We start from the raw sequence: 115,343 nt of genomic DNA on the forward strand, positions 1-115,343 counted from the left end.
TACCTTTATTCAAGTTTCCTTTACCCAAGTCATTAATATGAGCATGGATGGAAGTGGCGGTCCTTTAAATTCAACCATTTCAGTTGTAGTTTACATCTACCAGCTAGCCTTTAAGCAATTCGATATGGGATTAGCTTCTGCGGCAACCGTTATCTTATTCCTGTTCATACTTGCTTTAACAATTTTCCAAATGAAAGTTTTAACCAAGAAATTTGATTACTAGAATAGGAGGTGTAGAAGGATGAGGTTCCGAAGATTATTGCCGTATGTACTTTTAATAATTGGTTCTGTTATTATGTTGTTTCCATTCATTTGGATGGTTTCTACTTCCTTAAAAGCACCATTCGATATATTTAATTTGAGCATTATCCCAGAAAATCCAACCTTAGCGAATTATATTAAAATTCTTGAGGAAAGCATGTTCATCAAATGGTTTATGAATAGTATTATTGTGGCTCTAATTACGACGATAAGTGTTTTATTTTTTGATACACTCGTTGGATATATAATTGCGAAATTTTCCTTTGTAGGTCGTACGGTTATTTTCATCTTAATATTAAGTACATTAATGGTTCCAACAGAAATGCTAATTATCCCGTGGTATATGATGAGTTCAGAATTTGGATGGACGGACTCCTATTGGGGTGTTCTTTTTCCAGGTCTTATGACAGGTTTTGGAGTGTTTTTAATGCGACAGTTTATGGAACAAATCCCTGATGATTTACTCAACGCTGCACGAGTTGATGGAATGAACGAGTATGCCATCTTCTTTAAAATTGCTGTTCCGCAGGTTTGGCCAGCGATTTCAGCATTAGGCATTTTTACATTCCTTAGTAACTGGAATGCATTTTTATGGCCATTAATTGTCATCGAATCACCTAGTTTACGAACACTGCCGGTTGGACTATCATTCTTTTCTTCCGGCGAAGCTGAATCACAGTGGCATCTCATTATGACTGGAGCAACTATATCCGTTATCCCTTTGATTCTGGTATTTATCCTCCTGCAGCGTCATATCATCAAAGGTATTACCTTAACTGGTATGAAATAAATTACGTTAAAATATCCCAATAGGATTGCTCGAATCCCATTGGGATATTTTTATTCTACTCCATAGCTAATTAGGTTTGTGAATATCCGGTAAGCACCAGGGACTTGATTATCAATTTGACGATAGAATACTAAATTCGTATATAGATAGGTACCCTCGCCATATTCGGCAAGCAAGATCCCACTCGTAAATGGATCTTCATCTGGATCAGCCATACTAACAAATGTCTCATAGCGATTATCCCAATTCATTGGAAAATAGAGCCCTCTTTCTTGTACCCAATTATCCCAGTCATGATTCGTAACTTCATTTGGGTAGTTAAATAACTTGTGCTCGGGCTGGGTTAACGTTACCTCTGCATGCTCATCCGTTACACGCCATTGAATGGACGGATTACCAATTTCTAATGAATATGGAGCGGTTGCATCTATATTCCAGTTGTCATCTGGTTTATGATACTGCACCACATAATGTCCTCCGCCCTCTACATACTCTAGCAATCTTTCATTATTTTCAGCTAGATCAGGTCGGGAAAGATATGCTCTTATTCCAGTAACAATTGCATCATACTGTGTCAAATCACCTGAAGCAAGGTCTGCTTCTGTAAGTTTCATCACGTCCATCCCTGTATCTATTAAATAGTCGGCAACTTCATCAAAACCACTTTCGATATAACCAACTTTTAAGTTATCAGGTAGCAGCAACTCAAATGCAACGGTGTTCACTGTTGCTGGATACTGGAAATACGAATCTTTAATATGGTCATAACTAATTTCCTGAACGGTCGTATTAAAGATTGCTCCATTTGCTTCAGCGACAACATCGAAAGAATAATCGCCTTCTGAAATATCTGATGGAGGGCTAACAGTAAACGTTACCTCTTCCATTTCATGCTGCTCCGTAAATGAAACTTCCTTCTCTACTGGATTACTTGCCCAACCCTCTGGCAGATTTAACGAAACAGTTGCATCTTTCTTGCCGTTATAATAGTTCTTTACTTGAACTTTAACTGGAATTTCTTCTTGTATATCAGCTGTATTAATTGTTAAGTTTTCCGAACTTGGAGCTACACTTAACTCAGGCAAGACGGCAACAGTATGATTAAACTCTATTAATTTACCAGATGTTTGCCCTTTTTCTTTAAATTCAACCTTCCCCATTAGGGTTGACTCGTCATATGGTGTATTGTATGGTTCATCTTCTGGCACCCTTACATCAAAAGTTACTTTCTTGGATTCATTCGGTTTTAAATGTTTCACTTTTTGTGTTTTATCTCTACCCCAGGATTCCGGCGTCACCAGTGTAGCATCAATATGTTTTATTTTCTGATTGCCCTCATTTGTAATCGTCATGGTTACTTGCCCTTTCGAACCGGGTGTTAATACTTCCGTGTCGATCTCCATTTCCACATGAAGGCTGGAAGCTACAAAACTCACCTCCTGTAATTGCTCTTCTTTTAATTCAAGCTTATGAAGTAAATCATTTTTAAAATTGCTTGGCATTTTCGCTTTTCCTACTAATTTTTGAATTCTCTTTACATCCTTATGCGCAGATTGTGATACCGATAAAATCGCTTCTCTATCTGGATAGAGCTCGACAATTTCATCCAACTTTTGCTGTAACTTATTTAATTTCGCTTTCACATTTTTCGCTGGAACAATTTCTGCCCATTCATTAAAGTTGTATGGGATACCCGCAAACAACGCATTCGGATAATCTGTATGAACAGCTTCCTTTATTAATTCTAAGTGTGTTTGTCTGGGTTCGGCTGGAATATCCCTTCCCATCCCTTGACTTTTATGCATATATCTTGACTCTTCACCCAGCTGGGGATATGTCATTTCATATACAGGATCATAATCACCAATTTCTATAGAAGTTGTTGCAGTTTCTTCCGATTCAGCAGGTAAATACAACTTTTTTACTTGCCACGTCGATAGTCCCTCTTCTAACTGTTCCGGGAAAACAGTTGGGTCAGCCGCATCTTCAAATGCTTGTTCAGATAAGATCGTTATCGCCCTATGGTGACCATGTTGACTTTCAACATCCCGAAAAGAGGGCATTACAATGTCAGGCTGATAAGTTCGAATGAATCGAATAAAGCGTTCGTAGGTTAATTCCTCTCCCCATTTCTCCAGCGTTTCATCTGGGGATTTGGAAAATCCAAAATCATAGATAGGGTCTGATGTAGTCTCACTTAAATGATATGCCTTTACCCCTGTAATTTTTGCTGCTTCAATCATCTCATTACTACGGATAATTCCTAAACCATTATCCAGCTCTGTCCCGATCTCATTCTGTCCTCCTTCACCCCGATTCGCAATTAAGCTTGAAGTTTTCACACCCAACCCTCGAGATAAGTAAGCAAGAAAATCACTGCGTTCATCATCTGGATGTGCTCCTGTGTTTAAAAATGTCACTGTAGTATTTAGTGGTTTTACTGCATTCCATAGTTCAACATCATGATGAACATCTTCCTTCGCATTACCTTTTAAAGGAATTAAAGATACGATAAGCAGTAGAATCAACAAGTAATAAAGCACCTTTTTCATTTAATGTAACCCCTTTCATTATTAGGTTGATACTTAAAACCAACTACCTCCTTTTCACATTAGGGTTAGTTAGTAATCTAAACTTACTAACTTTTCTGAATTAACTTCTCATAAAAACAATATCAATTTAATACTTCATTGTAAATATTAGATTTGTCCTATTTTTCTAATAACAAGAGGCGTAAAGTGGTATAAAAGGATGCAATTGAACATAAAAAATCTTGATATAGAAAAAACTAAATAACCTTTCTATATCAAGATTCAATCATTGCTCTATCCTATTTATTGGTTATTTCAACTACAATCCTCTACCCAATTAGGCACTTGTAAACCACATAGTATCTCAAGTTCCTGTTCTCTTTTCTCTATATAAGAACTAAATTCTTTGAGATCTTCATCAATGATCGCTGGATGTGTCATTACTTCAACGGAAGTCGTGTCTAGCTGCTGTAATTTATTAAAGATTTCATAATCAACACCCTCACCGTAAAAATCCAGCCACAGTGTTTCCGTAAGTAGGATTTCAGGGTTTCCTTTTAATGATTCTACATAGCGAACAGGCACGTTGTATCGCTGAGCTAATTTAACAACCACTTCTTTCAATAGGCCCCATCCATGTATATGGTGATGGCTGTCAATGTGATGAAGGGGCAGACCTGTAGCTAAAAATGCATCGATCTGTGCACACCATTCTCGCTCTACTGCATCTACATCAACGTCTTCCACTTCCAAAAATGTATTTTTAAATTTAAAAAATCCTTGATTATCGAGAAGTGACGGGACATTCCCACTAATCGGTTTACCCCAGGTTAGCACAAGATGAATACCTATATTTAGCATTGGATACTTTTTTGCTTGTGAAACCGCATAATCTACTGCTTTTCCGTTCATCATTAAAGTTGCCGAGCTGACAACTCCATCCTTATACGCCTTAATAATTCCATCCGTCACACCTTTTGTTAATCCAAAATCGTCTGCATTAAACAACACTTTCATCGATAGTCCCCCTTAAATACTTCTGATTATTCTCCCGTTGGGTAATTCCGCTCAATCATGAAATTAGTTTTATCACCACGGAAGAATGAACGTGAAAATTCTACTTTTTTGCCCTTATCGTCTTCGGCAATTGTTTCGATATAAAAACATGGTGTTCCTACTTCACAGCCTAAATGCGAACAAGAACGTTCATCTGCAAGTGTTATCTCAATTTGTTCAGTTGTTTTGGCGATGTGAACATGGAATTCTTCTTTTAATGACGCATACAAAGATGTTTCTGCATGTTCTTTCATTATCCCCGGGGCAATATCCCACGGAATATAAGCTATTTCATATTGTGTTGGTTCCCCATTTGCCTTGCGAACCCGTTCAATTCGCTGAATTGGATCATTTATAGATACATCAAGGGATTGCTGCATAATTTCATTTGCCGGAATAACATGAATATCTATTAAAGTTATCTCTGCTTTTTTACCCTGAACAGCAATCTGATCACTATATCGCTTCACAGTCTGGGACAGTGTCTGCTTCACTTTTTGTTCAGCAACAAAAGTGCCCTTCCCCTGCTGCCGTACTAAATAGCCTTCAAGAGTAAGCTGATTTAGAGCTGTTCTCACAGTGGTTCTACTAACATTAAAGTCCTTACAAAGTTCCAATTCCGGAGGTATTTTTTCTCCCTTTTTATATTCATTTGACTTAATACGATTCAATAATTCTTCTTTTATATAGGCATGCAGTGATTGGTTTTTTTCCATGTCTGTACTCCTTCAAACATTGTATATATAAAGTGTACAAGATATAAGATATAATGACAATACTTATAAATGTAATTACAATTATAAAAATATGTATGGACATCATAATAATTGTATGATACATTTTTATTACAGTTAAGCATATAACTTATCACAAAGAAGTTAATGCGCCATAAAAGCGACTAATTTTAAAGCGTTTCCAAATACATCATAAGGAGTTCAAACAAAATGACACTAAAATTAGTAATTATCGGTGGAGGATCTAGTTATACACCAGAAATTATTGAAGGTATTATTCGTCGTCACGATTCATTTCCTGTAACAGAAATCGTTCTTGTTGATATTAAAACAGGGCAAAAAAAATTAGAAATTATTGGGGATCTATCATTACGAATGATCGAGAAATCGGCAAAATCTATTAAACTATCATGGACATTAGATCGAAAAGAAGCACTAAAAAATGCTGATTTTGTTTCAACTCAAATTCGTGTTGGTGGTTTAGAAGCTCGTTCTAAAGATGAGAGAATCCCTTTGAGTCATGGATTTATCGGACAAGAAACGAACGGTGCTGGCGGAATTTTTAAAGCTTTTCGTACCATTCCGGTATTAATGGAACTTGCTGAAGATATTCATACAATTTGCCCAGATGCATGGATGATCAATTTCACCAACCCGGCTGGAATTGTAACCGAGGCACTGTTGAAGCATTCAGCACATCAGAAGGTGATTGGTGTATGCAACATTCCGTTTAACATGCGTCATTCAACCGCAGAAATTTTAGGGGTATCACCAGACGATGTAAAAATTCAATTTATTGGTATGAACCATTTCGTGTTTGGTCAAAAAGTATTCGTCAATGGGATGGATCGCACAGAAGATGTTCTGGAGAAACTAGTTGGGGATCATTTTGATTATTCACCAGCTAACATTGTAAATCTTGGGTGGTCCAAGACCTTTATCGAATCAACTAGACTGCTGCCTAACCCGTATCATCAGTATTACTTCCAAACCAAAGACGTTCTTGAGAAAGATCTGCAAGCCTATAAAGAAAACGGCACTCGTGCAGAGGTAGTACAACAATTAGAAGAATCGTTGTTTGAACTATATCGTAACCCGGAATTGCGTGACAAACCGAAAGAGCTGGAAAAACGAGGAGGTGCATTTTATAGTGATGTAGCATGTAGTTTGATGGATTCTATCTATAACAATAAGGAAGATATTCAAACAGTCAACACATTTAATAATGGTGCAATCCCAGATCTTCCAAATGATGCAGTAATTGAAGCCAATTGTATCATTACAAATCATGGTCCTAGACCAATTTCTGTTGGAGCATTACCAGCAACAATAAAAGGATTAGTCTATCAAATGAAGGCATTTGAAGAACTTGTCATTCGGGCTAGTATCTCAGGGGATTACAATGATGCTTATACAGCTTTATTAATGAATCCACTAATTGGCAATGAAAAGCGTAGTAAAGTTTTACTTGATGAGCTATTAGAAGCACATAAAGCTTATTTACCACAATTCAATTCAAGGGGGAATTAGAATGAACAATAAGTTTATGCAAAAATTTATTGAAATTGCCGGACGCATCGGCGCACAGCGTCACCTTGTGGCGATTCGTGATGGTTTTGTTGCCATCATGCCATTAATTATCGTTGGCTCACTTGCAATATTGATTAATAACTTTCCGCCGCTTGGCGAGCTTAACTTTGTAGAGTGGATGAATGGAATATTTGGTGAAGGCAATTGGCAAGCAGTTGGGGGAAGTATTTGGAATGGCACATTTGCTGTACTAGGTCTATTAATTGCGTTTTCTATCGCTTATAATTTAGCTAAGTCCTATGAAGTTGATGGACTATCTGCAGGTTTAATTTCAGCTGCAGCCTACATTATGCTTGTGCCAGAAACACCTGATTGGGGCTTGAGCTTTGCTTGGTTAGGTGCCCAGGGATTATTTGTAGCTATCATTATCGCACTCGTGCTTACGGAGATATTCCGATTTCTCGTTAAATCCAAATTCACAATAAAAATGCCAGAAGGTGTTCCTGATGGTGTCGCAAGATCATTCACAGCACTTATTCCAGCTACAATTATATTAATCATCGTAGGATTCTTCCAAGCTATGATGAATGTTTTTGCAGAAATAAGTATATTTGAATTAATCTTTAATGTCATTCAAGAACCGCTTCAAGGGCTTGGTAACACATTACCGGCAGCAATAGTTGTTTCATTCCTTAATCATTTACTATGGTTCTTTGGATTACACGGCACAAATATTATCGGCTCTGTTATTGAGCCTGTATATTTACCACTAATCCAAACAAACTTAGAACTGTTCCAGGGTGGAATGTCCGCATTTGAAGTACCTTATATTGTTACGAAGCCCTTCTTAGATTCGTTCGTATTTATGGGAGGATCTGGAGCAACTATTGCATTACTGATCGCTATCTTTATCGTCATTCGGCATGAAAAAAATCATCCGTATCGAGAAGTTGCAAAGCTTTCTGCACCAGCAGGATTATTCAATATCAATGAACCAGTTATTTTTGGATTACCGATTGTGTTAAACCCTGTCATGTTAATTCCGTTTATTTTAGTACCTGTTACATTAACCGTAACTTCTTATATCGCACTCGCGACAGGTATTGTACCAAAAACAGTAGCTATTCTACCGTGGACCACACCACCAATATTGAGTGGTTATCTTGTAACAGGTGGAAGCTGGCGTGGCATTGCACTACAATTATTTAATTTGACACTTGCTGTATTAATGTATATTCCATTTATAATGGCAGGCGTTAGAGCATTAAAACAACGAATGGAGGGCTAATCATGTCCACAACAACAGAAGAAATGCAAATGCTTTCATTTAATATCATTTTACACGCGGGAAATGCTCGATCACATGCGATGGAAGCAATTGCACTTGCAAAAGAATATAAATTTGTAGAAGCAAATAAAAAAATCGAACAAGCAGAAGAAGAATTCAACGAAGCTCATCATATCCAAACCGACTTACTACAAAAAGAGGCAAATGGTGAGAAAAATAATATAACGGTCATTCTCATTCATGCACAAGATCACCTGATGACAGCAATGACGGTGAAAGATCTTGCCTTGGAGATGATTGATATGTATAAAAAAATGGAAGCAATTGAGGAGGCTAACCAATGAAAATTATCCTTGTTTGTTCAGCAGGTATGTCAACATCCATGCTCGTAAAGAAAATGAAAGCATCTGCTGATGAAAGAAATCTAGAGGTAAATATAGAAGCAGTAGCAGAATCTCAGCTTAAAAATAACTTAGAAAATCTCGATGTCGTATTAATTGGACCACAAGTACGCTATCTCGAGAAAAAAATTAGAGAACAAGTAGAGCCTAGAGGAATTAAAGTAGATATCATCGACCAATTAGCATATGGTATGATTCAGGGAGATAAGGTGTTGGATCAGGCAATCCATTTAAATAATAAGTAATTAAAAGCAGCTTGTTTATGAACTACTTTTACCTTCAACCTTATTCAAGCATTCTGTAAGATAATCAACTATCGAGGAAATTAAAATTGCGATGGATGTAGACAACAAGAATTGGAAACCAGTGCACTCAAAACAATTGGAAGATTTTAAAGGAAAAGCCATAGAAGTAACTATGACTTCTCCCTTAGTTGTTACACACACTGACTTTTGATACCAAAACAGCCTTGAACTAATGGAATCTAGATTCAAGGCTGTTTTAATTTAGTCATAAATTTATAGTGTTTTTCATTCTTCCCTTTACAAACCGATTTTCCGGTACCTTTAGACCAAGATGATCGCGTAACGTATCACCTTCGTAATCCAGTCGAAATAAATCTCTTTCCTGCAATAGTGGAACTACCAATTCAACAAAATCTTCCAAATCCCTTGGTAACAGAGGAAATTGAATCATAAAACCATCTGTCGCCTTTTCCTTAAACCACTTTTCCATCTCGTTTGCTACTTGAGTTGGTGTACCAATAAATCCGTCTCTTCTAGCTGCGCCGAAAAATCTTGTATAGAGATCTCCAACCTTTAGGTTCTCTTTGTCAATAATCTTTTTCATTTCATTGAATTGACTTTGGATACTATTTACTTTTGGAAATTCCACTTCTTTCGCTAGCGTATCTAGGGAGTATTTTGAGAAGTCCACATTTCCCATATATCCGGAAACAAATTTCAAACTTTCATATGGATCAATCAGTTTTTGTAACTCATTATATCTTTCATGTGCGATTTCTTCCGTTTCACCTACAATTGGCGAAATTCCATGGAGTATATGAAGTTCCTCTTCACTCCTGCCATAATCCGTTAATTGTGATTTTAATGTTTGATAAAATTCTTTCGATTCTTCGATACTATCCCAATGGGTGAAAACAACTTCCGCAGTACGGGCTGCAAGTCGTTGCCCTGGAATAGACGCCCCTGCTTGAATAACTACTGGCTGACCTTGATTCGACCTCGCAATGTTTAATGGGCCTTTTACAGAGAAAAATTTCCCTTTATAATGAAGCTCATGTACTTTATCAGAATCAAAGAACTTCCCTGTTTCTTTGTTATATAAAAAAGCGTCGTCCTCCCAAGAATCCCATAATCCTTGCACAACATCAACGAACTCCTCAGCTCGTTCATATCGGTGATCATGTTCCCAATGCTTTTCTCGGCTAAAGTTTAATGCCGTTTGTCCAGTCGCATCGGCAGTCGTCACAACATTCCATGCAGCACGACCTTCACTTATATGATCTACAGAAGCGAACTGACGCGCAAGTGTATATGGTTCGCTGTATGTTGTAGAGGCTGTGGCCGCAATACCTATTTTCTCCGTTGCCGCAGCCAAGGCTGTTATGAGTACAATCGGGTCAAATCGGTTGACGATTTGTGGATGTGATTCATGGTTGATCGCTAAACTATCCGCAACAAACGCAAGATCAAATTTTCCCTTTTCAGCAATTTGTGCTAGTTTTTGCAAGGCTTTCACATCAATACTCGCATTTGGATTTGATGCTGGATGCCGCCATGAGGAAACATGCATACCCGTTCCAATTAAATATGCCGCTAATTTTAGTTGTCTTTTTATCACTTTTTTCTCTCCCTAACCATTTTCTAATACTTCTTGGGTAAAATCAGTACCCGTTCTTAATTGCTCGAATAGGCTTCTTTATACGTACTTAATTCCTCTAAAGTAATACTTGTTGGAAGATAGTTTCCTTTATACGTTTCCTCAATAAACTCAGCTGTCTGTTCTGATTGATAGATTTCAACTATCTTTTGAAACGTTTCATTCTCTTTATCTTGTTCCCTAGCTGCAATAACATTTATATACGGTTTTGCAGTTTGACTTTCATGAATAAGCGCATCTTTTAATGTTAGGCCTGCCTCTAATGAGACTCCGTTATTTATGACCGAACCAGCTGTATCTTCCATTACGCGAGGTGCATTTGCACCGTCCACTGGGACAATTTCAATGTTTTTTGGATTTTCCTTAATTTTATCTTTTCCACCATTTCCATCAAAGTCATCCACAACCGTTAACAGTCCCGCTTCTTGTAATAGTAGCAATGCCCTTCCCCAGTTAGGTGCATCATTTGGAACAGCAATTTGTGCTTCATCCGGGATATCACTCACAGCATCATACTTACTAGAATACAACCCAAGTGGAGCAATAATTGTTGTTCCAATTGGAACAATATCCGAATTCGTATTGTCATTAAATGAATCTAGATATGCTACATGTTGAAATGCATTTATATCAATATCCTCTTCAATCAGGGCTTGGTTTGGATCATATGCAGATGAGAAATTGACAATTTCAATTTCCAGCCCTTCTTTATCTGCTTGTTCCTTTAAATATTCCCAAGTTCTAAGTTCAGAATTTCGAATACCAACCTTTACTTTTGATTGTTCACCTTCTGCGCTTGTATCATTTGAACATGCAACTAATAACACACCTAAAACTAGAAATATAGGAAACATCCATTTTTTCATTATTTACACCCCTCACTGATTTATTCGATTCCTTACACTCTTCTTGCCTTTCGTTCTAGTTTATTTCCTAACCCTTGAATTCCTTGAACGAGAATCACTAAGATAATAACAGTTACTAGAATCGTAATCGTACTAAAACGCTGATAACCATATGTTATTGCAACATCGCCTAAACCTCCGCCACCAATCGCACCTGCCATTGCTGTCGCTCCTATTAATCCAATAGTTGCTGTCGTTATACTTAAAATTAATGAAGAAAAGGCTTCCGGCATTAAAAAACGATAGATTATTTGAAGTGGTGTCGCTCCCATCGATTTTGCTGCCTCAATAATTCCTTCGTCCACTTCTAATAACGAATTTTCTACTAGCCTTGAAAAATAGGGCCCAATATGAAGCACAAGTGGAACAATTGCCGCCGTCGTTCCGATAGATGTCCCTACAATTAGTCTAGTTAAAGGAATAATTGCTACGAGAAGAATAATAAATGGAATCGACCTAAAGATATTAACAATTGGATTCACGATTGAAAAAATAAAACGATTTTCCAGGATATGTCCTTTTCTAGTTACAACTAATAAAATCCCTAAGAAAATTCCGATAATCCCTCCAAAAAAGAGTGAAACACTAACCATGTAAAGCGTTTCCCACAAAGCATTCACGATCAACTCTGTACTTACTTCCATCTTCCAAAACCTCCTTTACTTCAATATTTTGACTTTGACTAATGATAAATGCTATTCCCCGTTTAATTTCATAGTCATCACCAATTAACTCAACAATTAAATTACCGAAAGGAATACCTTGCAACTCCGTAATATTTCCAAACAGAACGTTAATTTCCACATTATATATTTTCGCTGTTTTCGAAACGATTGGTTGCCCGGAGTCCGTTCCAAAAAATTCAATTTTGAAGATACGACTGTCATCATTATTATCTTTTAATAGTCGATACACACTTTCCGGTACTTCATCTTGAACAACTGATCTGACAAAGTTTCGTGTCGTATCAGTTTTTGGTTGAGCAAAAATATCAAACACATTTCCCGTTTCAATTACATGGCCATCTTCCATTACCGCAACCCGATTACAAATTTGTTTTATGACTTCCATTTCATGGGTGATTATTAATATCGTAATCTTGTATTCCTCGTTTATCCGTTTTAATAAATTTAAGATGGATGTTGTCGTTTCCGGATCTAGTGCCGATGTAGCTTCATCGCATAATAATATGGAAGGATTCGTTACTAGTGCTCGAGCAATTCCAACACGTTGCTTTTGGCCACCAGATAACTGATCGGGATAATTGTTCGCCTTCTCCTCTAATCCAACAAAACGAAGGATTTCATATACTTGCTCTTTTACTGCTTTCTTATTATATCCACTTAGAAATAATGGCATAGCCACATTATCGAAAACCGTTTTGGAGTTTAGAAGATTAAAATGTTGGAATATCATACCAATATCTTTCTTAGCTTGTCGTATTTCATTTTCAGACAGTTTTGCCAGATTTCTTCCTTCGACAATAACCTCGCCCGATGTGGGATATTCTAACAAATTAACGGTGCGAATCAGCGTACTTTTCCCAGCTCCACTGAAGCCGATAACTCCAAATATATCACCTTTTTCAACAGTCAATTGAACATCACTTAATGCCTCAACTTTCTTTCCTCCACTATCAAATACTTTTGAAACCTGGTTAAATTCTATCAATATACACCCTCCTATTCACGTAGTACATTTCATCAAAATGCAGGAACGACTGCACCTTCGTATTCTTCCAGTATAAACTCCCTAACCTTTTCCGTTGTTAATGCTTCAGCAAGCTTTTGGATCAATTCCGTATCCTTGTTGTCAGTACGAGACACTAAAACATTGACATATGGTGAATCAACGCCTTCAATAATTAATGAATCTTCTAGCGGTTTAAGATTAGCTTCTAACGCATAGTTTGTATTAATTGCAGAAGCATCTACATCATCAAGTGAATGAACTAAGAGTGGTGGGTCAACCGGAACGAATTCTAAGTTTTTATTATTCTCAGTAATGTCTTCCAGTAAATAATCACCTGATTTTTCATCATCCAGTTCAATAATTCCATTTTCTTCAAAGAGTATGAGTGTTCTTGAGAAATTGGAAGGATTATTCGGAATTGCTATTTGTGCTCCATCAGATAAGTCGTCGATTGAATTGATCTTTTTCGAATACACCCCAAATGGTTCAATGTGAATCCCTTCCACCACTACTAAATCTAATCCACTGTCCTTGTTGACTTGGTCTAAATACGGCGTATGCTGAAAGAAGTTTGCATCTAAATCCCCATCTGCTGTCTGTTGATTTGTTTGAATACCGTCTGTTGTATTCACTATTTCTAGTTTCACACCATCCGCTTCCAAATCTGGTGCAATAAACTCCAAAATTTCCGCATGTGGTACAGAAGCAGCACCAACTTTCAATGTCACTTGCTCATTTTCGGAAGCTGTCCCTGTTTCATTTCCGCAACCTGCTGTCACAAACAATCCCACCGTTATAATCGTTAAAAGAAAAACCCTTCTAATTTTCATTTTCTGCACTCCTATTTTTCAAATTGTATTTTTCAACCTGTTTCACTGCAGGAACCTTGTTTAAGCTTGCTTTCTCATCTTGATTAACTCCATTATTAAATTTAGCGTTCATTCAACTCTGATCGAGACATGCTAATGTACTCCTCTAAATATCTAACCTGTAACATTTCGATAGAATATTTCTTCTGGAAAAATCCTTTGACTCATCCCGTTCGAATCCCAGCTTTTCATAAATTTGTATAGCACTTGCCATGAAGTCGGTCGTATGCAAATATACGTTGGACTCTCCAAGAGCTTGAGCATCATTGATGACGGCTTTTAATAGCGCTTGGGCAACACCACGACCTCTTGCACTAGGGTGAACTCCGAGTAATCTAATGATAGGTGCTTGAATTTGAAGTTCTGGTTTTTCATATGCTTTTTCCGCAGAACGAAATAGCTGCAAGCTGCCTAGGATATCCTGATTAATTTTAGCTACAAGAATTTTATCTACATTTGGATTATCAATAGATGAGACAATCCGTTCTGAATAGTCCTTCCACCCTTGTGGGGTGAAATAAGCCTCGTACTGTTGATAGCTATCGATCAAAACGCGACGAACTATTTCAATATCCTCTCTAACCAATTCATTGACAATGATTGGATTGCTCATTAATTTACGCATTGCTACCCCCTATACATACCTTTTCAAGTGGACGCATTAATTGGAAAGAACGAAAACGCTCTGTTTTTTTTCGAATTGGCGTATGCAAAATAAATTCATCTACCTGGTATGCATGATGAAGCCTTGTTAATTCTTCGCTTACATATTCTTGCGTTCCAGCAATTATATCCGCTGCTTTTTCTTCTATTTCAAATGGTCCTCCTGCTTGTTTTTTAAATGCCTGTACTTGCTCTTTCGATTGGACGGTTAATGTCCGCCCATCATGAAGGTGAAGTGTGAATAATTTATGATCTTCTACTAACTTTTCTGCTTCTTCTTGGGTTGGTGCTGCAAGTGCGGCCAAAGCTACAATAAATTCCCCTTCATTAAAATTCCGTTTAAAAGTTTGAGCAGCTTCTTTAAGCTTCTTTTCATCGCTATTTAAAAATTTTGCAAAAACAAAATTAATCCTTAAATCCGCGGCGATCTTAGCACTATTTGCACTTCCGCCGAGCAAATAAATTTCAGGTTTCTTATCTGGCCTTGGTAAAGCTTGGATGCCTGACAGTGGGTGATCATGCTCAACGGAATCGTCTACTAATCTTTTCAAAAAATTTAAACGCTCATTAAAATCTTTTCCATCATTTCTTTTTCCATTTTGTAATGCTCTCGTTGATAATGGAAATCCACCAGGTGCTTTCCCAATACCCAGATCTACCCTTCCAGGGGCAAGCGTCGCTAAGACATGAAAATTCTCTGCAACCTTATACGGACTATAATGTTGTAACATAACTCCCCCCGATCCTATTTTTATTGAATTTGTTCGTGCTAACAAGTGTGACATTAATACTTCGGGTGATGAACCAGCTACCTGTTCCATATGGTGATGCTCAGACACCCAGAAGCGAGCGTAACCCCATTCTTCCGCTTTTATCGCCAATTGAATGGTGTGTTGAAGTGCATCAGCAGCTGTCTTTCCTTTGAAAACTGGACTTTGATCAAGAATTCCTAGTTTATATGTCATTCATTTTCCTCCAATTTTTTTACACCTATTTAATTGCAAAAGGCAGCTTTCCATTCCGGTCGGAATAGAAGGCTGCCTTTAGTTGTCTAATCGGCATTCCTTATTTAGTTCGTTGTTTTTTTTCTTGTGCTTGGTAACGTTTTTTCTCGGTCGTTTCAATTTGTGTAACTTCATCATCATGAACGGTTATGATTAAAGATCCAAATTTAAGTTTTTTTAATTCAGATATGATGTCTGTAATTTTCTTGTCATCCACACTTGCCACAGGATCTCCCCCTTTAACGGAATGATTATACAATAGAAAAATTAAAAAACCTCTTCTACGCAAATAAGAAGAGGTTTTGTCATGTATAAACATGGCTCTTCTTATCTGCCAAGCACATAGGCTTGCTGGAATTGGCACAGTACTGAATAGTCTGTTGCCGAGGTTTCAAAGGGCCAGTCCCTCCACCTCTCTGGATAAGAAAATAAATGATTTAGTTTTTAAGAAGAATAGTTGCAATGTGTTGTACGTATTAAACTCAAAGGACTCACCTACATCCTTCGATAAAGTCAATCCAATTCTAATATTTTAAATATTAGCACTCATGGAATCGCCTGTCAAGAGCAAATAACAAATTCACCATAAATTCCGATGTGAATGCTTGTATATTAATTTAATAGACCATTGAGACAGGATTCCATTGAACAGACCCATTAAAAAAGCCAACTTATTCGGTAACATTCTCCGCACCTTATCTCCATGGTAGGAGAAAATCTAGCTGCTGGCCAAGCAAGCTGTATTTTTGCCATGAAGGATTGATAAACTCACTCGTCCACCGTGAAAACAAATTGCATAAAGATTTTCAATCACTCGCAGGCGGGGTTTCATTTAATACCGCATCACTACCATGTAACAAAGTCAACTCTCTATATCTCACCCTCACCTTGTATAGCGAAAGCGGAGATTTCTAACATTACTTTCCGATCATATATGATTCATCCATCCGTTCTTTACTACCTTTCGAGAAGATCGTTGCTTAAATTTGCATTATTTCCATACATGAAGTAAAACTTAAGAAAGCTATTACAAATTCATTCTAGATGAGGAAACGGAGGGTAATGTATGGATAAAATTGAAGTTGGTGAAGTTTTTACAATTAGTGATGAAACAGATGTTGATCAGGAAGTAGAAGTACTTGCCAAGGTTACATTGGAAAATATAGATTACGTCGCAGTCAGCTTTTTAGAAGATTTGCAAGAGGATAGTGATGAGGACATTGATATCTTCTTTCTCAAAATCGATGATGATGGTGAATTATCTGCAATTGAAAGTGATGAAGAGTTCGATAAAGTATCCGAGGCATTTGATCAAATCCTAGAAGAAGATTAACAAAAGGAGCGATAATCTCTTAGATAGAGGGATTATCGCTTTTTTTCAAGGCTTAGAACTCTATATCCTATTAAACAGGCGTTTCCATATTACTGACGGAACCTATAAATCACATCATTTTATAACCTACAGATTAGAATAATTATAGTACGAATAATTCTAAACTGATAGAGGGATTTGGAAGTACGCGTTTTTCTATATAGAATCAAAAAACCTTAAATTTTAGTTTTGATTACAGTCCAAAAATGATATAATTTCATCATTGCTTCGTTTAATTAATGTTACAAATTAACAGCAATGGAAGGCGGATTGGAATGAAACTAACAAAAGAGGAATTAAATATTTTATCGATACTTGAAGAAAACCATAATGTATCAACAGAATCCATTGCATTGCAGCTTGGAATAAGTGAAGAACAAGCACAAATGACCATCCGAAAACTAGAAGATGAAAAAATTATTGTTAGCTACCCAACACTTATTGATTGGAATAAAATAGAGGGAAAAGAAACAATTGTAGCAATGATTGATGTTAAAGTAACACCAGAACGTGGTGTTGGCTTTAATGAGGTAGCTGAACAGATTTACCGCTACCCAGAGGTTCAATCACTGTACCTTATGTCAGGTACCTATGATTTATCTGTAACCGTTGAAGGTAAAACAATGAATGAAATTGCAGCTTTTGTATCCAATAAATTAGCTACAATTGAAAATGTCGTATCCACTACAAGCCACTTTATGCTAAAGAAATACAAGCATGATGGCGTAATTATTGAAGGAAATGATGATAAAGATCGGAGAATGGTGATTACCCCATGAGTATAGACTTTCAAAACTACTTATCAACTACAGCAAAAGGATTAGAACCATCTGGAATACGAAAATTCTTTGACTTAGCAGCAAGTATGGAGGATGTCATTTCACTTGGTGTTGGAGAACCAGACTTTGTTACACCGTGGAATATTCGCGAGGCAACAATTGAAGCACTAAAAGACGGTCACACATCGTATACAGCAAATGCCGGGTTATTAGAATTGCGTCAAGAAATATCTAATTATTTGAAAAGAAATTTTAAACTTAGCTATCAACCAGAGGACCAGGTCATCGTCACCGTAGGCGCAAGTCAGTCCTTGGATTTAGCATTCCGAGCGATTTTGAATCCAGGAGATGAGGTACTTATTATCGAGCCTGCCTTTGTTTCTTATACAGCGCTTGTAACATTGGCTGGTGGGATTCCAGTCCGCATTGCAACATATGCAGACAACGACTTTAAAGTAACGCCAGAGCAGCTGGAGGCAGCCATAACAGATCGAACAAAAGCAATTTTATTATGCTCCCCTAGTAACCCAACAGGCTCCTGTTTAAATAGAGCAGAGCTAACAGAAATTGCCCAGGTTGTGGAAAAACATGACCTGCTTGTCGTTACCGATGAGATTTATGCAGAGTTGTCATATGATGAGGAATTCACTAGCTTTGCTGCAATTCCTGGCATGTATGATCGTACGATCGTCGTTAATGGATTTTCAAAGGGATTTGCAATGACTGGCTGGCGTTTAGGTTTTCTCGCTGCACCCCGTGAATTTATACAAGTAATGGTGAAAATTTACCAATTCACCACAATGTGTGCACCAACGATGCTTCAGCTTGGAGCACTCGAGGCCTTACGTAATAGTGCGGATCAAGTTGAAAAAATGAGGCAAAATTACTGGAGACGAAGAAATTTCATGGTCCAATCGCTACGCACGATAGGATTGGATTGTCATACACCAGGCGGGGCATTCTATGTTTTCCCTTCTATTCAGAAAACAGGACTCACATCCGAAGAATTTGCCGCTCGTCTTCTGCAAGAAGAAAAGGTTGCCGTTGTACCAGGGAATGCCTTCGGAGCATCTGGAGAAGGCTATATTCGATGTTCCTATGCAGCTTCAATTGAACAGCTCGAGACTGCAATGAAACGAATTGGACGATTTATTCAATCATTAGAATTAAAAGAAGAAAAGGTTTTAGAGAAAGTACGATAAGAATAAAGCAATGTACCTACTTGGTCATCGTAGTAGCACATTGCTTTATTTGTTTCATTTAATTTACAATAAGATCTACATAGAACTCCATATACAATAAAAAACGCCTTACAGATTGTCATTTCTGCAAGACATTTTATTTTTTCGAGGCTATAGTCTCTAGTTCAATACTTTCTTCCGTTTACTTCGTTTCGATTCATCAATCGCTAATGTTCCAGTTTCCACTCCTAGTTCATCCAACCATCTGCGATATGCAATGGTCAACGCGTCTGATTTAAGGTGCATTTCTATTTGCAAGTCTAAAGGAAGCAGTTCTGGTTTTTGACTCTCCACAATATCTAAATCTTGATAGAAAATCGTATCCTGGAATTCAATAAACGAATCATCAGACTGTTCAAGATCATAATTTCTCGTTAATAGCATAAACACCTTCGTTTGTTCGTTATCTTCTTGGTTTACAGTTGCGAGTATCGTCAATGCTTCGTCTGAACCCTCCGTTGTTTTTGTAAAGCGTGCTGTCGTTGGATTAAGAATTTCATAAACGTAATCTGCGTAGCCGCCTTTTGAACGTCCATCTGGATTCGGTTGATACACAGGTATCTTACTTGTAATAAAACGATTATCGATAAAATTCACATCGTAATCAACAATCTCAGCATGGTCTTCATCTCCAAGCATACCTTCATGCACAAACATAAGATGCGACACATCCAGGAAATTTTCAATAATTCTTGGTGCATTTGCTTTTACATCATATGGACCGCAAATAGCAGTACGATATCCCGCTTTATCATATTCCGGATAAGCAATCATTGGATCTGGGTCATCACCCAAATTAACCCAAATCAAACCGAAAGATTCCTGCGCATGGTAAACCGTTGCTCTCGCTTTCTTCGGAATAGGTCTTTCACATGGCAATGCCGGTATTTTCACACATTCGCCAGTATCATTGTATTCCCAAGCATGGTAGGCGCAAACAAGGTTTCCATTCTTTACCTTTCCAAGCGAAAGTGCCGCTCCGCGGTGGATACATAAATCTTTAAATGCATGTACGCCCTTCTCATTACGAAAAATCACGATCCGCTCACCCAAAACAAATACCTGCTGTGGATCTTCTTTTAATTCATCCGCTTTATAAACCGGGTGCCACTGGTTCCATAATCTATCTTGTTGCATAACGATAAACTCCCCTTTTATTTAGAAAACTTAGCATTCGTCAGGAATTCTTAAAAGCGTTATTTTGCTTTATTAGAAGTCCTTGTACTTTGGAGTGCAAGTTGCTCTTTTTTGAAAAATCTTCTATATCTAATTAACGTTTAGTTTTGGTGCTAATCCAGTATCTTCTTTCTTCTCCGGAAGTACTAAATTAAGTATTAATGCTGCAATTGCTCCAATAGCAATTCCAGATGAAACAAAATAAGTTACGATACTTGGAAGGCCATATAAAATATCTGCCGGCATAAGCACCGCAAATAGTGCGAGCATAATTGGAATACCGATCACAAGCATATTCCGTTCTGTAAATGGCGCTTGCTTTACCACTTTAAAACCATTCATCATGATTACAACACAAATAATTGCAAACACACTGCTGATGACTACTGGCGGGATACTAGCAATTACGGTCATAAGCTTTGGCAACATTCCAAACATGAGAAGAAAGACACCACCTGCAATTATCGGTTTCCTACTTTTCACACCAGTGATAGCAATAATTCCTGCATTCGTGGAATAGCCTGTAACTGGTGTGCCACCGAAGAAAGATCCAGCAAAGCAGCCTAGCCCTTCACCAAAAGCTCCGCCGTTTAATCGTTTATCATCCAGCTTTTCTTCCGTAACATTACCTACTGTGAACCACGTTCCAGTTGTTTCAATCATAATAATGAAGTAGATAGCAAGCATAATCAAAATCGCATCCAATTCAAAGGTTGGGGTCCCAAGAGCAAATATACTTGGCATAGCAAACCATGCAGCGTCACGTACCGAAGAAAAATCCACCATTCCAAAGAAAGATGCAACAATTGTACCTATACCCAAAGCTAAAATAACAGATGCAACTTTAATATGTTTCCATTTCGTTTTGGCTTTTTCACCAATGTACATAGAGCTAATCAGTACTGCTACTGTAACAAACGCGATAAAAATGTTTGTATTAAAACTACCTTCCGCGCTATAGATCGAATTGATTGCTGTTGGCATTAAGGAAAAACCAACAACGACGATGACTGTACCTGCAACAATCGGTGGTATGAATTTCCGTACGACCTTACTGAAAATTTTCAATGGATAACCTAATAGTGCGATTAACAAAGCACCTGGTATTAAACTACCAATCATCGCTCCCATTCCAGACGTTGTTCCAATTGCTGCAAGTGCACTGAGTGGCACAAATGATGGTCCTTGCATAACAGGCAGCTTCATCGCGAATCCAGCCTGAATAATTGTTGCAATTCCACAAGCAATAAATGTCATCTGAATTAACAATGCACTATCAGCAACCGAAAAGGATAATAGCCCGGCTAAAATAATCGGCGGAATAAATAAATCCATTGCTAATACATGCTGTAACCCTACAAAAATAGACTTTCCTAATGAAATATCCTCTTTTTTTCTACCTTGCTCATTCTCATTCTTTACTGTCTTTGTCTCTAATTCTCTCACAGCATTCTCCAAGCTCTTATCTCCCTTCGTCTAGTACGTTACTAGATTTTTTTTAAAATTTACTGTAGTGCTTCTCATATAATGGAAACATAGAATAAAAAAAGCTCGAAATACATGCCCCTCTTTGGAGAAAGCAATGTACTTCGAGCTTTAGATATCGAAATACCGTGAAAAGACAAGACTTCAAACAAACCATATTTCATGGTCGCTTGGTACGAGTAACACACTGAACCAAACCTAAAATAGGTAAGTTCCAATGGATGTCTATTCACGATTGCTTCTCATAGTCAGTTTATTTACGGTAAACCGGTAGATACTTGTAGGCCATATCCCTACGATTATATGAAAATAACAATACATATTTTTTAGAATGTTTATAGTATAGCACCCAATTAGACAAAAACAAGACCTAAAAAATAAAAAACAACCTTCCAATAATTTAGACAAATACACTAATTGTTGAATAATGAAGATTATTACTGGCTAAAAAGATATCTTGGATTTCCATAGACGAAGTTATTTTTATGTCTTATAATGACAATCATAATACTAAAATACGAACATTAAGGTGATAATATGAAACATTATATGCAAATATTTCACGGAACTGCTTTTACAAGTAAATCAGCGAAAGAAGTGGAACAGCTAGTAGACTATCTTTTCTGTATTAATGAGGATGGGATAATTGAAAAAGTTGTTGCACCATCAGATTCAGAATATGAAAAACTACTCGATGCCTATAGTGAAGCAGAGAACTTTCATCGTTTAGCAGATGGACAGTATTTACTACCTGGTTTTGTTGATTTACATGTCCATGCACCTCAATGGGCGCAATCTGGAACAGCATTAGACCTCCCACTTTACGATTGGTTAAATACGTATACCTTTCCGGTTGAGTCGAAGTTTTCCGACTTGGATTATGCGAAAAAAGTCTATGAAGATTTAGTCAGCACATTTCTTGCAAATGGTACGACGACTGCCCTTTATTTTGCAACCGTCCATAAGGAAGCTAGTTTGTTACTCGCCAAAATTTGTTCTGAGAAAGGCCAACGTGGTCTAGTTGGAAAAGTTGTCATGGACGATCCCGAACAAAATCCAGACTACTATCGAGATCAAGATACGCAAACCGCGCTTGCCGATACGAAAGAATTTATTTTAGCTGTAAAGGACTTAGCTAAGTCAACAAAACAAGGGGTTTATCCTGTTGTAACGCCCCGGTTTATTCCGAGCTGTACCGATGAAGCATTAAAAGGCTTAGGCGAATTAGCAGCAAAATATGATACACATATTCAATCACATTGTAGCGAAGGTGACTGGGAGCATAATTATGTACAAGATCGCTTCCAAAAGAACGATGCGTTTGCCTTACATGATTTTGGTCTTTTACGTGATAAATCGGTGATGGCACATTGCAATTTCTTAGATGATAACGATGCCGAATTATTTGCTAAAACGGGTACAGCGATTGGTCACTGTCCAATATCCAATGCATACTTTGCCAATAGTGTCATTCCAATCGCACGCTTTCACAAAAAAGGAGTGGATATTGGACTAGGTACCGATATTTCTGCTGGGTCGACACCGAGCATTTTTGATAATGCAAGACAAGCTGTTGTATCATCAAGGATGCTAGAGGATGGTGTGAATACTGCACTTCCAGCTGCAGAACGGGGCGTACCAAATTCACGGATTACGATTAATGAAGCATTTTATTTTGCCACTGCTGGTGGGGGCGAAAGTTTGAGTTTACCAATTGGCAGACTCGAGGAAAACTATGCATGGGATGTACAAATTATCGACACGAAACTATCCACTGCAAAATTACCAATTTTTAATGCAAATGAAGATTTATATGATATTTTCCAGAAAATTATGTACCTCACTCGACCGGAGAATATTCGTGAAGTTTGGGTGCAAGGTGAACGCGTTCATTCACGAGCAAACTAATCATAAAAAAGAGCCTATTTAAACCATTCGGGTTGGGTACCGCCCCCCGAAAGTTAGTTTTCTACTCTAACTTTCGGGGGGCGGTACCGTTGCATAGACTCTTTTTTTCTAACCATCATCCCCATATGGACAAGACGGATGAAAATGTTCGAAATACAAATGATAGTGAAGCGAACAGCCGCTGTTGAATGACGCTTGACAGTTTGGACACGTGTTGTCACTGTTTATATATTGGTTAATTGTCAGCTCTGTCTTGCAGCTTCCACAGAGGATAGCTTTTTCATTGAACTTTTCACGTGGCCAAACCTCTCCCTTCCCACAACCATACGCTTCGTGACATAAATGACAAGGAAAATAACGATTACAGCAATAAAAACGAATAGCGATGATGTCTTTGCCGGTATGATAATGCTGACAGCGTGTTGCTTGATCAATTGCTCCTTGAATATCAAACTCAGAAATCTTCATTTGCCGCCCCCCTTTTTTTGCTATTTTATCACATTTAGAAAGCGGAATGGGTTGGCAGACTATAAAGTGAAATGCAAATAGCCCCCTTCTGTTACGCCGCATTTGCGTTACGCCAGAAAGCGGGCCACGAATCGGGTTTCAAGCAAACCCAATGAAATATTAGGAATAGCCAGTGGCTATGAATGTTAAATCAAAATCACTCGTATCATGACACACGAAGTCAGATACTTTGAAGGCATGGTGTTTCTATACTTAAATAATCCGCCTAGCTTTATTGTTTACGAAGTGAATTAATAAAATGAGCAACTCCATTTTCATGATTGGAAAGCGTAACTTCCCCAGCTGCTTCTTTAATTGCATCAGGAGCATTTCCCATAGCAGCACTTCTGCCTGCTGTTGTTAACATTGATAAATCATTAAAACTATCTCCAACAGCTGCAGTATCCGCTATATGAATACCTAATTTATTCGCAAGGATTGCTAAGGCATTTCCCTTAGATGCATTTTTGTGCTCCAACTCAAAATTATGATTTGCTGACGATACAATCGTTAAGTCATTGTGATCTTTAAATTGTTCCCAGCCCTTATTTAGTTTTGCCTCATCAAATGAAAATGCAAGGATGTTATAAATATCAATGCCCATTTCACTCACTTCTTTATGAGAATCAATATAAGAAAATCCCGTTTGACTGAACTGCTTATTGATTGCCTGTTTTAGTTCTTCCACACTTATATTTGGGTTGCCGCTCAGCACACGATCCATTTCAATCGTTAATCGTTCCCGACCATTTTGTGGTGTTAGGATAGCTTCATTGCTAAAGATTTCATAATAAAATCCCTCTTGTTCAAGCCAATTTAAGCTCTCCAGTGCATCTTCATGCTTCATCGGTAGATGGTGAAATAATTCTCCGTTTGGACGATGAATTGTTGCTCCGTTTGCTCCGATAATCCATGTCTTCATATTAGTATTTTTAAAGATCGTTTGCACATCAAAATGAGCACGCCCAGTAGCAATAACAACCTCAATTCCTTGCGCTTGTGCGGCTAGAAGTGCTTGTTTGTTGTTCTCACTTATTTCACTTTTTTCATTAAGCAGGGTTCCATCTAAATCAATTGCAATTAATTTTGTCATCTTATTTATCACCTTTCGTTTCACCGTCTGCTATTAGTAATTCTACATTGTTTTTTCGCAAGACTTCCATAAAGGCCTTTGGTGGTGTTTTATCTGTAATTAATAAATCTACATCATCTAAGCTTGCAAATTTGAAAAAGTGATTCGTTCCGAGCTTGGTATGATCCGCTAGGACAATCACCTGTTTCGCTTGCTTAACCATCTTTCTTTTTACAACACCGTCTTCTTCATGCGCAATGGTTAATCCAGTTTCTGATATTCCAATAACACCAACAAAAAGTTTATCCACATAGTAATCCGAGAGCTTCTCCACTACAGAAGAGCCGTATAAAAAGCGATGCTCTTTATGCAGTGTGCCACCCAGAAGTTGAATATTGATATGGGATCTATTAGACAATACTTCTGCCAGGTTAATTGAATTCGTAATGATTGTACAATCCATATTTTGAATGTGCTCTGCACAGGCCTGAACTGTCGTTGATGTATCTAAAATAATATTGTCATTCGGATAAATTAAAGAAGCTGCCTTCTTCCCGATTATCTTTTTTTCCTGTGATACAGTCTCCAGACGCTTTGAGTAGTTTTTAATTTCTTCCTGAATAGATGGTAAGATTGCTCCGCCACGTGTACGGATAATAGAATTTTCCTCTTCTAACTTAACAAGATCCCGTCGCGCTGTATCTCTTGAAACATGAAACATCGTACATATTTCTTCAACCGATATTCGTTTATTTTTTTGAAGGAAGTCTAAAATAGATAACAATCTCTCTTCTTGGTACAATGCTTCTTCACCAACTTCAGTACGTATTTATAAGTAATTATACATATTTTAAACATATTTACAAGTATTTATAAGTAATTATAAGTAATACATTTAAATTCCCTTAAGAAATTGAAATTCATTTCTAAAAAGGTAGCATTTTTTGGCAAAAAGGGAATGATATATTCACCACTGTTAAAATAAAATACTTTTTGGTAATAGTTTTATTAGGTTCATATCCAAAATTATAAACGAAAGGAGCTGCTACCATTGTCAAATCAAGTTTACGCTATATTTCGCGGAGGGTGGGTGTTGCTGCGTTCTATCGCGGTTATCTCATCAAGTGTTGCGACTATTATTTCTAGCTTACTTCCTTTATTTTTATATTCATCAATCTCTTCGGATCGGCTCTGGCTGCTATTTGTTTTCCTTACGATCGCTGCATTCGCCATTCACGGCGTCCTAACACATGCTTTTAACGATTATACCGATCATTGTTCTGGTACGGATAGCTTTAGTCCAGCTATTTTGTCTGGGGGGAGTCGCGTAATCCAGAATGGAATGTTTTCTTTGCACGCAGTTCGCAAACTAGCTTTCGCCTTTACCTTTATTCTTTTAATCCTTGCTTTAGTGCTCGCTATTTTTGCACAATACAAGCTCGTCATTTTATTATTGATTGGAATCTGGAGTGCCGTTTCTTACTCGGTCTCTCCTTTACATCTAAGCTATCGGCCTTTTTTAGGTGAATGGGCAAGTCTTTTTCCAGCTATCTTTTCACTTGGTTTGGCTGGACCTTGGTTGATGTTAAATACAATTCCATTATGGGCAATCCAAAATTCCTTGATTAATGCCCTTTTTTGTATGGCATGGGTAATGGTTCATCACATTCCAGATTTACAAGCTGACAGACGAGCTTTACCAAAAAAACAAACAAGTGTCGTTTGGTTTGTTGAGCGATTCGGACTTTATTATGCACGTTTCCCAGCGCTGCTCTATTTTTTCGCTGCAGCATTATGCATGCTTTGGTTAGGATTCGACCGAATTTGGGCTGCAGGCTTTCTATTGATTATGCTCACTATAGCGATAATACTTGTTCTGAAAATGGATGTAACAAATCATGAACAGGTAAGTAATTATGAAAAGATCTTACTTTTTCTTGCGATGCTAACAGCTGTTGGATTAGGTATTTTGGTTTAAAATGTACTTAATTCCTTTCTTTCCCATTGATTGTCCTCATCTAGCGTTTCGACGCTTTGCTAGATTTAACAGTGTAAATGTAAAAAGTGACCAACATATAAAAATATGGTGCTGCACCCCAAAAGTTAGAGTAAGAAATCTAAGTTTTGGGGTGTTTTTGCATGGCAAAATATAGTAAGCAATTTAAATTAATGATTGTTAAGGAATATATGGAAGGTCCTCTTGGTTACACTTTATTAGCTAGGAAATATGATATTCCAAGTAAGGCTCCTATTGAAAGATGGGTAAAGTCATATAAAGCATTGGGTGAAGAGGGATTACGTAAAAAGCGTTGTAAAAAGGTTTATTCTGTTCAATTTAAGTTAAATGTACTAAACTTTATGAAACAAACGGGCGCTTCTTACCAAGATACCGCAATAGAATTTCAGATGAATAATTCTACTCTTATTGCGAACTGGAACAAGATTTTCCTTACTGAAGGGATAGAAGGCCTCAAAGAAAAACCGAAAGGACGGCCCCCTATGTCTGGGAAAAGAAAAGCAAAGTCAGTAAAACAAGAGAAAGCAATGAATCGCGAGGAACAATTAGAGCGTGAGATTGAACTTCTTCGGTTGGAAAATACCTATTTAAAAAAGTTAAAAGCTTTTCAGGAAAATCCAGAGGCCTACCTCGAAAAGCACAAGCAGCGTTGGCACTCGAACTCAAGAAAGAAGGATTCAGATTAAAAGATGTACTCCGAGTTGTAGGTATACCAGAGGCAACTTATCATTATCAAGTTAAACAATTGAAGAAAGAAGATACGAATAAAGAGTGGAAAGAACTCATTCATGAATTGTTTAAGAAGCATGAAGGTAAATATGGATACCGTCGGATCCATTTAGAATTAAGAGGCAAGGGCTATAAAATCAATCATAAAAAAGTACAACGGATTATGAGAGAATTGGGCTTGAAATGTATTAAGTTTACACGAAAGTCTCGATACAAGTCTTATAAAGGAACGGTTGGGAAGGTAGCGGAAAATCGTTTAAACCGACGGTTTAATACGCCTATTCGTCTACAAAAGTTAGTCACCGACATCACGGAATTCAAGTGTACTGGAAATGAGAAACTTTATTTAAGTCCAATACTAGATTTATATAATGGTGAGGTAATCTCTTATGGTATCTCAAATAAACCAACATTAGATTTTGCGGTCAAGCCACTTAACCAAGCAATAGAAATAATCAAGAGTAAGGCCAAATATCGTACAACCATTCATTCTGATCAAGGCTGGCATTACCAACATATAAAGTGGGTCAAAACGTTGAATAAAAGCAGAATCTTTCAAAGCATGTCTAGAAAAGCCACATGTGCAGATAACGCTGCGATGGAGAATTTCTTTGGGATTATGAAACAAGAAATGTATCACGGTGAAGCATTAATGTCTTATCATGAACTGAAACGAAAGATAGAGAAATATATTTATTACTACAATAACGAACGAATTAAAACGAAATTGGCTGGTTTAAGTCCAGTGCAATACCGAACTCAAACCAGCCAAACAGCTGCATAATGAAAACTCTAACTTTTAGGGGTCACTACCTATCGGTCACTTTTTACTTTTCAAAGCCTGTTAATGTTCCAATAAATTGATTTCCCCTCACTGAACTTCATCAAATGAACCTAACCATTCTGGTTATTTTTCTTTATTCTTCTGTAAACAAAAAATCCAATCACCACGATAACTCCGAGTAAGATAAGCACAGGCATATTACCTATAATGAACACAAAAATCCCTGAGAATACTGCGAGAAGAAAATTAATGCTATTCAAAAATTGCTGTTTGGTTTTTTCCCAGGTGTTTAGTTCCCCTTCACTCATCCCCGAAATCGTTACATTTTTTTCCTCCATATAGATCGTAACCGTTGCCAAGTCAGTTCTGTTTTGTAAATAATTCATTCGTCCTTTTATCTCCTCTATTTCACCTTGAACTTCAGCTAAATCAGCTGAAATGGTTAATAGATCTTCTGTTTTCTCTGCTTGCTCCATAAAGGAAAGCAATCTTTCTTCAACAACTCCTCTTGATTTTAAACGAGATTCTAGATCAATAAATTCTTCTGTTACATCCTGACCTGAAATGGAACTTTCCAAAACTTTACTGCTCCCATCTTCCACAATCTGAATAAATTCACGAAACTGATCCTGAGGAATCCTTACTGTCACCTGTCCGGTAGTTGAATCATTTTCTGCGTACCCTTGCATATTCGAATCTACAACGTATCCACCACGGTTTGCAACCTGAGACTGAATCGTATTTAATGTCTGCTGATAATTTTTTACTTCAATTTGCAGATCAGCAGTGTAAATTATTTTTCGATCAGACTCGACGATTTCTTCTTGTGATGAACCACTTTCTTCTTGTGATGAACCACTTTCTTCTTGTGAATCACTCACTTCTGGTTCAGTAGTGCGATCAGCTTCTCCACTAATCGAATTGCTGCTTTCTATTTCTATACTTTCTATTTCCACGCTTTCTTCCGAGTCATAATTAGCCCTATCGCTGCTTACATTACTATTTTCCGCATCATTACTGCAAGCAGCTAGCAACATGCCGATCCAAAGAACAATCAAAATAATCAACCCATTTTTCATAAAGACCCCCACCTTTCATTTCCATCTCTTTTAGAATAATTACTTATCATTACAGACGTAATTTACTGAAAAATGTTACATCTATACTCGAAATAAAATAACAGTGACAGGCACTGCCTCCTCGAGTTTTGTAAAACCTACCTGCTGGAATCAAATCTTGACTAGCCGTTTTCTGTAATGACCTATATAATAGAACAGAATGTATTTTAGAAGGAAAAGGTGTTTTATAATGAGTTTACTTACCGTTAAAAATTTAAGTCACGGATTTGGGGATCGCGCCATTTTCGATGACGTTTCTTTTCGTTTATTACAAGGAGAACATATTGGACTAATCGGAGCGAATGGAGAAGGCAAGTCCACTTTTATGAATATTATTACACAGAAACTTGAGCCAGATGCTGGAAATGTGACATGGGCAAAAAATGTCCGTGTAGGTTACTTGGATCAGCATGCTTTACTCAAGCAAGGGATGACTATCCTAGACGTGCTAAGAACAGCCTTCCAATATTTATATGATATGGAGGCTGAGATGAATGAACTATTCACAAAAATGGGTGAAGTCGGACCTGACGAATTAGAAAAACTGCTCGAAGAAACTGGACAAATACAAGACGCCCTCACGAACAGTGACTTCTATATTATCGATGCAAAAGCAGAGGAAGTTGCTAACGGGCTTGGCTTAGACGAATTTGGTCTAGATCGTGATGTCCATGACTTAAGTGGTGGACAACGAACGAAAGTATTACTTGCCAAGCTATTATTGGAAAAACCAGATATTTTATTACTCGATGAGCCGACAAACTATCTTGATGTGGAGCATATCGAATGGCTAAAAAACTACCTGTTAGCTTATGAGCATGCATTTATCCTTGTATCACATGATATCCCATTCCTAAATAGTGTTGTGAACCTCATTTACCATATGGAAAATCAACAGCTGACACGCTATCCTGGAGACTACGATGAATTCTTGCGTGTATACGAGATGAAAAAACAGCAACTTGCTGCTGCATACAAGAAACAACAACAGGAAATTGCTAATTTAAAGGACTTTGTCGCGAGAAATAAAGCAAACGCAGCAACAAGTCGAATGGCGATGTCCCGTCAGAAGAAATTGGATAAGATGGATGTTATTGAGTTGGATAGTGAGAAACCAAAGCCCGAATTCAACTTCAAACAAGCTCGTACACCTGGTAAGTACCTATTCGAAGCAAAGGACCTCGTTATCGGCTATGATGAAGCCTTGTCCAGGCCTCTTAATTTATCAATGGAACGTGGACAAAAGATTGCATTGTACGGTGCCAATGGTATTGGTAAAACTACGTTGCTACGAAGCATTCTCGGTGAAATCCCTGCCATTTCGGGCTCTGTACAGTTAGGTGAGCACCTTCATATCGGATATTTTGAACAAGAAATTAAAACAGAAAAAGATAAAACCTGCATGGATGAGGTTTGGGATGAATTCCCTCATTTCACGCAATACGAAGTACGTGCTGCTCTTGCAAAATGTGGACTAACAACAAAACATATTGAGAGTAAAGTTCAAGTACTAAGTGGTGGAGAGAAGGCCAAGGTCCGACTTTGTAAATTAATTAATAACGAGTCCAACTTACTCGTATTAGATGAACCTACAAATCATCTAGACCCGGATGCAAAAGCAGAACTAAAACGAGCACTAGACGAATACAAAGGCAGCGTCCTCCTCATTTCCCATGAACCTGATTTTTACGAGGGTATTGTAACGGATAAATGGAATTGTGAGGATTGGACGACGAAAGTGTTCTAAATATATTTATATTGATATGGACGTAAGGCTTAGAGATAATTTTCTCTAAGCCTTATTTGATTATAATTGTAAAGAAAACTTGGTATTTGCCAAGTCTCTAGGCGAATGCCTTAGTTGCACTTTCTTATCTGCAAAAAAAGAACTCCAGCCTTAGCTGAAGTTCTTTCATCAAATCCATTAATCCACCGATCGCTGTCTTCTATAATATCCAACATACCATATCCCCACACCACTTATTATGAACACTATACCGATTAATAAATAGTTAAACATATCAGTAGCTGTATCTGGCAGGAATCCGCCGGATGCTGAATCATCATTTGAGCTTACTTTTTCAATAATAGGAGCTTTCTCTTCCCCAGATCCGTCACCAGATACTGGAGCAGAACCACCATTTGTATTTGCTTCTTCGACTTTTTCGAATGCAGCAAATGTACTCAAATGGTGTACTGGTGCAGTAACTTTATCATCTGCAAATTCACTTCCATTGACTAGCTTCCACTCATTCGAATCCTCATTGAAATAATATAAATGAAGATGTTCAGGCTTTGTAACTTTTGCAGTGAATACACCCAACGTTAATGTTAGTGGTTCTGCAAATTCACTGATCAGTGCACCGCCCTGTGTAATCGTAATATCATATATATTACTTAATGCATCCGCAATTTGTTCCAATCGTTCGATTTTAATGATGACATCGCCTGCTCCGCTGAATGCAGATGCCGGGATATCCAGCGTAATGTCACCTTTTTGAATCGATAGGATAATATTTTTTTCCTTTATAAGCTTAATTTGTTCTTCCGTTAATTCGAGTTCCACGATAGTTTGGTCTGCATATTCATTTAAATCAACAATGATATTGCCGTCACTTGCTACCTCATAAAATGCGTCACTATCAAGCTTGGCTTTGTTACTTTGTACTTCAGGTGTTACGGTTTGCTTCTTGTTGTTTGGTAGTTGCTCGTTTGGAACTTCACCAGGATCCTTGTCGTTTCCATCATCAGGTGTTTCACCTGGCTTTTCAGGCTTATTCGGTTCTTCTTCCGGATCAGGAACCTCCGGCACTTCTGGTTCAGATGGGTCAACCACTTCTCCGTCCACTGTTTGGAAACTCCAAATGTCTGAACGAACTATACCGCCGAAATCATCAGATGCAATAACATACCAGAAATATTCGCTATTAGGATCTAGATTTTCCCAAACAACTGTTGCTGTATCTCCGCTCTCTACATTTTTCACCGAATCAATCAGATTATTAGTGTACACATTTACCTCTACGTAATCAGTTGCAACTTCTTTCAGCTGCGGTTCTAGATCCCAGTCCAAATTGAATTCATCCTTCTCCGGGAACTCTTCTGGATCATAGTAATTGTATTCATCCATATACGGAGAATAGGTACGTACTTCCATTTGGTTTGTTTCCATATTAAAGGTTAACAGTCGCATATAGCCTTGACCGCCTTCTGGTCCACCCTGGTAATCTGCAAGCAATTGGTATACAGTGCGATCAGCAGCACCATCGCCATTATCATCAATTTCGTCTATTAATTTTTGGCTATTATGGTAATGTCCCGATAGGACTGCATGGACATTTTCATTTGGAACAACAACTTTTTCAAAAAGCTCATCCCCTATTGGACTTCTTGTCCCGCTGGCAAGCAAGTATTCATGGAATCCTAAAATCGCTTTATGGTTTGGATGCTCTTCCAGAACATCATTGATCCAGTCAATTCCATCCTGATCGACACCCCATCCCATGTAAACAATGATAAAATCATTTCCATTGACTGAAATAAGGTCATAGTGTCCGCGGTTATTTTTATAGGAACCAGCAAAATAGGAACGATCCTCAAACCGTTGATCACCAAAGTACGTATAGTAATTCGTATAATTATTATCCTTTTGATCAACATCATGATTTCCAGCAAGAACTCCATATGGAATACCAGCATCATCAAGTACTTTCATTGCCTTGTCTGCAACTTCCCATTGGTCAAAATCATCCCAAATATTAACGATATCTCCAGTATGGATGACGTACTCAAGATTTAACGCTTCCTGATTGGCTGCAATCCAATCCACTTGTTCGTTATAAATATTCGGATAGCTCTCAGAGTAGTATTGTGTATCGGACATCCATACAAATGTAAAATCCTCCCCTGGATTCGCTATTTGGTCTTGAACAATAACACTTACTTTACTGTCCTGTAAATATGCATCTCCAGTAACAGAACCGACTAGCTCAAACGCCGCTTCACCTGCAATAATCGATGTAAGCTCATCCCACTCGGTTGTTTTATAATTCCAAGCATACATTGTTACCTTTCGGCCATCCAACGAGGAGCCATTCCATACAATTTCGATTTCATCATCAGGCTGAACATTTTTATTAACGGTAACATCGAAGCGATGGTACGGAAATTCCGTAGTTGATTCAGTTGACACTTCTTTTCCATCCACATCGGATAATTGTGCCAACTCATCTTCTGTAAATTCGGTTTCTCCTTCTGGTAAAAATTCTCCAGGAGGTTCCGTACCAACACTATTTTGTGAAATCGTGAGGTGCTTTGAATCATCAGCTTTATACTGATACGACTGATAAAAGTCGACTTTCATCTTGTCTCCAGTTGGATCATTTATTTTCACCGATAGATCAGCACGCGTTGCATCCGGCTGGTTATTCATCCAATCTGGAAGCCATGGATGTTCCTCCACGACAAGGAATGTAATTGTCTCTGTTCCGGTATTTCCTGCTGCATCTGTTGCAGTATAGATGATTTCATGTTCACCTGATGCAAGCTGAGCAGATGATGTCTCATATGGAAGTGTGATTGTTTTCCCATCTAATGTCGCCGTAACTTCTGCAACATCACTCGCGTCTTCAATTTCTGCATCAATAGTAAAGTTACCTTTATACTCCTGTCCTTCTTTAATGCTTGGTTTAATAATCGGTGCTGAATTATCAACAATCACATTTGCAATTGTCTCGTCATCAGCTAATGTTGCTTTTATTTCATGCGTCCCATCTGAGACTGTTGTTGTATCGTATAAATAAGCAAGCGATGCAAATTTTTCTTCTTCAATCGTAAAATCAAAGTCGTAAACTGGATCCTTTCCAGGACTGTCACCGATAGAATAATTTGTATCCGGGTTATTATAGTTTGGATCATAGATAACTGTTCCATCTTCTAATACTAAGCGAACATTTTTAATCGTAAAATCATCACGGTTTTCAGTTGATGTTTCATCAAACGGGCTTACTTTATTTCCGGCACGAATGGTAATCGTATTTTCTCCAGGCTTCAGCATGTCAGCAGGAATAGGGACTGTTAATGTAACAAAGTCTGTATACGTATCATCGAAAATTTCTAGGATTTCATCCCCCATCGTCACACCATTTTGGAAATAAATATTCGTTTCACTAACATCAAATGCGAAATACGCTTCATTTTCCATCGCCATAAACGTATCGGTCACTTGCTCGTCATCAAGGAACAATAGCATATCATTCGTATAAGCATCTTCAGTCGCCTTGATGACTTTTTCACCTGCAATTAATTCATCCTCTTCCACATTTAAGCGAAGTCCCGTTTCTGCATTTGGATGTTCAATCGTTACGGATTTTATTTCTGTTGAACTTTCATTACGTCCATCACGTGCAACAAAGTAATATTCCAGCTCTTGTTGTCCGATTAGTTCGGGTTCATAGATGGTATGTTGAAATGTATCTTCTGCTTGTCGTTCCAAGTTTACTTGTCTATAGTTCTCTCCATCCATCGTACGGTAAAAAAGACTAACAGATTTCACTTCGATATCATCTGTAATGGTTGCTGTAATTTGAACAGGTTCCTCCGATGTGATGGTATATTTTCCAGTTGTATCTTCTATGTTTGGTTCCGCGGTGTCATCAGGTAATTGTACCTTTTCTCCCGGCACTTGTTCTGGAATGACTTCCCCAGGTGTTGCATCCAAAACACCGGCACTGATTTTTTTCAACGTTTGGCTTCCGTCACTAGGATAACGGAATAGGATCCCTTTATCAGCAACTGTATCGTCAACACCTGCTTCATCTAAGTAGCTTACATTGGATAGTTCATACCCGCTTTTCGTTGCCATCACAAATGTACGCTCTGCACTATTTGACATTCCATTGTTATAAATCTTAATTAAGTTCTTACCTTCTGTCAGGTTTGTTCCATAATGGGCATTAAAATCCGAACCCATTAAATCAGTGTTTCCAGAATTGATAATCCAGAAAACAACCGTTTCACCAGACGGAATAATAATTTCCTCATGGTCTGCAGGTGGGCCCCAAAGTAAGTCCCCCTCTGGTCCAGTATTCGGGTAACGATAGCGAATGGTATAATCTTTATAGTCAATTGCTTCTGTTGTATTGTTATATACTTCAATAAATTCATAGGCGTCCGCACCATTTGCATTTGTTGAATCTGGTACAACCTCCGTAATAAATAGAGGTGGGACTTCTTGATAGTCTATAGCTGCTTGAGGAATATCGAATTCACCTATTTCTGACGTTGCCCTGCCAGCTTGGTTCGATGCGACAATATAATAGTTAAGCTTGTCGCTCCATATTTCTGCACGAGGAATACTTGCCGTATAGAGCGCAGCTCCCTCTGTCTCTTCCATCGTGATGGAATCAAATCCCATCGCTTCACTTTGGCTTACATAAAGATTAACGCCTTGTATAGCTTGTTCAGAAATAACTTCAACCTGGATCGTTATTTCTTCATCTGTCACTTCAAATTCAGGTTCACCAATTACTGGAACCTCTGCATTCATTTCAATCGCAACAGGCTCTTTAGGTACTTGCTCTTGGTAAACTGTAAGTGGGGAAATACTTTCTGCAATTCCGAGCTTTTGCATCGTATTTCCTTCTGATGGATATTTATACATAACCCCTTGATCGGTAAAAACATCATCCGTACCATCATTATAGGAAGCTTGTACAATCTCATTCCCAAACTCATCTGCAAGAATTAGTGTGCGCTCACTTCCATTTGCCATCCCAGCACTTTGAATGATCGCCACTCGATCCTCGGTTAACTCAAGTCCATATTGTTCATTAAAATCATCAAGTGTCGCCTGTTGGTTCCCTTCATTATGAATCCAAACAATAAAGCTTTCCTGAGAGTCGATTACCTTATCATCGGTAATATCCCAAATCTGATCGGCGGTTTCAGTCGGATATCGGTAAATGATCTGGTAATCCTTCATATTAATTGGCTGATCCGTATTGTTATAAATCTCAATAAACTCATACGCATCGGCACCATTCTTGTTTGCTGTGTCTGGTGTTAATTCCGTAATTAATAGCTTCGGCATAGCTTGTGAATCGGCTTCCGGCTGGGGAATAACTGCTTCATAAGTTTCTGACGTAGCAGTACCAGCGTCATTTGAAGCAGTAAAGTAATACTGAACCTGCTCACTCCAAATTTGATTGCGTGGTAAGGTAAGCTTATAAACAGAATCTTCTTCCTGCATTGGCAAGGATTGTTCCTTAATGGCACTGCTTTGGCTAAAATGTAGTTGTACTTCATCTAGTTCTTGCTCTGAGGTCACTTCAATTTCTACTGTTACAGTATCATCCGTTAGGGATACGGTAGGCTCTCCAATGATAGGAGCTTCAACATCTTTTACTGTGTCTGCCTTAACATCCATCGTTTCCGTTTCTACTGGCTCACTTGGAACTTGTCCGTTGATAAGATTTAATGGAGTAGCAGTTTCCCCAAGCCCAACGAATTGCATCTCATTACCTTCAGACGGATATTGATAAACAATTCCTTGATTCTTCTCTTCCAGTTCACTATAAGCAGCACGTATAATTTCCTCACCCATGTTATCACGGATAATTATGGTTTGATCTTGATGGTTTTCCAATCCGCTGCTTTCAATTGTTGTTACACGATCTTCTGTTAATGTAACATCATAATTCCTATTAAAGTCATCTGTTGTTAGTGCTCTATCTTGCAACCAAAGGATGTATGTTTCCTCTGGCTGAATAACTTTTTCCTCTTTCTCTGTTAGATCCCATACTAGGTCTGTTGCGTTATTTCCGTCATGGTACGAAAGTTGATAATCCTTCAGGTTCATCGGCTGATTACTATTATTGTAGATTTCAATAAATCCATAGCCATCTGGCTGAGGTGCAATTTCTGTAATAAGCAGAGTTGGAAGTTTTTGTGTATTCGGTTCTTCTGATTGTACAGTTGCTTCTATGTAGCCTTCTTCAGGATAAGTTATTTCCTCTCCATCTGCATCACGTGCGATTATGTTGTACTTAAAGTTATCGGACCATAAATGTATTTCTGAAACTTCTACTGTATAATTTTCTGTACCTTCAACCTTTGTAAATGGTAATTCCTGCTTAGCCATCTTTACACCCGATTGGAATTGTAAGATTACATCTTCTGCATTTTTAATATTCGCCTCAAATGTAATATTCGCTCCATCATTGATATTCGTTATAGCTTCATACTCAATTGCCAATACTTCTTCAGTTGCCGCAGTAGCAGAATCTTGGTCATCCTGTGCCTCTTCTTGTTCTTGATTTTCTGGTTGCTTTTCTTTTACCTCCGTAATATAAGGTAAAGATGTAACACTCTCGTTCTCATTCCTTACTTCAAACCAATATTCCAATTTTGAGCTTGATATAGCATCCCCTGGAATCACTGCAATATATAAATCCGTATTCTCTGAACGCTCCATTGGGATTGCTGTCGCTTCAGTGTCTTGCTTATAATACAACGACACTTTCTCAGCATCTTGAATCGTTGCTATTACTTGGAATTCCTCTCCTTGTATCAGCTCCTTTGGCTGTTCATGTTGAATTGGTAAAACCTCTTGTATTTCCTCTCCTTCGACTTCCTTCTCGGCAGCTTTTGCATCCGCTTCATTAATAGCTGAGGCAGCATAAATAGGCGCTGCTCCATGGAAGAATGTCGTAAATAAAAGCATCAAAGCCGATATTAGTGCAAAAATTCTCCTCATTCTCTTCCCTCCATGACTAAGTTTACGTTCATATTAAGTATAGATTTCGCATATTAACCGGAATTAAATAATGTATGAAAATTCCGTAAAGTTTTTTAGGTCTAAGGTGATAGTGGAAAAGTTATAGGCGTAAGGTTATGAATTACTGATGTTCTCAATATGTCGTAAATTGACTTTCCAGCTAACTGCAAACTGCACCTTGGAAAGGCTTGTTTTCTCTAGTATTTTTTCCATTTGCTTCTCTTGTTGCTTTTGCTTTAGAAACCAGTCTGAACAGTACCTTCCGCAACTCTGCTTAAATAAATCGGAATCACCTGAACAGTTATTTTTTAATAGCTTTTGATCAATCATCGATATGTCGATTCATAATCCTGAAAAAATCAATTCCATTCCCTTAATAAATGTTATAATATACTGAGTTTTAAGTTCTATTTCAAAGAGGTGGTTTAAATGAACATAACACTATCGGATAAAATGCATCATTTTCAAACTTCTATTTTTAATGAGCTTTCCAATTACAAAAAGAAAAAAAATCAAGAAGGAAACGAAATGATTGATTTAAGCGTAGGCAGCCCTGACCTTCCCCCAGCAAAGTATGTCATTGATGAGCTTGCGAAGCATGTTACCCACCCTGGCAACTACGGCTATACATTAACTGGGATTGATGAGCTTCACCGGACTATCGCAACATACTACCATAATCAATATAGCGTTACCGTAGATCCAGTCAATGAAACATTAATGGTCATGGGATCACAAGATGGCCTCGTTCACTTACCAATGGCGCTCACAAACCCTGGTGACATTATTTTATTACCTGATCCTGGATATACAGCTTATGATACAGGTGTTGCATTGGCTGGTGCGGCTGTTTATGGCATGCCGCTTAAAGAGGATAATAACTTTTTACCAGATTTAGAAGCTATCCCAGGAGAAATTCGGGAAAAAGCTAAGCTCATGATTTTAAACTTCCCAGGTAACCCTGTTCCTGCTTTGGCAACAAAGAAATTCTTCGAACAAGTGGTAGCTTTTGCAAAGAAACATCAGATTGTTGTTGTTCATGACTTTGCATATTCAGAGATTTACTATGAGGATAAACCAGTTAGCTTCCTATCCATAAAAGGAGCAAAGGAAGTTGGTGTCGAGTTTAATTCATTCTCGAAAAGTTTTAACTTAGCAGGCTGCAGAATCGGCTATATTGTTGGCAATCCAACAGTTGTAGCTGGGTTAAATCGACTTAAATCGAACCTTGACTATGGTGTGTTTTTTCCGATTCAAAAAGCAGCAATTCGAGCATTAGAGAATTCTGTTAGCTTTAGTGAAGAATTAAGAGCGATTTATAAAAGACGCAGAGATATTCTAGTAAGTGGTTTAAATGCGCTCGGCTGGAAAGTTGATACACCTAGTGCTTCTATGTTTATCTGGGCAAAAGTTCCGAAACCGTTTACTTCAACCGAATTTGTCTATCGTTTAATGGATGAGACTGGGATTGTTGTTGTACCAGGTAATGCATTTGGAGAAGGTGGTGAAGGGTATGTACGGATTGGGCTTGTCCAACCAGAGGAAGTTCTTAAAAAGGCAGTGGCGAAGCTAAGATCAAGTATATTGTTTTCAACTACCGAAGTACCAATTACGAATCAATAACTTAATGAAATAGTCGATACCAAATTCTAATTTCAGGAGTGAATAATAAATGGCACACACGAAAGAGCTTTTACTTAATCAATTGTTGGCAAATGCAAATGATCCTAGTTGGTACCTTCCATTTACAAGTTCCGTTAAGAACTTGTCTGAAGAAGATGCCTTTTGGAAGCCTAATGAAGCTAGTAATAGCATTGCAGAAATTGTGCAGCACCTTATTTACTGGAATAAAACATGGCAAACCAGGTTTACCCAATCGGATGTGCATGCTGTACCTGCATTGGAAAATAACGATCAAAGCTTCACCCTTCCAGAGGGACAAACGTTTAACGACTTAAAGAACACATTATTAGACGTGCTCTTACAATGGCAAAAGCTATTAACAGAGGAAAAGTTAGATGAATCTGTTCGCTGGGCCTATGAACCGGCTAAATGGTGGGAGCTTGTTGGTAATGCAACGACGCATAATGCATATCATATTGGTCAGATTATTTATATTCGAAAGCAACAAAAAAGCTGGTAGATCGAATACTACATGTGAGAACATTTGATTCAGCAAGGTTTTGTATCCTATACGTCAATATTTGTTCATTATCAAAAGCAGTCTGTGTTAAGTTCATGAATTTGCCTACCATCCAAACTAAAAAGTGGAGCTGGGACATAACGAAAGTGTTATACAAAAAAAGGAACGATGTATAAACTTAGCGTAGGAAATATACGTAGACTCCTGTGGGAGGCTCACCAGCCGCCGCAGGATGCGCGAATTATATTTCCGGAGCGGGTTATTTTCGTCAATCATGTTCGGAGTTTATGTGATAAAGACACTTTTGTCTCAGTCTCTACATAAAGGAAAAAATCATTATCTTCCCCCTACCTTTAAATAAGGGATTATATAAACATATTATTTAAGAGAGTCCTCCAAACAGCAGAGACCAATCAGGTCATTTGCACATATAGTACTTCGAGGGGGGATCATATTGGATTCAACGTTGAATTTCCTGCAAGAGATGATACAGTTGTACAGCATTGCACTGCTTGGATTTTTAGTCAGGAAATTTGGGATTTTTAATGAAAATACCAATCATGTACTGACACAGCTTATTTTATATATCACCTTACCAGCACTCATCTTATACTCTTTAAATATGCCGTTTTCCTATCATTTAATGAAAGATTTCCTTTGGCTTATTGCGATGTCCTCCTATGCCCTTCTTTTATCCATTTTTCTTGCTATTTGGATGCGGAATCGCTCCCAGCTGAACGAAAATCAGAAAAGCGTTTATGAGGGACTGATCATTTTCGGCAATCAAGGATATATTGGTTTCGCAGTTATTTTTGCTATTTTCGGGGAGCAGGGAATCGTTTATTTGACGATGTATAATATTGTTTTATTCATTCTTATCTGGACATATGGAATCTATTTATTTTCACGTTCGAAAGCAACGATCAATTGGAGCAAAGTATTCTTGAATCCTGGAACTTTTTCTACATTCGTCGGATTAATTATCTTGTTTCTTCCCATCAGTATGCCAAGTGGGATCGCAAACACATTGGAAAGTCTCGGAAAAATGACTGTGCCGCTTTCCATGATTTTAATTGGCAGTTTAATCGCAGATGTGAAATACAACGATTTTCCGTTACTACTTAAAAATAAATACATTTGGAAAGCAGCTCTAGCGAAGCTGCTTATCGTCCCACTCCTTCTACTCCCTTTTGCTTTTCTTTCTGTACCATTACCATTACTAACCATTGCCGTTCTCGTCGCTGGGATGCCTTCTGCGCCTACTATTTCAATTTATGCTCAGGAATACAATGGCGACACGCTTTTTGCATCGATTGGGGTTATTGTTTCAAGCTTGTTGTGTGTAATTACGATTCCATTTTTATATTTTATCCTATCTCTTTAAACATCCTAATGAAAAGGAACAGCTAAATTACAACTGTTCCCTTTGTTGTTTTTTAATTCTAAGCGATACGGTCAATTTCGTTTTTCATATGCTCATCAGCAAATTCCTTTCCATACTTGGCCATTGACACATTATACAAGATGATTCCTAAAACAGACCATACACCGATAATAATCCACTCAGGACCACCAAGTGCTGATGGCATACCTGGCATATAAAGGGTGGCGATTCCGCCTGCCATCACAGCTGCAACCCAGCCTAGTGTTGTGCCACCAGGTAGTTTAAATGGCCGTTTCATTTCTGGATCTTTTTTACGTAAAATAATGAAGGATATGGCTACCATAAGCCATGCTACGACCAGTCCAAGTCCTCCTGCATCCACAAACCATACTAATGCAGGCCTGCCTAATAATGGTGCAGCAGTTGACAGAAATGCAATTAACAAAATAGCTTTATGCGGTGTTTTATACCTAGGATGAAGTTCACCTAAACTTTTTGGAAGCATGCCGGCATTAGCAAGTGCATAGATAGCGCGACTTCCTCCTACATAAAAACCAATCCAGCTTGTCAAAATCCCGCCAATACCACCGAGAACAAGAATATTAGACATCATTTGACTGCCTCCAAATGCCTTACCCATTGCATCGGCAGTGACCAGGGTCGATTCATTTAACTCTGCAGGCGTTAAAATACGTGACACACCAAATATAACGGAAACATACCAGACAATCGCAAGCACCACCGAGAATATTAGTAATTGTCCAATTCGCTTTTGTGGTAAATTAATTTCTTCAGCTGATTGCGGAATAACATCAAATCCAACAAACATAAATGGCGTCATAATGAGTACTGTTAATAGCCCTGCCATCCCATTGTCAAACAAAGGCTCCATATTTTGCGTACTTCCGCCAATCGTACTGCCTGTAATCAGCAAGATACCTGCAATAATAATTAACAATGTTAGAATGAACATAATCGAGGTCGAGAACTTTATTCCTCGATAATTTACCCAGGCAATTAAAATAGACCCTAGAATCCCAACACCTGCCCATGTAAGTGTGACATCCCACTCTGCAATTGTGTACAAATAGCCCTGACTGTAATTTGGAATTAAATATTCAAAAACAGTAGGAAGGGCAACTGCTTCAAATGCTACAACAGAAACATATCCAAGAATAATTGCCCATGTTGTAATAAATGATGCCATCCTCCCCATTGCTTTAAAACTGTATACATGTTCACCTCCAGCTAAAGGTAGTGCTGAAGCTAGCTCTGCATAGGTGAGCCCTACAAATATTACCATCAATCCACCGATTGCAAAAGCAAGAATTGCCCCTAACGAACCTGCACCTGTTATCCATAAGCCAGCAGTTACAACCCATCCCCAGCCAATCATAGCTCCAAATGCAAGTGTAAGTACATCTCGATTCCCTAGTATCTTTAACAGCTTCTGTTCATTTTCCAACATGCATCCCCCATTTACTTCGTGATTTCAACACGCATTAACCAGCTGTAATGCCCCCTGCATCAGGTATAAAAAAGACATGAAGGTGGGGGCATTATAGCCCGTAAATCTCTGATTCTGCTAAAAGTTCTGCGGTTTTCCCTTTTGGTGCCAGGATTTGCAGGTAAGGAAAGGATTTCCTGCTAAATAAAATTTCATTTTATGTTAAATCTTAATGCATGAGCTATTTGCTATTATTCATTCACCATATGAGGAATAAGTTGTTTTTGAACAGATAAAATAGCATCATATAATTTTTCTACCATGCTATCAATTTGTAATTGATCCATAATTAAGGGTGGTGAAAAACAGATAATATCCGTGTTTTCATACGTAACAGCCCGGCAAATTACACCTCTTTCATGTAAAGCTTCTACGACTTTCGAAGCCACTTGCAATTTTGCAGAAAAGCGCTTATTGTTAGCCGGATCTTGAACTAGCTCGACTGCTCCTAATAAGCCAATTGCTCTTACATCACCAACAATTTTTAATTGTTCTTTTATTTTTTTAAATCCTTCGAGTAAGTATGCCCCCATTGCTTTAGCATTAGCTACCAGCCCTTCTTTTTCGATAATATCAATATTTCTCAATGCTACAGCTGCTGCTGTCGGGTGTCCGCTATAGGTAAAACCATGGAATAATGTCCCTTTTGATTTATCCTTCAATACGTTGTGGATAGAATCGGACACAATTACCCCACCCATTGGGATATAGCCACTTGTAACTCCTTTAGCAAACGTAATTAAGTCTGGTGTTACTCCCCAATTTTCAATACCAAAGAATTTTCCAGTTCGTCCAAATCCAGTAATCACTTCATCTGCAACAAACAAAATCCCATATTCATTACATAAATTACGGACTTCTTTAAAATAATTGGATGGGGGAATTAATACACCACCCGCACCTTGTACTGGTTCGGCAAAAAAAGCAGCAATATTCTCAGCTCCTTCTTCTTCAATCACAGAACGAAGCGATGCAATAGCCTTCTCTGTTCCCTCCCAGTAAGGGGTGTCTGCATGGAGAAAGTCATTCATTAAATGGCCAGCCATATCCCAAAACTCAGGAATTCCTGTGACACTTGTTGAAGCCGCAGCAACTCCGTGATAACCTCGCTTTAATGCTACAATTTTCCTGCGTTGCGGATGTCCTTGTATTTTCCAGTAGTGGCGCACTAATTTAACAGCAGAATCATTGGACTCCGAACCTCCTGACGTAAAGAAAACAGCATTTAAATCTTCTGGAGCAAGTGAAGCAATCTTTGCTGCTAGTTTAATAGCTGGTTCATGGCTAAATGTTGAAAAGGCAGAGCTATATGCCAGTTTTTTCATCTGGTCTGCAGCAGCTTCCGCAAGTTCATTTCTGCCATGACCAATATTTACATTCCATAATGATGACATCGCATCTATGAATACGCTTCCATTTATGTCAGTTAAATAGATCCCCTCTCCCTTTTCTACAATCAATTTAGCTCCCTTTTCCTGTTGCTGCTGGATAGATGAAGTTGGGTGAATGAAATGCTTCTTGTCCAATTCGATTAAATTTTTCATTATGATTCCTCCCTGATTTGTGCCCATTTTGGAGACTTCTTCATTTTGTCTTGTATAAAAACGAAAAAACCAGAAATATGGACAGATTTATAAGTTTAGACTGTCGATATAACTGGTTTTCACCTAGGTAGTGCGTCGCTTCGTCAACAACGTCATTTAGGTGAAGCAGTTATTTATTTTATTATCTTATTATTTTTAATTTAACAAAAACTACACTAATGGTCAACTTCGAATTTTAGATTGATTACCATTATAACGAAATCGATCATGACAAAACTTCTTAACTATATTAAACTTTGAAATTCGATAACCCGTACGCTACATATTCCGTCAACGTATTTATATCAAAAATTGGCAAACTCGTAACCTCTCTCAACGCACTTTTGTATGGTGGCATATTCGTACACTCTAAAATAATTGCTTTAACCATCGGGTTTTCAGCTAGCAGACTTGACGCTACCTGCTGCATTTCGCATGCTATTGCTTTTCTATCTAGATCAATTGTTTCCTTCACAATGGCATTTGTGAATGCTGGCATATCGTCCATACCAGCAATTGCAATTGGTGTGTGATGAGCTTCAACACCTTGTAAATGCGTTTGCGTCAGACTTGTCCTGCGAGCCGTAATAACCCCTACTATCCCGCCAGTTATTTGCTGTACCATCGGAATTTGAATTAAGCTTGATGAATAAAAAGGTACGCGCAATTCACGTTGAATCTCCTTTTGAAATAAAGCAAGAAAACCACAGCTCGTTGTGATTGCTTTTACCCCTTTATTTTCTAATTCCTTAGCTTCTGTAACAAAGGGTTCAATTAAACGCGTATCACCCAATTTAACAACACGGTCTGTTGTTGCATGATCAACAACTTGATATGCAACTGGAAAAGAATATGTCTCTGGATTACCAATATCACCCTTTAGTCTGTGAAAATTTGTATTCAACATCAGTATGCCAATAAGTGGTTTCTCACCCATTAGATAAACCACAAGATTAAACCTATTATTAAAAAATAAAAGGAGTTTGGTAATGCTAATGTCATCACTTTAATCGGATCCACCTTTTTATTTAATATCCCACCAATTAACCCACACACAACAAATGCGGTTAATCCTACTGGCGGCATGTTTTGCCCAGCTGCTGCAATATGGGAAGCACCCAATGCAATTAATGTTGGTTCAACATGCATTAATTCTAGTATCGGGCCCAAGAATGTAACAACGACAGATTGAGCAGTAGTTTGAGAACCAGTTAGCATCCCGACAACTACCATAGCTATAGCTCCTCCCACTTTTATCATCGAAGAAGCTAACCCTTCTGTCATAAGTGCAACCTTTTCAATCAAACCTGAAGCATAGAACACTCCTACCATAACGCCGGCAGAAAGTTGGATTTGGACGGTTTGGTTCACTTTTCCTAGTCCGTTTTTAATTACACCTTTTGTTTGCTTTCTAACAGACGGGAATAAGAAACCGACAAGCAGTGCGATAATAATTGCTGCTACAATTTGATTGGTTAACCCCTGTAAAATAGGTATCCCGATAAGCGGTTCGAGAATATAAACAAAAATTGCGATTTCAGTAAAAATATTATAGTCAAATAATGTGTTTGCGATAACAATGGCAATTAGAACAAAGAGAGGTATGAGCGTCTTCCAGTTTTCTTTCAGGATTTGGAAAACAGATTGATTGGGAATTAATTCTGGTGGCATTTTTTTTCCGCGGACAAAACGAAATGATTCTAAAATTGCTAGAATTCCACCAATGGACACAGTTATATACGCAAGCTTGGCAACTGGTCCTGGATCGATACCGATAAGGGATGCAGACAAGAAAACGCCTTGTGTAATAGGTGGCATAATGGAACCAATAGATGCGCCAATCAAGATAATCATTCCGATTTGCTCAGGCTTCAGTTTCAATTCAGTTAGTGCGTGGATTACGAGAAATCCAATAACCGTAGCTGCAGCGATAGCATCTCCAAGAAAAGACCCAGCCAAAATTAAAGTTATAAACACGGCGGCAATCAAACCTTTTGGAGAATTACCGAATGCAGCTCGTAAACTATTCAATGTTGTATCCATTGCACCTAATTTCACCTGTGATTCAGCATATAAACTGCCAAATATAGAAAGCATAATAACCCAAGATAAACGATCAATTCCATCAATAAATGCAACAATCATTTCATTAAAGTTTAAGCCTGAAATAAATGCCGATGAGAGTGCAGCAACGAGAAGCGCTGCCCTTATATCACCACCTACTTTTGGTATTTGTTTAACAAAAACAATGGTAAAAAGCAACACTAAAGGTATTATTATTTCCAACATCTTTATCACCCCTGTTTAGGTGAAGCATGGGACGCATTAAAACGATCGAGTTGTAATTGATCCAAAAAATCCTTGTACTTCAAATCTTTATTTACCAAGCTGGCAACTAATAAACCGGTAATTGGAGCAAGTGCAATTCCATCTCCTTCATGGCCTGCCGCAATAATAAACCCTTTTAAATGCGGCACTTCACTAATAATAGGAAGCCCGTCACTAGTAAATGGACGAAACCCTACCATTGCACGAATAATACGGACAGGTTCTAAGGATGGTGCTATTCGGCGAGCATGCATTGCAACAGCTGATAATATTTTCGGTTCAACCGCTTTATCATATCCTTTAAACTCCCTGCTTCCACCTATTAATAAATTTCCACTTTCCGTTTGTCCAAGTGAAAGTCCAATTCCATAAGATGGGACGTCTGTGTTATTGGATAGATGCTTCGCAGCAATGTACTGTGAACATAAAATATTCCCATGAACAATTGGTTTTACTTTTTCTGAAATTAGAATCACTCCGCGGCGCGGTATAATCGGCAGTCCAATCCCGACCATTTCCGCTATTTTAGGAGCAAAAGGACCAGCAGCATTGATAACAAGTTCCGTTTCGATTCTTCCATCATTGGTTTGTACTCCAATTACTCGACTATCCTTTGTTACAATCCCGGTTACTTCGGTATGCCTGCGAATGATTAAGCCCTTTCGTTTTGCAGCTTCAGCAAAGGCTCGTGATAATAGCAGCGGATTGACTTCTGCATCTACCGTACTATAGGTCGCACCAACAATTCCCGGGGATAAACATGGCTGAAACGCCAATGCTTCTTTTTGATCTACTAATTTCACATTTATACCTGCCTTATTTTGTTGCTTTACAAATTTCCTCATAAAATCAAGGTGGCTTTCATTCTCAATAACAATCATGCCGCCATTTTTTTGAAATTCAATATTCATTCCTAATTCTTCTTCCAGATTCTCATATACCATTCGGCTCTCCTGAGCTAGTTTAATAGGAAATCCAGGCTTTTTGGATTGTAAAAAAATTGCTTTGTCACAGGAACCAGAAGTCTCGGCACCAATTTCTCCTTTTTCGATTAACACTACCTTGCGATTTCCAGCAAGCCTGTAAGCAATCGATGTACCGATTACCCCGCCTCCAACAATTACAACATCAGCTGTTTCCATGAATCTCAACTCCTCAAACAGCTTTTTCATTCTATAAAGTGAAACTTCATTCAGTAATGATTTACCTCACTGATCCGGGATAAACGCTCTAGCTTTTCCCTGCCGTTTTCAAGCCCTGGGTGAAATTTAATAACAGCGTTCTTTCGCTCTAGGCTAACTTTTTCTTTTGCCTTTTTTATTAATTCCGGTCCGTCCTTTACTAATCCTATTTGATCACTAATGACGGTACCTACTAGTTCCCCTTGTGCCATGGCAACCTTTGCCCCCTCAATACCAGTGCTGTTTCCTGCCACAAAAACACCTGATTGTGTTGTTTCCAATTGGTCATTATACAAAGGTATAAGACCACCCAATTCCTCGATATGAACACACTCACAACCAGCTGCACTCGCAAGCTCCACTAATGGAAGGAGCCCTCCAGATATACAAACACAATCAACAGAGATTCGTTTTTCTTGTTTTCTTCCAAGCTGTCCATTTCGATCCACTGTTGCTATCTCAATTTCTTCCACTATGTCATTGCCAATAATTTCAACTACTGCCTTTCTTAAATGTAACGGAATCCCCCATACTCTCATGCCAAATGGCGGATAGTAGTTTACCCCAAGTTTTTGCACAGATTCTTTCTGTCCTATCTTTCCAAGTAATTTAAGCATTGGATTTGGAGCTAAATGCGATAAACTAGAAAGATAGGCAATCATCTTTAATGGATTCGATTTATCCGATGAAAATGCATTTAATGGCGGAAGATAGATGCCAACAACATCAACTCCAGCCATTTTAAGGTCATAGGCAATTGTTAAAGAAAGTACATCAAGTCCGATGATGGCAACTCGGTTTCCTGGTTTTACACGCTGAATATTTGCCAATACTTGTGCTGCTCCAATCGCCATAACTCCTGGTTTTGTCCAGCCTGGAATTGGGATTGCTTTTTCAGCAGCACCTGTTGCAATTAAAACAAAATCTGATTCTAATTGTTCTCCATTATTCAACATCACTTTCCATTTTGGATAAATTCCCCAAACCTCACACTCGAGGAAACATGGAACACCTAATTGTTTTATTTTATTTTCCATGTTTCGTGCAATTTTCTCGCCAATCCACCATCCCGATTTAGGTTCTTTATAGATCTGGCCTCTTAATTTTCCACCGGGAACTGGATTTTCATCGACTAATGCTACTCGTGCACCGTGAGATGCTGCAATAATAGCTGCCCCCATTCCTGCAGGACCAGCACCGATAACTACTAAATCATATTTCATCAGCATCTATCCCTTGAGAAATGATCTTCATCTGATCTTTTACACCTGTTACACATGCTCTTACACTTCTTTCACCATCAACTGTTACACGACATTCATAACAGTGACCAATCCCGCAATAGATTCCCCGTGGTTTTTTTCCCTTTTCTGAATACCGTAAAATCCGTATATGATTAGCAAGTAATGCTGCTGCGATTGTTTCTCCTTCAAATGCTGGGTAATCCACACCATTGTACGTGATTCGTACTTCTTTTTTGTCAATATAACCAAGGATGGGATGTTTTTCTATTCTCATTACGAAGGATCCTTTCTACTTTGAGATAGATCAGCTAAACTTATTGGACGTACTGGGTTCTTATATGATACATTATTGAATTCTTGGATATCTATATTTGTATAAAAGGTCATAGCCTGCTCCAACAACACACGACACGTCCGCCCTTGACAGATTCCCATTCCAGCTCGTGTTTCCATTTTGATTGCTTTTAATGTTTCTGCTCCATTTTGAATGGAAGTGATAATGTCACGTAACAATACTTCTTCACACCTGCAAATGATCATGTTTGAATCATCAACTCCCTCCATCAGCTTTCAATAAAGTGAAGCTACATTCAGTGGTTTTTTTCATCTCCACAGAATGTTAGCACCACAAGGGTATGCCTAAAGGCCCTTGAACAGAATCGGAATTTTACGGGCGGTTAATCCCCCATTTACATTGTTTTGATTACCTCACATTCTTGATGTGTGAGTTTTACTGCCCGTAAACTCGGAATAAATGAATTTTCTATTAGTTCAATTTATGAAAACGGATACTAATTCATACATGAATAACAACAGATTACATTTAAAATTTGTTCCTTTTCGCGAGAGAAGAGAAGGTAATACTTATTGCAGAAGACTATATTTTCTTTACAAAGTAAGCGCCGTACCAACTCCTTTATCCATAGCCTTTTGATAGATTGTATTCGCAACGACTACATCAAATAATGCCATTCCAGTTGACTTAAATACAATTGTATTTCCAAGAGTTGGTTTTGGTTCACTTCGAATATAAGTAGAGATTTTTTGTACAGCGTCAGGTTCTATCAAGCCTTGAGCTAGAGGATAAATCAGGTCACCCGATTCAGCTATTGCATGTTCCGTATCTACTAAAATGGTGTCTGTAAGTTCATAGAGCGCTTCCGGAAATTCTTGCATGGATGGTTGATAGGAGCCGACCCCAATGATAAGCTTATTTCGAAGAAGATGCTTTTTATTTGGAAGAACGGGTTCACTTGAGCTTGTGGAAGTAATAATAATATCAGCGTTCTTTATCGCTTCTTCTGCAGTAACCATAGGATGCAACTGAATCGATGTACCAATCCAGCCCTCTAGCTGTGTGATAAAATTGGAAAGCTTCTCTGCACTCCGATTATAAAGGTAAATATCCGTAATCGACCTTTGGGAGCAGGCAGCCACAGCCTGGTAAAGACCTTGTACTCCTGTTCCAATAATCGCAAGTCTTGCAGCATTCTTTTTTGCTAAATGGCGCACTGCCGAGCCACCAACAGCGCCTGTCCGTAAACCAGTTAAAAAAGATCCTTCTAGAATACCTTTTACCTCCCCTGTTTCACTACTATTTAGTATGACAATCCCTTGAAGCATTGGTACATGCTTATTATTTGGAAAAAGTGTCACGAGTTTCGTTCCTATTGCTCCTGTAGTTATGCAGGGCATTAACAATAATGTGTTTTCCTTTTCTGAAACATGCATTCTATGCGGCATTTGAAATTGATTTTCTTCATATAATTGATAAGCTGAATCAACCGCGTCAATTACATCATTCATTGTAACTGCTTTTTGTATATCCTTTTCATTTAGAAATAACATACACATTCGTCCTCCTGCCTCCATTAGGTCTTTTTAAACATTTGAAAGCAACCCTAATTTCCTCTCCTATATTATTTCTAGAAGAGATAAGACATTATATCTACTTGTTAAAATGATGTGGATTAAAAACAATCAGGAGCCTGATGCTGGTCAAGCTCCCAATCCATTCATGTTTATTCACATAATGCAATTTGCCACATGTATCGTTACTTCCTCATACATCAATCTGCGCACGCTGAAGTGTTCCACTATAATCAACATACACTGCCTTCCATTCTGTAAATACATCGAGAGCCTGGACGCCAGAATCACGATGACCATTCCCCGTTCCCTTTGTTCCCCCAAACGGCAAGTGAATTTCTGCCCCAGTTGTACCTGCATTCACATAGACAATTCCTGTATCCAGATCCCGCTGTGCTTTAAATACACGATTGACATCATTTGTGAAAATTGAACTGGATAGACCATACTCGACTCCATTATTTACTTCAATTGCCTCTTCAAAGCTTTTTACAGGTATCAAGGATACAACAGGACCAAAGATCTCCTCTTGTGCAATCCGCATATCTGCTGTTGCATCGGTGAACAATGTTGGAGCAAAATAGTTTCCTTGGCGGTATTCTCCTTCCGTTAATTCATAGCCGCCAGCAAGCAGTTTAGCACCTTCATTTTTTCCAGTTTCAATATAGCTTTTTATCTTATCTATTCCGGCTTTGTTAATAATTGGACCAACCTTAATGGACTCATTTAAACCATTACCAATCGTTAAGTTTTCCATCGCTGCTAGTAATCGTTCTTCCAATGTTTCTTTGACAGCTTCATGCACAATTACTCGGCTGCATGCTGTACAGCGTTGACCGCTTGTGCCAAATGCGCTCCATAAAATCGCTTCTACGGCAAGTTCAAGATCTGCATCATCCATAACAATCACAGCGTTTTTACCGCCCATTTCTAATGAAACCTTCTTCAATTGCTTTCCGCATGCTGCAGCAATATTTCGCCCCGTATCATTTGACCCTGTAAACGAAATAACCCGAATGTCTGTATGATGAACGAATGCATCACCAACTGTAGATCCAGAGCCAAATACAACATTTATTACACCTTTTGGCAGACCAGCTTCTTCAAAGATTTTGGCTAATTCATACGCCATAATTGGAGTTTCCGTTGCAGGCTTCCATACTACTGCATTTCCAGCGATGATTGCCGGAAACGATTTCCACGTAGCAATCGCAATTGGAAAATTCCATGGGGTAATAATTCCAACAACACCAACTGGTGCTCGCTGACTCATCGCGAATTTATTCTTTAATTCTGCTGGTGTCGTTTGGCCAAAAAGCCGGCGCCCTTCCCCAGCAATATAAAAGGCCATATCGATTCCTTCTTGCACTTCTCCACGAGCTTCTTCAATGACCTTCCCATTCTCCTGAGTTAAAAGCTGCGAAAGCCTTTCTTTCCGTTCTTTCAAGAGATAACCAACACGATATAGTACTTCAGCCCGTTGTGGTGCTGGAACTAGCGCCCATTCCTTTTGCGCTTCCTTAGCTGCCTGCACTGCTTTCTCTACATCGCTAGTATTAGAGAGTGGTACTTGAACAATTTCCTCACCTGTCGCTGGGTTAGTAACACCAGTAGACTCACTTACTTCTACCCATTCACCATTAATGAAGTTTGCTAGTTTTCTTGTTTCTAATTGTATTGCCATTTTGACACTCCTCCCTAACTATTCATTTTCCACGTAATCCCGTAATTGTCTGTGAAACAGAGATTTGTTCCATTTCGGTCATAATTTCAATCACAGCTACTCGCCCTTTCGTTAACGCCTTGTCAAAAGCAGATGCAAATTCCTCTGGAGAATTAACTACATATCCGTCTGCTCCCATACTGATGGCTAGATCTTTAAAAGAAACCTGTCCTAAATCTGTACCAATTACTTTTTCTGGGTAATGCATTTCCTGGTGCATCCGGATTGTTCCATACATATTGTTATTAAACACAAGGCAAATAATCGGAATCTGATAGCGAACCGCTGTCTCGAGTTCTTGCACTGTCATCATAAATCCACCATCACCTGATAAGGAGACCACCTGTTTCGTCGGAAAAGCAAGCTTTGCCCCCAGTGCTGCTGGCATGCCATATCCCATTGCACCCGATGTTGGTCCAATGTATGTATGCTTTTCCTCAAATGTATAAAATTGGTGCAGCCAGCCTGCGAAATTACCTGCGTCATTCGTTAATAAGGCATCATTCGGTAGTTTGTCCTTCAGGATTTCGATTACTTTTCGATTAATCACGTCATTCCGACGAGCTTTTAAATCAGTTGCTTTTTCATAAGCTTGCCGTCTTGCTAATGTCCAATCCTCCCAATTTATAGGCATCGATAGTTCATTTAGTAAGCGTAAGGTCTCCTTCGCATCAGCTACAATCCCAACTTCTGGTGCATACACCTTGCCAATCGTGTCATAGTCAATATCAATATGGATTAATTTTTGGCTGGAGCTTATAATCGTGTAATCCTGTGTGGTCACTTCTGATAACCTTGTTCCTAGTGCGAGAATAACATCTGCTTCACGAACGGTTTCAAGTACTTCTTTTGGCGCACCTAGTCCAAGATGACCAGCATAATATTTGTTCTGATTTGGAAAGACATCATGCCTTCGAAATGCTGCAAGTACAGGTAGTTTGTTTTTTTCCGCAAAATCAATTAATAACCTTTCTGCCCGTGCGCTCTTTATACCACCCCCCGCAATGATGATTGGTTTTTTTGCCTCTAAGAGATGTGCCTTCACCTGGCTCAATTCCTGATTAGATGGTGCAGGTCTAGGCGGCGCTAGCTTCGGACCAAATTTCATGAGCGCTTTTACGGGAAGAATGTCTTCTGGTAAAGAAACAACAACGGGTCCTGGTCTTCCAGTTTGTGCGATTCGAAAGGCCCGGCTAACGATTTCCGGTGTCCGTTCCGGATCTGTAATTTCAACAGCCCATTTCGTAATTGGTTGAAAATAGCGATCTAAATCAACTTCTTGGAAGCCCTCTCTTCCTCTGAACTTACTGCTGACCTGACCAAGGAAAACAACCATTGGAGTTGAATCCTGATAAGCTGTATGCACACCTATCGCCAGATTACTTCCACCTACAGCTCTTGTTGCTAAAACAACGCCTGGCTTTAATGTTGCTTTCGCATATCCTTCTGCCATAAAAGCGGCACCCCCCTCATGCCTAGCAGAAATAAGCTGAATGGATTGTTCATCGTAGAGGGCATCCAGCACTGGCAAGTAGCTCTCACCAGGCACACAGAAAACCTTTTGTATTCCTTCTCGTTTCATACATTCAACAATCGCCCTAGCAGCCGTCATGTTTTCTTCTTTCCTAATCAAGATGGGTTCACTCCTCATCCAGCTAAGTTTTTCATTCGCTTGATTACTTCATCTAAACGCTCTTCTGATACGGACAAAGATATTCGAAAATGCCCTTCCCCACCAGGACCAAACGCAGTTCCCGGAGTTACAATGATACCTAATTCGTCTAATAGCTTATCGGCAAATCCAGCTGATGTAAATCCATCCGGAACGTCTACCCAAAGAAAAATCGTGCCTTTTGGCTTATATGCTGTCATCCCCATTTCAGCCAGAGCGTTGTAGAGTTTTTCCATTCTCTTTTTAAAAATTGCACTGTTTTCTCTAACCGTTCGATGATCACTTTGCAATGCAGCAGCTGCAGCTAACTGGATAGGAAGAAATTGACTTGTGTCAATATTGCTCTTTAATGTTGCAAGCGCTTGAATAATTTCTTTATTGCCAACAACATAGCCGATTCTCCATCCAGTCATGTTATAGCTTTTGGATAATGTACCAAATTCGATCGCAATATCTTTCGCATTCGGAACCTGAAGCACACTAGGTGATTTATACGTATCAAATGTTATAAGATCATAGGCAGCATCATGAGCAAGTAGGATATTATTTTTAGCAGCAAAATCAACCGCCTCGGTAAAGGTCGATAATTCAACCGTAGCTGCTGTCGGGTTACTTGGATAATTTAAAAAAAGTAGCTTTGCAGCTTCTCGCTCGCTCTTGGTTAGTGCATCATATTGTGGAACATAGCTGTTTTGCTTATCAAGTGGTAAAGATACTGCATCTCCACCAGCTAGATGAACGCCCATTCGATAAACGGGATACCCCGGATCAGGGATAAGCACTGTATCACCCGGATTGATTACTGCCTGAATAAGATTCACAATTCCTTCCTTTGTACCAACGAGTGTTAACACCTCGGTATTCGAATCCAGCTCGACACCATAATGTTTTTTATAAAAGGAAGCAACCGCTTCTTTAAATTCCTGATTCCCGCTGTATGGAGAATAACGGTGGTTCGCAGGGTGCTTTGCTTCTTTTACTAAAACATCATAAATAAACTCTGGTGTTGGTAAATCTGGTGCACCAATTCCTAAATCAATCACATCGACCCCTTTTTCTTGCAAGGCTTTTTTCTTCCTATTAAGCTCTGAAAACAAATATGCCGGCATATTCTTCACGACGTCGGATACAAAATCGTTCATTCTGTCTCCCCTTTTTAATACCATCATTTTTCACTGTTACAAATTCTTTTTAAACACAAAATAACCATCATACAATTGCCTCTTCAACAATCAATTTATTGTTGGCAAATCTTTCGAAACATAACGGAGTTAAATCTAGTGTTTCATAAGCACCAGTAAGAATGAGCTCTGATAATCCTTTACCTACCGCTGGAGCTTGTTGCATGCCATGCCCGCTAAATCCACATGCCAAATAATATCCTTGCAGCTCAGGATGACCTCCTATAATAGCGTTCTGATCAAGTGTGTTATGGCTATACATCCCTGCCCAGCCTCGAATTATTTTTGCGTTTTCAAAGTTTGGCACCCGATGGCTTAATACCGCCCATAAATGTTCATAAAAAAAATCGCGTGACCATTTGAAGTCAATACCCGGCTTTACTTTTTCGGAATAACCCGCAATCAGGAATTTACCTTCATGCCGGAAATAAACACCCGTTGGATCAATGGTTAAAGGCAATTCATTCGTTAAGGGTTCCGAAATATCAAATTGAATAATTTGGCGCTTTAATGGGACAACAGGAATCGGCAAACCAATTGTTTCATTTAATGCTGGTGCCCAAGGACCTGCACAATTTATAACAATTGGTGCATGGTATATCTCATTATTCTTTAACTGAACACCCACAACTCTGTTTCTTTCTTTAATAATTGTTTCAACTTCTACATATTCGTACACTCCACCAAGCTGCTTGGTTTTGCGAATGTATCCTTGCATAACAGAGTAAGGATCTAAATATCCATCCTCCTTACAATAAAGCCCTCCTTGTAAATCATCGATATGCAACTCAGGAATAATTGTTTTCAGTTCCTCACTTGATAACAGCTCGGATGGCACACCATATCTCGCTTGTAATTGCTGTTGCTTAATTAGTGGATTTCTATTTTCATTAGTTGATAGAAATAGGTAACCATTTTGCTTAAAATCAATTTCTGCTTTTTCAGAGTCAACAGCCATGTCTTCCGCAAATGTCACATACTTCTTTAAGCTATACCTGCTAATCTGAATATTAATTGCTGTCGTAAACAATTGCCTAATACCTCCTGCACTTCTTGGTGTAGAGGCAAATTCATACATCTTATCTTTCTCAAACAAAGTAATTTCTCCTTCAAACCCATCGTTTAAAAGGTTAAATGCGATACTTGATCCAATAACCCCGCCACCAACAATAATGATATCTGTCTTCTTAACCAAATCCGCACCTCCAAGCCCATTTAAAAATCATATAATTTATTTATAGCTTCGTAATATCAATAAATCTATAGGCAAGATGTACAAAAAATTAAGTTTTCTATATTTTCTTAATTATGTTACTGTGTTAATATGGTGTTAAATAAATCAAAAGAAAGGAGGTGGCGATTATTAAAGGTTTCGTGCAATTTGCACAGAAAATAGTTAAATCGACTTCAGATATATTACCTTTTCCCATCAGTTTAATTGATGAAAATGGCTGGATCATCGGATCAACCAACCCCGACCGGATCGGAACAGTTCATCCCCCTTCCAAAGAGGCTTTAAAGAAAAATACTGTATTAATATATGATGAGGAAAAAACAAAAAATATGAATAATGTTCTTCCTGGTGTCGTCATTCCACTGACATTTGAGAATAAAGCTGTTGGAGTACTTGGTATTATCGGTCCACCAGAACAAGTAAAGCCATATGCATACCTAGTGAAAAGCTATGTAGAAATAATGTGGCAGGATGCAATTCATCGACAAACAAAAGAACTAAGTGTGAAAGCGGCCGAAACATTCGCACAATATGTTTTATTAAATGATACACATAATCAGCAAACACTGGAGCAGTACTGTGACATGTTTCAGATAAATTATAATTCAAATTGGTTTTGCATTGTTATAGACATCGGAAATGCTTTATTAAAAAATACATCGATACACCATAATGTTGGGGATATAAAAGCAGAATTGCTGGAATCAACACGTCGAGTATTCCTATGCAAGCAGGATAGTCTTTGTACATTTTTAAACTCGGAAAAGATAATTTTATTAACTTCGGTCCTAAGCAAAGAGGCATATATAGATAAGCTTCGTTGTTTTGAAAAGCTAAGTTTAAAATTAATGACTGTTCTACGATCCTTTCAAATTATGCATACCTCTATTGCAATTGGCAGCCTATCACAAACAATTGCAGGAATATATCAATCATTCCGAGAAGCAAACAGCTTAATTCAATATGGTGGCCAATTGGACATCACACCTAAAATTTACAGTTACCATGATTGGAAAATGCTACTCGGTTTGCTTCCAGAACAAGTGAATGCTATTTACAATGATAAGCTTGCATTCAGGTTATCACCATTATTCCAGGATAAATCTGCTTCAGAGCTCGCAAAAACATTTATGACTTACTGTGAGGCAAATATGAATACGAGTAAAGCAGCAAAAAAGCTCTTTATTCACCGCAACACACTTATTTACCGGTTACAAAAGATTGAAGAAATAACATCACTTGATACAAAAAGCTTTGAACATTGTATGCTTCTATACTTAGGGTTAAAGAAACATTTTTCTTAACCACCCAACCCACCATTTAATGAAGGCGATTATTGTAATCGCTTTCATATCTTTTTGTGCAATTTATATAGATACATTAATTACCCTTAACCTCTTACCTGCATAAGCATGTTATCCATTTATTTATACATTCCAAATATATCGGTGGAAATGGTATAAATTTTTTGTGCAATTATGCTGTATTTTTTATTCTCTCATTCTTATATAAATAGAATAATATTATTAATCTATTTTCATAAACAAAATAACTCGTTCATCCATTGCAATCAACAGAAACGATTGAGTTACAGTTCCCTCAACACATGTTCTAGAAAAAAATATGCAACAGGAGTTGGTATATGACCAATAAATAGTACTGATTTCAACTTTTTGCAGTATTTGAATTTAACATTTGGAGGTTGTTATGAATACGATTATTTTAGTTGAATTTATTCTTTACTGTATTGTAATTGTTTGGATAGGCTACTATTTTAGTAAAAAAACGAAGACTCAAGCTGATTATTTATTAGGTGGAAAAAAACTGCCTGGCTGGGCTTTAGCCTTTTCTGAGCGTGCAACAGGAGAATCTGCTTGGCTACTATTAGGTTATACCGGCTTTGTATTTATGACTGGTTTATCAGGTATATGGGTGGCTGTAGGAATTGCATTAGGAATTATTTTTGCTTGGTTAGTTTTAGCAAAAAAATTTATGGCAGAAACAGATAAATATAATGTGATAACACTTCCCGATTATTTAGCTGTTCGCTTCGGTGAAAAAGCAACCATAATACGCTGGTTAACAAGTGTTTTAATTGCTGGATTTTTAATGTTTTATATTAGTGCTCAGATGGCTGGTGCTGGAAAAATGTTATTTACAACATTTGATATCCCTCCGGTCATTGGTATTCTAATAGCAACAGCAATTATTATTTTAACGGCTTTTGCTGGTGGGTTTATTTCGGTTGTTTGGACAGATATGGTACAGAGTGTGATGATGTTAATTACATTGGTCGGCTTACCGATTGTCGCACTCGTTTACATTTATACAAATGACTTATCAATTAGTCAATCCCTAGCTGCTTCAGATCATTCATTTAATTCTTGGTTTGGTGGATTGACTGGGTTTTCATTAGGTGTTCTTTTTTTCAATAATTTTTCCTGGTTCTTCGGTTTTTTAGGTGGGCAACCACAACTTAGTGTACGCTTTATGGCCCTGAAGAATAATAAAGAGGCAAATCAGGGTAGTCTCGTTGCGATTGTCTGGACATTCCTTGCATATGGAGGCGCATTTTTAATTGGTCTAGCTGCAATAGCAATATATGATCAAGGAACATTCACCGATGTTGAAACCCTTTTGCCTGCAATGGTGCTTCATTTAATGCCACCGTGGATAGCGGGGCTTTTACTAGCCGGTGTATTAGCAGCAATTATAACGACTGCAAATTCACAGTTATTAGTAGTTACGAGCTCTGTTACAGAAGATATTATCCATAAAGCATTAGGTATTAAGCTTACGGATGGGCAACTTGTATGGCTATCCCGGCTGTCAGTTGCATTTTTTGGGCTTGTCGGTATGGTCATTGCGTTGGTATCAGAATCATTAGTCTATCTTATAGTCAGCTGGGCATGGGCTGGTGTTGGCTGTACCCTTTCTCCCGCTATTCTAATGACATTTTTCTGGAAACGTTATTCAAGTGCAGGGGTTATTGCTACAATTTTGTCTGGATTATTCGCAACAATCATTTGGATAAGTACACCACTTGAAGGAATCGTTACATCACGTTTTACAACATTCTTCATCGCAGCTTTCTTTGGAATTGTCTTTAGCCTTTTAATTCCAGATAAAAAAGAAAACACATAAGCACTCCCTGCACTAAATAGTAGATTCAATTAATATTGATCAAACTATAGCATAATGACAACTAATATATTCCCTACACAAAAATGCTTGCAACATTTCAGCTGCAAGCATTTTTTCTATTTCTCTCTAGTGACTCACACCACTCCGCTTATAACCTGTATTTGCCTTCACCTTCACTTCTGCATAACGTTTCTTATCCGTTTCTTTCGATAATATCGTTCCTAAATATCCTCCCAGAAACCCAAGTGGTACCGATACAAGTGCTGGATTTGTAAGCGGGAAAATTGGTTCTCCTACAAATAATGCTGCACCTTCAACTGGTGAAAAAACACTTGGGCTAATCGATACAAGAAGTAATGCAGATAGTAATCCCGTCAGCATTGCTGTAACTGCCCCCGCAGTATTGAATCTTTTCCAATATACAGTATAAAGAATAACCGGTAAGTTTGCACTTGCAGCAATACAAAAGGCAAGTGAAACTAGAAATGCTACATTTAAATATTGTGCAAATAATGCTAAGACTATAGATAGAACAGATACGGCTAATGATGCGTAACGAGCTGCTCTTACTTGCTCTTTTTCCGTTGTTTTCCCTTTTTTTATAATTTGACCGTATAAATCATGAGCGAATGCCGATGCACCGGATAGTACAAGACCGGCCACTACCGCTAATATAGTGGCAAAGGCAACTGCCGAGATAAAGGCAAACAAGAAATCTCCACCGATTGCTTGTGCGAGTAGCGGTGCAGCCATATTCCCACCAGGGTTTGCTGCAATAATTGTGTCATAACCAACAAATGCCGCTGCTCCAAAACCGAGAAACAGGGTGAGAACATAGAAGATACCAATCACCCATGTTGCGATAACAACTGAACTTCTTGCTGTTTGCGCATCTCTAACCGTGAAAAACCGCATAAGAATGTGTGGTAATCCTGCTGTACCAAGAACTAACGCCAACATAAGTGATAATGTACCAAGTGGTTCTGTATACTGTAAACCAGGCATTAAATATGCTTCCCCATGTGCCGTTACAGACTTTACATCGGTAAACATCTGTCCAATATTAAAATTAAACTTCAATAATACGAGAAATGTCATGATGACCATCCCAGCCATTAGTAGTACAGCTTTTACAATTTGAACCCAACTCGTTGCAATCATACCGCCAAATAATACGTAGATTGTCATCATGACACCAACAATGAGTACAGCCATCCAGTAATCTATGCCAAACAATAGCTGGATGAGTGCCCCAGCACCAACAAGCTGTGCGATCATATAGAACGTACTAATAGTAATTGTGTTCAGCGCAGCCGCTCCTCGAACCTTCCTGGCATCAAAACGAGAATTAATCATATCAGCAAGTGTGTATTTACCAAGATTACGCAACGGTTCAGCAACTAGGAATAGCACAACTAAATATGCAATTAAAAATCCGATGCTATAGAAAAACCCATCAAATCCAAATAGTGCAATGGCACCCGCAATTCCTAAGAAGGATGCCGCTGACAAATAGTCACCTGCAATTGCTAGGCCGTTTTGCATGCCAGTGAGTCCACCGCCGGCAGTATAAAAATCACCAGCCGTTTGCGTCCTCCTGGCTGCAAAAAAAGTGATGATTAGTGTTAATAGAACAATTGCGAGAAAAAGTATTATGACTGTAGGGCTCATCGACCATCTCCCCCTTGATCCATTTCTTTTATAATTTGATCTGCTTGCTTATCAAAGGAAGCAGCTTTTTTCACATAAACTGTGCATAACACCCATGTCATCACAAATTGAGCCAAAGCGAACAGCCATACCCAAGAAATATCTCCAATCACTGGTGTATTTAAAAAGGTCGTATAAGAAGTTAAAATTGGCAGTAAAAAGTAAAATACTAGGAAAAAGATTGTTAATGGTACAATAAATTTCTTCCGATCATGCATTAGCTTTTTAAAAGATTTACTTTCGGTTACTTGAACATAGTCTACCTCTTTTGTAACCTTTTGCTTATATTCTTTTTCTGCACCCATATGCATCCTCCTCGGATTTTGAGCTAGGAGGTTTTCTAAGCTCCCTGTCTTAGAAAACCTTTCCACCCCTAAAATAGTTTACTAACCTCTATTCTTCCATCGTTGATAAGTCACCTGTTGGCAAACCGAGATCCCATGCTTTTAAGACACGGCGCATAATTTTTCCACTTCTTGTTTTTGGTAAAAAGTCCCGTATTTCAATTTCCCTAGGTGCAGCATGTGCCGCAAGCCCTTGCTTAACATATAATCGAAGCTCCTCTTGCAATTCATCTGTTTTCGTATAACCATCCCTTAAGGCAACAAATGCTTTAATAATTTCGCCGCGGACCGGATCAGGCTTTCCAATTACGGCCGCTTCTGCAACAGCAGGATGTTCAACGAGCTTGCTTTCGACTTCAAATGGCCCAACACGTTCACCTGAAGTTTGAATAACATCATCATCCCTGCCACCAAACCAAAAATACCCATCTTCATCCATTGAAGCCAAGTCCCCTGACTCAAACCAACCATCTACTGGAAAATATTGATTAAAGCGTTCTTCATTTTTCCATACCGCTCGAAGCATGGATGGCCATCCAGCTTTTACACAGAGCTTACCCATTTGCCCTTGTGGAAGTTCATTGCCTGCATCATCTAAAATTGCAGCTTCAATACCTGGAAATGGTTTGCCCATCGAACCTGGCTTCATTTCCATGGAGCGATAATTGGCAATGATAATGCCACCTGTTTCTGTCATCCACCAATGATCGTGAATCCTCAATTTATAAACTTTCATTCCCCAATGTACGACTTCTGCATTTAACGGTTCACCAACACTTAAAATATGCCGCAATGAACTTAGATCATATTCTTCTGAAACATTATCACCTACAGACATCAATCTTCGAAATGCTGTTGGGGCACTTAGCCACACCGTGACACCGTACTTTTCAATCGTTAAATACCAATCTTCCGGACTAAAACGCCCTCCACGAATGAGGTTGGATGCGCCGTTTAACCAAGGTCCAAAAATCCCATAGGAGGTACCAGTTACCCACCCAGGATCAGCTGTACACCAATAAATGTCCTCTTCCTGCAAATCCAATACCCATTTAGCGGTTTGATAATGCTGAATCATTGCATTATGAGCATGTAAGATCCCTTTCGGCTTTCCAGTTGAACCAGAGGTATAGTGTAAAATCATTCCGTCCTCACGGTCTACCCATTCAATTTCTAAATCACGCGAGGCTTTTTTCATTTCTGTTTCGTAATTGTAAAACGTAATATCTTCCGTGTTATCTGGCAGCTCATCTTCACCAACTAAAATAATCTGATTTAAATGAGCAAGCTCTTTATATGGCACACGCGGCAAAAGATCCTTCGTTGTAATCAACGTCGTCGCATCACTATTTTCTAACCGATCCCGTACAGCCTGCTCCATAAAAGCTTCAAATAATGGGCCAACAATGGAGCCATTTTTCAAAATCCCTAGCAAACTAATATAAAGCTCGGGTGATCGTGGCATGAATAAGAAAACTCGGTCACCTTTTTCGACTCCAATAGTTCGCAATACATTCCCAAATTGATTGGATCGTAATTTCAAATCCCGGAATGTATATTTTTCGTCCCGATTTTGATCACTGTAATAAAGTGCAACTTTGTTCTTTCTCCAGCTCTCTGCATGGCGATCAATTGCTTCATAAGCCATATTTACTTTTCCAGTTTCGTACCAAGAAAAGTTCTTCTCTACATCTTTCCAATTAAACTCCTGATATGCTTGGTCATAATCTGGCATATTTACTTTCTCTTTAACGGCTGCAAATGTCTCAGTCACTCTGTATTTCCTCCCTTTATTATATTTCCAGCTTTTTTGTAAGCGCTTACCGAGATTATAAAGGAAGTTAACATACAAGTGAGGAAATCCGCTTCAATGGTTTAAATTTACGATTGAATTGTTTTAATAGTGTTATTAATGGTTAATTTCCAAATAGATCAAAAAGATGTTTCCTCGCAGCCCGACTAACGGGAATTGTTGTTTGTTTTTTATCTTTTAATGTGACATTACTTGTTCCGTTGAACCAAGGTGTAATCTCCTGGACATGATTCAAATTGACAAGGTAACTGCGATGGGTCCGAAAAAAAGCATAGCCCTGAAGCTTCTTTTCCAGCTCTTGTAATGTCATCCTGCTGTGAATTATCTTATCCTCTGTATGTATCTCTAACATCCGCTTGAATGGAACGGCATAATAAATTGCATCCGGAGACAAAACAACCGTTCGATCGTTATCATCTATCAATAATTTCGTCGCCTGAGTCCTGCCTTGAATTGATAAATCCTGGCCATTTCTCTCTGCTTGCTGCATTCGTTTGCGGATACGATTCATCGCTGTTTGAAACCGTTCTGTATCATATGGCTTCAGCATATAATCAATCGCTTCTATTTCGAAGGCTTCTACTGCATATTCATCATACGCAGTGGTAAAAACAAATAATGGGACTTTCATGTAAGCAAGCTCTGTTATTTTCTTCGCTGCTTCTACACCACGCATACCTGGCATATGGACATCAAGAAAGATAACATCTGGTTCATGTTCAAGGTATAGCTCTACTAATTGTTCCCCAGTTTCCGCACTTGGCAACAGCTTTACATCTTGTTCTTTTTCTAATAAATAGATTAATTCTTCACGTGCCAGTTGTTCATCCTCCGCAATTATCGTGTGAATTTTCATATAAAACCTACCTTTCTTTATATGGGATCGTAAAATAAACCTCACTACCACTCACAGGTAAATTCCGAACATGTAAGCGTGCTTCCTCACCAAGCAGATTTATTAAGCGCTGATTCACATTATATAAACCGGTCCCGCCATGCTGGTTTTCCGTCAGCACAACATTTCCAACCTGAGATAGAATTTCTTCAGAAAACCCTCGCCCGTTATCTCGAACACTTATTTTCATTCGATCACCTTTTCGTTCCATCGTTACCTCAATTCTTCCTCCTTCTGTAACGTGCTCCAGTCCATGCCCGACACTATTTTCAACAAGTGGCTGGATTGATGACGGTGGAATAAGCAGATGGGAAATTCCTTCTGGCTGTGTAAATTTAATTTGCAAGCGACTCGTAAATCGGGTTTGAATAATCGCAATATATGCTTTGACATGTTCCGCTTCCTTTGTAAGTGGCACGAGATGTGTGGAGACAAGCTTCAAATTGAACCGCATAAAGTGCGCTAATTGAACGGTGATATGTCTTGCTTTTTCAGGGTCTTTACGAAATAATGCTGCAATCATATGCAGGGTATTAAATAAAAAATGCGGATTGATTTGCGCTTGTAAACTACTCAGCTCTGCATCGCGCGTATGTAATTCAATCCTTTCCGCTTTGATTGTTTTTAATTGATTTTCGATCAATTGTCCGAGACCCTCTGCTAGCATGAGCTCAACCGGACGAATATGCTGTGCTTTAAGAAAGTATAATTTTATCAGTCCAATTGTTTTACTTGCTTCTAATATTGGAATAATAATGACAGCTTCTAATGGGCAATTTTTATTGGAACATTGAATTTCCGACTTTGAATAAGCAACAAGCATCCCCTGGGTTTCCACTGCCCGGTGTGATAGTTTTGTCGTTAACTGGTTACCTTTCTTGTGATGGTCACTCCCTATCCCTTTATGTGCCATTACTTCTTTTTCATTTGTAACCGTAACCGCTGCTAATTTTAAACGGGCATAGAGAAGTCCCGCAATCCCTTCAGCTTTTTTTTGAAAGGAATCTTCCTTTAAAAAAGGTAGTGCTTCTTCTGCTATCGTCAATGCTTGCTTTGTTGCAAATGCTGCTTCATTTTCCTGCTCTCGCATTACAATGGCAATCATTGCTGTAAAAATTGCAATGGCAATACTATTCGATAATACAACTGGTAATCCGATCGTATTAATCATGGCAATCATTTCCCTATCCTGCGAATCAAAAATAAGTAATAAATGCATAAGTAAAATGGGTGGGAAAATCCCAATAAATAGTGCTTTTATTGGTGAGATAACTCGTTCTTGTGAAAAAAATCGCGCCGTAAATCCTGCCATTATTCCTGTTAAGGGATTCACGAGGCTATTCGCTAAAAATCCAATCCCCCCTAAAAAAAACAAATGCGTACCAGTAATAATCCCAGCTCCAAGACCAACGATTGGTCCTCCTAATAACCCTGCAATTACAATAGCAACTAAACTAGAACTAACAACCATTTGATTATCCCTTACATCCCAAACAAATGCTTGGACTACCGTAAAGTCACTCCCGATAACGACTCCGGTTAGTGTCCCTGCAATTCCAAACAAACCAAACACACACGCATGAATAACTGCCATTTTAAAACTAAATTCACGATAAAGCAGTGACCTAAATCCAGGGCTTCTTGTAAGGACAAAGGCAATAATCAATAATAAACCTAAACGTTCGAATAAAACGATTGTCAAATACATCACGGACGATCTCTCCTTGCATCAATCCCTGTTTGTGATTTTAGATAGAAAGCATGGAATGGAACCGTATCTTCTTGTCCTTTACGAGATATTTTCGCTCCAAAATACGCCCCTAAAAATCCAATTGGTATTGCAATTATTCCTGGGTTATAGAGTGGTATAAAGGCATCTCTTGCAATCCAACCTCCATCTAAATTCATCACGTGTGGTCCGACTAATAGCAGCAATAAAGATGCTGTTAAGCCACAGACCATTCCAGTAATTGCTCCAGTTTGATTAAACCGTTTCCAATAGATGGTTAATAATAGTACTGGCAGATTACTAGATGCTGCAACAATAAATGTTAGCGAAACAAGAAACGTTACATTCATATTCCTTAACCCAAGTGCACATAACGTTGATAGAAGGCCAATAAAAAAAGCGGTCCAGCGCGCAGCACGTAAGCGTTTCTTCTCTGTTGTATTACCTTTTTTAAGGATATGAAAATAAATATCATGCGAGAAAGCAGTCGTAGCCGAAATGACTAAACCAGCTACAACCGCTACAATTGTTGTAAAGGCAATCGCAGCGATAAATGCCATTAGAAAGTCGCCACCCAAGTTCTCCGCTAATAATGGTGCAGCTAAATTTCCGGATGGATCAAGCAAAACCAATTCCTCAAACCCAACTAGTGCAACCGCACCCAGCCCTAAAACAAGCGCAATCAAATAAAATACACCAATAATCCAGCTCGCAGTTAAGAGAGATTTGCGCACTTCTACCGTATTACGGACGGTAAATAATCGAATTAAAATATGTGGTAAGCCGGCAGTACCAAGAATTAAGGCAAGATGAAGCGAAATTGTTTCAATCGGGTTATTAAATAAATGACCTGGTAACGAAAATTGATCACCTAATGGAGAACCGAGTGCAACTTGTTCTAAGAGGGCTGAAATACTCCAATTAAACCGAGAAAAAACAATGAGTGCGAGTAGAAATGTACCAGATAAAAGTAATACTGTTTTAATGATTTGGACCCATGATGTAGCAAACATTCCACCAAAAACAACATAAATAGTCATTAATAATCCTATAATTAACACAGAAGTTGAATAATTAATATTTAACAATAAACGAATCAACAATCCTGCAGCAACTAATTGAGGAATCATATAGAGAACCGAAATGATTAATGCACCAACAGCCATCACTCCACGCATTTTATAACTCGGAAAGCGTGCGCAAATCACATCTCCTAGTGAATATTTGCCCAAGCGGTGTACTGGCTCAGCAATAAAGAACAATACAATTAAATATGAAACTAAAAATCCAATCGCATACAAGAAACCATCAAAGCCATTAATCGCAATGGTACCAACAATTCCTAGAAAGGAAGCTGCACTTATATAATCCCCTGCAATTGCCATCCCATTTTGTGTACCTGTTAAACTACCAGCAGCAATATAGAACTGGTTGGTTGTTTTACTTTGCCTTGCCGCCCAATAGGTAATAATTAAGGTACTAACGACAATACAGAGAAAAAATAGTAGATAGGTAATGTTCATCGGCTCACCCTCGTTTTTTTAAGGTAGAGGATCATTATTCGAGAGCTAAATCCTCATGCTGTATTGTTAAATGCACATTTTTTAAAATATGTAAAAATAAATTCAATTCTTTATTTTTATTTTACTATAAATTTTATATGATAGGGGGTTAGAAGTAAAGGCTTGCGCGTAGGTTGATTCAGTGTTCTTGAACTAACTGAAGTCTTGGCAGCTCTCGTTCTCCTACTTCATAACATACAAAACGAGGCATTATCAAGCTACAATATTACCTTGATAACACCTCATTCGATAAAGCTGACTAAGATCGAAGTTCAGTAGCTCTAACAGGCATTTCTTCTTTTCTTTTATTCTGTGAAACATAGACTAAAATAATAATTACGATACCAAGTGCGCTCGTCCATAGATTAGCATACATAGATAGCGCACCGCTCACAACTAATAGAATCCGCTCCAAAACATTCGTCCGTGTTTTTAACCAGCCAATCACCCCTCCTGCTAGAGCCGTGACACCAATAACAGCAGTCAAGAGTGCCAGTAATACTTCTACAAAACTTCCGTCCATTAAGAGGGCGGGTTCTAAGACAAACATGAATGGGACAACAAAACCGACAATACCTAGTTTGACAGCCTCTAGTCCTACGCGGTTCGGGTTTGCCTCGGCAATTCCCGCTGCGGCATATGCGGCAACAGCAACAGGTGGGGTAATTGCTGAAAAAATTGAAAAGTACACAATGAAGAGATGTGCAGCTATCACTGACACCCCTAATTCGATTAAGGCTGGACCTGCAAGCATCGCTGTTAGGATGTATGCAGCAGCAACCGGCATTCCCATCCCTAATACGATACAAATCAGCATCACAAGAATTAATGTCGGAAACAACATCCCTTCTGTTAATCCAAGCACAATACTCGTTACCTTTCCACCAAGACCAGTTGTCATAATACCAGCAATAATAAGACCTGCGGCGGCACAGGCTGTTGTTACAGGAATTGAGGACCTTGCGCCATCCACTAATGCCTCATAAGTCTTTCGCACGCCCATTCGTGTCTCTTTGCGAAACCAGCTAACAATGATTACTGCAAGGAGGCCATAGAATCCTGTACGTGAAGCACTGTAACCTTGCACTAAGAGAACAACTAGTACAATTAATGGAATAAAATAAAACCAGCCTTCTTTAAGCACTTCGCTGACTTTCGGAATATCTTCCTTGGCAGGTCTTGGTAAATCAAGGCGCATGGCCTCAAAATGAACCATCGCAAATAAAGAAACATAATATAGAACGCCAGGAATCAATGCTGCAATTACAATGGACCCATATGACATTTGTGTCACTGCGGCCATTAAAAACGCCGATGATCCCATAATCGGAGGCAAAATGCTTCCCCCTGTAGAGGCAGCAGCCTCCACTGCTGCTGCAACCGCTGGTGTATAGCCTGATTTTTTACTAACCGGAATCGTAAAGTTTCCCGTAGTCACAACATTTGCTGTTGGGCTGCCAGAGATAGAGCCGAAAAATGCACTAGCAAGAACTGCTACCTTTGCAGATCCTCCTCGCGTTCTTCCTGCAATAGCTGTTGAAATCCGAAAGAAAAACTCCCCGGCACCTGATTTTTGCAAGAACGCACCAAACAACATAAACATAAACACAAATGAAGCCGCTACAGAAATTGGCGATCCCCAAAGTCCATTAAAGCCGTAGGTGAGCTTTTCAATAAACTCAACCGCAGACATTTCCCGATGACCAAATAGCCCATCGAAATGATGGCCCCACAATGTATAAGCAAACCCAATAAACACAAGAACAATAATTGGAAAACCAATCGTACGTCGTGTTGCCTCAATCGTTAAAACAATAAACACAAGTCCGAAAAAGAGATCCCAACCTGTTAATGGATTCATAATTGGTATTCGAACTGCAATCCGCTCAGCATGGAACGTGAAATAGATACCCGCACTGATTGCCAACACAACAAAGGAATAGTCAATCAAGCTAGGCTTATGACTTCGAACTGCTTCCTTTTGTGAATAGCCATAAAGTAAAAATGTAAGTGCAAGAATAAATGCTAAATGGATTGCCATTTGATTAAGTGGATCAAGATTCCCAAAAATTACAGACCAAATTTGGTAAACAGACAATCCAAATGCAAAAAATATAAAAAGCTTCATTGGGAGGCTGGATAGATTACGCTTGTATCCTTCCAACAGCCATCTGGTTAATACTGCTTTCCTGTTCACAACGCAATGACTCCTTTCGAGAAAAAGCAAAACCTAGTAATCTTTTCTAAAGCAAGCAATCTGGCGCGCCCTCAATAGAACACAAAATAATATTATGGAAGCATTCCTTTCTCTCGGAAAAATTTTTCCGCACCTGGATGCAGTGGCACATTACCAACTTTCATCATGTTATCTTCTGATAGACTATTAAATTCCTTGTGTACCGTTCTAAGATAGTCAAAGTTTTCATAGATCGCCTTTGTCATCTGATAGACATCTTCTTCCGGAACATCTTTATGAGCAATAAGTATTGCCGGGGTGCTAACGGTCGCTACGTCTTCCTCTAAAAAGGGATATGCAGTAGCATTAATCGTTCCTGCATCCATTCCAAGCTTTTCGGATACACGCTCGATCACCTTTCCATTTAATTCAAGCATTTTCAGACGCATCAATGTTGACGCTTCGATAATATCGCTTGAAGGCGCTGACACCGCATCTCCACTAGCGTCAATCCGATTATCGGCCATCATTTCAAATGTTTTCGATCCAGATAAATAATCAATCGATCCTCCCCAAGAAATAATGTCACCATAGGAGATTCCATATGCTTCTAAAATGTTGCGGGTAATAATTTCACCGGCTGCTCCCTTTTGATCGACTGCCAATCGAATTGGAGCTTTTTGCTTAATCATCTCTTCAAAGGAATCATAGTAAACGTCCGCAGCAACTATAAATTGGTAGTAGTTTGCCGGGATCACAACACTTACAGATCGAATATCTTCATAGGGCTGATCATATGGCTCATCACCACTATATGCTGCGTAGGAAGTCATCGCATAGGATAATCCATACGGAACAGTTCCCGTAGCGACGGTTAGTGGGTTTTCCACGATTCCACCTGGTTCCACCGTAATAATAGCTCCTTCATGTTCCCTGCGAATTGATTCTGCGATTCCTTCAGCAAAAACAGACCAAGCACCACCAACCCTTCCACCAACAATCGTTGTGTGAAAAGTCGCTTCCGATTGAACCGCCCCTTTTGCTTCTTGTTCGTTATCTTTTTCACATGCAGTTAGGAAAACAAACCCAAAAATAATTGCAATAACGATGGTTTTGTTCATCAAACGGCCTCCTGTTGCTGGCTTTATTTTTTACTTCCTTCATTCACCTGCAAGCTAATATCCAATGCTTGAACAGAATGTGTTAATGCACCTAATGATATGTATTGCACCCCAGTATTTGCATACGTTGCTAGATTAGCAAGCGTAATTCCACCAGATGCTTCGGTTACGATAGAAGCGGGTACAAGATCGACAAATTCTTTTACTTCCTCTGGACTGCGATTATCGAACATGATAACATCTGCTTCTGCATCTACGGCTTCCAATACCTCGCTTTTATTCTCTGTTTCCACTTCAATCTTTATCATATGACCAAGTGCAGCACGTGCTTTTTCAACCGCTTGTGTAATTGATCCACAATAGGAAATATGATTATCTTTAATCATCACACCGTCATATAATCCATTTCGATGATTCTTCCCTCCGCCAGAAGTAACTGCATATTTATCAAACATTCTTAGACCTGGCATTGTTTTTCTTGTGTCACAAATACTGATCGATGGATCGTTCAAGGCTTCTGCACAGTGGTTCGTCATCGTCGCAATTCCACTCATACGCTGCAAAAGATTTAAGATTACACGCTCTCCAGAAAGTATGGAACGGACAGATCCATAAACTTTTGCAATCACCGTTTGTTTTTCAATTTTATCACCATCATTAAAATGTAGCTCCACCTCCACTTCAGAATCCAGTAAATGATAGGTTTCCTTAATAATAGAGAGTCCAGAAAGAACTCCCGCTTCTTTCACGATAAACAAGCCTGTTCCCAATTGTTCCCTTGGGAAAATAGAATCGCTCGTCAAATCTTGATCACCAATATCTTCGATTAAAAATGTTTCGAGTGCTTTTCGTAGTTTGATTGGATTCATAATCGTTACTCCTTCACTTGTTGTCAGTCTGATTGTGATTGTTTTCACATTAAAGACATTAGAATACGCTTACTTCCAGAAAGACTAGCAATCCTCTAGAGACAAATCTAGGTTCAGCTACTAGATAAATAGTCATCTGTCTTGACTTCTATATTTACATAGAATTAATATATTATCAAGTACTACTTACAAAATCACACGTAATTGGACTAAATGTCACAGAAATGTTTAAGGAGGGCAATAAAATGCAGCACGAAAAAATGCCTTCAGCAAAAAGACAGCAGCTCATCATACAAAAACTAAAGCAATCGGATCAACCAATAAGTGGCAGTGATTTCGCCAAACTTACCAACGTATCCAGACAGGTGATTGTTCAGGATGTGTCGATATTAAAGGCGAAAAACGAACCGATTATCGCAACAAGCCAAGGGTATCTCTATCTTAACGAGCAAACAAATAATCAAAAGCAACAAGTAATTGCCTGTAAGCATGATGCTAGCCAAACACAAGAAGAGCTATACTTGATTGTTGACCATGGGGTAACGATCAAAGACGTTATTGTAGAACATCCTGTATATGGTGACATAACCGCTTCGATTCGGGTCAGCAACCGAAAGGAAGCTGACGAGTTTATCAAAAAGATCCAGTCCACGGATGCTTCATACTTATCTGCACTAACCAATGGAATTCACCTGCATACTCTTGAATCCGATTCAATCGTTAAAATTGAAGCTGCTTGTAAGGACTTAAAAAACTCCGGCATTCTAATTTAATTTGTTTCGGTCGAATCATGTTTGAAATGGAGCTACAACGGTTACAGGACTATATAGAAATACATCCTAGTTTGTCAGCGAGGTGATAACATGTCCAATCAAGACAAAGAAAAACAAAGCGATGACTCGCTAGAGCAAAAGCAAAAAAACAATGATCCAAACCAGGATATCGAGCCACAACGTGAAACAGATTCAAAACCTCAGGAAAGTAATAGAGAGTAAGGCGGTTACCAGCCTTACTCTCTTATTTCATTTAGTTTTACTCAATTGATCCACCGCGAGAATTGCCGTAGCAACATCATCTGGAGTAACATCCTGGGAAAGATTTCCCATTGTTTCTCCCTCCTGTGTAGCTGCTTCTCCAACTCTTCGCAAATCTTCGTAGGATACTTCTTCTAAATGCATTTCCTTTAATGTTGTAGGTAATCCAAGCGCTCGATAAAATTCAATATATTTAAGTATTTCATCTTGTGAATGCAATTCTAACACGAGCTGCGTTAATGTTCCATACGCTACCTTCTCACCATGTGTCAAATGGTGAATATCACCCTCGAGTACGGTAAAACCATTATGAATTGCGTGTGCAGCTGCTAGTCCACCACTTTCAAAACCAAGACCGGATAGCAATGTGTTCGCTTCAACAACGGCTTCCACATGCTTCGTGACCAGGCCCTTTTGCACTGCTTTATAAGCTGCTTGTCCATAAGCGAATAATGTTTTTTCACAGGCTTCAGCAATTGCTCGTGCGGCAATACTAGTCTTGCCGCCTGCCATTGCATCTCCATTGCTTTTAATTGTTGCTCTTGCCTCTACCCATGTTGCCATTGCATCCGCAATTCCAGAAGCAAATAGTCGTGGTGGAGCACCTGCAACCACTTTCGTATCTACGAGTACCAACTCCGGATTTTTATCATAAAATTTATAGGACTCGAACACACCTTCATCACTATAAATAACAGATAAAGCACTGGTTGGTGCATCAGTTGATGCTGTTGTAGGAACAATCACAACACTCACTGCCAGACCATCAGCAACTGCTTTCGCTGTATCAAGTGTTTTTCCTCCGCCAACTCCGATGACGCTATCAACTGCTTCGTTCTTCCCATCTTTTACAATTCTTTCTACTTCATTTAATGAAGCTTCTCCATTAAATTCTACGTAATGAAAATCTAAATCATCTGCTTTCAAGCTCTCCTCTATTGTGGAGCCTGTTATTTTCCAAACGGTTTCATCTGAAAGGATTAAAGGCTTTTTGCCAATTGACTTAACATGCTGTCCAATATCTTTTAATGCATTCTTCCCTTGAATATACTTACTAGGTGAGGTAAAAATAATATTCGCCATGTTTTCGCTCCTTTTTATGTAGTTTCATCTCTATTATGCCATACCCATTAAAATTTATTTTAGGTACGCCATGAACCATATATTCCCTTTATTCCTCTTTTTAAAACGCACCTATTCCTTATAGGTGTTAGCCAAAATTATACTAAACCGTTTACATAGGGATAGTCGTACAAGCAAAATTGCTTCTTGGTAATAGAATACATTAGAAAACGTGGCATTCGTTGAAGGGATTTTAATAAGTTCCTGCTTTTAAGAATTCTCATACTTTGGATCGCGAGCTTCCTTTAGTAAATGCCTTCGTTTCACAAATCCGGATGGAGCTTATTGATAACTATAAATGGAGGGTAATTTTGATGTATAATGACTATTTTTATATTGCAGAATTAACAGGCTCACAAGAGTCACCACCAGTTCGGACATATGCTGATGGTACAACACTCTTTCATGTGAGTAGAAATGGGAATGAAATCCGCTATCGACTTGCTGCCAATAATATTAACAATATGACGCAAGCACATATTCATGTCGGACGCAGAAATATTAATGGACCTGTCGTCGCTTTTTTATCCAGTGAAGCTGCCAGTCTTGAAGAACAAGAAACTATTTTAGAGGGGTTCCTAACATCCGCTGATCTTACTGGACCACTCAAAGATAAATCAATCTCAGACTTAGTTGATCTAATGAATGCTGGAAAAGCATACGTCAACATCCATTCAAAATCATACCCGAATGGAGAAATCCGAGGAAAGATCACGCAACACTAAAAAATGCAAGATCATCCCATATGATACTACCTTAGGCTGATTTTTTATCAGCTTTTTTATTTTCTTGAAATTTAATAATCTTATCTAAGTCTAAATAGAAATTCTATTTTACCATAAGGATAAACGGCCAATATACCAATTAAAAAAAATCCATTTTGACTTTGACTAAGCTGTTGCAAAATGGATTTTTTACATAGTATACAAACAATGGTTCATTCTTGGACTTTCAAACAGTTAATTATAGCAAACCTTCTTGTTCATACAAATAAGCATATGGAATATCTAAAAATACATACAACGTTTCTGAAATCGGGAACGAATAGGTTCTAATGCGTTCATCTCTTTCAATATCTGTGTATAAGTCAGATAAGAGCCCTTTTTTCTCGACATTCATACGCATCACATTTTCGAAAAAGTACGGGCGCCAGCTCCAGTTTTTATTCCTACCTTCATAATGCAGTTCCCACTCTCCTATAGCATTTTTCTCTGCATTTGATGACAGTTGAATCCCTTCTTCATTACAAATATAGATACGAAAAGCAAAGTTCGTGGATGCCTCACCAATTTTCAGGATAATATCATCATAAGCATCATCTGATTTTACAGATGGCAGCATCATTTTAAATTGCTCATTAATCCAATTGGTTAATTCAAGCTGGGCTTTCATTTTTTTACGTTCAAATAATACAAACCGTTGAAAGTCTGTTTTAATCTTTTCTTGAGAACAATCTGCTTCGACAAAATTAGATTCTGGCTGTTTTAGATAACTTCCCTGGTAATAATGCCCACCATGACGCCATGCGTAGTTTAATTGACTATATGTAGTGATTCCCTTAAACAGGAGTGCCGCTCCAATTTTACGAGAAAGCATCGATAACGAATGATGGACATCGCCATATAGCTGCGGTAATAGGTCATCATCTAAAAATCCAGCATCTACTTTTACAATGTTTGGTTCTAATTGAACTAAACGTTCTAAACTAGCATTTCGTTGTTCAACATCAATGGCAATCCGAATACCAAGCGTCTTCATATATTTGATGAGCTTTCTTAAATCATTGCTTTGCTCCGTGATTGAAGCCTCCTTTATTTCTATGATAATTTTATGCAAATCCAGTCCTTTTTGGGCACTAGATTGTAAAAGAGTTAGCAATGATTCTCCATCATCTTTCATTAATAGTCTAGCATTATAATAAAATGTCAGATTCATTGACTGATCACTTTCCATAAACGTATGCAATGCCTTTTGTTGAACATCATTATTCAGTTCAAAGTGGAAATCTCCAGGGATTGAACCGTCATCAAAAAACCAGTCCAACTGCTTTAGATTGCCGTTTTCTTCTTTAAATAATGGAAGTACTTCATAACCAACAATCAATTGCGTATCCGCACTGATAACCGGTTGGTAATATGGTATTACCTGCTTCAGATTTAACATAACCTCTAAAGGATCCAACCCAATCACCTCCGTTAGACACATGCTGCTTCCCTATTACCTGTCAGCTTTCATTACGACATTTTTAGGGGATACTAAGAGTATACTCCAAAATTGATATTTTCTTAACTAACAACTTCAATTTACTTTTTTAAGAAGGAATGAAATAATAGATATATTAATCCAATCTGTTTTATAAGATTTAGTAACCAATTCTTTTATGTACAGGAGGATCACAAATGAAGCTTACAACATTAAATGCTATGTCAGAACGAATAGAACTGTTAAAAAAAACAGTTGAACCTTTCAAAGTTCGCGCCCAGGCGCATGATGAAAACGGGACACTTCCTCATGAAAATTTTGAAGACTTAAAAGCAGTTGATTATCCTGCTTTAACAGTTCCAAAGCAATTTGGCGGAATGGAAATATCGCTAACTGAAATGCTGCAGCATCAAGAAGTCATTGCCCAGGCTGACGGCTCAACAGCACTTTCAATCGGCTGGCATATGGGCATTGTCAAGCATCTCGGTGAAAATGAACGTTGGCCTGAAGGGCGCTACGCAACTGTTGCTAGAGATGTCGTTAAACATGGCGCATTATTAAATAACGCCGCTTCTGAGCCGGCAACCGGAAGCCCAACGCGCGGTGGCAAACCGGAAACCTTCGCAACGAAAACAACAGGTGGCTGGATTGTAAATGGAAGAAAAACCTTCACGACACTCTCACCCATTCTTGATTATTTTATAGTCAGTGCTTCCATTGATAGTGAAGATCAAGTTGGGAATTTCTTGATAAAACGTGATAAACAAGGTGTGCGTGTTGATGAAACATGGGACTCAATCGCAATGCGCGGAAGTGGAAGCCATGACTTAGTCTTAGAAAACGTTCATGTAGATGCTGATGACCTTGTGGAACGAATCAAACCAGGTCGAAAAAAGCCCGCTGGATGGCTATTACATATTCCTGCATGCTATCTTGGAATAGCACGGGCCGCACAAGCTTATGCAGTTCAGTTTGCAACAACTTACTCGCCTAATAGTATTACAGGAACAATCGCTGATTTACCAAATATTAAGCAAAAATTAGGCGAAATGGAGCTTGCAGTATTAGAATCGGAGCATTTCCTTTATTCTGTTGCAAGAAAATGGGATGAAAATGGAGATACAATCCGACAAACGATGGGACCTGAGCTTGGTGCAGTTAAATTATCTGTCGTAAATAAGGCGATTCATATTGTTGATTTGGCAATGCGAGTTGTCGGTGCGCGCAGCTTATCGAAACAAAATCCATTACAGCATTATTACCGTGACGTGCGTGCAGGACTCCATAACCCACCGATGGATGATGATATGACGATTATGCAGTTGAGTGGGAGATAAGGTTTTACTCACTTCAACATAAAAGTGCACATAATCAGCGCATTATGTGCACTTTCATCTTCCCCTACGAAAACTTAAAAGTTTAGCAACTAAATGTTGACAAACCTCATTATGTTGATTTATCGTTTCACATTCCACAAATAAAAGAGCTTGGTTCGGTTTCGTTTTAGAAGGTTTGATTTCTTTAATGGTGCTTTTCACATGTAGAACATCAGTTGAGCGAGTAGGACGTGGCCATTTTATTTCTCCGCCGGCGCCAATAACCCCATGCGCAAAAGGGAGACTTTCTGTCAATAACCTCATCGTAATCGAAGCAGTATGCCAACCACTAGCAGCTAAACCCTTAAAAAAAGTATCTTCTGCCAGGTTTTCATCACAATGGAAAACTTGCGGATCAAACTCGTGCGCAAATGCTTTTATTTTATCTGTACTTAATTCATACGTTTCACTGATAAACACATCACCTACTTTTAAATCCTCCAGAAAAAGTGTTTGTTTAGCCAAACTAATCCCCTCCTTATAAGCGTGTATTTTTGAATACGAATAGTTTTCATATTAATTTTTCCAGCATAACCCTATGAATTGAATTGTTTATCTACACCTCTAATAGGCTCGATATAGCTTCACCCTTTTGCCATTATCAACCCCTTTTAAATGTCTTCTTTGCTATGTTCGGAATAAAATACTATGGAATGCGCTTCCAAATAAGCTTTTGGTTTGGATTTAAACCGTTGCGAATTCTAAGAATATCTCCTTCAATTGAAGCAATACGCGGCTGCTGTTGTCCGAGCCAAGTCGGATTCATACTTACTTCCATATGATGGGGTAACGTATTTGTTTCTTCGATCACCTCATATTTCCCTGCATAGGACATGTACCCTAACGCAGCCTTAGCCATTTCATCCTTTGTTCCTTTATGTGAATCACCTGATACATATGCCGGGCGTTTTTGTCGCATCAGCTGAGCCGACATGTAACCTTCTGGATGATACATAAGAAATCCTGTCGCATCTTTTCCCAGTGGGTATATGATATTCCTCTCCTTATCTTTGGACTGATAGGAAATAAGTGACCATACTCCTATTATTTGTTCTTGTAATGTCATAAACATTCTCCTTCTAATAATTTAATATATGTATATACATATATTAATAAAAAATTAAAGTTCGATTACCATTGAAATTAATGTATATACATATATAATGGTATTAATAATTGCATTATCTGTCAAGAATTAATTTTCAGTTAATTATTGATACCAATTTTTAATTTACAGATTGAAAGGAGATCTACTTTATGAAAAATCTAGACAATGAGTTGGATTTTATTATTCAGACCTGCGCTTGTGCCAATATTAGAAAGGCAGCGCGAATCGTTACACAAGTTTATGAAAAGCAAATGGCATCGACTGGTTTAAAAGTCACGCAATACTATATGCTAGTAAACATCGCTCGCCATCGAGAAATTTCCATTAGCAAGCTGGGAGACATCATGTTGCTTGACCAATCTACCATTACTCGTAATGTGAACATATTAAAGAAAGATGGATATGTAAACATTACAAGAGATAAAAATGATTCAAGAACTAAATTCGTTTCGATAACCGAAATGGGACTTAGCAAAATAGAAGAAGCAACTCCCATTTGGTTAGAATTGCAAGAAAAGGCGGAACATGAATTAGGTAAGAAAACGTATAACGATTTGTTAGAGAAACTCCAAAGGTTACAGCAATCCATGGAATGAATGCTAATACGTCCCCTCCCCATCTATGATATGGAATTATTTTTGTAAAATCATCTAGAAATAAAGCAGGGACTCGCCTCCTGGACTTCATCCCTGCTCGCATCAATTAAGGATTTCACTTCTCCGGCATCCGCTTAACAATCAATAAAAAGAGCATAAACAATCCCAGATAGCCAAATAACGGATAGAGAACGGTCAGTAATTTCCCATAACCCGCTTGGCTAATAACAAAAATAACAAACAGAATAAGTAAGACCGCATGCTGATAACGCAGACCAAATGCTGCCTTTAATTGCCGCGTGATTCCGAAGACATTCCCAACAACGGTATTAAATATCTCCCCAAAAATAACGAGCAGAAAAAAGACATGAAGCACAGTCCCAAATAACTTAACGATTTCCGCCATCGGAATATCATATGAGAATGTCGTTGGAAAAGCAGACAATGAAAAATGACTCATGATTAATATGAGAAATAGACCGAATCCACCTAAAAATCCGCCCCATTTTAAAATACGCTCATCTCGAATCTCATTCCCTAAAGGCACAAGCACGACAAGTGCTGTCATTAAATTAAACGAAGAATAAGTTAGTGGTGAAATAATCCACTCCCAGCTTTCTGAATGGAGGATTGCCATCACTTGTCCAACCAGACCATCTGTTTTCCCACTAAAAATAGAAATAAATACGAACAGACTAAATAAAATCATTAGTGGAACAATATAGGAATTAATTGCAAAAATACCCCTCATTCCTTTTAACACGACAATATAACAAAGAATAATCGTTATTATAATTCCGAATTGGAAAGAAAGACCAAGCTGTTCGTGGAAAACCGCTCCAGCTCCCGAAAGCATAACCGAGGTGACGCAAATGACAACAATAAACATAAATATATTAACGAACTTGCCGCCTTTTGAACCAAATAAATATACATTTAAATCCTGATACGAGTAAGCCCCAATGCGAGCAGATATAATCATAATTTTCGTGCCGACAAAGATAAATAAAAAGCCCGTGATAACAATCCCGATTGCTCCAAATGTACCGTGCACACTAAAAAATGTAACAATTTCCTTCCCCGTTGCAAACCCCGCTCCAACAATCGTGCCAATATACGTTGCAGCAACTAAAAGAATCGAAAAAATTTGCTTTGCCAACGCCTCACCCCCGTTTTATGTATATGATGGGAACCTCAATAAAAGACGAGCATCTCGCATTGGGTCGTCTTTTATCACGAAGCAGATAATGTATTATTGGCTGGGGATCTTTTTACATCAAAGCGTGGAATGATTCAACAACCAATGGCTCTTTTTACAGGTGATATGCATGAAGCCGTAAAAAGCAGCACAATTCTAGAGCAATTACAGCCAGAACGGTTAGAAGTATGTCATGGTGATTCCGTTTTATATCCTGCCGTTCAACTGAAAACTTACGTGAGCAAAATGGAAAGAAAGCTAAGGTTAAATAGTTGATCGTTGCCTCCTTAAAAATTTCATATATGAGGAGTTGCGTCAATGACCATCATGCCATATATTTTATAAGGTATTCTATTTTTATTGGAATTATTTGCGCTTGTTGCCTTTTCCATTTTGGGCTTCCAACTTATGAAGCCCCTATTTTTTAATTTTATTTGGTATCGGAATTCCCTCCGTCATCGCAACGTTCTGGGGATTGAACCTTTCCCCAAAAGCAGCAATTAAACTTCCTTTTTCAATAAAGCTTATACTTCAGTTTACTATATTCGTCTTAGCTGAACTTTCCCTGCACACCATCGGAAAAAGCGGCATTGGAATTGTATTTTTCTTGACTATTGTGATTAATAAGATGCTGTGATTTTTATTAAGTGACTAAACTGCTGGGGTTTTCTGCTGTTGAGGTGTTCATTCTTCCGATGAGTGACCGATATTCTGAGATTTACTGCTTTTCGGGCTTTCATCACATCTATGAGTGACCAATAAACTTAGATTTACTGCTTTTTGGGCTTTCATCACACCTATGAGTGACCAATAAACTTAGATTTACTGCTTTTTAGGCTTTCATCACATCTATGAGTGACCAATAAACTTAGATTTACTGCTTTTTGGGCTTTCATCACATCTATGAGTGACCAATAAACTTAGATTTACTGCTTTTTGGGCTTTCATCACATCTATGAGTGACCGATATTCTGAGATTTACTGCTTTTTGGGCTTTCATCTCATCTATGAGTGACCAATAAACTTAGATTTACTGCTTTTTGGGCTTTCATCACACCTATGAGTGACCAATAAACTTAGATTTACTGCTTTTTGGGCTTTCATCACATCTATAAGTGACCAATAAACTTAAATTTGCTGGTATTCGGGCTTTCAATTGCACTTACTTTTCAAACTCATTGAATTAGATCCTAATGGCATAGCAATCGCTTCATCATGCAAAAACCCCCTAGCTACATTTTAACGTAGTAGCAAGGGGGTTATATTTCATATTAAGCAATCGTATCTCCAGCTTTTACATTTGCTTTTTCCGGAACTGCTATCGCTTGTCCATCAGGAACACTTGTAAATACAATCGGTGTTACAATGGATTTTGCCTTTCTGCCAATAACGTCAAGGTCTGCTTTTAATATAGCTTGTCCAGCTTCGACAATATCTCCTTCACCAACGAGCGTTTCAAACCCTTCACCTTGTAGATTGACCGTATCAAGACCTACATGAATCAGAATTTCTTTTCCACCATCGGATAGAATGCCGATTGCATGCTTCGTAGGAAATACAGTCATGATTTTACCGTTTACTGGTGAAACAACAGTACCTTCTTCTGGAACAATCGCAAAACCATCACCCATCATTTTTCCAGAAAAGACTTCATCCGGTACTTCTGTGATGGAAATGATTTCGCCTTTCATTGGTGAGACAATTCTTTCATCGAAGTCAGTTTTTACAGCTGCCTCACTAGCTTTATTTTCTTCGACTTTTACAGGACGTGGTGTTTTTCCTGATATTATATCCTGCATTTGACTTTTAATGATATCAGATCGTGGTCCAAATATTGCTTGAATATTATCACCTACTTCAAGTACACCAGCAGCTCCCAACTTTTTCAGTTTACCTTTATCAACATTCGCTACACTGCCTACAGAGACACGCAAACGCGTAATACATGCATCTAAATGCGTAATGTTTTCTTGTCCGCCCATCGCTTCCAATACATTATAAGCAAGTTCACCAGCATCTGCTGCTTCACTTTCGTCCTGCTCCTCAATCTTTTCACGACCTGGAGTCATTAGATTGAATTTTTTAATGAAGAAACGGAATAAGACGTAATAAATAACCGCAAACACAAGACCAGCTAATATCGCGAGCCACCATGGCTCTTGTCCAGGTAAAATACCAAATAACGCAAAGTCAATGGCTCCACCTGAGAACGTATAACCGATATTAACACCTAAAAATGTCATGAGTACAAATGATAACCCATCTAAGAATGCATGCAGTACGAATAACAGTGGTGATACAAACATGAACGAGAACTCAAGTGGTTCGGTAATACCGGTTAAGAACGATGTTAATGCACCAGATGCAAGAAGACCTGCCACTAACTTTTTCCTTTCTGGACGTGCAGCGTGGTACATTGCAAGCGCTGCTGCCGGCAGACCGAACATCATAATCGGGAATTCACCAGCCATGAAATTACCAGCAGTAATTTCCACACCATCTCTTAACTGCGCAAAGAAAATCGTCATATCACCACGGACAATTTCTCCTGCAGCTGTTGTATATGCACCAAACTCATACCAGAATGGTGCATGGAAAATATGATGCAATCCAAATGGAATTAATAAACGTTTAATAAAACCAAAGAAAAATACCGCTAAATACGTACCTTCTTCAATTAACCAGTAAGATGCGCTGTTCATTGCCTCTTGTACAGGCGGCCAGATGAATAATAGTACTAAGCCTGCAACAAAGGATACTGCCGCTGTCATTATTGGCACAAACCGCTTCCCTGCAAAGAAGCCAAGGAATGATGGCATTTCAATATCATGATAGCGATTATAACAAAACGCCGCGATTAACCCGACGACAATACCACCAAATACGCCTGTCTGTAACGTAGGTATCCCAAGCACACTCGCAAACCCTGGGTCACTTTCAATCATTTCTGGCGTAACTGCCAACCACGATCCCATTACTTGATTTAAGACAAGGTAACCAACAATTGCTGCCAAAGCAGCTGCTCCATCACCAGCAAGTCCGATTGCAACACCAACTGCAAAGATAAGTGCGAGATTCGCGAAAATAATATTTCCCGCATCTTCCATAACTAAAGCGACTAATTGAATCCAATCAGCGCTTAGAAACGGAAGGTAATTTAGCATGGTATCCTGCTGCATTGCATTACCTATCCCAAGCAAAAGACCAGCAGCTGGTAGCAATGCTACCGGCAGCATTAACGCTTTTCCGACTTTCTGCAACACACCAAAAGCCTTTTTAAACATTGTTATCCTCCTCCAATTTTTACTATCCAACAAACACTTTTGAAGAACAAAAAAGACATGAGTAGAGATCACGATAAACGAATGGCAAGGAGCTTGTAACCCTTGTCATTTATTCATGTGATTATCTCAACTCATGCCTGATCGAATCAGTAACACGTAAGATAGCATTAATCTATTTTATTGTTTAGCCGCTGGAGATGCATCGTTAAGTAAACAACTTCTCCATCGTAAACAGAAGTATTTAGTGTTTGTTGCATAATTTTAATTAGCTTCCATGCAAGATTATAGCATACTGGATATTCCGTTTTCAAGAGGTTTGCTATTTTTTCTGGTTCCTCAATAAACTCATTGTTAGTTATTCGTTCAATTGTATAACGCAAATGCCTTACAAGACGTAGGTAATGAATGCTTTCTCTATCAATCTGTATTTCTAATTGGTCTTCAATCACATTAATCAGTTTCGTCACAAGCTGAGAATATTTATTTAAATCAGCAATTGCTTTATCTGTAATTGCACTATGAATATGCAATGCAATAAAACCAATTTCCCCTTCTGGCAGTTCGACCTGCAGCGATTGATTAATATAATCAACAACATCAGCGGCAATTTCATATTCTGCAGGATAAAGCGCTTTTGTTTCTTTTAAAAACGGATTTTTAATCGCCATTCCTTTTAATAAACGCGTAATTGCAAATGCGGTGTGGTCCGTGAGTGCAACATGCACCTTTTCATGTAAAGGTGTATTTGATCTTGCTTGAATGATATTAATTGATTCAATAATCGTTTTTAATACCGCTTCATCCACCTGAGGCAAAAGCTTAATATAATTTGCTTGTTCCCTTTCATTTCTTAATACAAATAGCTTTTCAATCGCATCCTGCGTAATTGTATCATTCTTTTTCCGGTTAAATCCGATACCTTTCCCAATTAAAACTACTTCCTGCCCCTCGTCATCACTTGCAATCAACACATTGTTATTCAATGCCTTTTTTACTGTATATAAGACCAAGGTCTTTCTCTCCTCTTCCTAAGGGCTTCTATCTGTATTACTGAATCCTCGTTCCTCAATTGTTTAATATAGCACAATAGGAAAAGAGTTTCATCCATTATCCTATCGAAACAAGGAATAGCCGCACTATTCGTTATGCGACGAACAGCGCGATTCCCTTTATTCCTTCACATCATACAACTCTTTCGGAACAAGTTTGATAAAAGGAGATATCTTTTGTCGACAGAGTATTGTCAAAGCATGCATTGCCCTTGTACAGGCAGTATAAAATAAGGATTTATCCGATTCCAATGAATAGTGATCTGCTGATGCATCAGGTATGATGACAGCATCAAATTCAATTCCCTTCGCCAAATAGATTGGCAAAACAAGCACACCTTTTTCAAATGTATAGGTTTCTTCATTTACCAAATGGATGGGTAGCTTATCTTGTAATAAATGATAAATCTGTTCACTTTCCTCTAATGTCTTACATATTAATGCAATTGTCTCGTTCCCCTTCTTCAATTGCTCCTCCACACACGTCAATACAGTTGTCATCCATTCATTTTCATTTTGCAGGTTGATCAGTTCTGGCTTACTTCCTTCACGATTAAACGGTTCAATTGGTTCATGGCCAGGTGCAAAATACGTTGTAAAATCAACAATTTGTTTTGTTGAACGATAGCTTTTTGTCAGTGTAATTCGTTCATGGCTTTCTACATGCTCCACTGGTATGAGCGGGTTTTCTTTCGCAACATGCGTATAAATAGCTTGATTAACGTCTCCTAATAGTGTCATTCTCGTATAAGGAAAAAGATGCTTAATATAGGCAAATTGAAAGGCAGAGTAATCCTGTGCTTCATCGATAATCAACTGCCGGACAGAACGATCGGCACTGTCCCCTAGCAATCTCCCTTTAAAATAGAGATATGGTGTAGCATTCTCCCACGTTAGAAACTTCTGAGATAAATCCGTTGCAATTTGGGCACGGATATCCTGCCAATTGTTTGGTAGCTCTTTTGTATTCCATTCAGTAAACAACTGTTGATAAGTGGCTAATATATTTACAAACGCGAACTGCTTCACACGTTTTTTCAGCGGTTGAAAAAAACGCTTCACCATATATCTTCTTAATATTTTCTCTTCATCTTGAACTGTACTCGATTGCATCTTTTCTTCTGCTCGCTGATACGCACGCATATAATCCTCTTTATCCAGCAATTCGATTTGCTCCATTACCCAGTCCTCAGCAATTTCCTGCTGCTGATATTTACTTAGTTCCTGCAGCAACCATTTCGATACCATTTCCATCTTATTTGGGATTGCTATCTCTTTATCCAAGGAATAAAAATATTCTCCGATTTGCTCCTGATCGATGAGTGTTCTTCCACGAAATTTAATAGGTTTAAATTGAATACCGCTACCATTCAGATCCGAAGTAAAAGCATCAATTAACTGCATAAAATCAATGGTCGATAAATAATCCATATTCTTCATTCGAATAGGATAATGTTCGCTTTCTGTTTGCGTTAATACATATTCCATCTGCTCAAACGGTGATTCGATTGTAAGGTTGCCGCCAATTCCATTTTTTAAGTAATCCAAAAACGTCATTTGTCTAACATTCGTTTCGCCTAACTCAGGAAGCACATTGGAAATATAACTGCTAAATAACGGATTCGGTGAAAATAATACAATATTATCTGCATGTAACTCCTCGCGGTAGCGATACATTAAATATGCAATTCGCTGTAAAGCTGCAGACGTCTTTCCGCTTCCTGCTACCCCTTGAACGATTAAAAGCTTACTACGCTCATTTCGAATAATTTTATTTTGTTCTTTCTGTATTGTTGCTACAATGTTTTTCATAGACGTACTCGCATTATTCCCCAACGCTTGCTGAAGTAGCTCATCACCGATTGTAATGCCTGTATCAAACATCCCCTCAATGACACCTTGTTTTATAATGAATTGCCGTTTCAATGTCATTTCACCAGATATAGTGCTATCCAATGTTTGATAATGGGCTGGTCCTGGAGAGAAATCGTAGTATAGACTCGAGATCGGTGCACGCCAATCATACACAAGAAAGTCCTCTTCATCTTGATCCATCAACGAGGCTATTCCTATATAAAGCGACTCTTTCTCAGTTCCTGGCTCTTCAATAAAATCAAATCGCCCAAAATAAGGAGCGTTCCTGAGTCTTTGTAATGTTTGTATTTCTGCACTTATTTTCCCGTGGAATTGCTCTTTCTGGGATAATATTGCAGCTTGCTGCTTAATACTTTCCTGCGTTTCTATAATATCATCCATTTCTTCAAGATTAACCGTTACATCATCCCAAAATGTTTTACGCAGCTCAACAACGCTTTGTTTTAATCCTGCGGATCGTGCCTCAAGATTTTCTTCTTTATTGTTGATCACTTCTACTACCTTCTCAACCCGACGCTGTTCATATTGGCGATTTTCAGTATCGTGACTCATTGCATCCATCCCTCTCTCAATAAATTTCATTTTTTAGTTGACAACAGCAGAAATTGTTTGATATAATATAGTTGGATAGTTATGATATCACAAAATGATATTTAATAACTAAGTTAGTATAGCATATTTATTTACCTGTGACAATATATTATTTACTTATTTTATAACACGTTATCCGAGAAGCAGCGCGACACACGCGGCTTCTTTTTTTGCACTTATAATAGAGAACAATCATCTTTCCCCTCCATAATTATGAGCTTTAGAAGGACTATCAGCATTTTACAAGTAAACGGCAATTAATCAAACTCAAGCTGCATCGATCGCTAAAAATCAAACAGTGACAGGCACCTCTTTCATATAGTATGATAAAAGAATCTTTAAGAATAGAAGGGATTATTGGAATGGCAATACATGAAGAAGTAAAAAAACGAAAAACATTTGCGATTATTTCGCATCCCGATGCAGGAAAAACAACAATGACAGAAAAGCTGCTATTATATGGGAATCTGATTCGTTCAGCTGGTACCGTAAAAGGGAAAAAATCAGGGAAATTTGCAACATCAGACTGGATGGAGATCGAGAAACAACGTGGGATTTCCGTTACCTCCAGTGTAATGAATTTTTTCTATGAAGGCTATCACGTGAATATTCTCGATACTCCTGGACATGAGGATTTTAGTGAAGATACGTACCGCACATTAACAGCTGTCGATAGTGTTGTGATGATTATTGATTCCACTAAAGGAATCGAGCCCCAAACAATCAAGCTGTTTAAAGTATGCCGTATGCGCGGTATTCCTATATTTACGTTTATAAATAAATTAGACCGTGAAGGTAAAGAACCACTTGAGTTATTAGAGGAAATTGAGCAGGTGCTTGAAATTGAAACATATCCAATGAATTGGCCAGTTGGAATGGGCAAACAATTCCTTGGCATATTCGATCGTTATGGTAAGCAATTTGTGAAGCACCATACCAATGAAGAAGAAACCTATATTCCATATGCTGAATTAGATAATGTCGAGCATAAGGAGCTGACAAGGAACCCGACGTACGAAGCAGCCAAGGATGAGCTGGAATTAGTCGCTGAAGCAGGCGATCAATTTTCACTTGATGCAATCATGAAAGGTGAGCAAACACCTGTCTTTTTCGGTAGCGCCCTTGCTCCATTTGGTGTCGAGCTCTTTTTCAATACATTTATCTCGATGGCACCAACACCAACACCTAGAAAGACAACAGAGGGAATTGTCCAACCAGACCATGAAGATTTTTCTGGATTTATTTTCAAAATCCAAGCCAACATGAATCCTGCTCACCGTGATCGAATTGCATTTTTAAGAGTTTGCTCCGGGAAGTTCGAACGTGGGATGAGCGTCAAATTATCACGAACAGGGAAAATATTCAAACTTTCCCAATCTCAACAAATGGTTGCTTCAACTAGAGAAACTGTTGAGGAAGCATATGCGGGCGATATTATTGGCATTTACGATCCAAATGCTTATCAAATCGGTGATACATTAATAGCTGGCAAGGAAACAATCGAGTACGACGAACTGCCAGTATTCCCTCCAGAATTATTTAAAAAAGTGGCTGCAAAAAACGTTATGAAATCGAAGCAATTTAGAAAAGGAATCGAACAGCTCGTTCAAGAAGGAGCTATTCAATTATTCCGCGACCGGCTTACCGATTCCTTTATTTTAGGAGCTGTAGGCGAGCTACAATATGACGTATTTAAATATCGAATGCAAAATGAATATAATGCAGAGGTTTTATTTGAATCAATTGGGGAGCGAATTCCCCGCTGGTTAAAAGAAGATCAGGTTGATGAATCTTTATTTGATAGCGGGAATTTACTTGTTAAAGACCGTCACGGCAATCCACTCGTTTTATTCCGAAACGAATTCTCATTAAATTGGTTTCAAGATAAAAACCCCAAAATCGAATTAATTGACCTATTAAGCTGATTTAATTAGTAAGTGTGTGTCCATCAAATGGATCCACACTTTTTCTTTACATTGTCTATCCTTATATTGCCATGCATGAAGCAACCGCAGATAATCATAATAAGAAAAACAAAAATCAAGGGGTGAGTATAGAAATGGGTGAAAGCAGACAGTTTCGAGCTGGACAAAAAGCACCGAATAACGGGGTTTATATCGAAATTGGTGAAACTGGTGGGAATGTCAATGACCCTCAGAAGGTCGAATTAAATGCAGGAGACACATTTCCCGAAAACACGAATCATAATCGATTATGGACAAATAAACGCCACCTTACAAGACCAGGTAAACCAGGGGTCCAGTAAGTTCCATATCATTCCTCAATTCTCAGAAAATTAAAGCTCTGCAGTTCATCGTCTCCTGCAGAGCTTTAATATGTCTATTTATTCATTTGATAACTTAAGCGTATTGAACAATTTAAACAGTAAGCTGATCACAATTGCTACAACTGTCGCTAGACCCATACCTGTTAACGCTACGGTTCCGATTGTAATTGACGCACCACTAATTCCGATTGCTAGGACAACACAAGTCAGAATCAAATTTTGCGAGTTATTATAATCAACCTGCTGTTCTACTAACATCCGAAGTCCGCTAACCGCGATGATTCCGAAAAGAAGCAAGGAAATCCCACCCATTACTGGTGTCGGAATCGAGGAAATAAGTGCAGCGAGCTTTCCACAGAAGGATAGAATTACCGCAATGATTGCTGCCCCTCCAATTATCCAAGTCGAATAGACACGAGTAATCGCGAGTACCCCTATATTTTCACCATACGTTGTATTCGGAGTGGAACCAAAGAAACTGGAGAGCATTGTAGAAATACCATTACCGAATAAAGAGCGGTCCAAGCCAGGATCCTTTGTTAAATCTTTATCAACAATATTTCCAGTCACAACTAGATGACCTATGTGCTCGGGTATAAGTACAAGCGCTGCTGGCAGAATAATTAAGATATCAGACCAATTAAACTCAATTTGGTAGTACGTAGGCATCTGAATCCATGCAGCTTCCTTTACAGCTGTATAGTCAACAATACCGAATAGTGTTGCGATAATATAACCAGTTATAATTCCAAGTAAAATCGGAATTATTTTCAAGAAACCACGCATTGTTACCCAATAAATTATGGTCGCTCCTAGTGTCAGCAATGAAACCGTTACGTTAACCGCCGTATCTGCTGCACCTTCTGACGGTAATAGACCCGCCATATCCGCTGCTACTGGAACCAGCTCTAATCCAATTACCGCAACGATAGCCCCCATTGCTGCCGGGGGAAAAATAACATCAATCCAGGAAGTACCCGCATATTTCACGATAATACCGACTAGAACCAGCACGAACCCTACAACAAAGAATCCGCCTAGTGCCGCTCCATAGCCTCCCCCAACAGTTAATACTGCTGTTACTGGCGAAATAAAGGCAAAGCTAGAGCCTAAATAAGCCGGGATTTTTCCTTTTGTAATCAAAATGTATAGTAATGTCCCAACTCCATTCATGAGCAAGATTGTTGCTGGATCGACTCCAAATAAAATTGGTACTAATACAGTTGAACCGAACATTGCGAATAAGTGCTGAAAACTAAGTGGCAAACTTTGTAATAAAGGTAACCGTTCATCAACTTGTATCTCCCGCTGTTTCATTTCTTTCTCTCCTCTGTTTACCTTTTAAAATTCCAGTGTTTTCACATAAAAAAACACCTTTCCAAAAAGAACTGGTAAGGTGTTTGCTTTAGCAGCACATGATAGCAGGCCTAGCCCGCCACTAGTTGTGCATCCATATCCGTCTCATCCTTACCAGCCTCACAGGACTGATTTAAAGGTAATTCATTTTATTGTTAAACCTATTATTGCAAGAAAAGGCCTAATATGTCAAGCTATTTTTTAGTCCTTTGCCACTAACTCAAAAACCTCCCTTTTATCGTCCCATTCAACCGTAACCTCTATAGTTTGGTTTTCTCGAACAGTTATACCATTCCTTCCACCTGAGTTTGTAATCTCGCACCGACGAGAACAGTGATAACCATCTTCCAATTCGACGCAAACAATTCGCCTTAATTTCCTTACTATTATTACAACAAAAAAATCATCACACCATATCATGCGATGACCTTTTTCGTATATTAAAAGCTTGCTTTACTGCGATAGATAACTTGTCCCTTCGAAGAGAACTTTTCCTCATATTCTGTCATGATATTCAATGGATCATTTATTGCATGAAGATCTAAGTTCACTTCTTCCAGCTTCATTCCAAAAGCATTGAAGCTGACTAGGGAATATTCAAATAAACCACGATTATCTGTTTTAAAAATAACCTTGCCAGTTGAATCAAGAATCTCTTTATACTGCTCTAAAAATGTATGATATGTTAACCTTCTCTTCTCATGGCGATTTTTCGGCCATGGATCAGAGAAATTTAAATAAATCGTTGCAATTTCATTTTCAGCAAAAATCTCTCGTAAATCAGCAGCATCTACATTTAATAGCAATAAATTATCCACTTCTGCATCTAACGCTTTCTGACCCGCTGTTACAATAATACTCTTCACTACTTCAATCCCAATAAAATTAATATCTGGATGCTGCTTAGCCATCCCTACAATGTACTGGCCTTTACCAGTTCCCACTTCAATGTGAATCGGATGATCGTTATTAAAGAGTTGTTGCCATTTCCCCTTATGCTCCATTGCATTTGGAACAATAAGCTGGCTATTTTCCTGCAAAAAATCATCCGCCCACGGTTTATGTCGTTGACGCATTGTCTAAACCCTCGCTTTATTACTTTTTGTATAGAAATATGAAAAGCCACGCCCAGTCCGCACTTCGCTAATCGGGCGCTTCCGCTTTTGTGTATAGAAAAAATGAAACAGACTAAACTAACCTTGAGGTGATTACAATGACGCTTTCTGTTAACAATCAATTAACATTATTATACGATATTTTAGATGAACAGCAAGCTGACTGCTGCGCTAGTGTCAGTGAATACGAGCAGATTATTCGTTTAGTTGAATCAATGGTAAGAAACAATAGCATTTCAAATGAACAACTGCTAAGTCTCTTACCAGAAATTTATCATTATGGCAGACAAGGTGTGTCCGCACAAAACATGCCAGATCACATTACAGCACATAAAAAAAATATGGATGAATGGATTAAAGCCTTACAGCATACTACTTTAGAATAAATTGGCGAATATGCTCATTCAATTCCTTCAAATCGCGTAACCGTTCCGCCATTTTCTCTGGTTCTTCACGCTCGGCATGCCAGCATAAGAACCGAAGTGCATCCTGCACCAAATACCAGTACATGCGCTCAAATAGATTTTTATCTGGAGTAATCCCATATTTATACAACCAGTCATTCCAGTTCTCTTTTGGAATGTACCATTTAAGCAGCATACCAAAGTCTGTCACAGGGTCTGCAATCATCGCATTATCCCAATCCACTAGAAAAACATCACTGTCCTCGGTAAGAATAAGATTATTATGATTAATATCGCAATGGCAGACGACAAGGTTTTGATTCCGTGTTTTTGGGAGTAACTGTGCAAGATGCTTCATCGCCTCTTGAATTTCTTGATGCTTCATTAGACCCAAAGATGTTAATAGCTGCTTTACATAGCTAAAACTATCATCCGACGTGACAGGCTTTTTCCCCATCCGCATAAGCATATGCAACAGTTCAGACGAATGATGGATTTTATACAATATATCCGCTACTCGCTGATGCTGCATTTCATATGATTTTAGTGCTCTTCCTTCAAGCCATTCCTGCGCCGTAATAACATCGCCATTTTCCAATCGTTTTGTCCAAATAAGCTTGGGAACGATTCCTTCAGCAGATAATACAGCAAGAAATGGAGATGAATTACGTTTCAGAAAAAGTCTTCTATTATCCTTTTCTGCAACATATGCATCCCCAGTAAGTCCGCCCGCCGGTGTTATTTTCCATCCAACACCTAATACTTGTCCAAGCCACTCGATCATAATTCGTTCACATCTTTCAAAATTAGCATTCAATAATACATTTTATAGTGATTTCCATTAAAACACAAATAACTTTTTCTATAAATTTTATTTATTTTGCCCACGCTTCATTAATTCCAGTAATATGTACTGCTTCCTTTTGCTTCGATATCAAACTGGAAGAACATTTTCCCGTTTGTCCATCCGTTTGAAAAGGGATGCTCGTTTCCGCAGTTATTTTCAATGTCGTTGCTTCTAGTATCTCCACTTCTTTAAATCGTGTATGTATACCAAGGAAGACGGTTATAAACAATGCAAGCACCTTCCATTTCGAAATGGAATGGATAATTAATAATGGGAATACATTCGGTTGTATTACTGCAGTAGGTATAATCTTCATCCCGCCGCCATAATAAGGATGATTTGCAATTGTCACCATCCAGCAATCCTTTAGTATTCGTTTTTCATTATCGATTTCAAGCTCCATGGACATTGGTTTATAATACATTAAAACATATATCAATGCTATTACATAACTAAGCGTTCCAAGTCCAAGCGCGTTCAAAAACCTTCGATAACTTGATTGATTTGCAGCGTGTGCGATTGCAGCATCAAAACCAAAGCCGATACTGTTGACAAATTTATGCACTCCATACCCGTCTGCTGTATAATTTCCAATCCAATATGGGCGTACCATATTATGTTCAATAATTTTTCGTAATATTTCTTCTGGCTTTCCTTTAATTCCACAACCTCTAGCAAAATCATTCCCGGATCCAGCCGGTATAAAGGCTATTCGAATTTCGGTCGATATTAAACCATTCATAACCTCATGAATCGTCCCATCGCCACCAACGACGATAATGGTTTTCCCTTCTGGGTCTGCACTAATCTTTCTTGCAATAGCTTCTCCATGACCTTCATACTCAGTGAAGAAATACTGACTATCCATCTGCCTGTAAACAGCACTGTTCTGAATATCAGAAAATACTTTTAGAGCCCGACCAGAGCCTGCTTTTGGATTAATAATAAATATATACATATACTATTCCTCCAAATCAACAATCATTGTTGGACTCGTATCCACTTCCCATTCTGGACGTCTGAAGGAGGTTGAACTGCAATGCTTTAACAGAGCCTCTATAACCTTCAGCTGTGAGCTTTTTAAAGGAGATGTTAGCCTCCGCTTTTCTTGAAACCAATCTGGATATTTTGATTGGTCAACCAGCTTCGTTTGATATGGCTCTGTTGCAAAAACGATTGAATTTGTTCGCGATAGTACTGTCTTTTCTATCGGAAAATCAATGGAATAAGTTTGCAAGATACTGCGAATAAGTTTTTCAGTGCGCTTTAAAGCAATAATTGGACTTAAAATTTTCGTTTGCTTCTTCTCTTCTTTAACCAACCATGTTCGTTCATCCCCGGCCATAATAACCGCACTAGTTTGTTTTTCGACAAAATAGATAATCTCGATACCAATAGGACTAATCAAGATTATTTCCGTTTCAACTGGTGCGTTTTTTATCTCAAAAACAGGAAAATACATTACCAAATACGTATCTGGAAAACGTTGCAGCAAATAGCGTAATAGTGGATCTTGATAATATTCTCTATCTACTATTGATGTGTGTGTAATGGTGGAAGTGGCCCACTTCATTTGGAATTGAAACAGCTTATCTAAAAAATAGTGCTTCAGTTCCTCTTCCGATTCAGGTAAATCAGCGTATTGATTGCTTTCTTGTTTCGGCTTCGTTTCCTCCACCAGATCTTTACCTCGTTTAAATTTTGTTCTTAACTTCGAAAATACGGATCGCTCATTTCGATTCTGCTCAGCTGCTTCATCTGTTCCCGTGATCGACTCCCCGTTTTCTGGATTCTCCCAAATATAATATAGCTTATTCCAATTATCTTTTTTTAGTCTGATATATTGTGTTGGATAACGATAAGCATCCCATTCATAACGTGATAGATAATCCTGAAGCTTAATTAACTGCGCGATTGCTACCACCTCCTTTGATTTTACAAGATCGTCCCTGCTCGTTACTGCAAACAGTACCGTTTTACAACTTCATATTTTGGAGTTTGCTTGGGATGAATACGAATTAACACTATTTCTGCGACACTTATTGACCACGTTTCATTCCACGTATTCTTTAGATCTTTCAAGGTATCTTTGCCTAGATTATCCGTTCCGTCCCATTTTTTTGCCAATGTGATATGCGGGGTATACGCTCGTGTTTCTTTCGGAAAACCGACAGTCATTGTACACGATTCAACGTATCTTTGAAGCTGTGCCAATGCATTTGTCTTGTTAACCCCTGCCCACAGTACACGTGGCTTATTCGGATTACCAAATACCCCAACTCCACCGACCTCAATATCGAATGAAGATATACGTTCAATCTCCTCTAATGCTTTTGTTAAATGCCTTATTCTATTATCGTCCACTTCACCTAAAAATTGTAGTGTGATATGCAAGTCCTTCTGATGTGTCCATTGCTTATACACTAATTTCTTCTGTAGTTCATTTTGCCAGCTTGTGAAATATGCTTGTAGCCTCTTCGGCAGTTGAATTGCAATAAAATAATGAGCCATCCCTATTCCCTCATTTATTTTTTTAATGACTTACAATAAGCTAATTCGCTTTCTGTTAATGGACGATAAGCGCCAAGCTTTAAATCTGGGTCTAATTGAAGCTCCCCCATGCGCAGGCGCTTTAAATATATAACACGCTTCCCAACCGCTTCAAACATCCGCTTCACCTGGTGAAATTTGCCTTCTGTGATTGTCAGTTCAATTTCAGATATTGCATCACTTTGTAAAATAGTAAGTTCACCAGGCTTTGCTTCATAACCATCTTCAAGCACAACTCCCTCACGGAAAACAGCTATATCATCGACAGTTACTTTTCCATTTATTCGTGCAAAATAGGTTTTACCAATGTCTTTCTTTGGCGAAACAAGCTCATGAGCGAGTTCTCCGTCATTCGTAAGCAAAAGAAGACCCTCTGTATCTTTATCCAGCCTGCCAACAGGGAATGGCTTAAAATGTTGCACATCTTCTCTCAGCAGGTCAATAACCGTCTTCTCTCGCTTATCGGTTGTCGCCGAAATATAGCCAGGTGCTTTATTCATCATCAAATAAATATACTGCTCGTAACGAATGATCTCCCCATTCACAGCAATCTCATCTTTATTCGGGTCTATCTTTTCACCGCTATCTTTTGAAACAATACCATTAACTGTAACTTGTTTCTTCTTCAGTAACGCTTTAACTTCTTTTCTGCTCCCAACGCCCATGTTGGATAGCAATTTATCGAGTCGCATCTTTATTCTCCTTTTAGAAGCACATTTAAACAGTTATTTTATCTTCCTAAAAATCTTCCCACTACAGGGATTCTGCCCCCAAATATATGTTCAAGCAGGGTTGATTTATAAGCTAATACAAAATAAACAATTGCACCGCTGCCGGCACCTATACCAAGCATCACAATCGTAGCCCAACGTGATGTCTCATAAGGAAGAAAAAGTCCCATAACAGCTTTCAATGTCCAAACAACGATACACATGATTAGGGTGAAAATTCCAATCAATATCGTTCGTTTAATGGTTTGTTTTAATTTAAAATTGAGGGCTTTTTTTAGACGCCAAAGATTTAACGTAACTGCAATTCCTGCCGCTAGCGCCGTACCAAAGATTGCCCCTTTTGCTCCAAATACGTGAATCAGCTGACTATTGAGTAATACTTTTGCTAATACACCCGCCATTAAGCTTAACACTGCATAATTTTGCTGATCGATGCCTTGCAGAATTCCGGCTGTCACTGTAAATAGAGCAAATAACAAGGCAACCGGTGCATACCATGCGAGCAATGAACCTGTTACTCCAATATTCTCCATGCCATATAATGCACCATATGCTTCGTTGGAAAGAATCGCAATGCCAACGGAAGCAGGAATAACGACCACTAAAATTATTTGCAGCGCTTGGTTAATCTGCTTCGTATACATGACCTCGTTTTTCTGCGTAAAGGACTCGGTTAGACTTGGCAACATAGCTAAAGAAAGCCCGGTTGCCACTGTCATTGGAATAATGACAACCTTATGTCCGTAAGTCATTATTGCAGAAGCAGCTGAAACCCATATATCCTCACGACCGCTAGCTAGCATCGCAGGTTGAAATGTAAACTGATCAACGAGCTGATACAACGGAATTGCCAGCCCAACCAAAACAAATGGACCCGCATAACGAAACAGCTCTTTAAATAAATCTCTGGTTGGTATTGCATACGTATATTTTTGCTGTGCAATTTGCTTCTTGATAAAAGGCTTGCGTTTTTTCCAATAAATCGCCAAAACTAGACAAGACCCAACCGCACCAATAAATGCTGCAAATGTTGCGAAGCCTACAGCTGTCACAATTGTTCCACCTAAAAGATGAATAATAATATAAGCTCCGATTAAGATAAAGCCAATTCGAACAATTTGCTCGACAACCTGTGACACAGCTGTCGGGCCCATCGATTGATGCCCTTGAAAAAAACCACGTAAAATACTCATTGAAGGGATAATAATTAAAGCGATACTGACCATACGTGTAACAAACGCTACATCATCAGCCGTAATAGGTGTATCCTCACCTTTTATTTGGAATCCGGCAATCCAATCGGCACTAAAATACAACATTAAAAAGGCAAACAGCCCGGTACCAAGCATAAGTAAGCTCGCAAGCCTAAACATACGCATCCCGGTTTCATAATCACCAAGCGAATTATACTTAGATATAAATTTCGAAACTGCTGATGGTATTCCGACTGTTGATATACTGAGGAAAATACTATATGGCGTATATGCATAACCATATAATGCACCACCAACAGCTCCAACAAGTACATTAAAAGGTATAACATAAATCATTCCTAGAAATTTTGATAAAAACGACGCCCCTGTTAGAAGCATCGTACCTCTTATAATTTTCGACATTATTTCACCCGCATCTTTTTTACATTCCGAATTTCATTCTACTAATACAACTAACTTCTTTTAAAAAATACCAATCTTCATTTTACCACACTTAATCAGCAGTTTCTTCCTATAATGTTCGTCTGGAATCATCAATTTTTGGCAAATAGGACTGTAAATAACTTTTCTTTTTTTCATACATTCGCTTAGATAAAGGTTTAGAGGATCAGAAGTTTTCTAAAGAGCTTTTCAAATTTATTCTGTCATCTATGGCGAAATGTAGTGTATAAGTGGTAATATACATAGGAAAGGAATGAATCAAATTGAAATATGATGTAATTGTAATTGGCGGAGGTCCATCTGGGCTTATGGCAGCCATATCAGCAGCCGAGCATGGTGCAAAGACAATGCTCCTTGAAAAAGGAAAAAAGCTCGGGAAAAAGCTTGCCATCTCTGGTGGCGGCAGATGTAACGTAACAAACAGACTCCCGCAGGATGAAGTGATTAAACATATCCCTGGAAATGGGAAATTTCTATATAGTGCATTTTCTATCTTTAATAACTATGATATTATCGATTTTTTTGAAAATATGGGCGTAGCATTGAAAGAAGAGGATCATGGCAGAATGTTTCCTGTTTCTAACTCTGCACAAAGCGTTGTTAATGCCCTTATCGATAAATTAAATGATTTACATGTATCAATAAACATGAACACGAAAGTCAAAGCTGTACACTATGATAACACGACACACACGGTTATCTTAGAAGATGGAGAAAAAATAAACACCAAAACGATTGTTATTGCAGCCGGCGGAAAAGCTGTCCCTCACACCGGATCTACAGGTGATGGCTATGCTTGGGCGAAGAAGGCGGGACATACGATTACAGAGCTTTACCCTACAGAGGTTGCACTGACATCAAAAGAGCCTTTCATCCAAAACAAAAGCCTGCAAGGTCTTTCCTTACGCAACGTTGCTTTATCTGTTTTAAACAAAAAAGGTAAGCCTATTATCACGCATCAAATGGACATGCTCTTCACCCATTTTGGTGTATCTGGACCCGCGGTATTACGTTGCTCTCAATTTGTAGTTAAAGAATTAATGAAGGGAAATAAACAAGTTCCCGTTTTATTGGATGCTTTACCTGATAAAGACGAAGATAAATTGGTACAACATCTTTTAGAAACAATGGAATTAAATCCTAAAAAATCATTCAGAAATGTGATAAAAGGAATTGTACCCGAACGTTTATTAAACTACATCCTTATACAAAACAATGTTACAGATGAGCAAAAGTGTGCGAATGTGTCAAAAGAAACGGTTCGCTCGATCGTGCACACAATTAAAAACTTTCACTTCTATGTGCATGGTTCGTTGCCGCTTGAGAAAGCCTTTGTAACAGGTGGCGGTGTTACCATTAAGGAAATTGTACCGAATACGATGCAATCTAAATTAATGCATGGACTTTATTTTTGCGGGGAAATATTGGATATTCACGGCTATACCGGTGGTTACAATATCACCTCAGCACTTGTAACAGGTAGGCTTGCCGGAATGAATGCAGCCACTGAAGCGTCTTATATGGTATATGATTCCTAGGATTTTTTTGCTCGCTTCGGTCAACCTAAGATTGTCTGATACTTTGACAGAAAGGGTTGATGATACATGCAAAAGAACGGTGCTTGGTTACCACTTCTTGCTTCCGTCGGCGTTGGGGCAGCTACCTATTATACCATGACAAGAAATAATCAAAACCTTGGTCAAGTTGCTCAAAAATTCTTACCATTCATGTCTGGTGGAATGGGTGGTAATAACAGCAATAGTGGAAATAATAGCAGTAGTGGAAGCATGGGTCCCTTTGGGATGAGCTAATCAGATAAAGCCTTCTGTAGCAATAATTTCCAGCATGAAATGTCATGAATTATTCTCTGATATTTGCTTGGAAAATGCAATTCACGATGCAGTAAGAAAGTATCCTATTACTTACTTAGCTGCAAAAAAAGCGTGCCATTTTGGTACGCTTTTAAAATTGTAGTTTAATTGCGAATTATCCCACTTTTTATATAGTATGGTCTTCACTGTATCAGTTAGTGTATACTAAAAAAATATATATCTTTAGGGGGAACAAAAATGAAACGATTTGGTTTACTCGCACGAATTATTACTGCCATTATTTTAGGTATTGCCATTGGTTCCTTCAGTAATGATTGGCTTATACAATTCTTTGCAACATTTAATGGGCTCTTTGGTAACTTTCTGAGCTTCATTATCCCACTTATTATCCTTGGTTTCATCACACCGGGAATTGGAGAAGTTGGACGTGGTGCAGGAAAATTGTTAAGTGTTACTGCCGGCCTTGCGTATACTTCAACAATCATTGCCGGAATCATTGCTTTCTTTACTGCTAAAAGTCTTTATCCCACAATGCTAAGTGGTCAGTCTCTTCAAGCATTTACAGATCCTACTGCTGGATTAAGTGAAGCATTCTTTGTAATTGATATGGCTCCACCAATGGAGGTTGTAACAGCATTATTGCTTTCATTTGTTATCGGTATTGGAATTGCAGCGGTTAGAAGTAATACATTACTAAATATAGCGAATGACTTTCGTGATATCGTCCAACTTGTTATCGAAAAGGTAATTATTCCGTTACTTCCTTTCCATATCTTTGGTATTTTCGCCAATATGACGCATGCAGGACAAGTTGCAACGATTCTAAGTGTTTTTGCAAAAGTGTTTGTTATGATTATCGTACTTCATATTTTATATTTAGTCGTTCAATATACTGTTGCTGGTTCATTAAGTAAACAAAATCCATTCATTATGCTAAAAAAGATGACTCCTGCCTATTTTACTGCATTGGGAACACAATCATCAGCAGCAACGATTCCGGTAACATTAGAACGAACGAAAACCATAAAGGCTCGAAAAAATATCGCAGATTTTACCGTACCATTATTAGCAAATATTCATCTATCTGGAAGTACAATTACATTGATGAGCTGTTCACTTGCTGTTTTATTTTTACAAGGAGAAGCAGTCTCATTTATCTCAATTTTACCATTCCTACTTATGTTAGGTGTTACAATGGTAGCTGCCCCAGGAGTTCCAGGTGGAGCGGTTATGGCCGCAATTGGATTATTAGAGGTTATGCTGCACTTTAATCCTACAATGGTATCTTTAATGATTGCACTATACTTAGCACAGGATAGTTTCGGAACAGCATGTAATGTAACTGGTGACGGAGCTATTACTGTCATCACTGATTCGATAAGCACTAAATTTAATATTACAGAAGCTGATAAATCAGAAGCTTAACAGCTAAAGAAAAAGCGCCCTTAGCAACTGTAGAGTAGGAAGCCTATCTTCAATACTGCACTTTTAAGACGTAGCTAATTAGGTACTATGGCAATCAAATTTCATAGTAACATAAACAATAAAAAGGGATGTCCTCATCACATATGAGACACATCCCTTTTTATTGCTCAACGAAAACAATGTACTTCGTATATAATTGTAAAAAGGAGTTACGAATTATTTTCGTAACTCCTTTTTACATGTGCCTGGCGGCGTCCTACTCTTGCAGGGGCAAAGCCCCAACTACCATCGGCGCTGAAGAGCTTAACTTCTGTGTTCGGCATGGGAACAGGTGTGGCCTCTTCGCTATTGCTACCAGACAATCCTCAAAAACAAGGACAAGTTTTATTATATGCATTTCCGAATAAAAATGCAAGGTTTTTTTGAATTTATACCTTAAAAACTAAATAAGAGTAAACAAGACATCAAATAAAGAATTTAGTTAAGTCCTCGATCGATTAGTATCCGTAAGCTCCACGTGTCACCACGCTTCCACACCGAACCTATCAACCTCATCGTCTCTGAGGGATCTTACTCACTCGAAGTGATGGGAAGTCTCATCTTGAGGGGGGCTTCATGCTTAGATGCTTTCAGCACTTATCCTTTCCACACGTAGCTACCCAGCGATGCTCCTGGCGGAACAACTGGTACACCAGCGGTGTGTCCATCCCGGTCCTCTCGTACTAAGGACAGCTCCTCTCAAACTTCCAACGCCCACGACGGATAGGGACCGAACTGTCTCACGACGTTCTGAACCCAGCTCGCGTACCGCTTTAATGGGCGAACAGCCCAACCCTTGGGACCGACTACAGCCCCAGGATGCGATGAGCCGACATCGAGGTGCCAAACCTCCCCGTCGATGTGAACTCTTGGGGGAGATAAGCCTGTTATCCCCGGGGTAGCTTTTATCCGTTGAGCGATGGCCCTTCCATGCGGAACCACCGGATCACTAAGCCCGACTTTCGTCCCTGCTCGACTTGTAGGTCTCGCAGTCAAGCTCCCTTGTGCCTTTACACTCTACGAATGATTTCCAACCATTCTGAGGGAACCTTTGGGCGCCTCCGTTACCTTTTGGGAGGCGACCGCCCCAGTCAAACTGCCCGCCTGACACTGTCTCCGAACCGGATCACGGTCCTGGGTTAGAATGTCCATACAGCCAGGGTGGTATCCCACGGATGCCTCCACCGAAGCTAGCGCTCCGGTTTCCAAGGCTCCCACCTATCCTGTACAAGCTGCACAGACATTCAATATCAGGCTACAGTAAAGCTCCACGGGGTCTTTCCGTCCTGTCGCGGGTAATGCGCATCTTCACGCATAGTATAATTTCACCGGGTCTCTCGTTGAGACAGTGCCCAAGTCGTTGCACCTTTCGTGCGGGTCGGAACTTACCCGACAAGGAATTTCGCTACCTTAGGACCGTTATAGTTACGGCCGCCGTTTACTGGGGCTTCGGTTCAAAGCTTCGCCTTGCGGCTAACATTTCCCCTTAACCTTCCAGCACCGGGCAGGTGTCAGCCCCTATACTTCGCCTTTCGGCTTCGCAGAGACCTGTGTTTTTGCTAAACAGTCGCTTGGGCCTATTCACTGCGGCTCCATGTAAATGAAGCACCCCTTCTCCCGAAGTTACGGGGTCATTTTGCCGAGTTCCTTAACGAGAGTTCTCCCGCTCACCTTAGGATTCTCTCCTCGCCTACCTGTGTCGGTTTGCGGTACGGGCACCTATGATCTAACTAGAGGCTTTTCTTGGCAGTGTGAAATCCGGAACTTCGGTACTAAATTTCCCTCCCCATCACAGCTTGAAATTGCCAGACGGATTTGCCTATCTGACTTTCTCACTGCTTGGGCGCACATATCCATCAGTGCGCATTCCTTATCCTACTGCGTCCCCCCATCGCTCAAACAATCATGAGGTGGTACAGGAATATCTACCTGTTGTCCATCGCCTACGCCTTTCGGCCTCGGCTTAGGTCCCGACTAACCCTGAGAGGACGAGCCTTCCTCAGGAAACCTTAGGCATTCGGTGAAAGAGATTCTCACTCTTTTTTCGCTACTCATACCGGCATTCTCACTTCTAAGCGCTCCACCAGTCCTCACGGTCTGACTTCACAGCACTTAGAACGCTCTCCTACCATTGTTCGTAAGAACAATCCGCAGCTTCGGTGATACGTTTAGCCCCGGTACATTTTCGGCGCAGAGTCACTCGACCAGTGAGCTATTACGCACTCTTTAAATGATGGCTGCTTCTAAGCCAACATCCTGGTTGTCTGGGCAACTCCACATCCTTTTCCACTTAACGTATACTTTGGGACCTTAGCTGGCGGTCTGGGCTGTTTCCCTTTCGACTATGAACCTTATCACCCATAGTCTGACTCCCAAGTAAAAGTAACTGGCATTCGGAGTTTGACTGAATTCGGTAACCCGGTGAGGGCCCCTAGTCCAATCAGTGCTCTACCTCCAGTACTCTATTTCTTGAGGCTAGCCCTAAAGCTATTTCGGAGAGAACCAGCTATCTCCGTGTTCGATTGGCATTTCACCCCTACCCACACCTCATCCCCGCATTTTTCAACATACGTGGGTTCGGGCCTCCAGTCAGTGTTACCTGACCTTCACCCTGGACATGGGTAGATCACACGGTTTCGGGTCTACGACCGCATACTCATTCGCCCTATTCAGACTCGCTTTCGCTGCGGCTCCGTGTCTTCCACTTAACCTTGCATACGATCGTAACTCGCCGGTCCATTCTACAAAAGGTACGCCGTTACCCATTAACGGGCTTCGACTACTTGTAGGCACACGGTTTCAGGTTCTATTTCACTCCCCTTCCGGGGTGCTTTTCACCTTTCCCTCACGGTACTGGTTCACTATCGGTCACTAGAGAGTATTTAGCCTTGGGAGATGGTCCTCCCGGATTCCGACGGAATTCCACGTGTTCCGCCGTACTCAGGATACACTCCGGAGGGAATTCTTTTTCAACTACAGGGCTGTTACCTTCTGTGGCTGACCTTTCCAGGTCGATTCATTTAAAGAATTCCTTGGTAACTCCGAGTGGAGTGTCCTACAACCCCAGAAAGCAAGCTTTCTGGTTTGGGCTCTTTCCGTTTCGCTCGCCGCTACTCAGGAAATCGATTTTTCTTTCTCTTCCTCCGGGTACTGAGATGTTTCAGTTCCCCGGGTCTACCTCATGCACCCTATGTATTCAGATGCATGTACTGTTCCATTACGAACAGTGGGTTCCCCCATTCGGAAATCCCCGGATCAAAGTTTACTTACAACTCCCCGAGGCATATCGGTGTTAGTCCCGTCCTTCATCGGCTTCTAGTGCCAAGGCATCCACCGTGCGCCCTTATTCACTTAACTAAGTTACAGTAAATAAGCGTACTAATTTATTAGCCTTGCTTTTATTTAAAAATATTGATGTCGTTGTTACTCTTATTTAGTTTTCAAGGTACAAGCTTCCACAGGATGTGGTGACTTCTGTGTTCGTCACAGGACGTGACGGGTTTTAACAGAAGATCCTTCAATCCTTTGAGAGATCTTTTTTACTCTCTCAAAACTGAACCAAACAACACAGTATGCCCTTCCTACCCGAAGGTAGGGTTCCGTAATAATCCTTAGAAAGGAGGTGATCCAGCCGCACCTTCCGATACGGCTACCTTGTTACGACTTCACCCCAATCATTAGTCCCACCTTCGGCGGCTGGCTCCAAAAGGTTACCTCACCGACTTCGGGTGTTACCAACTCTCGTGGTGTGACGGGCGGTGTGTACAAGGCCCGGGAACGTATTCACCGCGGCATGCTGATCCGCGATTACTAGCGATTCCGGCTTCATGTAGGCGAGTTGCAGCCTACAATCCGAACTGAGAATGGTTTTATGGGATTGGCTTGACCTCGCGGGTTCGCTTCCCTTTGTTCCATCCATTGTAGCACGTGTGTAGCCCAGGTCATAAGGGGCATGATGATTTGACGTCATCCCCACCTTCCTCCGGTTTGTCACCGGCAGTCACCTTAGAGTGCCCAACTGAATGCTGGCAACTAAGATCAAGGGTTGCGCTCGTTGCGGGACTTAACCCAACATCTCACGACACGAGCTGACGACAACCATGCACCACCTGTCACTCTGTCCCCGAAGGGAAAACTCTATCTCTAGAGGTATCAGAGGATGTCAAGACCTGGTAAGGTTCTTCGCGTTGCTTCGAATTAAACCACATGCTCCACCGCTTGTGCGGGCCCCCGTCAATTCTTTTGAGTTTCAGCCTTGCGGCCGTACTCCCCAGGCGGAGTGCTTAATGCGTTAACTTCAGCACTAAGGGGCGGAAACCCCCTAACACCTAGCACTCATCGTTTACGGCGTGGACTACCAGGGTATCTAATCCTGTTCGCTACCCACGCTTTCGCTCCTCAGCGTCAGTTACAGACCAGAGAGTCGCCTTCGCCACTGGTGTTCCTCCACATCTCTACGCATTTCACCGCTACACGTGGAATTCCACTCTCCTCTTCTGTACTCAAGTCCTCCAGTTTCCAATGACCCTCCACGGTTAAGCCGTGGGCTTTCACATCAGACTTAAAAGACCGCCTGCGAGCGCTTTACGCCCAATAATTCCGGACAACGCTTGCCACCTACGTATTACCGCGGCTGCTGGCACGTAGTTAGCCGTGGCTTTCTGGTTAGGTACCGTCAAGGTTGGGTCAGTTACTACCCAACTTGTTCTTCCCTAACAACAGAGTTTTACGATCCGAAAACCTTCATCACTCACGCGGCGTTGCTCCGTCAGACTTTCGTCCATTGCGGAAGATTCCCTACTGCTGCCTCCCGTAGGAGTCTGGGCCGTGTCTCAGTCCCAGTGTGGCCGATCACCCTCTCAGGTCGGCTACGCATCGTCGCCTTGGTGAGCCGTTACCTCACCAACTAGCTAATGCGCCGCGGGCCCATCTGTAAGTGACAGCCGAAACCGTCTTTTATCTTCTCACCATGAGATGAAAAGTGTTATCCGGTATTAGCTCACGTTTCCGCGAGTTATCCCGATCTTACAGGCAGGTTGCCCACGTGTTACTCACCCGTCCGCCGCTCATTCCATAAACATCACCCCGAAGGGTTCTGTTTATTTCCTGCGCTCGACTTGCATGTATTAGGCACGCCGCCAGCGTTCGTCCTGAGCCAAGATCAAACTCTCCATAAAAGTTTGTAATACTTAGCTTTTGTAGAAGCTGACTTCTACTTGTTTTAAAAAGAAAAACGAGTTTCCTTTTTCTTGACATACTGGTTGTTTTGTTCAGTTTTCAAAGAGCAAATTTGTTAACTTATAATTACAATACCACACTAGTAATCAACAATAAATCTGAAAAACAAATCATTTTCGACTTTTCCTAACTAGTGGATGTTTATTATAGCATTTCTCATAAATACTTGTCAACATTTATTTTTAATTTGTCGAGTTCATTTTGAAGCTGAAAACTTATTTCATTTGCTTCTCTTCTTGACAGCAAAATTTATACTACACCCCTTAAGTTCAAAATGCAATACCTAAATAAAAAGAAGTTATTTTCAGAATTACTGAAAATAACTTCTTCTCTATTAATCGACGATTACTTCGCCTTCCCACTCCAACATGCCGCCTTTCATATTGGAAACCTTAAAACCTTGTTCATCCATATATTTGGACGCATTCATACTTCTTGCTCCTGATCGACATACAAGTATATACGATTTATTTTTATCTAAGTCAGCTACTGCTTCCGGAATATTTCCTAATGGAATATGCTTGGCTGTTTCAATTATTCCTTGAGCAACTTCTTCATCTTCTCTTACATCAATGATTATAATATCTTCCTCGTTCATCAGCTTTTCTACTTCTTTAGGTGCTACTTCATTTATTTCTGGCATATTGTCATCCCCTTTATTGTATTCAATTTCAATTTTACGTATTTCACGCATAGGATGCAAACACAATGCGCAACCTACAAGAACTAACAAAGCAAGAAGTAATTCATTTTATTTGCAAAGGTGAAGTTACATTCAATTCACCTTACATATACCACATTATTATTTCAAATAAAGGAAGTGATGAACGTGAAATATTTTTTTCTCATATTGATGATTGCATTTCCAACAATTACATTTGCTGCAGAAACAGCACCAGATAGTATCTTAATTGAAACATACCAAGCTGATGTAACAGGAGATGGAGAAAACAATACAATCGAATTGAAAGGAAAGCTTTTTGCTCCAGACGCACAATATTATCAAGATATTTGGGCTGAGATTCGATCTTCTGATAAAGAAGAGTGGAAAATCAATTATGGTGGTGGTTACGAACCAAAGCTGCAATTCATTGATCTGGATCATGACGGAATAAAGGATATCTTCTATCAAAGTCCGACTGGTGGGAGTGGCGGTTTATACACTTCTTTCTTACACACATTGGTAAATCAGGAGTTAAAAGAAATCCCTTTACCAGAACAGCGCTATGTTAGTGGTAATTTTGAAGAGAATTTTCAAGTAATTATTGAAATTGTCCCTAATGGCAAGCCAATTGTGATGGATGTTAAAGACCGTGCAGAGGATTATATACGTCTTGGAATTTATGATAAAAAAGGCAACCTTTTAAAACCTACTTCATTAATGATTGATCCAATTGCTTTTTATGAACCAATATCGATTAGCGAAAGCAAAGGGTATGGTCTAAAAAGCTATCAACAAATTAGCGGTGCCTACCACGCAGATCGTCTTGGCACAATTGAAACATTATGGTATTTCGAAAATGGCGAGTGGATTATTTTACAAACGAATTGGGTTGAATCCAGTTAAATGGACGTGACACTTCATAAAAAAAGATCTCCTCTTTAAATATAGAAGGAGATCTTTTTGGTTTCATTTAGTTCGCTACTACGTTTACTAATTTTCCTGGCACGACGATTACTTTTCGAATTGTTTTTCCTTCGATCCATTTTTGCAATCCTTCATCTGCTAATGCTAATTTTTCCAAGTCTTCTTTCGAAATATCTTTCGGCACACTTAATTTCGAACGAACTTTGCCCATGACTTGAAGAACTACTTCTACTTCATCTTCCACTAATTTCGATGCATCGAAGACCGGCCATTCTTCGTAGGTAATCGTATTTGAGTGGCCAAGTTGTTCCCAAAGCTCTTCAGCAATATGTGGGGCAACTGGAGAAAGCATCTTCACAAACCCTTCCACAAATGCTTTTGGAATTTGATCTGCTTTGTAGCCTTCATTAATAAATACCATCATTTGCGATATTCCGGTATTAAAATGCAGATTTTCAAAGTCATCTGTTACCTTTTTCACCGTTTCATGGTAGACCTTATCTAAAGCTGTATTTTCTGCTTCCACAATTTTCTCAGAAAGGGTACCATCATCGTTCATGAACAATCTCCATGTACGATCAAGGAACCTTCTAGCACCGTCTAATCCATTTGTTGACCATGCGACAGACGCATCCAATGGCCCCATAAACATTTCATAAAGACGTAATGTATCTGCACCATGAGATGTTACAATATCATCCGGGTTTACAACATTACCTTTGGATTTACTCATTTTTTCGTTACCTTCGCCAAGAATCATCCCTTGGTTAAATAACTTTTGGAATGGTTCTTTTGTTGATACGACTCCAATGTCATATAAGAACTTATGCCAGAAACGTGCGTATAGTAGATGAAGCACGGCATGCTCTGCTCCACCGATATAAATATCGATTGGCAACCATTCTTCCAGTGCAGCTGGATCTGCTAGCTGTTCGGTATTTTTCGGGTCAATGTATCGTAAGAAATACCAGCAGCTTCCCGCCCATTGCGGCATGGTGTTTGTTTCACGGCGCCCTTTCATTCCGGTTTTCGGATCAACAACATTTACCCAATCACTGTTATTAGCAAGTGGAGATTCCCCTGTACCAGATGGTTTAATCTCTGACATCACTGGTAGTTCCAATGGAAGTTCTTCTTCTGGAACAGTTGTCATTGTACCATCTTCCCAATGAATAATCGGAATTGGCTCACCCCAATAACGCTGTCTCGCAAAGAGCCAATCGCGCAGGCGATACGTAATTTTCTTCTCGCCTTTTCCTTCAGCGACAAGCCATTCAATCATTTTGGAGATTGCCTCTTCTTTTCCAAGCCCATCTAAGAATCCTGAATTGATATGTTCTCCATCACCAGTAAATGCTTCTTTTGTTATATCTCCACCTGAAACTACTTCCACAATTGGCAATTCAAATTTTGTTGCAAATTCATAGTCCCGCTCATCGTGTGCTGGAACCGCCATTATTGCACCAGTTCCATATGACATTAATACGTAGTCTGCAATCCAGATTGGCATTTTTTCATTATTCACAGGGTTAACTGCATATGCACCAGTAAATACACCTGTTTTATCTTTTGCTAAATCAGTACGCTCCAAATCGGATTTCGTTTGGACTTCGTTCAAGTAAGCATCTACGGCAGCTTTTTGTTCTGCACTTGTTATTTTTTCGATAAACGGATGTTCTGGGGCAAGCACTGCATACGTTGCACCAAATAATGTATCTGGACGTGTTGTAAATACAGTAAATTCTTCTTCATGTCCATCAATTGCAAATGTTACTTCTGCGCCCTCTGAGCGGCCAATCCAGTTACGTTGCATTTCTTTTAAGCTGTCTGGCCAATCTAATTCATCTAAATCTTCCAACAAGCGATCAGCATATGCAGTAATTTTCAGCATCCACTGCTTCATTGGTTTACGTACGACCGGATGTCCACCGCGTTCACTTTTTCCATCAATTACTTCTTCATTCGCCAAAACTGTACCTAATGCCGGACACCAGTTCACCGCAACCTCATCGATATAAGCGAGCCCTTTTTCATAAAGCTTTGTGAAAATCCACTGTGTCCATTTATAATAATTCGGATCTGTTGTATCGATTTCACGATCCCAATCATACGAAAAACCAAGTTCTTGTATTTGGCGTTTAAATGTCGCAATATTTTTTGCTGTAAATTCAGCTGGGCTATTCCCTGTATCAATTGCATATTGTTCTGCCGGAAGCCCAAATGCATCCCATCCCATCGGGTGCATTACTTCATAGCCTTGCATTCGTTTCATACGCGATAGAATATCCGTTGCCGTATAGCCCTCGGGATGTCCTACATGCAGCCCTACTCCTGAGGGATATGGAAACATATCAAGTGCATAGAACTTCTCTTTTTCAGAAAAGGTTTCCGTTTTAAACGTTTTATTTTCAAGCCAGTGTTTTTGCCATTTTTTTTCAATTTGCTGATGGTTAAAGCTCATCTAATTTTCCTTCCTTTCGCTGTACAACGCTTGTATTTTCCATTAGAAAACTTGGCATTCGTTAAAGGGATTCTTACGAAAGCGTTCTTTGCTTTTTTAGAAGCCCTTATACTTTGGAGTGCAAGTATTTAGGCGATGCCTTAGTTGCACTTATGCAGATAAGAAAGTCTAACACTTTCTTATCTGCGAAAAAAAAAGCCACTCATCCCCAGAAAAGGGACGAGAAGCTGTATCTCCCGCGGTACCACCCAAATTAACGCATATATTCGCGTTCACTTGTTATCTTTAACGTGGATAGACGGCAGGAATTACTCCTATTCATTCCTGCAACATTAAAGGTGAGTTCATAAAATCTTTCAACGGCAGTTTCCACCGAGCACTGCCTCTCTATGCCTGAAAAAAATTACTACTAATCCTTATCAAAGTCGTTAGATTATTTAACCGAATTATAATGAATCCGGTAACTATTGTCAAGGTAACCTCATTTTAAAGGTTCGCCTCAGTTTTTACTGCATTTCTTGATTGGCATTTTCGTGATAACATGAAGGAAGAGATAAATCTAATGAAAAGGAATGTGCTGCATATATGCTAAAAGGAATTCTAAATTATGCTCATTATTTATTAGAAGAAACGATACAATCGGGTGAAAAAGTAATTGACGCAACGTGCGGAAATGGAAATGATACCTTATTCTTCAGTAAGCTAGTCGGTGAAAACGGTCATGTTTATGCCTTTGATATACAGGACCAAGCAATTGCAAATACGAGAAAAGTATTAATTAACAATAATTGCTCCAATGTATCTTTAATCCACGATAGTCATGAAAGAATTCTGGATTATTTTCCAAAGGATAAAAATGAAGAAATTGCAGGTGCGATTTTCAACCTCGGTTATTTACCTAGAAGCGATAAAACAGTAATTACAACACCTGATTCAACGGTGACTGCTGTAGATGCTATTTTAAACCGTTTGAAAAAAGATGGACTTGTCGTTCTTGTTGTATACCACGGCCATGAAGGTGGCAAGGAAGAAAAAGAAGGACTATTAAAGTACCTGCTTCAACTAGATCAAAAGCAGTTTAATGTCTTACGCTATGGCTTTATTAATCAAAAAAATGACCCACCTTTTATACTTGCTATTCAAAAAAAAGTTCTTAAATTAAAATAGGTACAATGAATTGCAATGTATTATTCTCTGTTTTTTGGAAATGCCAACACGAACAGAATCATTTTTTAATAAAGGCAATTAATAACTGGAGCAGGATTCTCTTTTGAGATGACGGCTCTTTGTTTCAATACTGCGAGATTCACTTCCAAGCCCTTTTTTAAAAATCCCAATTAACTTTTTCCCTTTAGACTAGAAAAGGCATCTTTCATAAGGCTGAGCGCAAGTATCATAGCAACAAGCGCTCCTGCAAAGAATGCAATCGTATAGGATGCCATGTTTTCCGAATCAACTTGATTATTTATTTCAAAAGATAGGAATCGAACTGCAATTGCTCCATCTTCTCTTGAAGCACTAAGCAATTCCAGTCCTGTTTGTAGTGTAATAATTGCAAAGTATGTAAAAAATATCGCCAGCAACCAGCGAATGACGGTCCCCATCTTCTCTCTCCTTTTCTAGAAGTTACGTATGCCTTTTCATATTGAGTCGTTATTCCGATAATAGATTAATAAATCTGTCCAACGTCCACGCTCGTAAGTAAATTCATTTCTTGTACATTCATAAATAAAACCAGCACTTTCTGCTAATCGAATCGACGGCTCGTTATCCATATTGATATGCAGTTCGATACGATGATAGTTTAATTGTTTAAAAAATAAATGTGTGGCAGCAATAACACTTTCTTTTCCATACCCCTTCTCCCAAAACTGATTATGTATAAAATATCCCATCATAGCCCATTGGTATTTCGCCCGTAATATTGTCGATAACTCGACAGTCCCAACATTGGCTCCATCTTCTTTTCGAAAAACACCCAAAATATACATATCATCTTTTTTTGCACCTTCACGGAACCCTTGGACCCATTTACTAAACCAATCCTTTGTAAAACGAGACATGTCAATATAACCTTCATCGTATTTGGATTGCGATGGCAATCGCCGACTAAATTGCGTATACCAATTTTCATAATCCTGCTTCTGATATGGTCGAATAATTAATCGTTTTGTTTCACTCGTTAAATCTGGTGCTTTCATAGCCTCACTCCTATTCAATATCATTGAAACAGGTGATGCAGTAATCTATCTTTATCATCAAAAAATTGCTTCATCACTTTATAATGCTCTGTATCTTCTAAACGCTGTTTTTCCATACCGACCTCCGTAAGCTGAATGATTCGTGCATCTGGATAAGCCATAAGAATCGGTGAATGTGTGGAAATGATAAATTGTGATCCTTGATTAACGAGCTCGTGGATTCTTACAAGCATTGATAATTGTCTTATTGGAGATAATGCTGCTTCTGGTTCATCAAGGATATACAAGCCTTGGCCACGGAAGCGATTCGTAAATGTTGCAAAAAAAGATTCACCATGTGATTGCTCGTGAAGAGATTTACCACCAAATGAATCGATAATTCTTGATCCACTATATGGTGACGCATCCATATCCATTTCTTCAATATTGCTCGCAACATTGTAAAAGGATTCCGCTCTAAAGAAGAAGCTATCATTAGGCAGGTATGGCCCCTTTGCGATTCTTAAAAACTGATCTAAATTTGAATGCGAGTCAAAGCTTGAGAAATTAAAGTTCTTCGTTCCACCTTCTGGATTAAATCCAAGTGCAATTGCAATCCCTTCCAGCAAGGTTGATTTCCCCATTCCATTTTCTCCTATAATATAGGTTACGTTCGGGTGGAATAATAACCTTTTAAAATTTTTAATAACCGGAAGATCGAATGGAAATGCGTCGTATGAATGAATACTATCTTTATGTAATTGAATCTCTTTAATAAATTGATCCTCTTGATTTAATTTCATTTTTTCCCTCCCTATACGTATATGTAATCTAGTCACGCCATTGCATCTGGACAAGCAAATGAAAAATCTAAGACTTCCGAGTCTGCTTAATCCCAATGATTGAACAACACATGACCAACTGTTTCAGGCTGCCAATAGACTAAGTCAGCTAATTCTTCTTGAATCAATTCATTTTCGTTAAGTAAAACACCCTTTTTACGTCCTGACCTGAGCTGAATTCGCTCATTCAATTCCGCTTTCAGCAAAATTGTATAGTAAGGTGCAAATTGCTTTGTTAATATTGGCACATCAATAAAAGTTATGTTAAAAAAATCAACCTCACTTGCAACAGCAAGATATGGATAATTCTCATTTAAGAGCAGATGCAATCGCTTATTAAAAACCTCCAGATCGAC

Annotated in this window: 97 protein-coding genes, 3 rRNA genes, 1 pseudogene, 2 riboswitches and 1 other annotated feature (2 of these 104 only partly in view); of the genes and pseudogenes, 34 read left to right on the forward strand and 67 right to left on the reverse strand. The window is 38.9% G+C overall.

Annotation, left to right across the window (positions count from 1 at the left end):
• Both NST46_RS18620 and NST46_RS18625 read left to right on the forward strand, forming a co-directional pair.
• Positions 1-223 carry the final stretch of a carbohydrate ABC transporter permease gene (locus NST46_RS18620; protein WP_118890284.1) on the forward strand. The gene continues 752 nt to the left of window position 1, outside the view, so the window shows 223 of its 975 coding nt (coding positions 753-975); its start codon lies off the left edge, out of view; its stop codon occupies positions 221-223.
• An 18-nt stretch (positions 224-241) separates the two neighbouring features.
• A complete protein-coding gene (locus tag NST46_RS18625) occupies positions 242-1,051 on the forward strand; it encodes a carbohydrate ABC transporter permease (protein ID WP_095307476.1) in 810 nt (269 codons plus the stop codon).
• Positions 1,052-1,101: 50 nt separating this feature from the next.
• Here NST46_RS18625 and NST46_RS18630 read toward each other — a convergent pair whose 3' ends face one another.
• From NST46_RS18630 to NST46_RS18640, 3 genes are all read right to left on the reverse strand, one after another.
• Positions 1,102-3,603 (reverse strand): NEW3 domain-containing protein, encoded by a 2,502-nt coding sequence (locus NST46_RS18630; RefSeq protein WP_341137573.1) that lies wholly within the window; start codon positions 3,601-3,603, stop codon positions 1,102-1,104.
• A gap of 294 nt (positions 3,604-3,897) precedes the next feature.
• Positions 3,898-4,599 (reverse strand): chitin disaccharide deacetylase, encoded by a 702-nt coding sequence (chbG, locus tag NST46_RS18635; RefSeq protein ID WP_095307480.1) that lies wholly within the window; start codon positions 4,597-4,599, stop codon positions 3,898-3,900.
• A gap of 26 nt (positions 4,600-4,625) precedes the next feature.
• Positions 4,626-5,354 (reverse strand): GntR family transcriptional regulator, encoded by a 729-nt coding sequence (locus NST46_RS18640; RefSeq protein ID WP_095307482.1) that lies wholly within the window; start codon positions 5,352-5,354, stop codon positions 4,626-4,628.
• 228 nt (positions 5,355-5,582) lie between these two features.
• Between NST46_RS18640 and NST46_RS18645 the strand changes: the two genes are divergently transcribed.
• From NST46_RS18645 to NST46_RS18660, 4 genes are read left to right on the forward strand one after another with little or no spacing between them, the layout of a single operon-like run.
• Positions 5,583-6,902, forward strand: coding sequence for a 6-phospho-beta-glucosidase (locus NST46_RS18645; protein ID WP_095307483.1), 1,320 nt, complete (start codon positions 5,583-5,585; stop codon positions 6,900-6,902).
• A gap of 1 nt (position 6,903) precedes the next feature.
• Complete coding sequence (locus tag NST46_RS18650; RefSeq protein WP_095307485.1) at positions 6,904-8,190, forward strand: PTS sugar transporter subunit IIC; 1,287 nt, start codon at positions 6,904-6,906, stop codon at positions 8,188-8,190.
• A gap of 2 nt (positions 8,191-8,192) precedes the next feature.
• Positions 8,193-8,534, forward strand: coding sequence for a PTS lactose/cellobiose transporter subunit IIA (locus tag NST46_RS18655; RefSeq protein WP_095307487.1), 342 nt, complete (start codon positions 8,193-8,195; stop codon positions 8,532-8,534).
• Complete coding sequence (locus NST46_RS18660) at positions 8,531-8,836, forward strand: PTS sugar transporter subunit IIB (protein WP_095307488.1); 306 nt, start codon at positions 8,531-8,533, stop codon at positions 8,834-8,836. The genes NST46_RS18655 and NST46_RS18660 overlap by 4 nt, the downstream gene beginning before the upstream one ends.
• Positions 8,837-9,101: 265 nt before the next feature.
• On the opposite strand, the gene NST46_RS18665 is transcribed toward NST46_RS18660, so the two are convergent.
• The 9 genes from NST46_RS18665 to NST46_RS18705 form a co-directional block, all read right to left on the reverse strand.
• Positions 9,102-10,454 carry an LLM class flavin-dependent oxidoreductase gene (locus tag NST46_RS18665; protein ID WP_095307490.1) on the reverse strand — a complete coding sequence of 451 codons (1,353 nt, stop codon included), beginning with the start codon at positions 10,452-10,454 and terminating at the stop codon, positions 9,102-9,104.
• 56 nt (positions 10,455-10,510) lie between these two features.
• Positions 10,511-11,359 (reverse strand): MetQ/NlpA family ABC transporter substrate-binding protein, encoded by an 849-nt coding sequence (locus NST46_RS18670; protein ID WP_095307491.1) that lies wholly within the window; start codon positions 11,357-11,359, stop codon positions 10,511-10,513.
• Between the two features lie 32 nt (positions 11,360-11,391).
• Entirely contained in the window at positions 11,392-12,042 is a 651-nt protein-coding gene (locus tag NST46_RS18675) for a methionine ABC transporter permease (RefSeq protein ID WP_095307494.1), read from the reverse strand.
• Positions 11,984-13,069, reverse strand: coding sequence for a methionine ABC transporter ATP-binding protein (locus tag NST46_RS18680; RefSeq protein ID WP_095307495.1), 1,086 nt, complete (start codon positions 13,067-13,069; stop codon positions 11,984-11,986). The genes NST46_RS18675 and NST46_RS18680 overlap by 59 nt, the downstream gene beginning before the upstream one ends.
• A gap of 32 nt (positions 13,070-13,101) precedes the next feature.
• Positions 13,102-13,920: a MetQ/NlpA family ABC transporter substrate-binding protein gene (locus NST46_RS18685; RefSeq protein WP_095307497.1), complete on the reverse strand. Its 819-nt coding sequence runs from the start codon at positions 13,918-13,920 to the stop codon at positions 13,102-13,104.
• Positions 13,910-14,032, reverse strand: coding sequence for a hypothetical protein (locus NST46_RS18690; RefSeq protein WP_285844896.1), 123 nt, complete (start codon positions 14,030-14,032; stop codon positions 13,910-13,912). The genes NST46_RS18685 and NST46_RS18690 overlap by 11 nt, the downstream gene beginning before the upstream one ends.
• A gap of 33 nt (positions 14,033-14,065) precedes the next feature.
• Positions 14,066-14,584, reverse strand: coding sequence for a GNAT family N-acetyltransferase (locus NST46_RS18695; protein WP_251659964.1), 519 nt, complete (start codon positions 14,582-14,584; stop codon positions 14,066-14,068).
• Positions 14,577-15,587 carry an LLM class flavin-dependent oxidoreductase gene (locus NST46_RS18700; RefSeq protein WP_095307499.1) on the reverse strand — a complete coding sequence of 337 codons (1,011 nt, stop codon included), beginning with the start codon at positions 15,585-15,587 and terminating at the stop codon, positions 14,577-14,579. The genes NST46_RS18695 and NST46_RS18700 overlap by 8 nt, the downstream gene beginning before the upstream one ends.
• A gap of 100 nt (positions 15,588-15,687) precedes the next feature.
• Positions 15,688-15,852 (reverse strand): DUF2292 domain-containing protein, encoded by a 165-nt coding sequence (locus tag NST46_RS18705; protein WP_095307500.1) that lies wholly within the window; start codon positions 15,850-15,852, stop codon positions 15,688-15,690.
• A 98-nt stretch (positions 15,853-15,950) separates the two neighbouring features.
• A riboswitch (SAM riboswitch) is annotated at positions 15,951-16,053 on the reverse strand.
• Between the two features lie 639 nt (positions 16,054-16,692).
• Here NST46_RS18705 and NST46_RS18710 point away from each other — a divergent pair.
• The 3 genes from NST46_RS18710 (at position 16,693) to NST46_RS18720 (ending at position 18,979) form a co-directional block, all read left to right on the forward strand.
• Positions 16,693-16,959, forward strand: a complete 267-nt coding sequence (locus tag NST46_RS18710) for a DUF1292 domain-containing protein (RefSeq protein WP_095307502.1) — start codon at positions 16,693-16,695, stop codon at positions 16,957-16,959.
• 314 nt (positions 16,960-17,273) lie between these two features.
• A complete protein-coding gene (locus tag NST46_RS18715; protein ID WP_095307503.1) occupies positions 17,274-17,777 on the forward strand; it encodes an Lrp/AsnC family transcriptional regulator in 504 nt (167 codons plus the stop codon).
• Positions 17,774-18,979, forward strand: coding sequence for an aminotransferase (locus NST46_RS18720; protein ID WP_095307506.1), 1,206 nt, complete (start codon positions 17,774-17,776; stop codon positions 18,977-18,979). The genes NST46_RS18715 and NST46_RS18720 overlap by 4 nt, the downstream gene beginning before the upstream one ends.
• Positions 18,980-19,138: 159 nt before the next feature.
• Here the strand turns inward: NST46_RS18720 and NST46_RS18725 are convergent, their stop codons facing one another.
• Both NST46_RS18725 and NST46_RS18730 read right to left on the reverse strand, forming a co-directional pair.
• Complete coding sequence (locus NST46_RS18725; RefSeq protein WP_095307508.1) at positions 19,139-20,155, reverse strand: aromatic ring-hydroxylating dioxygenase subunit alpha; 1,017 nt, start codon at positions 20,153-20,155, stop codon at positions 19,139-19,141.
• Between the two features lie 129 nt (positions 20,156-20,284).
• The gene (locus NST46_RS18730) at positions 20,285-21,577 is read right to left on the reverse strand and encodes a solute carrier family 23 protein (RefSeq protein WP_445321744.1); all 1,293 of its coding nucleotides are present in this window, start codon (positions 21,575-21,577) and stop codon (positions 20,285-20,287) included.
• 327 nt (positions 21,578-21,904) lie between these two features.
• Positions 21,905-22,006, reverse strand: a riboswitch (purine riboswitch).
• A gap of 210 nt (positions 22,007-22,216) precedes the next feature.
• Between NST46_RS18730 and guaD the strand changes: the two genes are divergently transcribed.
• Positions 22,217-23,587: a guanine deaminase gene (gene guaD, locus NST46_RS18735; RefSeq protein WP_341137574.1), complete on the forward strand. Its 1,371-nt coding sequence runs from the start codon at positions 22,217-22,219 to the stop codon at positions 23,585-23,587.
• Between the two features lie 108 nt (positions 23,588-23,695).
• On the opposite strand, the gene NST46_RS18740 is transcribed toward guaD, so the two are convergent.
• From NST46_RS18740 to NST46_RS18750, 3 genes are all read right to left on the reverse strand, one after another.
• The gene (locus NST46_RS18740) at positions 23,696-24,055 is read right to left on the reverse strand and encodes a CHY zinc finger protein (RefSeq protein ID WP_341137575.1); all 360 of its coding nucleotides are present in this window, start codon (positions 24,053-24,055) and stop codon (positions 23,696-23,698) included.
• A gap of 271 nt (positions 24,056-24,326) precedes the next feature.
• Positions 24,327-25,187 carry a Cof-type HAD-IIB family hydrolase gene (locus tag NST46_RS18745; RefSeq protein WP_118890274.1) on the reverse strand — a complete coding sequence of 287 codons (861 nt, stop codon included), beginning with the start codon at positions 25,185-25,187 and terminating at the stop codon, positions 24,327-24,329.
• Position 25,188: 1 nt separating this feature from the next.
• Entirely contained in the window at positions 25,189-25,968 is a 780-nt protein-coding gene (locus tag NST46_RS18750; protein WP_341137576.1) for a DeoR/GlpR family DNA-binding transcription regulator, read from the reverse strand.
• 249 nt (positions 25,969-26,217) lie between these two features.
• On the opposite strand from NST46_RS18750, the gene NST46_RS18755 reads away from it, so the two are divergent.
• The 3 genes and pseudogenes from NST46_RS18755 to NST46_RS18765 all read left to right on the forward strand — a co-directional run.
• On the forward strand, positions 26,218-27,144 hold the full coding sequence (locus tag NST46_RS18755) for a prenyltransferase (RefSeq protein ID WP_341137577.1): 927 nt from the start codon (positions 26,218-26,220) through the stop codon (positions 27,142-27,144).
• Between the two features lie 161 nt (positions 27,145-27,305).
• A complete protein-coding gene (locus tag NST46_RS18760; protein ID WP_095314507.1) occupies positions 27,306-27,869 on the forward strand; it encodes a helix-turn-helix domain-containing protein in 564 nt (187 codons plus the stop codon).
• A pseudogene (locus tag NST46_RS18765) lies at positions 27,830-28,696 on the forward strand (IS3 family transposase); the annotation flags it as partial. The gene NST46_RS18760 and the pseudogene NST46_RS18765, both read left to right, overlap by 40 nt.
• Before the next feature lie 110 nt (positions 28,697-28,806).
• Here the strand turns inward: NST46_RS18765 and NST46_RS18770 are convergent.
• A complete protein-coding gene (locus NST46_RS18770) occupies positions 28,807-29,775 on the reverse strand; it encodes a DUF4349 domain-containing protein (protein ID WP_341137578.1) in 969 nt (322 codons plus the stop codon).
• A gap of 229 nt (positions 29,776-30,004) precedes the next feature.
• Here NST46_RS18770 and NST46_RS18775 point away from each other — a divergent pair, with 229 nt between their 5' ends.
• Positions 30,005-31,561 carry an ABC-F family ATP-binding cassette domain-containing protein gene (locus NST46_RS18775; RefSeq protein WP_251659961.1) on the forward strand — a complete coding sequence of 519 codons (1,557 nt, stop codon included), beginning with the start codon at positions 30,005-30,007 and terminating at the stop codon, positions 31,559-31,561.
• A 177-nt stretch (positions 31,562-31,738) separates the two neighbouring features.
• On the opposite strand, the gene NST46_RS18780 is transcribed toward NST46_RS18775, so the two are convergent.
• Both NST46_RS18780 and NST46_RS18785 read right to left on the reverse strand, forming a co-directional pair.
• Positions 31,739-38,569 (reverse strand): lamin tail domain-containing protein, encoded by a 6,831-nt coding sequence (locus NST46_RS18780; RefSeq protein ID WP_341137579.1) that lies wholly within the window; start codon positions 38,567-38,569, stop codon positions 31,739-31,741.
• Positions 38,570-38,704: 135 nt separating this feature from the next.
• Positions 38,705-38,920: a hypothetical protein gene (locus NST46_RS18785; RefSeq protein ID WP_144029166.1), complete on the reverse strand. Its 216-nt coding sequence runs from the start codon at positions 38,918-38,920 to the stop codon at positions 38,705-38,707.
• A gap of 99 nt (positions 38,921-39,019) precedes the next feature.
• On the opposite strand from NST46_RS18785, the gene NST46_RS18790 reads away from it, so the two are divergent.
• The 3 genes from NST46_RS18790 to NST46_RS18800 all read left to right on the forward strand — a co-directional run bounded on the left by NST46_RS18790 (position 39,020) and on the right by NST46_RS18800 (position 42,117).
• The gene (locus NST46_RS18790; protein WP_341137580.1) at positions 39,020-40,213 is read left to right on the forward strand and encodes an LL-diaminopimelate aminotransferase; all 1,194 of its coding nucleotides are present in this window, start codon (positions 39,020-39,022) and stop codon (positions 40,211-40,213) included.
• Between the two features lie 49 nt (positions 40,214-40,262).
• A complete protein-coding gene (locus tag NST46_RS18795) occupies positions 40,263-40,733 on the forward strand; it encodes a DinB family protein (protein WP_118890266.1) in 471 nt (156 codons plus the stop codon).
• A gap of 454 nt (positions 40,734-41,187) precedes the next feature.
• Positions 41,188-42,117: an AEC family transporter gene (locus NST46_RS18800; RefSeq protein ID WP_095307534.1), complete on the forward strand. Its 930-nt coding sequence runs from the start codon at positions 41,188-41,190 to the stop codon at positions 42,115-42,117.
• Positions 42,118-42,175: 58 nt separating this feature from the next.
• Here NST46_RS18800 and NST46_RS18805 read toward each other — a convergent pair whose 3' ends face one another.
• The 13 genes from NST46_RS18805 to NST46_RS18865 all read right to left on the reverse strand — a co-directional run bounded on the left by NST46_RS18805 (position 42,176) and on the right by NST46_RS18865 (position 57,600).
• A complete protein-coding gene (locus tag NST46_RS18805) occupies positions 42,176-43,585 on the reverse strand; it encodes an APC family permease (RefSeq protein WP_118890366.1) in 1,410 nt (469 codons plus the stop codon).
• Positions 43,586-43,815: 230 nt separating this feature from the next.
• Entirely contained in the window at positions 43,816-45,168 is a 1,353-nt protein-coding gene (locus tag NST46_RS18810; RefSeq protein ID WP_251659957.1) for an aminotransferase family protein, read from the reverse strand.
• Positions 45,169-45,457: 289 nt separating this feature from the next.
• A complete protein-coding gene (locus NST46_RS18815; RefSeq protein WP_285844892.1) occupies positions 45,458-46,144 on the reverse strand; it encodes an aspartate/glutamate racemase family protein in 687 nt (228 codons plus the stop codon).
• Complete coding sequence (locus NST46_RS18820; protein ID WP_341137581.1) at positions 46,144-47,496, reverse strand: hypothetical protein; 1,353 nt, start codon at positions 47,494-47,496, stop codon at positions 46,144-46,146. The genes NST46_RS18815 and NST46_RS18820 overlap by 1 nt, the downstream gene beginning before the upstream one ends.
• 5 nt (positions 47,497-47,501) lie before the next feature.
• Positions 47,502-48,677: an NAD(P)/FAD-dependent oxidoreductase gene (locus NST46_RS18825; RefSeq protein ID WP_341137582.1), complete on the reverse strand. Its 1,176-nt coding sequence runs from the start codon at positions 48,675-48,677 to the stop codon at positions 47,502-47,504.
• A 50-nt stretch (positions 48,678-48,727) separates the two neighbouring features.
• On the reverse strand, positions 48,728-49,939 hold the full coding sequence (locus NST46_RS18830) for an NAD(P)/FAD-dependent oxidoreductase (protein ID WP_251659949.1): 1,212 nt from the start codon (positions 49,937-49,939) through the stop codon (positions 48,728-48,730).
• Positions 49,929-50,234 (reverse strand): (2Fe-2S)-binding protein, encoded by a 306-nt coding sequence (locus NST46_RS18835; RefSeq protein ID WP_095307546.1) that lies wholly within the window; start codon positions 50,232-50,234, stop codon positions 49,929-49,931. The genes NST46_RS18830 and NST46_RS18835 overlap by 11 nt, the downstream gene beginning before the upstream one ends.
• Entirely contained in the window at positions 50,234-50,524 is a 291-nt protein-coding gene (locus NST46_RS18840; RefSeq protein WP_251659947.1) for a (2Fe-2S)-binding protein, read from the reverse strand. Before NST46_RS18840 ends, NST46_RS18835 begins: the two co-directional genes overlap by 1 nt.
• Positions 50,525-50,848: 324 nt before the next feature.
• Positions 50,849-51,808 (reverse strand): ornithine cyclodeaminase family protein, encoded by a 960-nt coding sequence (locus NST46_RS18845; RefSeq protein ID WP_341137583.1) that lies wholly within the window; start codon positions 51,806-51,808, stop codon positions 50,849-50,851.
• A 214-nt stretch (positions 51,809-52,022) separates the two neighbouring features.
• Positions 52,023-53,513: an aldehyde dehydrogenase family protein gene (locus NST46_RS18850; protein ID WP_118890374.1), complete on the reverse strand. Its 1,491-nt coding sequence runs from the start codon at positions 53,511-53,513 to the stop codon at positions 52,023-52,025.
• 22 nt (positions 53,514-53,535) lie between these two features.
• A complete protein-coding gene (locus NST46_RS18855; protein ID WP_341137584.1) occupies positions 53,536-55,203 on the reverse strand; it encodes a thiamine pyrophosphate-dependent enzyme in 1,668 nt (555 codons plus the stop codon).
• Entirely contained in the window at positions 55,200-56,366 is a 1,167-nt protein-coding gene (locus tag NST46_RS18860; RefSeq protein ID WP_095307555.1) for an aminotransferase class I/II-fold pyridoxal phosphate-dependent enzyme, read from the reverse strand. Before NST46_RS18860 ends, NST46_RS18855 begins: the two co-directional genes overlap by 4 nt.
• Positions 56,367-56,433: 67 nt before the next feature.
• On the reverse strand, positions 56,434-57,600 hold the full coding sequence (locus tag NST46_RS18865) for an NAD(P)/FAD-dependent oxidoreductase (RefSeq protein WP_095307556.1): 1,167 nt from the start codon (positions 57,598-57,600) through the stop codon (positions 56,434-56,436).
• 158 nt (positions 57,601-57,758) lie between these two features.
• Between NST46_RS18865 and NST46_RS18870 the strand changes: the two genes are divergently transcribed.
• Together NST46_RS18870 and NST46_RS18875 are read left to right on the forward strand one after the other, a co-directional pair.
• On the forward strand, positions 57,759-58,943 hold the full coding sequence (locus NST46_RS18870; protein WP_095307559.1) for a CdaR family transcriptional regulator: 1,185 nt from the start codon (positions 57,759-57,761) through the stop codon (positions 58,941-58,943).
• A 403-nt stretch (positions 58,944-59,346) separates the two neighbouring features.
• Entirely contained in the window at positions 59,347-60,783 is a 1,437-nt protein-coding gene (locus NST46_RS18875) for a sodium/proline symporter (protein WP_341137585.1), read from the forward strand.
• Positions 60,784-60,909: 126 nt separating this feature from the next.
• Here the strand turns inward: NST46_RS18875 and NST46_RS18880 are convergent, their stop codons facing one another.
• The 9 genes from NST46_RS18880 to nadC form a co-directional block, all read right to left on the reverse strand.
• Positions 60,910-62,454, reverse strand: coding sequence for a solute symporter family protein (locus tag NST46_RS18880; RefSeq protein WP_095307561.1), 1,545 nt, complete (start codon positions 62,452-62,454; stop codon positions 60,910-60,912).
• Positions 62,451-62,798 carry a DUF485 domain-containing protein gene (locus NST46_RS18885; RefSeq protein WP_095307563.1) on the reverse strand — a complete coding sequence of 116 codons (348 nt, stop codon included), beginning with the start codon at positions 62,796-62,798 and terminating at the stop codon, positions 62,451-62,453. The genes NST46_RS18880 and NST46_RS18885 overlap by 4 nt, the downstream gene beginning before the upstream one ends.
• A gap of 88 nt (positions 62,799-62,886) precedes the next feature.
• Positions 62,887-64,572 (reverse strand): acetate--CoA ligase, encoded by a 1,686-nt coding sequence (acsA, locus tag NST46_RS18890; RefSeq protein WP_251660032.1) that lies wholly within the window; start codon positions 64,570-64,572, stop codon positions 62,887-62,889.
• A gap of 181 nt (positions 64,573-64,753) precedes the next feature.
• Entirely contained in the window at positions 64,754-65,506 is a 753-nt protein-coding gene (locus NST46_RS18895) for a LytR/AlgR family response regulator transcription factor (protein WP_095307564.1), read from the reverse strand.
• Positions 65,507-65,513: 7 nt separating this feature from the next.
• Positions 65,514-67,253: a LytS/YhcK type 5TM receptor domain-containing protein gene (locus tag NST46_RS18900; protein ID WP_341137760.1), complete on the reverse strand. Its 1,740-nt coding sequence runs from the start codon at positions 67,251-67,253 to the stop codon at positions 65,514-65,516.
• Positions 67,253-68,797 carry a solute symporter family protein gene (locus NST46_RS18905; RefSeq protein ID WP_251659940.1) on the reverse strand — a complete coding sequence of 515 codons (1,545 nt, stop codon included), beginning with the start codon at positions 68,795-68,797 and terminating at the stop codon, positions 67,253-67,255. Before NST46_RS18905 ends, NST46_RS18900 begins: the two co-directional genes overlap by 1 nt.
• 298 nt (positions 68,798-69,095) lie before the next feature.
• A complete protein-coding gene (locus tag NST46_RS18910) occupies positions 69,096-71,033 on the reverse strand; it encodes a TRAP transporter permease (RefSeq protein ID WP_341137586.1) in 1,938 nt (645 codons plus the stop codon).
• Between the two features lie 92 nt (positions 71,034-71,125).
• Positions 71,126-72,133, reverse strand: a complete 1,008-nt coding sequence (locus NST46_RS18915) for a TAXI family TRAP transporter solute-binding subunit (protein WP_095307573.1) — start codon at positions 72,131-72,133, stop codon at positions 71,126-71,128.
• A 23-nt stretch (positions 72,134-72,156) separates the two neighbouring features.
• Positions 72,157-73,002 (reverse strand): carboxylating nicotinate-nucleotide diphosphorylase, encoded by an 846-nt coding sequence (gene nadC, locus NST46_RS18920; RefSeq protein WP_251660028.1) that lies wholly within the window; start codon positions 73,000-73,002, stop codon positions 72,157-72,159.
• A gap of 245 nt (positions 73,003-73,247) precedes the next feature.
• Between nadC and NST46_RS18925 the strand changes: the two genes are divergently transcribed.
• Together NST46_RS18925 and NST46_RS18930 are read left to right on the forward strand one after the other, a co-directional pair.
• Positions 73,248-73,775, forward strand: coding sequence for a transcription repressor NadR (locus NST46_RS18925; RefSeq protein WP_095307577.1), 528 nt, complete (start codon positions 73,248-73,250; stop codon positions 73,773-73,775).
• A 90-nt stretch (positions 73,776-73,865) separates the two neighbouring features.
• The gene (locus NST46_RS18930; protein WP_262366407.1) at positions 73,866-73,997 is read left to right on the forward strand and encodes a hypothetical protein; all 132 of its coding nucleotides are present in this window, start codon (positions 73,866-73,868) and stop codon (positions 73,995-73,997) included.
• A 27-nt stretch (positions 73,998-74,024) separates the two neighbouring features.
• Here NST46_RS18930 and NST46_RS18935 read toward each other — a convergent pair whose 3' ends face one another.
• A complete protein-coding gene (locus NST46_RS18935; protein ID WP_251659936.1) occupies positions 74,025-75,119 on the reverse strand; it encodes a glycerol dehydrogenase in 1,095 nt (364 codons plus the stop codon).
• Positions 75,120-75,472: 353 nt separating this feature from the next.
• On the opposite strand from NST46_RS18935, the gene NST46_RS18940 reads away from it, so the two are divergent.
• A complete protein-coding gene (locus NST46_RS18940; RefSeq protein ID WP_158586311.1) occupies positions 75,473-75,883 on the forward strand; it encodes a CHRD domain-containing protein in 411 nt (136 codons plus the stop codon).
• Between the two features lie 238 nt (positions 75,884-76,121).
• On the opposite strand, the gene NST46_RS18945 is transcribed toward NST46_RS18940, so the two are convergent.
• Complete coding sequence (locus tag NST46_RS18945; protein WP_341137587.1) at positions 76,122-77,339, reverse strand: EAL domain-containing protein; 1,218 nt, start codon at positions 77,337-77,339, stop codon at positions 76,122-76,124.
• 218 nt (positions 77,340-77,557) lie between these two features.
• Between NST46_RS18945 and NST46_RS18950 the strand changes: the two genes are divergently transcribed.
• A complete protein-coding gene (locus NST46_RS18950; RefSeq protein ID WP_341137588.1) occupies positions 77,558-78,697 on the forward strand; it encodes an acyl-CoA dehydrogenase family protein in 1,140 nt (379 codons plus the stop codon).
• A gap of 54 nt (positions 78,698-78,751) precedes the next feature.
• Here NST46_RS18950 and NST46_RS18955 read toward each other — a convergent pair whose 3' ends face one another.
• Together NST46_RS18955 and NST46_RS18960 are read right to left on the reverse strand one after the other, a co-directional pair.
• Positions 78,752-79,201 carry a MaoC family dehydratase gene (locus tag NST46_RS18955; RefSeq protein WP_303450847.1) on the reverse strand — a complete coding sequence of 150 codons (450 nt, stop codon included), beginning with the start codon at positions 79,199-79,201 and terminating at the stop codon, positions 78,752-78,754.
• Positions 79,202-79,382: 181 nt separating this feature from the next.
• On the reverse strand, positions 79,383-79,802 hold the full coding sequence (locus NST46_RS18960) for a lipocalin-like domain-containing protein (RefSeq protein WP_341137589.1): 420 nt from the start codon (positions 79,800-79,802) through the stop codon (positions 79,383-79,385).
• A 191-nt stretch (positions 79,803-79,993) separates the two neighbouring features.
• Here NST46_RS18960 and NST46_RS18965 point away from each other — a divergent pair, with 191 nt between their 5' ends.
• On the forward strand, positions 79,994-80,440 hold the full coding sequence (locus NST46_RS18965; RefSeq protein ID WP_341137590.1) for a MarR family winged helix-turn-helix transcriptional regulator: 447 nt from the start codon (positions 79,994-79,996) through the stop codon (positions 80,438-80,440).
• Positions 80,441-80,555: 115 nt separating this feature from the next.
• Here NST46_RS18965 and NST46_RS18970 read toward each other — a convergent pair whose 3' ends face one another.
• Positions 80,556-81,599 (reverse strand): YkvI family membrane protein, encoded by a 1,044-nt coding sequence (locus NST46_RS18970; RefSeq protein WP_341137591.1) that lies wholly within the window; start codon positions 81,597-81,599, stop codon positions 80,556-80,558.
• 129 nt (positions 81,600-81,728) lie between these two features.
• On the opposite strand from NST46_RS18970, the gene NST46_RS18975 reads away from it, so the two are divergent.
• Both NST46_RS18975 and NST46_RS21880 read left to right on the forward strand, forming a co-directional pair.
• A complete protein-coding gene (locus NST46_RS18975) occupies positions 81,729-81,914 on the forward strand; it encodes a hypothetical protein (protein ID WP_341137592.1) in 186 nt (61 codons plus the stop codon).
• Between the two features lie 151 nt (positions 81,915-82,065).
• Positions 82,066-82,275: a YrdB family protein gene (locus NST46_RS21880; RefSeq protein ID WP_445321745.1), complete on the forward strand. Its 210-nt coding sequence runs from the start codon at positions 82,066-82,068 to the stop codon at positions 82,273-82,275.
• A gap of 634 nt (positions 82,276-82,909) precedes the next feature.
• Here NST46_RS21880 and ptsG read toward each other — a convergent pair.
• From ptsG to helD, 3 genes are all read right to left on the reverse strand, one after another.
• Entirely contained in the window at positions 82,910-84,922 is a 2,013-nt protein-coding gene (gene ptsG, locus NST46_RS18980) for a glucose-specific PTS transporter subunit IIBC (protein ID WP_341137593.1), read from the reverse strand.
• A gap of 167 nt (positions 84,923-85,089) precedes the next feature.
• Entirely contained in the window at positions 85,090-85,932 is an 843-nt protein-coding gene (gene glcT, locus NST46_RS18985; protein ID WP_095307596.1) for a glucose PTS transporter transcription antiterminator GlcT, read from the reverse strand.
• A 159-nt stretch (positions 85,933-86,091) separates the two neighbouring features.
• Positions 86,092-88,398: an RNA polymerase recycling motor HelD gene (gene helD / locus NST46_RS18990; RefSeq protein ID WP_341137594.1), complete on the reverse strand. Its 2,307-nt coding sequence runs from the start codon at positions 88,396-88,398 to the stop codon at positions 86,092-86,094.
• Positions 88,399-88,799: 401 nt separating this feature from the next.
• Here helD and NST46_RS18995 point away from each other — a divergent pair, with 401 nt between their 5' ends.
• On the forward strand, positions 88,800-90,362 hold the full coding sequence (locus NST46_RS18995) for a peptide chain release factor 3 (RefSeq protein WP_118890385.1): 1,563 nt from the start codon (positions 88,800-88,802) through the stop codon (positions 90,360-90,362).
• Positions 90,363-90,496: 134 nt separating this feature from the next.
• Positions 90,497-90,703, forward strand: a complete 207-nt coding sequence (locus NST46_RS19000; RefSeq protein WP_095307602.1) for a YjzC family protein — start codon at positions 90,497-90,499, stop codon at positions 90,701-90,703.
• Positions 90,704-90,781: 78 nt separating this feature from the next.
• On the opposite strand, the gene uraA is transcribed toward NST46_RS19000, so the two are convergent.
• Complete coding sequence (gene uraA / locus NST46_RS19005; RefSeq protein ID WP_341137595.1) at positions 90,782-92,041, reverse strand: uracil permease; 1,260 nt, start codon at positions 92,039-92,041, stop codon at positions 90,782-90,784.
• A 479-nt stretch (positions 92,042-92,520) separates the two neighbouring features.
• The gene (gene trmB / locus NST46_RS19010) at positions 92,521-93,156 is read right to left on the reverse strand and encodes a tRNA (guanosine(46)-N7)-methyltransferase TrmB (RefSeq protein WP_095307608.1); all 636 of its coding nucleotides are present in this window, start codon (positions 93,154-93,156) and stop codon (positions 92,521-92,523) included.
• Between the two features lie 137 nt (positions 93,157-93,293).
• On the opposite strand from trmB, the gene NST46_RS19015 reads away from it, so the two are divergent.
• A complete protein-coding gene (locus tag NST46_RS19015) occupies positions 93,294-93,581 on the forward strand; it encodes a YtzH-like family protein (protein WP_095307609.1) in 288 nt (95 codons plus the stop codon).
• Here NST46_RS19015 and NST46_RS19020 read toward each other — a convergent pair.
• The 6 genes from NST46_RS19020 to NST46_RS19045 form a co-directional block, all read right to left on the reverse strand.
• On the reverse strand, positions 93,568-94,383 hold the full coding sequence (locus tag NST46_RS19020) for a phosphotransferase family protein (protein ID WP_095307611.1): 816 nt from the start codon (positions 94,381-94,383) through the stop codon (positions 93,568-93,570). The genes NST46_RS19015 and NST46_RS19020 overlap by 14 nt on opposite strands.
• Positions 94,384-94,474: 91 nt before the next feature.
• A complete protein-coding gene (locus NST46_RS19025) occupies positions 94,475-95,404 on the reverse strand; it encodes a diacylglycerol/lipid kinase family protein (protein WP_303451246.1) in 930 nt (309 codons plus the stop codon).
• A gap of 3 nt (positions 95,405-95,407) precedes the next feature.
• The gene (locus NST46_RS19030; RefSeq protein ID WP_336623572.1) at positions 95,408-96,370 is read right to left on the reverse strand and encodes an NERD domain-containing protein; all 963 of its coding nucleotides are present in this window, start codon (positions 96,368-96,370) and stop codon (positions 95,408-95,410) included.
• Positions 96,371-96,402: 32 nt separating this feature from the next.
• A complete protein-coding gene (gene thpR, locus NST46_RS19035) occupies positions 96,403-96,957 on the reverse strand; it encodes an RNA 2',3'-cyclic phosphodiesterase (protein ID WP_303451244.1) in 555 nt (184 codons plus the stop codon).
• Between the two features lie 14 nt (positions 96,958-96,971).
• Entirely contained in the window at positions 96,972-97,688 is a 717-nt protein-coding gene (locus NST46_RS19040; RefSeq protein WP_341137596.1) for a pseudouridine synthase, read from the reverse strand.
• A 38-nt stretch (positions 97,689-97,726) separates the two neighbouring features.
• The gene (locus tag NST46_RS19045; RefSeq protein WP_095307619.1) at positions 97,727-99,343 is read right to left on the reverse strand and encodes a putative polysaccharide biosynthesis protein; all 1,617 of its coding nucleotides are present in this window, start codon (positions 99,341-99,343) and stop codon (positions 97,727-97,729) included.
• A gap of 302 nt (positions 99,344-99,645) precedes the next feature.
• On the opposite strand from NST46_RS19045, the gene NST46_RS19050 reads away from it, so the two are divergent.
• The 3 genes from NST46_RS19050 to NST46_RS19060 all read left to right on the forward strand — a co-directional run bounded on the left by NST46_RS19050 (position 99,646) and on the right by NST46_RS19060 (position 102,639).
• On the forward strand, positions 99,646-100,920 hold the full coding sequence (locus NST46_RS19050; RefSeq protein ID WP_095307622.1) for a BaiN/RdsA family NAD(P)/FAD-dependent oxidoreductase: 1,275 nt from the start codon (positions 99,646-99,648) through the stop codon (positions 100,918-100,920).
• A 66-nt stretch (positions 100,921-100,986) separates the two neighbouring features.
• Positions 100,987-101,193: a hypothetical protein gene (locus tag NST46_RS19055; RefSeq protein WP_095307624.1), complete on the forward strand. Its 207-nt coding sequence runs from the start codon at positions 100,987-100,989 to the stop codon at positions 101,191-101,193.
• Between the two features lie 258 nt (positions 101,194-101,451).
• Entirely contained in the window at positions 101,452-102,639 is a 1,188-nt protein-coding gene (locus NST46_RS19060) for a dicarboxylate/amino acid:cation symporter (RefSeq protein WP_095307626.1), read from the forward strand.
• 243 nt (positions 102,640-102,882) lie between these two features.
• Here NST46_RS19060 and rrf read toward each other — a convergent pair.
• The 4 genes from rrf to NST46_RS19080 form a co-directional block, all read right to left on the reverse strand.
• Positions 102,883-102,998, reverse strand: a 5S ribosomal RNA gene (rrf, locus tag NST46_RS19065).
• Positions 102,999-103,116: 118 nt separating this feature from the next.
• Positions 103,117-106,035 (reverse strand): 23S ribosomal RNA (locus tag NST46_RS19070).
• 258 nt (positions 106,036-106,293) lie between these two features.
• Positions 106,294-107,855, reverse strand: a 16S ribosomal RNA gene (locus tag NST46_RS19075).
• The 16S, 23S and 5S rRNA genes sit together here, the layout of an rRNA operon.
• 395 nt (positions 107,856-108,250) lie before the next feature.
• Entirely contained in the window at positions 108,251-108,559 is a 309-nt protein-coding gene (locus NST46_RS19080; protein WP_095309104.1) for a rhodanese-like domain-containing protein, read from the reverse strand.
• Positions 108,560-108,739: 180 nt separating this feature from the next.
• Between NST46_RS19080 and NST46_RS19085 the strand changes: the two genes are divergently transcribed.
• Positions 108,740-109,483, forward strand: coding sequence for a hypothetical protein (locus NST46_RS19085; RefSeq protein ID WP_379602281.1), 744 nt, complete (start codon positions 108,740-108,742; stop codon positions 109,481-109,483).
• Positions 109,484-109,550: 67 nt separating this feature from the next.
• Here NST46_RS19085 and leuS read toward each other — a convergent pair whose 3' ends face one another.
• On the reverse strand, positions 109,551-111,965 hold the full coding sequence (gene leuS, locus NST46_RS19090; RefSeq protein ID WP_303447875.1) for a leucine--tRNA ligase: 2,415 nt from the start codon (positions 111,963-111,965) through the stop codon (positions 109,551-109,553).
• Positions 111,966-112,177: 212 nt separating this feature from the next.
• Positions 112,178-112,397, reverse strand: a binding site (T-box leader).
• 153 nt (positions 112,398-112,550) lie between these two features.
• On the opposite strand from leuS, the gene NST46_RS19095 reads away from it, so the two are divergent.
• Positions 112,551-113,132 (forward strand): tRNA (mnm(5)s(2)U34)-methyltransferase, encoded by a 582-nt coding sequence (locus NST46_RS19095; protein WP_095309109.1) that lies wholly within the window; start codon positions 112,551-112,553, stop codon positions 113,130-113,132.
• Between the two features lie 170 nt (positions 113,133-113,302).
• On the opposite strand, the gene NST46_RS19100 is transcribed toward NST46_RS19095, so the two are convergent.
• From NST46_RS19100 to NST46_RS19115, 4 genes are all read right to left on the reverse strand, one after another.
• Positions 113,303-113,569: a hypothetical protein gene (locus NST46_RS19100; RefSeq protein WP_303447877.1), complete on the reverse strand. Its 267-nt coding sequence runs from the start codon at positions 113,567-113,569 to the stop codon at positions 113,303-113,305.
• Between the two features lie 36 nt (positions 113,570-113,605).
• A complete protein-coding gene (locus tag NST46_RS19105) occupies positions 113,606-114,166 on the reverse strand; it encodes a GNAT family N-acetyltransferase (protein ID WP_340003232.1) in 561 nt (186 codons plus the stop codon).
• A gap of 20 nt (positions 114,167-114,186) precedes the next feature.
• The gene (locus NST46_RS19110; RefSeq protein WP_341137598.1) at positions 114,187-114,948 is read right to left on the reverse strand and encodes an AAA family ATPase; all 762 of its coding nucleotides are present in this window, start codon (positions 114,946-114,948) and stop codon (positions 114,187-114,189) included.
• 86 nt (positions 114,949-115,034) lie between these two features.
• On the reverse strand, positions 115,035-115,343 hold the 3' portion of the coding sequence (locus NST46_RS19115; RefSeq protein ID WP_341137599.1) for a hypothetical protein. The gene runs 162 nt beyond the window's last position; 309 of the gene's 471 nt are visible here — the last part of the coding sequence; its start codon lies beyond the right edge, outside the window — the gene reads right to left on this strand; it ends in the stop codon at positions 115,035-115,037.

This window comes from Oceanobacillus sp. FSL W7-1309 (genome assembly GCF_038002145.1).
GTDB classification, from domain to species: domain Bacteria; phylum Bacillota; class Bacilli; order Bacillales; family Amphibacillaceae; genus Oceanobacillus; species Oceanobacillus profundus.

What these genes read in the sequence shown, in the direction of transcription:
- NST46_RS18625 (WP_095307476.1), top strand. Translation starts at nt 242, where the DNA reads ATGAGGTTCCGAAGATTATTGCCGTATGTACTTTTAATAATTGGTTCT.
- NST46_RS18630 (WP_341137573.1), bottom strand. Translation starts at nt 3,603, where the DNA reads ATGAAAAAGGTGCTTTATTACTTGTTGATTCTACTGCTTATCGTATCT.
- chbG (WP_095307480.1), bottom strand. Translation starts at nt 4,599, where the DNA reads ATGAAAGTGTTGTTTAATGCAGACGATTTTGGATTAACAAAAGGTGTG.
- NST46_RS18640 (WP_095307482.1), bottom strand. Translation starts at nt 5,354, where the DNA reads ATGGAAAAAAACCAATCACTGCATGCCTATATAAAAGAAGAATTATTG.
- NST46_RS18645 (WP_095307483.1), top strand. Translation starts at nt 5,583, where the DNA reads ATGACACTAAAATTAGTAATTATCGGTGGAGGATCTAGTTATACACCA.
- NST46_RS18650 (WP_095307485.1), top strand. Translation starts at nt 6,904, where the DNA reads ATGAACAATAAGTTTATGCAAAAATTTATTGAAATTGCCGGACGCATC.
- NST46_RS18655 (WP_095307487.1), top strand. Translation starts at nt 8,193, where the DNA reads ATGTCCACAACAACAGAAGAAATGCAAATGCTTTCATTTAATATCATT.
- NST46_RS18660 (WP_095307488.1), top strand. Translation starts at nt 8,531, where the DNA reads ATGAAAATTATCCTTGTTTGTTCAGCAGGTATGTCAACATCCATGCTC.
- NST46_RS18670 (WP_095307491.1), bottom strand. Translation starts at nt 11,359, where the DNA reads ATGAAAAAATGGATGTTTCCTATATTTCTAGTTTTAGGTGTGTTATTA.
- NST46_RS18675 (WP_095307494.1), bottom strand. Translation starts at nt 12,042, where the DNA reads ATGGAAGTAAGTACAGAGTTGATCGTGAATGCTTTGTGGGAAACGCTT.
- NST46_RS18685 (WP_095307497.1), bottom strand. Translation starts at nt 13,920, where the DNA reads ATGAAAATTAGAAGGGTTTTTCTTTTAACGATTATAACGGTGGGATTG.
- NST46_RS18690 (WP_285844896.1), bottom strand. Translation starts at nt 14,032, where the DNA reads ATGAACGCTAAATTTAATAATGGAGTTAATCAAGATGAGAAAGCAAGC.
- NST46_RS18695 (WP_251659964.1), bottom strand. Translation starts at nt 14,584, where the DNA reads ATGCGTAAATTAATGAGCAATCCAATCATTGTCAATGAATTGGTTAGA.
- NST46_RS18700 (WP_095307499.1), bottom strand. Translation starts at nt 15,587, where the DNA reads ATGACATATAAACTAGGAATTCTTGATCAAAGTCCAGTTTTCAAAGGA.
- NST46_RS18710 (WP_095307502.1), top strand. Translation starts at nt 16,693, where the DNA reads ATGGATAAAATTGAAGTTGGTGAAGTTTTTACAATTAGTGATGAAACA.
- NST46_RS18715 (WP_095307503.1), top strand. Translation starts at nt 17,274, where the DNA reads ATGAAACTAACAAAAGAGGAATTAAATATTTTATCGATACTTGAAGAA.
- NST46_RS18720 (WP_095307506.1), top strand. Translation starts at nt 17,774, where the DNA reads ATGAGTATAGACTTTCAAAACTACTTATCAACTACAGCAAAAGGATTA.
- NST46_RS18725 (WP_095307508.1), bottom strand. Translation starts at nt 20,155, where the DNA reads ATGCAACAAGATAGATTATGGAACCAGTGGCACCCGGTTTATAAAGCG.
- guaD (WP_341137574.1), top strand. Translation starts at nt 22,217, where the DNA reads ATGAAACATTATATGCAAATATTTCACGGAACTGCTTTTACAAGTAAA.
- NST46_RS18740 (WP_341137575.1), bottom strand. Translation starts at nt 24,055, where the DNA reads ATGAAGATTTCTGAGTTTGATATTCAAGGAGCAATTGATCAAGCAACA.
- NST46_RS18745 (WP_118890274.1), bottom strand. Translation starts at nt 25,187, where the DNA reads ATGACAAAATTAATTGCAATTGATTTAGATGGAACCCTGCTTAATGAA.
- NST46_RS18760 (WP_095314507.1), top strand. Translation starts at nt 27,306, where the DNA reads ATGGCAAAATATAGTAAGCAATTTAAATTAATGATTGTTAAGGAATAT.
- NST46_RS18770 (WP_341137578.1), bottom strand. Translation starts at nt 29,775, where the DNA reads ATGAAAAATGGGTTGATTATTTTGATTGTTCTTTGGATCGGCATGTTG.
- NST46_RS18775 (WP_251659961.1), top strand. Translation starts at nt 30,005, where the DNA reads ATGAGTTTACTTACCGTTAAAAATTTAAGTCACGGATTTGGGGATCGC.
- NST46_RS18780 (WP_341137579.1), bottom strand. Translation starts at nt 38,569, where the DNA reads ATGAGGAGAATTTTTGCACTAATATCGGCTTTGATGCTTTTATTTACG.
- NST46_RS18785 (WP_144029166.1), bottom strand. Translation starts at nt 38,920, where the DNA reads ATGATTGATCAAAAGCTATTAAAAAATAACTGTTCAGGTGATTCCGAT.
- NST46_RS18790 (WP_341137580.1), top strand. Translation starts at nt 39,020, where the DNA reads ATGAACATAACACTATCGGATAAAATGCATCATTTTCAAACTTCTATT.
- NST46_RS18795 (WP_118890266.1), top strand. Translation starts at nt 40,263, where the DNA reads ATGGCACACACGAAAGAGCTTTTACTTAATCAATTGTTGGCAAATGCA.
- NST46_RS18805 (WP_118890366.1), bottom strand. Translation starts at nt 43,585, where the DNA reads ATGTTGGAAAATGAACAGAAGCTGTTAAAGATACTAGGGAATCGAGAT.
- NST46_RS18810 (WP_251659957.1), bottom strand. Translation starts at nt 45,168, where the DNA reads ATGAAAAATTTAATCGAATTGGACAAGAAGCATTTCATTCACCCAACT.
- NST46_RS18815 (WP_285844892.1), bottom strand. Translation starts at nt 46,144, where the DNA reads ATGGGTGAGAAACCACTTATTGGCATACTGATGTTGAATACAAATTTT.
- NST46_RS18820 (WP_341137581.1), bottom strand. Translation starts at nt 47,496, where the DNA reads ATGTTGGAAATAATAATACCTTTAGTGTTGCTTTTTACCATTGTTTTT.
- NST46_RS18825 (WP_341137582.1), bottom strand. Translation starts at nt 48,677, where the DNA reads ATGGAAACAGCTGATGTTGTAATTGTTGGAGGCGGGGTAATCGGTACA.
- NST46_RS18830 (WP_251659949.1), bottom strand. Translation starts at nt 49,939, where the DNA reads ATGAAATATGATTTAGTAGTTATCGGTGCTGGTCCTGCAGGAATGGGG.
- NST46_RS18835 (WP_095307546.1), bottom strand. Translation starts at nt 50,234, where the DNA reads ATGAGAATAGAAAAACATCCCATCCTTGGTTATATTGACAAAAAAGAA.
- NST46_RS18840 (WP_251659947.1), bottom strand. Translation starts at nt 50,524, where the DNA reads ATGGAGGGAGTTGATGATTCAAACATGATCATTTGCAGGTGTGAAGAA.
- NST46_RS18845 (WP_341137583.1), bottom strand. Translation starts at nt 51,808, where the DNA reads ATGTTATTTCTAAATGAAAAGGATATACAAAAAGCAGTTACAATGAAT.
- NST46_RS18850 (WP_118890374.1), bottom strand. Translation starts at nt 53,513, where the DNA reads ATGGCAATACAATTAGAAACAAGAAAACTAGCAAACTTCATTAATGGT.
- NST46_RS18855 (WP_341137584.1), bottom strand. Translation starts at nt 55,203, where the DNA reads ATGAGGAGTGAACCCATCTTGATTAGGAAAGAAGAAAACATGACGGCT.
- NST46_RS18860 (WP_095307555.1), bottom strand. Translation starts at nt 56,366, where the DNA reads ATGAACGATTTTGTATCCGACGTCGTGAAGAATATGCCGGCATATTTG.
- NST46_RS18875 (WP_341137585.1), top strand. Translation starts at nt 59,347, where the DNA reads ATGAATACGATTATTTTAGTTGAATTTATTCTTTACTGTATTGTAATT.
- NST46_RS18880 (WP_095307561.1), bottom strand. Translation starts at nt 62,454, where the DNA reads ATGAGCCCTACAGTCATAATACTTTTTCTCGCAATTGTTCTATTAACA.
- NST46_RS18885 (WP_095307563.1), bottom strand. Translation starts at nt 62,798, where the DNA reads ATGGGTGCAGAAAAAGAATATAAGCAAAAGGTTACAAAAGAGGTAGAC.
- acsA (WP_251660032.1), bottom strand. Translation starts at nt 64,572, where the DNA reads ATGCCAGATTATGACCAAGCATATCAGGAGTTTAATTGGAAAGATGTA.
- NST46_RS18895 (WP_095307564.1), bottom strand. Translation starts at nt 65,506, where the DNA reads ATGAAAATTCACACGATAATTGCGGAGGATGAACAACTGGCACGTGAA.
- NST46_RS18900 (WP_341137760.1), bottom strand. Translation starts at nt 67,253, where the DNA reads ATGTATTTGACAATCGTTTTATTCGAACGTTTAGGTTTATTATTGATT.
- NST46_RS18905 (WP_251659940.1), bottom strand. Translation starts at nt 68,797, where the DNA reads ATGAACATTACCTATCTACTATTTTTTCTCTGTATTGTCGTTAGTACC.
- NST46_RS18915 (WP_095307573.1), bottom strand. Translation starts at nt 72,133, where the DNA reads ATGAACAAAACCATCGTTATTGCAATTATTTTTGGGTTTGTTTTCCTA.
- nadC (WP_251660028.1), bottom strand. Translation starts at nt 73,002, where the DNA reads ATGAATCCAATCAAACTACGAAAAGCACTCGAAACATTTTTAATCGAA.
- NST46_RS18925 (WP_095307577.1), top strand. Translation starts at nt 73,248, where the DNA reads ATGCAGCACGAAAAAATGCCTTCAGCAAAAAGACAGCAGCTCATCATA.
- NST46_RS18930 (WP_262366407.1), top strand. Translation starts at nt 73,866, where the DNA reads ATGTCCAATCAAGACAAAGAAAAACAAAGCGATGACTCGCTAGAGCAA.
- NST46_RS18935 (WP_251659936.1), bottom strand. Translation starts at nt 75,119, where the DNA reads ATGGCGAATATTATTTTTACCTCACCTAGTAAGTATATTCAAGGGAAG.
- NST46_RS18940 (WP_158586311.1), top strand. Translation starts at nt 75,473, where the DNA reads ATGTATAATGACTATTTTTATATTGCAGAATTAACAGGCTCACAAGAG.
- NST46_RS18950 (WP_341137588.1), top strand. Translation starts at nt 77,558, where the DNA reads ATGAAGCTTACAACATTAAATGCTATGTCAGAACGAATAGAACTGTTA.
- NST46_RS18960 (WP_341137589.1), bottom strand. Translation starts at nt 79,802, where the DNA reads ATGACATTACAAGAACAAATAATAGGAGTATGGTCACTTATTTCCTAT.
- NST46_RS18965 (WP_341137590.1), top strand. Translation starts at nt 79,994, where the DNA reads ATGAAAAATCTAGACAATGAGTTGGATTTTATTATTCAGACCTGCGCT.
- NST46_RS18975 (WP_341137592.1), top strand. Translation starts at nt 81,729, where the DNA reads ATGATTCAACAACCAATGGCTCTTTTTACAGGTGATATGCATGAAGCC.
- ptsG (WP_341137593.1), bottom strand. Translation starts at nt 84,922, where the DNA reads ATGTTTAAAAAGGCTTTTGGTGTGTTGCAGAAAGTCGGAAAAGCGTTA.
- helD (WP_341137594.1), bottom strand. Translation starts at nt 88,398, where the DNA reads ATGAGTCACGATACTGAAAATCGCCAATATGAACAGCGTCGGGTTGAG.
- NST46_RS18995 (WP_118890385.1), top strand. Translation starts at nt 88,800, where the DNA reads ATGGCAATACATGAAGAAGTAAAAAAACGAAAAACATTTGCGATTATT.
- NST46_RS19000 (WP_095307602.1), top strand. Translation starts at nt 90,497, where the DNA reads ATGGGTGAAAGCAGACAGTTTCGAGCTGGACAAAAAGCACCGAATAAC.
- uraA (WP_341137595.1), bottom strand. Translation starts at nt 92,041, where the DNA reads ATGAAACAGCGGGAGATACAAGTTGATGAACGGTTACCTTTATTACAA.
- trmB (WP_095307608.1), bottom strand. Translation starts at nt 93,156, where the DNA reads ATGCGTCAACGACATAAACCGTGGGCGGATGATTTTTTGCAGGAAAAT.
- NST46_RS19015 (WP_095307609.1), top strand. Translation starts at nt 93,294, where the DNA reads ATGACGCTTTCTGTTAACAATCAATTAACATTATTATACGATATTTTA.
- NST46_RS19020 (WP_095307611.1), bottom strand. Translation starts at nt 94,383, where the DNA reads ATGATCGAGTGGCTTGGACAAGTATTAGGTGTTGGATGGAAAATAACA.
- NST46_RS19025 (WP_303451246.1), bottom strand. Translation starts at nt 95,404, where the DNA reads ATGTATATATTTATTATTAATCCAAAAGCAGGCTCTGGTCGGGCTCTA.
- thpR (WP_303451244.1), bottom strand. Translation starts at nt 96,957, where the DNA reads ATGGCTCATTATTTTATTGCAATTCAACTGCCGAAGAGGCTACAAGCA.
- NST46_RS19040 (WP_341137596.1), bottom strand. Translation starts at nt 97,688, where the DNA reads ATGCGACTCGATAAATTGCTATCCAACATGGGCGTTGGGAGCAGAAAA.
- NST46_RS19045 (WP_095307619.1), bottom strand. Translation starts at nt 99,343, where the DNA reads ATGTCGAAAATTATAAGAGGTACGATGCTTCTAACAGGGGCGTCGTTT.
- NST46_RS19055 (WP_095307624.1), top strand. Translation starts at nt 100,987, where the DNA reads ATGCAAAAGAACGGTGCTTGGTTACCACTTCTTGCTTCCGTCGGCGTT.
- NST46_RS19060 (WP_095307626.1), top strand. Translation starts at nt 101,452, where the DNA reads ATGAAACGATTTGGTTTACTCGCACGAATTATTACTGCCATTATTTTA.
- NST46_RS19080 (WP_095309104.1), bottom strand. Translation starts at nt 108,559, where the DNA reads ATGCCAGAAATAAATGAAGTAGCACCTAAAGAAGTAGAAAAGCTGATG.
- NST46_RS19085 (WP_379602281.1), top strand. Translation starts at nt 108,740, where the DNA reads ATGAACGTGAAATATTTTTTTCTCATATTGATGATTGCATTTCCAACA.
- leuS (WP_303447875.1), bottom strand. Translation starts at nt 111,965, where the DNA reads ATGAGCTTTAACCATCAGCAAATTGAAAAAAAATGGCAAAAACACTGG.
- NST46_RS19095 (WP_095309109.1), top strand. Translation starts at nt 112,551, where the DNA reads ATGCTAAAAGGAATTCTAAATTATGCTCATTATTTATTAGAAGAAACG.
- NST46_RS19100 (WP_303447877.1), bottom strand. Translation starts at nt 113,569, where the DNA reads ATGGGGACCGTCATTCGCTGGTTGCTGGCGATATTTTTTACATACTTT.
- NST46_RS19105 (WP_340003232.1), bottom strand. Translation starts at nt 114,166, where the DNA reads ATGAAAGCACCAGATTTAACGAGTGAAACAAAACGATTAATTATTCGA.
- NST46_RS19110 (WP_341137598.1), bottom strand. Translation starts at nt 114,948, where the DNA reads ATGAAATTAAATCAAGAGGATCAATTTATTAAAGAGATTCAATTACAT.